Source organism: Salinibacter grassmerensis, assembly GCF_947077765.1.
GTDB lineage: Bacteria > Bacteroidota > Rhodothermia > Rhodothermales > Salinibacteraceae > Salinibacter > Salinibacter grassmerensis.
Genome location: NZ_CAMTTF010000010.1, coordinates 1 through 89,318 on the forward strand (window position 1 = coordinate 1; position 89,318 = coordinate 89,318).

Here is an 89,318-nt window from a genome sequence, read left to right on the forward strand (position 1 = left end):
TGGATCGACGGGCCGAGTGAGGACCTGGAAGACTTCGAGGCCGAAAACATGGACAGCCTCTTCCGCGACGCCGATGGGGACCTGACGTACCTGGCCCTCAGTGACTTTCGGCTCGAGCGCACCATGGAGAATTGGCCTCGCATCAGCTTCAACTCTACGAAGCAGCACACGGCGGAAGAAGATACCTGACGCACATGGGCACAAATTGTATGTAGAGGAGGACGTGGGAGAGAGCAGGCAAGCTCATTGTCGGCCAGGGTTGGAGCACGTCTAGCATCTACAACTGGCTTCCATCGATCAAGCGGTACAGGCGGCTTACTCGGTCTGGGCGGATCTCCCAGATGCTTCTGCGGAGACTCACCTCAGAGGTCGAGCAACTCCAGCCAGTCCCCGACGCCTTGCTTCGTCCTGGAAGTAGCGAGGACTTTGGCAAGAAGGTGCTTTCTGTCCCATTTCGCCATGGACTTCTATCCCTTAGAGAGATCCTCTGAGACCGAGAGAATCTCGGCGGGTTTTTCCTAACGTTCAGAGCCAGGCGTCCAGCGTCCGTTCTCCCACATGGACACCATCATGGACACCATCCCCTGGGGAACGTCGAGCGGGCCAGCCAACTGCTTTGACCCAAGAACTGCTTTTACCCAGAACTGCTTTTACCCAGAACTGCTTTTACCCAGAACTGCTTTTACCCAGAACTGCTTTTGCCCAGAACTGCTTTTGCCCAGAACTGCTTTTGCCCAGAACTGCTTTTGCCCAGAACTGCTTTTGCCCAAGAGATATGCGGTTTCGAATCGTACAGAGAGCCTCCCTATCGAGGTTTAGGGAAGAGATTGGGGGGCACCTGTACCCACGGTCAATCTAGAAACAGCCTTGCCTGGGGGCGTGGGGATGATCCTTCGTCTTCTTCAGCATCCTCATTGGTGTTTTCTTGCCCAACCGCTTCTATACGACGAACATTCGCGTCTGATGGACTGGTCGTTCCTGCAGCGCCAACAGGCAGGGGCGGTCGGGGAAAAGCCCAGGACTCTCGCCCTTGACGAAGCGACTCAAGCGCAAGAAACTCTCCTTCAACCCAGTCCAGCGCGTCGTCCATAGCATGACGGCTCTTTACGTTAGAAGTATTTTTCCCCAGAAAGTCTTTACGAGAGAACTTTACCCAGAGTTCTTTCCTGACTGTGTCCCCCGGCCTGAGACGGCCTGAATCCTTTCCGGGATTTCCCGCGCAAATGGAAAACCATTGTCAGCAGAGGCGATTGGCACAGCACTGCGAATTACACGGCACTGCGGTTTGCACGGCACTGCGGTTCCCGCCCTGGTCGCTCCTCTGTCAATAATCTCGTAGCTGAAGTGTCCTCTGACGACCCTGTTGTCTCGTCTGCACTCGTAGACCGGAGTCCGGTGTACTACGGGTGGGTCGTGCTCTCCGTATCGACGCTGGGCATGGCGGCGACCCTCCCTGGCCAAACGGCAGGTATCTCCTTGTTCATCGACGCATTTATTGAAGACCTGGGACTGTCCCGATCGGTCGTTTCGTGGCTTTACACGGTTGCGACGGTTCTCGGCTCGCTTGGGCTCCCGCTAGCGGGGCGCTTGGTCGACCGATATGGGCCGCGCCGCATGGCCGTAGCCATTGTTGCGCTGTTTGCGGTAAGCTGCGTAGGAATGAGCCGAGTGTCCAGTTGGATTGGCGTGTTTGTGGGATTTGTGTGCCTGCGAGGGTTTGGCCAGGGAGCACTCAGCCTTGTCAACAATCATGCAGTGAACCTGTGGTTTGAACGGCAGCGCGGGTTGGCCGTCGGCACCTTAGGCCTGGGGATGGCTGGGGCCACGGCTCTCTTCCCTCCACTTATGGAAGTGGGGCTTCAGGCTTACGGCTGGCAGACGACGTATCTGATCATGGGGGGACTGCTGGGGGCAGTCATGCTCCCGATCACCACGCTTTTTTACCGGGACGCGCCGGAGCACTACGGGCTCTCCCCCGATCCGACTAGATACGGCGCTGGTGAGGAGGTCAAGCCAATCACCAATTCATCAGACTCCGACTCATCGGCCGATAAGACTGTTGGGGGCATTGCTCCAGAGGTGGCATATAGGACCTGGACGTTCTGGCTCTTCACGGGTGCTGGCGTCTGCACCGCAGGTTTAGGAACGGGCCTTCTTTTTCACCACTTCTCGATTCTTGAAGAGGTAGGCGTGACGCGCGGCCTCGCTGCTCAATTCTTTGTCCCGCTTGGAGTCGTGACTGGTCTCTTCAACGTGGGCACCGGCTGGCTCATCGACCGCTACCCGCCTCGTCTTCTCCTTAGCGGACAGTTGCTTCTGTTCGGGGCCATGATGGGACTGTTGCCCGTTGTCGACACGGCCCCCGAGGTGTGGGCATATGGTGGCGTGTTTGGTGTCGCGCAAGGCATGCAAGGGGCACTTCTTGGTAGCGCCTACGCTCACTACTTCGGACGGGCGTACCATGGCACTATCCGTGGCCTGGCGAACACGATCTTTATTGGCGGCACGGCAATTGGCCCAGGATTGCTTGCGCTGGGGCCGGACTTCCTCGGTGGCTTTGCGACGGTCCTATGGATTTGCGCACCGATTCCGCTTGGACTTGCGGCGATGGCGTTAGTCGGATGGGCCGTAGGGTGGGATGCAGAGGTGCTCCCTGCGGAGCCTGTAGGCGAAGCAAAAGTGTAATGTGAATCAGGGGTTGAGCGCGAGGATCAACATCGTGGAAAACTAGGGGGCCAAAGTGCCTGGGGCCAAAGCGGATGGCAAACCGATCGTTTTTGTTCGTTTGCTACTACTACTTCTACTCGGCCCACTCTCTTCGGGTGGGCTTTATCACACAGGCGATTCGGGCCGGGAAGGCCGAATGGAGCGTCAAGGAGCACTCCGGCCACGCCTCTTGGGAGACGTTCAATCAGTACGTCGAAGAAGCGGGGACCTTTCAGGACAATCCGGCTAAGGACATCGGGTTGTAGCTGCTAGCAGAACGCTTCCAACTACAAAGCCTTTCTCCGTGGAGTAGCCATCATATAGGCGACGTTCCTATTGCCCCTTGTCGAGCAGCCATCGGTACAGGTCGGCAGAGGCGCGAAACGTAGTTTCTCTCAGATCTTGTACCGCTTGAGCAGGGTCGATGAGACCCTTCTGAGCGGCCGCTCCGAGAACACCGATCGTTCCGGTGACGGATACGCCGCGCTTTCTGGCTACGGTGCGCCCGGCTCGCTCGTCGATGAGAAGAAGACCTGCTTCCTCCCGCACTGCCAGCAAGATGGCCTCGCGCTCACCGAGATCGAGGTCTTGCAGGTCTCCACCCTGTTCTTTGCCAGAATGTCGACTGTCAGTATCCGATTCAGCTGTTTCCACCTTCATCCAAGAGGGATAAGCAGAAATTCGCTCTTGAACCACTTCTGGGGCTCTGGGATGAACCAGTTCTCGGTGGACCGTCTCCGAGATTATAATTTCCCCATACAGCTGGACGACCACCTCCTCCCTTCCGATAAGCACCAGATAGCTGATCGGGGAGGTGTCACTTACGACGGTCACAGGTTGAAGTCTCTATGGCGACGTGGAAAGACTTGACCTCGGTATGTAGAGCTACCGATTCGACGCCTTTAGGGCCGCCTCCAGATCCTGCTCCAGCTCTTCTTCGGAGTAGTCTAAAAGCGCTCCCTGCTCTTTGAGAAACGCCTCCGTTTCCATGCGCGTCTCGTGGCCAAGGAGTCTCCGCACTTCTCCAAGCGTGAGCGAGTCTTCGCGGTAGGCCTGTGCGACGAGGGATTCGAGCGCACGCCGCGAGAGATCCCCCCATCGCTCTTGCAGCTTGCGAGCGAGATCTTCAGGAAGGGAGAAGGCCACGTCCATTGTAAGAGGAGAGACTGATGGATGATTGTCGATATAGTCAGAACCGAGAGAAGCCTGCTATGGTTCTCTCAAACCTCTAGCCAGACTGAGCTGCTCCCAATTTCTGTGCCCGGGTGAATGTTAGACCGGTGTCAGGGTGAGAGTGGAATTCCTCACTTGCATGGCTGCAAATTCCGCCGGTGTTTGGTATTCGAATGAGCTATGGGTACCCTCCTGGCAGGCTTTACCGCGCAGGCGATACGCGCAGGCAAACCTGAGCGCCGCGTCAAGGAACACCAAGGCCACGCCTCGTGGGAGACGTTCAACCTCTGCGCCCGAGGAGGCGGAGACCTTTCAGGACAATCCGGCTGAGGATATCGGGCTCTAATGAGAAGAACTCCACCGGCTTTCTCCTCCCTTCCTCGTCAGGGCAGTGGGCAGGCCGAAAGCTTCTAACTGCTAGGCTTAATTTTCCTACCGGATATGTTCTTTGATCTCATTCCGGAGCGGAACCATGTGCAGGCGGCTTATAACACCCAGTTGAAAAGGTAGCCGAGGGCGACGATCGAGACACCGACCGTCCCAAAAAAGGTCGCCAAAAGGCGCGTCTGCATCGCCTTTTTCAGCATCATTGCCTCCGGCAGCGACAGGCCTACCACCGCCATCATGAACGCCATGGCCGTCCCCAGCGGAATCCCCTTCGCCACCAGCGCCTGCACAACCGGGATGATTCCCGACGCGTTTGCGTACATGGGCACGGCAAGGACCACCGACAGTGGGACCGCCAACGGGTTGCCCCCTGACAGATACTGTTCAAAGAACCCGGTGGGCACGAATCCGTGGATGCCGGCCCCGATGGCGAGGCCCGCCAGCACGTAGGGCGCAATGTCGGTCACAATGCCCATCGCCTCTCGCGAGACCGACGGCAGGCGCTCCCACAGCGAACGTGTATCGGACTCCGCCTCTTCGGTCTTGTTCTCGGCGATCTCCCACACCCAGTCCTCCACGAAGCGCCCCAGGCCCATACGGCCCAGAGCCCATCCCAGTACGGTGCCCAGGACAATGCCGCTAGCGGCATAGAGGAGCGTCACCTGCCGCCCAAACAGGCCGATGAAGAGAGCCAGGGCCACCTCGTTCACCAGCGGGGATGTGATCAGGAACGAGAGCGTTACGCCCAGCGGGATGCCCCCCTGCAGAAACCCGATAAAGAGCGGGATCGACGAGCAGGAGCAGAACGGGGTGACCGCCCCAAAGCCTGAGGCCACCAGGTGCTCGCTGCCCCGTAGCCGCCCGGAAGCGATCCACTCCCGCACCCGCTCGACCGGCAGGTACGCATTGATGAGGCCCATCAGGTGCGTCACCGCAACGAGGAGCAGCCCAATCTTCGCTGTCTCGTAGACAAAGAAGTGGAGGGACTCCCCCCAGTGGGACGACTCGGACAGTCCGACGAGGCCGTAGATGAGACCATCGGCGAAAGACTCAAGCATAACGGATCGCAAGGGATCGTCTGGTCAAGCGCAACTTGGGAAGTAGGCTCCGGCGCGGTCCTCACGCCGACAGGAGATCGGTCAGTTCGTTGACCGACGGGGCCTGCCCGGCCACCTCCACCTCCCCGTCAATGACGAGGGCCGGCATGCTCATCACGTTGTACTGCATGATCTCCTGCATGTCCTCGATTTTTTCGACGGACGCATCGCTCCCTGCCTGCTCGACCGCCTCGTGGACGCGGCGTTCAAGGGTCTGACAGGAAGCGCATCCGGTGCCGAGTACTTTGATGTCCATAGTTCTGCGTAGACTATATTGAAAAATATCGATATAGTGTGGTAAAAAAGAGAGCAGGTGCTCTCACCTGCGCTTGCAGGGGCTTCAGGCAAGTGCTTCTGCCTCCTCCCCCACGTCGCGAATCGTGCGGAGCCGGTCCATGAGAGCCGCCAGTCCAGTAAATGCCTCCGCGTTCACGCGATGGTACACGAAAGTTCCTTCCTGGCGACTCTGGATGAGCCCAGCCTCCCGAAGCACCTTCAGGTGGTGGGAAATCGTTGGCTGGCTGAGATCAAACTCGTCCTGCAGTTCGCAGACGCAGACTTCCCCTCCTCCGTGGTAGATCAGGTCCACCATGCGAAGACGCACCTCACTCGAAAGCGCCTTAAGGCGCGTGGTGTGCCGATCGATCTCCGCGTCCGGAAGGATCTCGTGCGGCGTTCCCCCGCAGTGACACTGGGCCATGGGACGAATCCGTTGGAATGAAGGCAACTTGGTGTAATTTCGATACTATATAGACAACCGTCTATACAGTATTCGTCCCCTCAATGGATATTCACCTCTCCTGTCCGGGAACCGGTCGCGTCCGGTCAATGCCCTCACCCTTTTGATCGTTTATCGTCGATAGACGATCAAATTCACAGGAATGGACCATGTAGTGATCCCGGCTTCGTGACCGTTTGACATTCCGGCTCCGGCCATTACGCGTCGCTGTCGGTCCCGAACGGCTCGGGTATCCAGTGGATCACTCGCCCTAGATCCAGCGAGGGGCTCGGTTCTTCATGACGGAATCAGGTATCGCCGTACTCTCGCGTCAGTTGGGCCTGCCCGGCGTGGTAGGCCGTGTGCGTGAGGATGCGGGCGAGCGCCTCCTGCAGAGGGAGCGTGCCGAAATCGGCCGTCACTTCGCGGGTCCACGCCGCCTCGTCTTGCCCCGCAATGGCCTCGCCCAGCTCGCGGCCGCTGCGATCAAGAAGCGCCCGCAGGTCGTCGGCCGACCCAAAGTCCTAGCGCCGGCCTGCGTTGGGGCCGATCGTGTAGGCTTTCACGTCGAGGAAGCGTCCGAAGACGTTCTTGGCGAAGAGCAGCTCCACCTCCCCGACGTGCCGGAGAAGCCACGCGAGCGTGTTGGCCTACGGATGCAGGCGACCCGGCAGGTCGTCATCGGTTACCTCGTCGAGCCACCCCGTCAGGCGCGTGCGACCCTGCTCGAAAAGGGCCACGTACCGGTCGGTTACGGATTGAGACACGGAGACAAACGCATTGGTGAGTAAATCGATTAGCAGCACCCGCTCCCCGGTGTACAGCACCCGCCTTTCCGTGCAGGGTCGGAACTCCCTGTTGAAATCACCACGGAGCCGAGGCGGCGCGTCGTCTCCGAGGAGCCGCACTCGGGACAATCTGCACCCAGTCCCTCCTCATATTCGGCAACGGACGCTTCGAGGGCGAAGTCATGCTCGCAGTCCGTACAGCGGTATTCGTAGGTCGGCATGGAAGAAAAAGATGTTTTTGAGCGAAGCACGTGGGGGAGTAAAAACTCGTTCGTTCCTCGCGTCCGGGCTTATCGGTCGCCAACGGGTCACATCCGCGAGGCCGCCTTGACGTAGAGCGACTGCCAGATCCACAACTGGTCCAGGCCGACTCGGATCGGCTCGCCGTCGAGGGAGGCGAAGCTGCGGTGCACGTACACTGTGACTCCGTCCTGCTCCGTCTGTACGTACGGCTCGGGATCGCCCGGCGGCTCGGTGCTTACCGTCGCCCGGTCGACCCGCCCGCCGCAGCACCCGTGCTGGGGGCGGGTGCGAATGGTGAGCACGCCGCCTTTCTCACAGGTATGGGTCGCCGCCTCGTCGTCGATGGTGAGGTCCAGTTGGATGTCCTTAGACGGCATAGCAGAAAAGGGGATCGGTGCAGTTAGGCGGAGATCGTTGTGCGCGCCTCGAACTGCGGGCGCGTCGCGTTGGCAATGCGCACCAGCGCCAGCATCACCGGCACTTCCACGAGCACGCCCACCACGGCGGCCAGCGCTGCCCCCGAGGTGACGCCGAACATCGCTATTGCCGATGCCACGGCGAGCTCAAAGAAGTTACTGGCCCCAATCATCGCGGCCGGGGCGGCCACGTCGTGCGGCACCCGCCAGCCGTAGGCCCAGCCGTAGGCGATGGCAAACACGAAGAAGGTCTGCACGACGAGCGGCACCGCAATCAGGGCGATGTGGAGCGGGTTCTGGAGGATCACCTCCCCCTGGAAGGAGAACAGGAGCACGAGCGTGAGCAGCAGGCCAATCATCGTCACCGGCCCGAGTCGCTCCAGGAAGACATCGTCGAACCACTCCTCTCCCTTTGCCCGAATGATCCAGCTGCGGGACAGCGCCCCCGCCGCCAGCGGAATCACGATGTAGAGCCCCACCGACAGGAGCAGCGTATCCCACGGCACAATCACGTCCGACAGGCCGAGCAAGAACGCCACAATCGGCGCAAAGGCCACCAGCATGATGAGATCGTTGATCGACACCTGCACGAGCGTGTACGCCGGGTCCCCGTCCGTGAGGTAGCTCCACACGAACACCATCGCCGTGCAGGGGGCCGCCCCCAGCAAAATCGCCCCGGCCACGTACTCGCTCGCCAGGCCCGGCTCGATGAGCGGGGCAAAGACGCCCTTCAGGAACAGCCACGCGAAGCCGAACATCGTGAACGGCTTGATCAGCCAGTTCACCACGAGCGTCACGGTGAGGCCCTTCGGGTGGCGCCGCACGCCGAGAATGCTCTTGAAATCGACCTGCACCATCATCGGGTAGATCATCGCCCAGATGAGGATGGCGATCGGCAGATTGACCTGCGCCACCTCCATCTCTCCCAGCACATTGGGCACAGCCGGAATCAGCTGGCCGATGGCCACGCCCGCGGCAATACAGAGGGCCACCCACAGGCTCAGGTAACGCTCGAAGAAGCCGAGGCCCTCCTGCGCCTTCTCGGCGGTGGCCTCCAAATCGTCGCCCGGGCCATTTTCGGAATGGCCGTTCTCGGGGTGTCCGTTGCTGGCGATCGAGGATGAAGAGGCAGAAGTCGGGTCGCCGGTCGTCGTCTGCTCGGACATAGAGAGGGTATTTATTGAGGAGTGCTTCAGAATTCGGAAGGCTGGACGTTACACGTCGGCCAGCACCGGCTCGGCGGCACCGCGGGCCAGGGCCTGCAGGCGCTCGGGGCCGACCGGCTCCTCGGGCATCCAGGGCGCAAGAGCCGTGCGCTCGGCGTGCTGTTCTTGCACGAGCTCGATCTGCGATCCCTCGGCGTGGGCGCGCTCCACCAACAGCGGGTCCGACGGCCCGGCCGCCGCTAAGCTCTGGTTTACGACCCACGCGTAGGGCGCAATGCCGGCCCGCTCCAGGTCGTCCTGCAGCTGCTTTGCTTCGAGGACCGGCGTCGTCTCCGGCAGCGTCACCAGCAGCATCTTCGTGTAGTCGGGGTCCTGCAGTCGCATGAGCGGGGTGGTGATGCGGCCTGCCTCGATTTCGCTCGTGCGCATCACCTCGCGGTGGTAGGACCCGGTCGTGTCGAGAAGGAGGAGCGTGTGGCCCGTCGGCGCCGTGTCCATCACCACGAACTGGCGCTGCGCCGTGCTAATCTCGCGAGCAAAAGCGCGGAAGACGGCCACCTCCTGGGTACAGGGCGAGCGCAGGTCTTCCTCCAAAAGCTCCCGCTCCTCGGGATCGAGGTCCTTGCCTTTCGTCTTGAGGACGCGCTCGCGGTACCGGCGCGTGGCCTCCTCGGGGTCGATGGCGCTTACCTCCAGGTTCGGGAGCGCGTCGCTGCCCACCGCGTCGGCGATGTGCGCGGCCGGGTCGGTGGTCGTGAGCAGCACCTCCTCGCCCCGCCGCGCTAGGTCGACGGCCACGGACGCGGCAATCGTCGTCTTGCCCACGCCCCCCTTCCCCATCACCATCACGAGCCCTTGCCCGTCGCCTGCGAAGCCGTCGACCAGCTCGTGGACGGTCGGCAGGTCGATGTCCGGAGCCTGTTCCGTGCCGTTCGTCCCCGTGTCGTTCGTCGCTGTCGCCGCCGGTTCATCGCTCAACAGCGCGCGGAGCGAATCGAGCCCCACGAGGTTATGGCCTTTCAGTGGCACCGTGTCGCGCGGAAGGTCCTTCAGCGTGTCCGGGATGCCCTCAAGGGCCTCCCCGGTGCGGCACTCCATGGCCGCGGCCAGGGGGTCGCCGGCATCCTGCGCGCGGAAAATGCCGTTTACGACGAGCCGCTGGTTCACGACGTCCAAGTCCCGCAGCTCGCGGCTCGACCGCGCGGCCTCCTTGAGGGCCGCCGCCTCCGGGCGGCTCACCAGCACGAGCGTCGTCCGGCCTGCGTCCTGCAAGGCCTCCACGGCGGCGGTGTAGCGCTCCTGCTGCGCCTCCAGCCCCGAGACGGGCCCAAGGCACGAGGCGCCGTCCGGATTCTCCTCGATGTAGTCGCTCCAGGCAGCAGGCAACTCCAACAGGCGCAACGTGTGGCCCGTGGGGGCCGTGTCGAAGACGACGTGATCGTAGGTCTCCCCCTCGTCCCCGGCCAGAAACTGAGTAAACTTGTCGAACGAGGCGATCTCGGTGGTGCAAGCGCCGGAGAGCTGCTCCTCGACCTGCTCGACCGTTTCGTCCGGCAAAACGCCCACCATCGGCTCGATCACGCGCTCGCGGTACTCGTCCGCCGCGGCCTCCGGATCGATGTTAACGGCCGAGAGGTTCGGCACCGAGTCGACGGAGCCGGCGGTATCGCCGACGGGCGCGCCCAAGACCTCTTTGAGGTTGGAGGCCGGATCGGTGCTTACCAGGAGCACCTCGCGCCCCTCGTCGGCCAGGCGAACGGCCGAGGCACAGGCGAGCGACGTCTTGCCCACCCCGCCCTTGCCGGTAAAGAAGAGGTAGCGCGGGGGAGCGTCGAGAAACGACAGCATGGGGGCAGTCGGGCTGTGGGCAGAAAAAGGAAGGGATTTACGCGGGCTCAAGGCCGGCCATCCGGACGAATTCGTCGCGCGAGGGGTACGTCCAGCGGGATTGGATCTCCCCGCCGACCAGCACGATGGGGAGCACGTCCTGTCCCTCACGCTGGAGGGCATCGTATACGACCGGCGTGTCGGTGAACCTCTCCGGATGGGAAGCCGGGTTATAGCGCTCGACGATAACGCCCTGCCGCTCCAGCCAGCGCAGTGCGCCGTTCACGGCGACGAGCGTGTCGTCGGGGTCGGGGCCACAAACGCCGGTCGAGCAGCACATCGGGGAATCGAAGACTTCGACTTTCGGAGTCGGCGCGGCGGACTCGGGACAAGAGGAGATCGGCTCGCTCTCGACTGACTCGTTCTCGACCGACGCAAAGTCTACCGGCCGGCGGCCCCGCACCGTGACGCTCCAGATCCCCCCCTCCTCCAGCGCCGCCCGGTCCGCGTCAGTCAGCGTATCGGGAAGCGCCTCCTCCGGCAGGTCGATGCGGCGACGGGACAGGACCTCGACCTCCTCGAATCCTACTGCGCCCAGCAGGTCCAGGTATTCGGACTCCTCGATTGCCCCCGCCACACAGCCCGCGTAGAGCTCGGCGGAGCGTCGGACCTCATCCGGGAGCGGGCCGCCCGCGACAACGTCCGACACGCAGAAATGCCCGCTGGGACGGAGGACCTTCTGCATCTCAGCAAAGGCCTGCACCTTATCGGGCACGAGGTTGAGCACGCAGTTCGAGAGGACGACGTCGGCCGTCTCATCGGTCAGCGGCAGATCCTCGATGTCTCCCTCCAGGAACTCGACGTTCTCTACACCCAGTTTTTGGGCATTCGTCCGGGCCTTTTCCACCATCTCGGGCGCGAAGTCGACCCCAATGACGCGACCGGTCTCCCCGACGACGCGCCGGGCGACGAAGGCGTCGAGCCCGGCCCCCGAGCCCAGATCGACCACCGTTTGCCCCGGCTCAAGCCCGGCGTAATCGGTCGGCACCCCGCAGCCGAGCTTCAGGTCCGCATCGGCTACGTAGCCCTCAACCGTGTCGTAGGCCTCGCCGATCATGTTGACGGCAGCCTCTTCTTCGGCATCGTCGCAACACGATCCGGCGTCGGTCTCGCAACATCCCTCTTCCTCCTCCCGGGCAATGGCGGCGTACTTGGCCCGGACCGCCTCGCGAACCTCTCGGGCAGAAGAATCGAACGTGTCGGACATGGGATCAAAAGGGCTTATTCGTTTATCGTCGATGTTCGATACATCGACCTCCGACCTGCGTTTCCGAACAATCCGTTCCTCCACCTCCCTTCACCGCAAATATACGATAAAAGAACAGGCTCGCTTCCTATTCGGCTTCTGTCGACTCCGAGGCAAACGCCTCGTCGATCCAGGCCGCGAGCTCGTCCCGCACCCGCCGGAAGACGGCCCGCCGTTCCTCTTCCGTTCCCTCGGCCGCAGAGGGGTCCTCGAACGACCGGTGCAGGTTCTCCTTCTCGGCCGGCAGGTACGGACAGGCCTCCCGTGCGGCGTCACAGACGGTCACCACCACGTCGAAGGTCCGATCGCCCAGGTCCTCGATCGTCTTGGACGTGTGGCCGGCCAGATCGACGCCGATCTCCTCCATTACGTCAAGGGCCAGTGGGCGGACGTGCGTTCGTTCGGTGCCAGCGCTGTGGGCGTCGTACCGGTCGCTGTAGCGGTCACGCAAAAGGCCTTCGGCCATCTGAGAGCGCGCTGAGTTGTGGGTGCAGACGAAGAGAACGGAGGTCTTTTTCATAACGAGCGGAGGAACTAGCAGGAGGAGAAATTAGCAGGAGGAGAAATTAGCAGGAGAAGAAATTAGCAGGAGAAGAAATTAGCAGGAGATGGAATCGGCGGCCGTCGAGAGGCCGTCGAAGAACGTATCGAACTGATCACGCAGTGCCGCGATGGGCTCCGGATCGAGGCAGTAGCAAACGCTTGGGCCGTCGACGGTGCCCTGGATAAGCCCCGCCTCTTTTAGCACCTTCAGGTGGCGGGACACGGTGGATTGGGCAAGCGGCAGGTCTTCGACGATTTCCCCGCAGATGCACTCGGACCGTTCGGCCAGCACGCGCAGAATAGCCAGCCGGGCCGGATGGGAGAGCGCCTTGGCCTGCTCGGCTATCTCGGTTGTCTCGGCGTCGAACTGGTCAGCTTTCGTTTGCATATCGCAAGCGTCGATGATTTATAATCGTCGATATTCGATGGGGTAAGACGGAAGGAGTTCCATCCACAGGCTGAGTTGTTCCTGCCACCCGTTTCGCGGCCATCAGCGGGTTGGTCACTCTACGCCCTAAGTTGACTCCTGGACTGCTGATTCCTGGACTGCCCCACGAGTCGTGAGATGGTACTACCCATCTTCCCCACCGGTGGGGGTGAGGAAGATGGGTCAGACCGCTCCGAGAGGTCTGACTGCCCGGCAAACCGTTCGTTTTTGTTCGTTTACTACGGAAAGGCCGAGTATCACGCATTTCCGTCTGAAGCCCAGTTTTCCCCAACGCTGATGCGGTACCGGGTTGCCTGATGGGGCGTGGAGACCGTAGGCAGCGCCGTCCTGAATGTACACCTCGACGCTACAGCGCCGACGGTCAACCGCCGCCTGGCTGATCTACTTCCCCCAACGACATCGTCGTGGCGGCTCTCTACCGCGACGCTGCCCTCATCGTCCCTCGCGGAAGCGTCATCTTCAATGCAGGTGACCACGTGTATCTCATGAGCGAGGACACAGACAAAAGCCCCCTCCCATCGGTTTTTGTCCCGGATCCGGACGTCGAAGCAGGACGAAGTGCCTCTGCATCTGACGGATCCGCCTGAGGTGGAGGCGTTCTTTCCCCCTTGAGCCGGAAAGGGCCCGAGATTAGGGCGCATTGGAAGGAGCAGGCGGGCGGTCGAATGCCATTCGTTCGTCGGGCACGGCGGGACCGGTCACGACGATGCTGTCGTCGTAGACCATGACGTTGGTACGAGAGCTGGCCAGGGCTGAAGACATGTCCGGCTTCATCGTAATCGGCACCTCCAGCGTTCGCTTGTCTTCTCCCTCCGGATAGATGCGAAGCGTGCGCGTTTCTCCAACGGGGTGCTCCTTAAAGGCCCTCGTCGTCCCGCCGCCGTTTAAGGCACCTGGGGCCCAGTTCTCACCGCCAGGTGGTGCGACCAAGAAATTGTCGGTGAGGGGACGATTCTCGGTTTCATCCTCGATTCCAATGTTGAGGAGAATGGTGCGATCGGTGTTTGCCTCGGTGGTCTGGTCGGTTCCCGCTTCCGACGTCTCATCGGGTTCCGTACCGCAGCCGAGCGGCGCGAGTGAGAACGCCGCGAGGACGAGGAAGAGGGCGGCGGGAACGGCGAGCGAGTGCAGGATGGAATGCTGCGTTTTGGCTTCAGTCATCGGCGGCGAAATGGACGGTAGGAAAGCGAGGCGAAGAGGATCGGTGAGGGCTACGGGCGCGCAGTGGACTGTTGTCCGGCTGTGTCCGTGGAGACGCGTTCCTCACGGAGGACACGGGCGGGGGACCGAAACGAGATGCCCTGCGTGTTGGCGCCGGTGATCATGACCGTTTCCACGACCGGAGGTGAAACCGGTTGCTCTGCATGCCACTGCATGATGAAGTTTGCCCCTACGCCGCCTCGAATGTCGTCCATGTCCACCACGACGTACGTGGAGGCCAATGGCCCGAGGGTGCGGGCCGTGTCCACGTAGCTGCGTACATGCTCCCCTTGGCTGTCGTAGTAGTCGATGGTTGAGAGCGTAATGGGGACGTCCCGACTCGTATTGCGGATACTCAAGGTAGTGGCCAGGTTCAGCGAGCGCCGGGCGTTTCGGATGTAGATGTGGGAGTACGAGGGGACGTACAGCGTCTGGCTCCGAACACGCTTTGTGGGGGCACCCCGGTCTGTCGGCGCGGAGGGAGCCACCGATAGGCTATCGAGGTGAGAAGAAGGCGGATCAGCGTTCGAGTCGGGACCGCTGGACGGCCCGCACGCGCTAAGCGTACCAGCCAGAAGAACAGCCAAGGAGAGGACCAGTCGGCACCTCAAGAGCGAAGAGCACATGGTAACGAACTGAGATTCTGTAAGCCGGAGCAGGCGGGGCCAGTCCGTCGCCGACCAGAACGTCTCCGTAGCCCTCGTGGGTTCGTTCGCCGAAAAACTTCTCGCTGTGGGATTGGAGTGGTGTCTTTATCTCACGCCATCGCGAAATTAACGCACGGTGACGTGAGGATAGAAATATTGCAGGCCGTCCCGAAATGGTCACCGATGGTGAAGACTAACCTCCCAGTGGCCCGGTCCTGAGGAGTATCTCTGGACGCCTCTGATCAAGGTGATCGTGCTCCCATCGTTCCTTCAGCGGCTTCGATGGCTTCGTCTACGCAGGGCATGGCGATAACGAGCCCACTTCTCAAACCCCACGCGATTAGCCAATTCTAGCTGCTTCAGAAACGGTGGTTTTTGGAATTGTCTCAAAGTAAGCCTGCCCGCAGCACTAGACCCGCAAGGCCAGCTGCAGGCTGGGGTCTCGGTCAGGTCCGGCGGCTCCCCCGTGGTGATGGAGAGAATACACCTCAGGCCCAGGAGGAACCTCCACAGCGGACAAGTACTGCGTAGACCTCGGTAGTCACTCGGACCTCGGCATCTGGATGGAACCACAGAGCTACTCTGGCCGCCCCATCAGCCGGGTGACCCACACAGATTGAGAAGAGTTAGTTTCTGGGTCGGAACGCTGGCCGCGGGGCCATGAGCGTACGCGGCTCAGCTGGCGCACCGGCAAAGAACTCGGCAATCATCGGCACGACCTGCGGGTGGCTGAAAAACAGGTTGTGCCCGGCGTTTTCAATTGTCACGATGGCGCCGTTGGGCAGATGTCGGGCAATCTCGCGGTGGGCAGCAGGGAACGTTCGGCCGTCGAGCGTGCCGGAGAGCAAGAGGGTCGGGCGGTCCGACCGGACCGGGGCGCGAAAGCCCGTGCCCAGGTCGATGCCCGAAATGGACTCGCGGAGGTGGGGCATCGGAAAGTTCATTGCGTCGCCGGCCAGAGCGGTGTCGGCCTGGGCTTGGACCTGGGCGAGGCGCGACGACGAGATCCCGGAGGCGATGTCCATTGCCTCACTCATCCCCGACATCTCGACCGTCGGATCGCCGAACCAGCCGAGGAGGCGCTCGAAGCCACTGTAGTTGCCCTCGGCGGCGCGTGCATATACGCTGAGCATATACCGCGCACCACCGGGGTCGCTCATCATGTACCCGGTCATGAGCTGCGCCTCGAAGCGGCCGAGCGTGCGGGTAAACGTCGTGTCATTGTCGGTGATGGCAAACTGCGGCGGGTCCGCCTCGATCTGATCGAGGACGCCCCGGATCAGGCCGCGCACGTCGGGGTACCGGGCGTTGGCGACCGAGTCGGCATTGATGGCCTCCTGCACGCGCCCGAGGAACGCGTCGTGCCGGGCCGGTAGCTTCACCGTCTGGCCCAGGCCCTCCGGACTGGCGAGGACGAGGCGGTCGACGTGGCCTGGGTAACGCTTGAGGGCCGCCAGGGCGAGGTGCGTGCCGTAGCTGATGCCCAGAAGGCTCACCTGCTCGGCGCCGACGGCCTTCCGCACCGCCTCGATGTCGGCGGCGCTTTCCCACGTCGTGTAGCCGCGGATGTCCACGCCTTCGTTCTCCCAGTACGAGAGGCATTGGCGTAGGGCCTTCCGGTGGATGCGCGTGTAGACGGCGCGGGTCGTGGCTGAATCCGGAGGCATCCCGTACGTGGACTCGCAGCCGGGGACCCTGTCCGAGAGGCCGGTGCCGCGCTGGTCGAGGGCAATGATGTTGGCGAGGTCGCGCAGGCGGTCGAACAGGGCCCACCGCTCCCCGCGGGCCGCCCTCGTGCCGGACCCGCCGGGCCCTCCGGCAAGGTAAATGATCGGCGGGCCGGGCTTCTCGGCACGGCTTTCGAAACGGACGAACCGGAGGGGGACCGCACGGCTGCTGTCGGCCGAGCGGTTGTCCGGCACCTGGAGGGTCCATTTTTCGGCAGCGACTGTCGAGTCGTTTCGGAGTTCAAAGTCGATCTGTTCGACGGTCTGGCCCTGCGCAGCAACGGGGAGAAGTCCACACAGGGCGAGAAGCCCAATCAGGAGAGGCGCAGCGGAACGTTGCGCGAGGTCATAAGCGGGAGCGAGGCCTTGAAGCGGCATGGCGGGGGAGAACAGGTTTTGAAGAGTATGGACCCTTTATTCGCTGGTCTCCCACACGACGCCCCCCGGACGAAAGATGCGCCCTCAATGCCGAACCGCTCTGCGAGATCGTGAACTGCTCATCCTCTTGGCTCCAAAGGCGTATGAGAGCGCCACACGGTCTTCACCTTCCCCCTTCTTTATGCCTCGCCTCTCTCTTCTCGTCCTTATCGCGGCGTGCGGACTGGTATCGTGCGCAGGACCCGCTTCCGCCTGGGGACAGTCGACTGACCCGCAGGCTTTCTGGGAGGGCAAAGTGCGCTTCGGTGACGACCCGCGCTGGTCCGATCCGGCCTACGACGATAGCGACTGGCCAACCCGGCGTCTCCACCCGGCGCCCGATATGCAGGGCGTCCACTGGGTTCGAGTGCCGGTGACGCTGGATTCTCTCCAGGCTGGGCCGGGGGCAATGGGCGTGAAGCTGTCCGTGCTGGCCGCCACGGAGGTATACTGGGACGGCGTGCGTCTCGGCCGGAACGGCCGGGTCGGGGCCTCGAGGGGCCAGGAGGAGCCCGGCCGCATCAACCGCGTCTTCCACGTGCCCGATTCGCTGCTCGCGCCTGACGAGCACCTCATCGCCGTGCGGCTGTCCAACCACTACATGCCGCCCGACTATGCGTACTACCTCTACACCTTTGAGGTTGGTGACTACGCCGCCCTGCTCGACGACAGGGATGCCTGGTCGCTCCTGCCCCTCCTGTTTCTGGGCGGGTTTTTCCTCGTGACGGTGTATTGTGCCGCGCTGTACGTGCTCGACCACCGCCGCGTGGCCCTCGGCTTGTTCAGCCTACTCTACCTGTGCATCACCCTCCTGCTCGGCGCCGAGAGCTCGCGGTATGTCGTCGGCTACACGTACGACTGGCACCCCCTTCGGATGCAGGCCATCACGGCCCTCACCGGTGCCGTGGCGGGGCTCCTGCCGCTCTCGTTCCTGTATCAGTTCGACGTGCCGTGGAAGCGCCCGGTAATGGCCGGGCTCGGCGGGCTACTCGCCTTGTCAATCCTCCTCCCTGACGCGGCGGACTTTCGGCACTACTGGATGTTCTGGAGCGCACTCAGCGTGTCACTCGGCGTGGTTGGGTGGGCCGTCTACCACCGGCGCCCGGGCGCCATGCTCGCCCTCGTCGGCGTGGGCACCGGCATCGCCGGACTCGTGGCGTCTGGGTGGTGGTTCATCGACACTTACTTCGTGCCGGCCTTTGCGGTCATTGTAGGAGCACTGCTGGGGACGCTGGCCCTGCGCTCCCAGGAGCAGGAACGACGGCGCCGGCAGGCCGAGCTGACGGCCGTCCGTCTCGAAAATGAGCTGCTTAAGAAACACCTTCAGCCCCACTTCCTGATGAACACGCTCACCGCCGCGATGGAGTGGCTGGAGGCCGAGCCAGAGGTGGGGGTTCGGTTCGTGGAGGCGCTGGCCGAGGAGCTGCGCCTGTTGGCCAGTATCTCGGACCAGGACACCATTCCGCTACGTCGAGAGATAGAGCTGTGCCGGCTGCACCTGGAGGTGATGGGCTACCGGCAGGACCACACCTACCGCCTGTGCGCCAACGGCATCGATCCGGAGGCGACGGTGCCCCCGGCACTCCTCCACACCCTCTTGGAAAACGCGCTTACCCACAATCGCTACGACGATCTCACAGTAACCTTTAACCTTCGAGGAGAGGCGCTGGACGGTGGGCGGCGCTACGTGCTCCACGCGCCGCGTGGGGCCAACTCGGATCTTTCCTCCGCGGAGACGGAGGAAGGCACCGGCCTCCGCTACGTGGAGGCACGGCTCCGCGAGCAGTACGGAGACGACTGGACCCTCCAGTCCGTCCCTACGTCCGGTGAGGACGGGCTGGCCTGGACCACCACCATCGAAATTTACGACCGGCCGTAGCCTATCCCATGCACGTCCTGATCGTCGAAGACGAACCGATGGTGGCGCGGCGCCTGAAGCGCCTTACGCGGTTGATTCTCGGGGACAACGCGCGGATCGACCACGCCGACCGGCTCACCGGCGCCCACGAGCGGCTGTTCGACGAGGGGATCGACATCCTGCTCCTCGACCTCAACCTGCGCGGCGAGGACGGCTTCGACCTGCTGAGGACATCCGTTTCGGGGCGCTTCCACACCATCGTGGTGTCGGCGCACACCGACCGGGCGATCGAAGCGTTCGAGCTGGGTGTGCTCGACTTCGTCGGTAAACCGTTTGGACGGGAGCGGCTTGTGGAGGCCTTCCAGCGCGTCCGGACCCCATCGGAACGAAGTCATCCATCAGCCAAGTACCTCGCCGTACGTAAGCACGGAAACACGGTGCTCATTGACATCGACCGCGTGCACTACCTGGAGGCCGCTGGTGCCTACACCGAACTCATCCTCCACGACGGCACTACAGAGCTTCACGACAAGTCGCTCGGCCGCCTCGTGACGCTTTTGCCGGAGGATTTTGTGCGCATCCACCGCTCGTACGTCGCCCGACTGAGCACGATTGCCTACCTGCGTGCCCACGAGGGCAGCCGTTACGACGTGCAGCTCGACGACGGCACAACACTGCCTACGGGACGGACACGGGTTCAGTCTCTCCGGGATCGGCTCTTGTAGCCCACGTAGGCGAAGAAAGCGGATCGGTGCCAGTCGGCCTCAAACTTATGCAGACCGCCAAAACGTTCGTACCGAGAAAGACGCGCATCTATTTGCCTTGCGCGACATTTGCCTTGTGCGAATCGAAGTCGAAGGGACGGGTTTGCAGCGAAGGCGAACGTCGCCTGCGGGAGTTCTTCGAGAGCGCAAGACTCTCAGGATACGTCCTCGAAGACATCTTCGTCAGTGAGATACCCTCGCGCCTCAGCAAACGGCATGACCTGTTCTCCGAGCTCCTCGAAGCGGAGCACCGAGAGCTGCCGGCGGAGCGCATCGCGCACGATTTCGCTTCGGCTCTGCCCGATGGCCTCCGACACTTCAGTGAGCTCTCGGTCAAGGTCATCATCGAGTCGAACGGTCACAGTTGATTTCATGAAGGCCGGGGTTTTGTGGGAAGGAGCTCCTGTGTCACAGTGTAATGCGCCACCTGTAGGACGAATCTTCTGTTCCCGACCTCACTGGTCGCAGGTCGCGAAGCAGACTTTACGGCCTATCTCTTTCTCATACAAATCCGCTTTCTACATGCACGGAGGGTTGCCGTAGGGGATGTCTCGGAAACGGTGGTTTTTGAAACGACGAGCGACAGCCCTACCCACCCCGCCTGAACGGCGACAAACGCAGGTGGAGTTGTTTCAGAAGTTGTTTCTAAACCGTTTGCTTCAATACTTATCGAGCCGATCAACTTTTGAGACACCCGTTTTCAAGAGGCCTCTCCTGCCATGCGCATCGGCTACGCCCGCGTTTCTACCACGGGTCAAAACCTCGACCCCCAACTCGATGAGCTCGAAGAGGTGTCTGCTGCTACGGAATCGTGTCCGGCTGCCCGTAGGTCAGCATCTGGCCGAGCGTTCGAGGCCCGACCCCGTCGTCTTTTGGATCCCAGTTCCGATTCGTTGCCAAATAGGACCGGTCGTCTAGTTCGATCAGGCCGTAGAGGGTCTCGGCCACGATCTGCGCTCCGACCGGCCCAAGACCTTCCCCGTCTTCGAACTCCTCCGGCGCGTCCTCACGCCCGAGCTCCTCTGCCTCAGTCAGAACATAGAACCAGAGCGGAATCCCACCAGAGAGATCCGCTGCCGGCTCGGCCGTGTCGCGGGCCTCGTCGGCCACCCGGTCGATCTCGCTGGCCGGTCGTCCCATCTGCTGGGCTACTTCCTCGCCGGAGGGCAAAAGAAAGGTTTGCCCGCGAAGCAGATTGCGTGTAGCGAGCGAGGACTCCCCCTCTCGGATAAACCGGAGGTCCAGGAGGTCCGTCGCGAGTTTCGTATCTAGCTCCTCGGCGTTTTGGACATGGCGATCCTCACCGGTCTCGGTCAGCTCGTGCCAGTCGACGACCGCGTTTTCGTCGTCCAGAGGCCGAAACCCGATGCCAAAGGTGCGGCCGAAGAGCTCGTAAGCGGTCCCGCCTTTCTGGACCTGAATGCGCTCCGGCATCATCGAGTGTCCAAATCGGTAGGCCGCCACCGAAAACTCAATCGGGATGTACGGCTCCCCACCACTCGGGCAATAAAACTCCCGTCCCCGACCCTTAATTCGGTCGACGACGGCCTTCCCACAGATCTTCGGGAGGTAGTCCTCGATGATCACGTACTGGTAGTGCCAACGCACCAGGCGACGAGCCTCTTCAAACAACTCGGCGCCTTCGAGCTCTTCCCCCTCTAGGCCATTCTCGTAGAGATAGTCGACCGTCGCGTTGTGGAAACGGATCATCGCCAGTTGGAGCTGAGAGATAACCCGGTTTTCGTCGTTTCGCGGGTCACCGATTACGGCCGTCCCATCGGGGGAGCGCCATAGGTCGTGCTCCCGAAGCCCCCTGGGCTGGTCGACAGTGTCTCCATCCTCGCCGGTAATCTCGGCGGCGGTTCCGTTCTCGGCGGTTAAAAGCTTGATGTCGGCAAAGTCTCCGCGTCCGCCCCGGTAGAGGAACGGGGTCGCCTCCGGCCCCATCCCGTAAACATTGTCCAGGTCGAGGGTGGGAGTGCGCACGTTGGGAACTTCCTCTGCGCTTGCCACCGACGCTAAGCTCGTGGTCGATAAACTGGCCGAAGAAGATTTGCCCGGCGCTTACGGTATCAGTTCGATCGAAGTCCTCTCCCCCGTCCATCGGGCCGTCCTGAGCGCCGAGGGCCTCCAGTTCTTTTGATTGGGTATTGAGTGGCGGGAGCCCGTCGAATAGTCGGCCAAAACGGTCTTCATCTTCTGCTTCGTGACCATAGTGGCAGAAAGCGTCGATGCCTTCCAGATCGTTCATCCCGTGGTGCTTTGCCATAGCTAATAGTCCCTTCTGGGCAAATTTTTGACAGGTCAGTCGAATCCGTCAAGTGCGCTCGGCCTCATCCTCCCGCAGTGACCGAAAAGCACATTCTGATTCTGTAACAGGAGAAGGAGACTGCTCAGGACAAAAAGACTTTACAGAAACAACAAATATCTTATCTTTGAGAGTAAGAGCACGTAATAAATATACATTTTTCTTGTTAACTATATTCTGAGAGCATGTATACCAAAACTCAAGGCTTTGCCTGCTCCTCTTTTATATAATTGGAAACCGGCCAAGTAGAGACCGATACTGAAGGGCACTAAGGTATCCGAGATAAAGATGACCAGACCACAGGACCCAGTAGAAAGAAGACTTTCTCGCGCCCGGCAGGTCCGCTAGGCCAGTCGCCGAAGAAAAAGGGCTCTCTGGAAGTGGGCTGCCCGGGGCTTCTCGGGGAGAGCTCCTCCTCTGAAAGCAAGCCCCGAAAGCCAGTCTCGGACACTGGAAATCCAGGAGCGGGGTCTGAGGGCCGTGGGAAGACCTCCAGCCGCACGCGAGCCGACGGCCAGTAGGCTGCCTGCACCTGAGCCGCCTGCATCTGTGCCATTTGCCCGCGGGCCATTTGATCTGGGCCACCTGCCGGGCGGTTTCCAGCGTTCAGAAGCCGCCTCCCGGCAGACTTCCCCCAGGGCCTCTTGGCTGAAATGCGACCTGATGGGGCTTGGGACCATAGCAAGCCCGGCAGGCACGTGCCAATCGGGGCTGTGCCGGGCAGCTCTGTGCCGGCTATTCCACGCTGGCAACCCGCCCCGGCGTTGCCGGGGTGACCGCGCCGGCTGTACCGGCCATGCCGAAGGTGTCCATTTGCGCGAATTGAAGTCGTTTCGACTGCGTCTATATCCGGCAATGTTTATTTTCCTTCGCTCTTAGCAGTGCAGCATCAACTGCGCGTCACCAATGGGGAGCCGTTGGTTTCGATTTTACCTCCTCAAGGCGCTAGGCGCGCCGGCACATGAGTGAAATTCTGCCTCAAACAGCGCCGCGATATCCAATTAAGCTGTTATCATGGGGTCCTTGACGCAAATACTGCTCCCGGGCTTCTTCTTCGTAATTTACCGTCTACATAGCCTGAGACAAGAAGCTTGAAGTGGGAAACTGGACTAATCTTTGAGCAGGGTAGCACACATAGGAGCCGTGCGAGAGCTGTGCTCCCTCAGGAAGCGCTTTTTGCAAAGATGAGATTTTGCAGGGAAGTAGGCCTGAAAAGAAGAGACGCTTCTGCAAAGCTGTAGTCCCGCCTGTCAAAACGTTGAAGACACACATGGATGTCGAGCAGCGGCAATGGAAGAAGGAGACTGGATGGAAGACCCTTGGCAGCAAAGTCGATGGGGAGCCCGATGTCGTCTTTGTATTTGGCAGCACCGCCCACATGGAAAGCTCCGATCGGCTTAAAGAAGTCCGGGCTATCTATCCCAACGCAACTCTCGTTGGAGGCTCTACAGGTGGGGAGATTCAAGGCGAGCAAGTACTGGAAGACAGCGTGGTAACGGCCGGGATAACATTTGAAGCGACAGGCGTTGAGACCACGCGTGCAAAACTTGATAACAGCTCCAGTAGCTACGTCCGGGGAGAAGAAGTGGCCCAGTCGCTTTGCGCTCCGGACCTGTCTCACGTCTTTCTTTTGTCCGATGGGGTACGTGTCAATGGAAATGCTCTTGTCGATGGGGCGGCTCGTCACCTTCCAGAGAACGTAACGGTGACGGGGGGACTGGCCGCAGACGGAGATCGGTTCGAGCGCACACCCCTTTGGCTGGATCGCGTCTTAGAGACCCCAAGTGTCGTTGGCGTCGGCTTCTACGGGAACCGGCTCATGGTCGGTCACGGGTCGCTTGGAGGGTGGGACCCGTTCGGCCCGCGCCGCCGCATCGAAAAGTCAGATGGAGATGTCCTATATGAGTTTGACAATCATACTGCCCTGGAGCTCTATGAGCGCTACTTGGGGCCATACGCTGAGGACTTGCCTGCAAGCGGCCTACGGTTCCCTCTGGCGATTCAAGGCCCCGACCAATCTCATGAGATTGTGCGGACGGTCGTTGGCATGGATGAAGACGACCAGAGCGTGACCTTTGCAGGCAGCGTTCCGGAGGGGTCGTACGCCCGCCTGATGAAGGCGAACAACGAGCGTCTCATCGATGGCGCGATTGGGGCGGCAGAGTCGAGCCGTGGAGACCTGGGAGACACGCCCGCCGACCTTGCCTTGCTCGTCAGCTGCATCGGCCGAAAGCAAGTGCTAAAGCAGCGGATCGAAGAAGAGGTCGAGCAAGCAACCAGAAAGCTTGGGCGAGGCACAAGCACAGTGGGCTTCTACGCGTACGGGGAGATTGCCCCAGCGCCGGAGACTCAAATGTGCGAGATGCACAACCAGACGATGACGATAACAACGTTCGCCGAGCGGTAAATACAAAGCCACAGATACAGAACTAGAGCGCCCCCAAAAGCATTCTCGCCCAGATGCACAACCTTTTGGAGCGACAGCTTGAGAAGCACCTAGGCAGCCCGGATGACATTCCCCGAGAGCTGGAAGACTTTATTCAGGCGGTAGACAAGTCCTACACCCAAGCCGACGAAGACCGAGAATTGCTCGAACGGTCGCTGGAGCTGACCTCCGAGGAGCTTGTCGAGCGCAACGAGCGTCTCCGTGATGAACTTGCCCGCCGCCGGGAGTCGGAGAAAAAGCTTCTGGAGGCTAAAAAGCAGGCTGAAGAAGCGAAGGAACAGGCCGAGGAGGCCAAAGAGCGAGCCGAGAAAATGGTACAGCTCAAAAACGCGTTTCTAGCAAACATGAGTCATGAGATCCGCACGCCTCTGACCTCGATCCTCGGGTTCGCCGGAGCAATCGGGGACGAGGTCGAGGCGCTCAAGAAGCAGTTTGGCGAGGCTGACTTTTCGCAACTAACCTATTTTTCCCGGCTGATCGAGAAGGGCGGGACGCGCCTCCTTGAGACCCTGGAGGGGGTGCTCAACCTGTCAAAGTTGGAGTCGGGCCAAATGGAGCTTTCCTCCGCGCCTGTTGATCTGTCGGGGCAAGCCTCTCAGGTAGCCCAGGAGTTCCGCGCAAAGGCCAACGAAAAAGAGCTTGAGCTAAAGATCCAGAAAGACAAGACGCCCCTTGAGGCTTGGGCCGATGAAGGCGGAGTCCAAATCGTTTTGCAGAACCTTATTTCCAATGCGATCAAGTACACCGAGCCTGGCGGGGAGGTATGTGTTCGGTCCTACCGCCAAAACGGGTCGGCGGTAATAGAAGTCGAAGATACCGGCATTGGCATGAAGCCGGAGGCCGCCGAAGATCTGTTCGAGCCGTTCCGGCAGGCCTCCAAGGGAATGAGCCGGAAGTACGAGGGAACTGGCGTAGGACTGGCAGTGACGCAAAAGGCCATAGAGCAGATGGACGGGAGCATTGAGGTAGAGACCCAAAAAGGAGAAGGGAGCTGCTTTGCTCTGCGCCTGCCTTTGACTGAAGAAAAACCTGCGCCTGCGTAGGCCCTAGGGCTTGGCGGAGGATCACCTGGAAACGCTACGGGAAACCGTCACGGAGGAACGCCACGGGAAACTCCCACGGGGAAACGTCACCTGCGCTAGCGCTGAGGACTTCGGTGGCGGCAGAAGCGCCCAAATGCCCCCTTCCCCGAAGGCATCTGCGTTTCTCTAAGCATCCCTCCGAAGACACTTGCGCCCTTGGCGCCCTCGCGACCAGGCACACGCGGCTCAATCACAACTCAATGATGCCTCCAAGGGCGACACCTCCAAGAGGGGTACGTTCCAAAGGAGATACACCCCAAGCAAGGGGAATATCTTCAGGCAACGGCTCTGAGGGCGTCTCCAACGTGGGAGCGCCTCTCACCTGCAGAGCCGATGCTTGCAGAGATGGTGACCCCGGCAAGCTTCACGTTCCGCCGGAACCGCTGCCTTCGATCCAGGCTGGAAACGTCTGATTCACTGAGCGTTGAAGAAGTGACCAATCATCCACCCTTCTGAAGCTATGAAAACACTCACAATCCAGCTCTCCGACGACACCGCGGGCCGCCTGGAGGCTCTCGCTGATCAGCTCGGAATGTCCACAGAAGAGGTCGCGCAGGTAAGCATCGACGATCAACTCAAACGCTTGGGCCGCGGATACGAGGAGGCCGCCGAAGAGGTCTTGTCGAAGAATGCTGAACTCTACCAACGTCTTTCGTAATCGAGGTCTTTCATAATCGAGGTCTCTCCCCGGCAGGAGTCTCTCAGGAGTCTCTCGTCGTTGGACCCCGACACAGCTGGCCATTCATAGGTGGCTATTCCCGTCAGCTCCACTATACTCGTCGAGCAATTGTGCGGTACCTGAGCGTCACTGAAGTTCTTGATCTCCATCGCCGCCTAATCGAAACGTCGGGAGGGAGTCCGGGACTTCGAGACCGGGGCGCTCTCGTCTCGGCCGTCCGCCAACCCCAAATGCAATTCGGCGGAGAAGAGCTACACTCCTCGATTGCTGAGAAAGCAGCGGCGATCGGGTTTACCCTGGTCCAGAACCACCCGTTTGTGGATGGAAACAAGCGGGTGGGCCACGCTTCGATGGAAGTATTCCTTAGGCTAAACGGCTGGGAGACCGTCGCTTCCGTGGATGAGCAGGAACGTCTTATCCTCGACGTAGCGGGGGGAACGGTCAGTCGGGACGAACTGACGGAGTGGCTTTCTGCTCACGTTGAACGCCTACAGTCTCCGGAGTAAGCTTTTTCCCAGAGGCAACCCCCGAGCACACAGCCCCGGCCTGACCGTGAATGCACCCGCGGAATTGTGCCGATTTGCCGGAGGTGGTGCCTGAGGCCGCGCAGTGACGAGCATGCGTTACGCAGAAGTGAGGAGCGTAATGATCGGGGCTTTGTCAACGGGAAAATTTGATACCCGATTTCGGGTCATGAGTTGCTATCGGGCCCGAGATCGGCGGCGAGTAGCCGTTTCAGAACGCCTCTGCAGGGATGACCCGTCGGCTTCGTCGCGAGGGGCCTTTGCCTTGCCCCGAAGGCATCTGCGTTTCTCCGGCCATCTCTCCGAAGACACTTCCGCCCTTGGTGCCCTTGCGACCAGGCACATGCGGCTCAATCATAACTCAATCGTGCTCCCGAGTGCGACACCTCCAAGAGGGATGCATTTCAAGGGAGATACATCCTAGGGGGGATATTTTCAGCCAACAGCTCCGAGGGCGCCCCCGACGTGGGAGCATCTCCGACGTGGGAGCGCCTCTCACCTGCAGAGCCGATGCCTGCAGAGATAGTCGTACCGAACAAGCGGCCGGAGGCTCAGCCGGCTGAAGCTTAAGCAGCTGAGATCCGGCTAGCTAAGGTCCAGAAGGTCCGGCCAGACAAGGTCCGGCTGGGGGCCCAGCCGGGGTCCAGTCGGCCACAGGCCAACTGGCTATAGACAGTTCAGCTGCAGACCAACCAGCTACAGAGAGCCAGCGGTGGAGGAGTGCCCGTCGCCTCCGTATTCCCCTGGCGCCGGCTTGGGAGACCCCGGCTCGGGAGCCCCCGGATTGGGAGCCCCTTCCCGGTGGGAGCGGGCTTCTGCTCCCAGATCGAACGCCTCGACCCCCTCTCGCAGCCGCCGAACCGTCCCCTCCAGGTCCTCCGACGCCCCGGCAACCTCCGTCACTCCCTGGGCGGACTCCTGGGCCGCCGCCGAGATCGACTGGACGCTCTGGGCTATCTCCTCGCTGGTGGTGGACTGCTCCTCGGAGGCCGCCGCAATCTCGTCGGCCTGCTTCTCGACCTTCCCGATCGAGCCGACCACCTCCTCGATCGCCTCCCCGGCCTGCCCGGCCAGCTCCAGCCCCTCCTCCGCCTTCCGGCTGCTCCGGCGGGCCGACTCGACCGCCTCGCTGGTCTCGGACTGGACCTGCTCGATCATCTCGGCGATCTCGGTCGTGGCCCGGTCGGCCTCCTCCGCAAGCTCCCGGACCTCCTCGGCCACCACCGCAAAGCCCTGGCCGGTCTGGCTCCCGGACTCCCCGCCAGCCCGAGCCGCCTCAATCGCCGCGTTCAGGGCGAGCAGGTTGGTCTGCTGGGCAATCTCGTCGATCTGCTCGATGACCTTGCCGATCTTCTCGCTGGACTGGCCGAGCCGCTCGATCGTGTCGGCGGTCTCCCCGACCGCTCCTGCAATCTCTTCCATCTTCTCGGTGGTCTGGCCGACGACCTCCCCGCCGCGCTCGGCCTGCCGGCTGCCGGACTCCGCCGCCTCGGCCGCCGAGTGGACGCTCTTGGCGTTCTCGCTGATCGTCTGGTTCAGCTCCTCGACCGCCGCGGCCACCTCCTCGGCCTGGGCGGACTGCTCCTCGGCGCTGGCGGCCATCTGGTCCGACGACGCAGAGATCTGGCTCGACGCGGAGGCGGTCTCGTCTGCCGCCTCTTTCACATCTGAGAGAAGCCGGCGAATGCTCCTTACCGCCTGGTTGAATTCCTCGAAGAGGCGGTCCATCATGGCCTTTTGGTCACTGAGATCGCCGTCGGCGTCCTCAAGGCGTGCCTGCACCGTCAGGTCCCCGTCGGCGAACCGGTTCATCGCGTCCAGCATCGTCTCGATGTTCTCGCTGAGATAGGCACGCTGCTCATTCGCTTTGGCCTTGGCGGCCTTCGCCTCACGGGCCGCCTCACGGGCCGCCTCACTTTTCTCTTCCATCTGGGTCATTGCCTCCTGGATTTGGCGCACCATCGTGTTGAATGAAGCGGCCAGTCGCCCCACCTCATCCTGCGTGTCGCGCTCCACGTGCACGCTGTAATCCCCGTCCGCGGCAGCATCTGCAGCGGCGGCCAACTCCTGTATCGGGCCAATAACCGTCCGCCGCGCCGCCACGTACAGGATGCCGGCGATGATGACGAGGAGGGCACTGCCGAAGAGAAAAATCATCCTCCGTGCGCCAGTGAGCTGGGCATTGATGTCACGATCCGGATAGGCGGCGACAATTGTGAATCCCCACGCTTCGAAGGTTGACCGCCGCACGTTCCACGCCTTTCCTTTACTGCTCCCCTTCTTACTGGACCCGCCCTCGTTGGCAAGTGCAGACTGTAGCTTGTTGGGACTGATGTGCTTTGAGTTGAACATAACCTCTCCTTCCCCGTCCAGCACGGCCAAGAACCCGTTCTCCAAGATGCGGGTCTCCTGGACGGATGCTTCAAGCGCCTTCATTCCACTCAGCTCATACCCTACGTACCAGATGCCCACCACGTCGCCCTGGGCATCCCGCATCGGTTCGTATCCCGTCAGGTATTTGTCTCCCAAGATGTCGACAATTCCGTAGTAGGACTCCCCGTCGGTGATGGCCGCGTAGGCGTTGCCGTCCGGATTCAGAACAGTTCCCACGGCTCGGCTGCCGTCGTCTTTTGTCACGTTGGTGCTAACGCGAACGAACGTGTCGCCGTCGCGCACAAACAGCGTGGCCGTCCCCCCAAGTTGCTCGGTAACCTGATCCGGCAGTTGATAGCGGCCCACCTGGCTGACACGGCCAAACTGCAGGTCCGGCACCGCTTTCCCCTCAAGCGACGTTCGTCCTCGCAGAGCAGGGGTGCCGAGTTGCCGGGCCTCGTCTTTCAGGGCCCGTATTCCACTGCGTACCATCTGCAGGCGGAGCCGGTTGATGGCTTGCATCCGCTCTGTGAAGCGCGCCGCACTGCTTTCGGCTTTCTCCTGGGCGGCTTGCCGGACATCGTCGCCAATTCGCATCGAGACGACAACCCCCGCTGCCACCACGCCCAGTCCGACCACGAGAATAATCGGAATCATAAACTTGGCGGCAATACGGGTGGTAGCGGCCGACCAAAGAGCAGTTAGGTATTTCACAACAGAATCTCAGTCCTATGTCGAATCTTGCATCGAGAGAGAAGCTTCAGCAGACCGTCTGGGGAACCGATCGAACTAACGCGAGGGGCCAACACGTCGGGCCAGCATCATGTCGGGCCAGCATGGCGGGCATGCGCACGTGAAAATACCGTAGGTACAACCGGTCACGTACAACCGGTCACGCACGACCGGTCACGTACAACAGACCCGCCAAGTGACTCTGCCCTTGAGTTCATCTCAGTCGCGGGTTGAGTTGGCAAATTTCGACGCGAGGTCGGCACGTCCCAGATTGCAGTGAAGGATCTTCACCAGAAGGCTTCTCCGGCAACAGCAGGCTCGTCCAGAGGCCATGCCAGAACCGGGCCTGCACCTGGTTCATGAACTGGCACCGGAGGCCAGAAAAGCTCTTTTCGACTTGCTGCCTGGACCGACTGACGGTCGAGTGGCCTTCACCCGGATCGTTCGATGGCGCCGGCGCGAGGGGTTTGAGCATGGCCGTCAAGCCAGTCGATTCGTCAAGCCAGTCGATTCGTCAAGCTAGTCAGAGAGCGCGCGGCCCCGATGCCCTCATCGGCCAAAAGGACGCGCCCTGGAGCCGGAGCATCTGCGATCGCCTCGGCGTCGCTAAAGCCGGGACTGCTAAAGCCGGGACTGCTAAAGCCGAGATCACCGCTTACGGACCGATGCTAGCCAGCTCCCTTCAGATGGGACCGCATCGGATGAGGCCGCAACGGATGGGACCGCAGTTAGTCGTCAACGAATAGGTAGTATTCGGTCAGATGAGTTTTGAGGTCACGAGTTTTCTCACCGTCCATAAGCCATCGGGGCGAAACGGTCCAAGGATCGAGCAACTGCTCAATATTGTGAGCCAGTCGCTTCGACGGTTATCTCTGCTTTCCAACCCGCAATTCGATTTGAGTTATCGGTGCATATCCAAAACCTTTAAGAGACCATTAAGAGAACATCTTGACTTCAACCTTAGTTAACAGACGTTTCCAAAAACAACCCTCCGTGCAAGTAGGGAGTGGACTTGCGTGAGAAGTGCGAATCAGGGGTTGAGAGCAAGGAGGAGCATCGCGGCGGCGAGCCGACCGAAGCAAGACGATCGGAAGCAACCTCCGCCCCGGAGGCCCGCTGCCATTTCGCCACACGGGTCGGCATCGAATCGGCGATGCGAATCATCTCGCTAGGGGGCTTTTACAGCCAACTTCTGAGAGGGCTTCTTGGGCCAGTGGAGCAAAAACGGCGCTCAGGCGACCCGGACGGCGGTTGTAGCTCTCCTGCGTGGGCAGATCCGGAAACCACTCCAAAAAGTGCTCTTCAACCCGGAGGTGAATCTCGCTGATAGTCGTCCGCTTTTTGATGAGCTTAAGCACGTAAGAAGCTATCGCTGTTTTCAGCACCTCCTCGTCGGTAACATCCGGCTGGTCATTGTTGCTCTGCCGCTGGGCCACTGCGCCGAGCCGGCCTCGGTAGCGCTGTCAGCACCCTGACTATCAGAACCCGTTTTACCGCCGGTGTCTGTCGGCCGAAGGGATGCCTGGCCGGATGGCCGATTTTCGTGAATGCGTTACGCAATTCCGCCGATATGCCGGATTGCCGCGTAGCGGCGCGCATCCGTTACGCAAAGAGGCGGATGCGTAACAATCGGGTGCGGCAAGGGTTTTTGGAAACAAGAGGGGTTTTGCCCCGACTCTGACCCGCTTCCGACCTGCTTTCCGGCTCGCCTTTCGGCTCATGGCTCGCCCCGACAAGCTCCCGAAGATCCTAACTCAGGAGGAGACGTCCTCGCTCTTAGGTCAGCCGAACCGGCGATACTTCGGCCCCCATCGCGACTACCTCTACATGAGGTTGATGCTCAAGGCAGGACTTCGGGCGTCGGAAGCGACGGCACTGCGGCCCGAGCATGTTGACCTCATAAGCGGAAAACTGACGGTCCGGGAAGGCAAGGGCGCGAAGGACCGGACGCTTTGGGTTGGAGAAGACCTCCTGGAGGAGCTCCGAGAATGGATGGACCGGCGGCAGGAAACCACCGGAGGTTCGGGCTACCTGCTCTCAACTTCGAAGGGAACGCAGGTGGCCACCTCTCACCTGCGCCGGTCGGTGAAGCGCTATGCCCGGAAGGCTAAGATCGAAGAGGTCGGGCGCGTGTCTCCGCACACCTTGAGACATACCTTCGCCACGCGGCTCTACCGGGAAACGGGAAACATCCGGCTCGTGCAAAAGGCCCTCGGGCACTCCGACTTGTCCACAACGATGATCTACACCCACGTCGTCGACGAGGAACTGGAGGGCGCGATGAAGGGCCTGTAGCTGGCGGAAAAGTCTCACATGTGTCCTACGGCCGGTCGGGTGGGCCGGAGAAGGGCGTCTTCTCGACCTCATCGGACGGGTCGCTCTCGGAGCTCTCTCCACTTTCCTCGGCCACGCTGGTCACGACGTAGTAGTACGTCGTCCTGTTCTCAGCAGTCCCGTCGGTGTAGCTTGTCTGACCGATGCCGGTCTCCAGCGGTCCGGAAGAGGCGTCTACGCCCGAGGAGGTGCTCCGGTAGACGCGGTAGGTATCTGCTCCGTCCACGGCGTCCCAGCTCAGACCGATCGCCCCGTCTTGCGAGGAAGCGCTCAAGCCCGACGGCGTAGCGGGAGGCGCTGGCCCGTTCCCGCCATTGGAGCCGCCTCCGCTGCAGGCAGGAAGCGTTAAGGCAAGGATCACCGTAAGGAAAAGTACGGGAAGACGACCTGCATCAGTCCTGCTCTCAAGAAGCAACCAGCCGGATGGTGAAGTCATAGTCTGTGAGACAAATTCGTCAGTAAGACGAGCCGGTCGAGAGAGTGAAGCGAAAAGCGCCTCAGCGCACGACGGTGATCTTCTGGGTGCGGGTCTTGCCGCCAGCCTTGAGCCGTCCGAAGTAGACCCCGCTGGAGAGCTGGCTGGCTCGGAGGTCTACCCGGTGACGCCCGGCCTCTTTCTGGCCGCTTTCCAAAGTGGCGACCCGCCGGCCGAGCACGTCGTAGACCTGCAGGCTGACTTCCTCGGCCTCCGGCAGGGCGTACTCGACGGTCGCCTGCCTCCGGGCCGGGTTCGGGTAGGACGTTAGACTCACCTCATCGGGAAGGACCTTATCCGTCTCACCCTCGACGTAGCCGTCGGTGCCGACCGCAAGCTTGAGCTGAGCAGTCTTGCCTTCCAACTTGACCTTGGCGGCTTCTTCCTTCCGCAAGTCGTAGGTTTTTCCGGCCGCAGGGTGGAGGAGGGCTACCGACCGCCCCTCGACCGCGCCGAGGTGCCCCGCGGCAAGCGTGATCGGGCCGCCAGCCTGGCTTGACAGGCGCAAGGCAAAGGTCTCCCCATCGCCCTCCACCGGCCGGCGCTCGGCCATGAGGACGCGTGCACGCTTCAACTCGGCCTTGCCCGAGGCCCCCTCGGAGGTTTCCCCAAGGTCTTCCTCGGAGGCCCTGATCCGTAGGCTCGTTTTTGCAAATCGGCTCGGCGGGGCGATCAAGTCCTCCGGACCGATCCCCGGCTCTGCGCCCTCGCGAAGTCCCACCTGTACGGTCGAGCCTGCACCTTCCGCGCGGGCCGGCGTCGCCGTGAGGGACAGCATCGCCGACTCCCCCTCCTTCTCCTTCGACATCTCGGATGAGGCCGCGCTTCCCGGCGCGCCGGGGTAGGGAATCACCAGTGAGTCCCGTTCGCTCTCGCCGTTGAAGAAGTAGTAGGCCTCGCCGGTGGCCGCCGAGGCGAAGGTGGCCGTCGAGTCGAATGTCCCGCCAAACGACCAGATCGGCTGCAGATCCCCGCTGGTCGCATCTTCGACGGCGGCCCAACTCACGTCCTTGCCGAAGGGATTGGACACGACGTTCCAACCTTCCCGCAGCCCAATCGCCGTGGCGGAGTCTCCCCGCAGGTCCACCGTCGGGATCGGCTCCTCGAAGGTCCACTCGCTGGTGGCGGTCAGCCAAAAGCCGTTGCCCGCCTGGAAGGTGAAGCTGCCGGACCCGTCGTACTTCTGCAGAAAGTCCCCCTCGGTCCCATCATCGTAGTAGGCCTGCCACTGGCTGCCGGCCTCCCCGCTCACGGCGTCGGCCAAGGGGCGATCAGCTTGACCCGGAAGGGCCACCAGCCGGTAGCTGGTCGAGTCGGTGGCCCCGCCAAACGTGCGGCTGGCGGAAGCGGTGACCTCCTGCGGGTAGAGGAAGGCGTTGACCTCGCTCGAAAGGGCGCTCTCACTACCGGACGCGTCGACGGCGGTCACCCCATAGCGGTACGTGCGGTTTTCGGTGGCGGTGGTGTCGGTGAAGTCTGTCTCCGAGATCAGGCCCTCAGTGAGCCCCGCGCCGCTTGTGTCCGGCGCCTGGCCCGCGGAGCGGTACAGGCGGTAGCCGGCCAGATCATCAGTCATGACTGAGTTCCAGGAGAGGAGTACCTGCTGGCTCTCCACGGTGGCTGTCAGCCCACTCGGCGCTGATGGTGATACCCGTTCAGTAAGACCTCCGTCGTTGATCGTCCAGCCCTCTTTCTCGATGATCGACTGGCGGGCCGATTCCGCGCCTGAGGTATATTGGCTCTGGCCGGCGTCAAATGTCAGGCCGTCGGTTAGGTCCAACTGGGCCCACCCGGTCAGAAGTGCGTCGTAGTTTGACGGGGAGAGCTTTGCCCCCCCGCCCAGGAAGTTCTCGAAGGAATTGGCAAAGTCCCTGGAGTCATCAACACTTGAGACATCCCATTCAGCAAGACTCTGATCGAAGGCGGTAGCGCCGTTAAACATTCGATCCATGTTTGTCACACTGGAGACATCCCAGTCGCCGATGTCCTGGTTGAAGCTGGTGGCCCTGGCGAACATGCCAGACATGTTAGTCACGCTAGAGACATCCCAAGAGCCGATTGGCTGGTTGAAGCTGCTAGCGCCGCTGAACATGGCGAGCATGTTGTTCACATTGGAGACATTCCAGTCGTTGAGCGGCTGGTTGAAACTGCTGGCATTGGCGAACATGACGAACATTCTGGTTGCGCTGGAGACGTCCCAGGAGCCGACCGGCTGGTTGAAGCTGCTGGCACCTCTAAACATGAGGCCCATGTTGGTGACGTTGGAGACATCCCAGTTGCCGATGTCCTGGTTGAAGCTGGTGGCGCCGGCGAACATGCCGTACATATCAGTCACGTTGGAGACATCCCAGTCGCCGATGTCCCCGTTAAAGCTGGTGGCGCCATTGAACATGTAGGCCATATCGGTCACCCCAGACAAGTCCGGGGTGTCGGCCGCATTATAAATCATGTTCTCTGCTCCTGAGAAAGCCCTTCCCATACTCTCCCACTGGATGTCTCCCCATTGTTCAATCGACTGGAGCCGTCGGGCGTTGGCCTGGTCCTCGCCACCAGAGTTCGCGTTGAGGTAGATCCGCGGAAATGTGCCGCTGATCTCGACCGTATATCTCCCAGCCTCCTTGTAGGAATGGCTGGGATCCGGGTCCGCTCCGGAGTAGGTCTCGGTCGTCCCGTCTCCCCACTTGATCTGAAAGTCGTAGTCGGAGGCGCTTTGCGCAGTGGGAATCGTGACCGATGAGTCTGGAGAGGTCGTCTTCCAGGTCGTGACGAACACATTTGAGCCCGTGACTTCAAGATCCACCTCAAGCGGACTTTTCTCGTTTGAGGCATTGTGTACGATCTCGAGAGTGGCTTCATGCCCGCCAGGCGTCTCCGGGTCGTACTGGACCCGGGTAGAGTCCTTCTCGCCGGGAGGCACTTCGATTTGTCCAGAAGAGAGCACCTCAAAGTGCTCGGCGCCTGGCCCCTTGAGATCCACCTGGGCCGTGAGTGCCGCATTTCCGGTGCTACGGAGCGGGAGCACCAAAGTATCTGCAGGTGGATTTCCTACAACCGCGCCGGGGAGCGCTACGTCGGGCGTGACGTACGGCGAGGTACCTTGCGAAGTGAGAGGGGCCATGACCTCTTGCAGGCTTGTGCGGTTGTCGGCAGGGCCGAATTTTTCATGGACCGAGACGCCCCAGGATGCGTCTCCGGTCTCTCCATCGGAGCCTACTGGCACCTCCTCCCTGTAGAGCAGTTCAGGACTGGAAAAAGTCGGGACTCTAGTGGCGTAAACCTCTTCGAAGCGATTGTAGGACATGACCGATACATACGGGTCGTCGTTGTAGATCCACCGCCAGCCGGCCGCATACTCGGTGCGTCCTCCATCTTCACCTGCCGCATTAGCGTCCTGCATGCGACTGTGAGCCATCCCCGTGTTGTGACCAAGCTCGTGGATGAACGTGTGCGTAGAAAGAAAAATGGAGCGGACACTTGTGACAGAGAACCCAAGTCTAGCGTTACCAGACCGATCCCAGTTGGGGGGGGACCAGGCTATTCCACCGCCGTAATCGATGAGCAAGGCCACCAAGTCTGCCTGGTACTCATGTCGCCACTGGTGCACCTCACTCATATACTCGCCGTTCACAAAATCCTGCGTGTGCGAGTCGGTCAGGCGTCTCAGGTCGGCAGCTTTATCTCCAGACCCCTCGTACTGAACCTCCTGGTGATGGACCAGATTGAGCTTTAATTCCACTTCCGTGTTTTCAATCGTCTCACGAGCGTTTCCCACCGCCTGCGAAATTGCAAAATCGATGTCTGCGCCCCGCTCTTCAGCCTCTGCTGCTGCAACAGGGGTATATACGACCATCACGTCAAGCTCGGAAGAGTCCTTCGAGGCACGTGCTGAGGAGGAATTATAGGACTCGCGAGGCCCTGCCCCCCCAATCTCTTCTTCCTTACCCCTCCCCGAGTCCGACTCAGGGGGAAGGATCGCGTCGTCCTGGAGACCCTGCTCGTAGACTTCCGGCCCGTGCTCAACCAGCATGTGGGTGTCTCGGGCAGAGTTGTAGTGGACCTCGAAGGCTCCACGGTGCTGGCCGATGGGGCGTGCTAAAAGGCGCGTGCGCCCTTCCCGGTAGGACAGGACGAAGTATCCCCACTTTCCGCTATCGAGATTACCACGCACCTGCGTGACGCCGGGCACATCCTCAGTCACGTCCGTGACGGTGCCAGTGTATTGGTCTTGAAATAACGACAACTGAACTTGGTCTCCTTCTCGAACGGAGCCGCTTTCTAAAGGACGCATGTCAAGCGCAGCTTGGCCTCGCCTCCGCTCGTGGCCTTTCTGCTCTACCCAAGATTTTTGAGTCGGGCCGTCGGCGCGGACTAGTTCCCATTCCGCGTCAGTTTGTCCGAGGGCCGGTGTTGCGGAGACAGCAAGGCTACAAATTACCGCGGTGAGGAAAAGGGCGCAGAGGCGCGGAAAGCGCGTCATAGATGCTAAAGTTGTGCAGTCGAAGCTACGCGAAGCAAGAGGTGACGATATACGCACTCGCCTACATCGGATGTCGGAATTCGTGAAACGCCTGCACTCTGCATAGCCCTTGAGGTCACTTTTTTACGGCCATTAATTACTTCAGCACAGGTATAGTCAGAGAATTGCGTCAATCCGGACTTGCATTATATCCAAAAGATTGCCGAAATAAAAAATCTCCACTAAAGGATTTGGGCAGCGGTGCTCAATCTGCCCCTACGCTTGCTCAAACTGCAGATCTAGCAAAACGCAAGTATACAGTTTTCGGGCCCTGATGCAACTCCGATCTTGAGGGTCTCTCCGAAGCGACAGGTTGAAGAGAAGCGACAAGTTAAATACTTACTCGAAGCGGGCACAGAAGCTCTCACAGAGGGTTTTCATCCGCTGAAGGGTGATCGACTGCCCCGTGGACTTCGACTGGTTTGGGACCTCCTGCTCAGCCTGCTTGGCGGCCCGCTTGTGAAGCTTATCCAACCGCTCTTGGCTCAAGGCGTCGATCTGCTCCTGGGTCAGGCCTGAGAGAAAAACGTCCATCACGTCGATGTTGAGCGCCTCCGTCCGGTCCTCCATCTTCGGCTTCTCGGGCCGCTCCTGGCCGCTCTGGGCGCGGAAGCTCGTCTCTTCAGGACACTACCCTTTTTGAGTTAGGCCCGCGAAGTGCCTGACGGGACCAAGCACCGATTAGCTTCCGCCGGTGCTCACTTCGAGCCCACCGTGGAGCGGAATGCCTGGGTCCTGAAACGAGTCTTGAAACGTTCCCGCGCTCCGGCCTCGGTTAATCAGAAAGCCCTTCGGCTCGGGCATCCTGTTTCCTGCACACCCGGTGCCTGGCGTGCCGACATGCGAGGAGTTGTCGCTGTTTCCAGTGACCGTCCAGTTTTTCACGCCGTCTACCACGAACCCGTATCCCATGCGGCTGCCCTCCAAGACGTTGTTTTTCACCGTGGCTCCCCGGTTGCGGTCGCCGGCGTGATGACACCAGTTCCAGGCGGAAGGTCCCATTCCCAAGGCAATTTTGATCAGAGCTCCCCGCGCGTCGATGGTATTTCCTTCAACCACCGTCCCGCTGTAATCACTGTGGACGGCATTCCCATCGTTGCCGTAGTCCACCATGTTGATGCCTCCGAGAAGCGTCCTGTTCTCGGCAATGATCGTGTTGTCCTTCACCGCTGAGCCGGCTGCCCCGAAGATGACGATCCCGCCATCAGTAGCGTCGACAATTCGGTTCCCTACTATTTCGGAATCCTCGCAAGAAAGAGAAATGCCGTCCGCCCACCTCCCATCAGCTGTCCCGGCAGGCCCGAACGTGCTGCTTCTGACGGTGATATTCCGGCAGCTTCCACCCCACTCCGGAAGTTGAAGCGTAGACCAGCTCCTCGTGTTTTTCGCCTTCACGTTCTTGACCACTGCGCCCCGGGCATCACGCCCAAAAATCAGGAGGGCCTCCCCATCTTTGTATCCATACTCCGGCCGATTCCCATCTACGATCACGCTTTCGATCGCCACATCGGTCTGATCGGTTTCTCTGATCACACTCGTTAGATCAGACGAACTGATTTTCAGTACCGCTCGCTCTTCACCCGATGGCCGACCCTCCGTGTAGATGCTTTGCCCATCGCTGGTGTAGTCCAGCTGCTGACTGACCTCGAACTCCGCGCCTTTGCAAAGCACGGCATCCCCGCCGCCATTGAGCGCAGACTGAATGGCACCGCCTGTCCCAGAGGTGATGCAACTGCTCGTGGCCGGCTCCTCATCTGCAGGCTGATCGGAGCTTCCGCCTGGAGATTGGTCACATCCGGTCAGCATTCCGACCAGCAAGACTGCAGCGAAAGGGAGGATGGCTGTGGCTCGGGTCATCTCTGGCTCCGTCCTTGGCTTTTGGACACTTTTTGTGCTCCATGCTGGGCATTCGGCACAATACAAAGACTAGGCTTGGGAATGATTCGATCAGGGAGCCGGAGTCTTCCCGCCAGCCGACTGCCGGGGCTGCACTGGCCGCGCGCCGCCGCCGGGTCTGATACAATCGGTTTTGGCAAATCTTCTGAAGCCACTCCACCGTCCTTCAGCATCCTTGGAGAGAGACAGCAAGAAGAGGCAGCAAGAGCTGGGCCTGAATCTCTCTGGAGCGATCGCTGGCGGCGTTGACGGGAAGATGGTAGCGTGTCAGAAGTGGCCAGTAAAAGTGGTGGTTAGAGGGAAAATGAGTACCCGACCCCCACGGTAATTGCCTCATTCTCAAGCTCTATGCTCTGGTTGACGTCTGATGCGCTGTCGGAATTGAATGCGGTGAAGCTAGGGTTGTAGCGCACGTCCAGAAAGAGCGAGTCCCCAGAGTCGAGGACGTATGAGGCGCCTCCTCCGATAACGGCCCCGACGTCTGTGGTCTCGATGTCTGGGCTCTCCGGCTCGTCGGCTCCGGCGTTTATCTCTTGCTCCTGTCCGAACCGGTTGAATGCTGTGGTCGTGATCTCCGAATCGAGGTTCGAGCTAAGGGCAAAGCCGATCGATGGCCCCGCAAAGACTTGCGGTCGAACCCGGCTGCCTGTCTTGAAACTGTATTCCGCCAGCACTGGAACGTCCAGGTAGTCGTATCTGAGGCTGAAGTCAGAGGTAACGCGAACGAACTGACCATTCGCTGTTCGTCCTTCCGTCTCAAGATCGAGATCGCTTCCCTTTTGAGAATACCCGACCTCTGTGCGGACAGAAAAGGATTCGCTTACGCTGAAGCGGAGAAAACCTCCAACTCGAACCCCAAAAACGCGGCTGTATTCGCCAGATGCACCCTCCTGTTGGTTAATCGCGCCGGTGTCTCCCTTGAAAGTGGAGTAGTTGGTGCCTCCCCGGAGGCCCACCTCTACGTCTTGTGCATGGGAGAGCCCCACCGAAAGGAGAAGTATGGTGAGCGTCGCGGTTAACGTTCGCATAAAACGATGCTTGTCAAGGAGTAAGGGGAGAGAGATGCAATTTTGGGTCATCCAGAAGATACCCTATTCTTTTTCCTACGTTGGGCTTGCATGGTTTCGAAAAAAACTGTTCGATCGGCACCACGTCCTTCTCCACGGCTCACGCCAGGAGCCTGTTCGAGGCCACTATGCTACCCAAATAAGAGCCGTCAAATAAGAGCCAGAGCAATAAGAACCGGGGCGGTCACAGAAAGCCATGCTCTACCAGTGTCCGACGGGCTGTCTGCAGTTCGACGCACGCGCCCGAGGTGCCAGCATCTCCTTCCCGTGACGCAGGCCCAAGCGACCGAAGAGGCGGTGATGGCCGGAGTTCTACACGACCTCGTCGAGAATACCCGCTTACGCTTCGACGATTTGCGGGAACGGGGCTACCCGGGCGAGGTCATCGAGGAGCCTCGCCACGTCACCAAACAGGACGGGGAGCATTACCGAGAGTTTGCCAGGCGCGCCGGCCAGCATCCCATTGCCCGGCAGGTCAAAACCCGTGGACTTGGAGGACAATACGGACGTGACGCGCCTGAAGATAGTCACAGCGGAAGACACCGAGCGCCTTGCGAAGTACCGGGGGGGCTCACTGCCGACTGACCAGTTGACGCTTCGACAGTTGATGCTTCACCAGTTGAAACTTCCCGGATGAGAGGCCCCCGTCCGTGAAACTGCTCAGGGTGATTTCACAGTCTGCAGAGAGAGCGAAATAGATAGGCTATTTCTAATGCCTATCGAAGTCAAATTCTCTAACAGACAAGATTTCTTCGTGCTCAGTCTATTTTCCCGAAATTAGGATGGCTCCTCTTCATATGCCTTCGACCACACCGGTCTGAGTTTTGCTTCATATATCTTGATATACAAGAATAGAAAGTCTCAAGATTGAGCAGGTCGTGCGAGTCTCAGTATCCCTCGTAGGCTATATTCAATCGCCGAACGCTTGGGTATCGGTCCAGGGCACCACCTGTAACAGCTGTAGGAACAGAGCCGTCGCGCCATCAAGCGGGCACAAGGCGCACAGGAGATTTCTCGCGCTCAATTTGAGACTCGCGGATAATCGGTCCTTTGCGCGTCCAGTCACGGAAATGGAAAACACTAGTGGTGTGGTGTGGCTTGACAGGACGAAGCTTGCGCTTAAGGAGATTGGCGAGACGGCTATCGTGAGTTGACAAGATTATCTGTCTGTGCTCGCGGGAACGGCGAATCAGGTCCATGAGCCCGAGGAGGTTGATGTCGTCTAGGCTCTGCAGCGGGTCGTCGAGCATGAGTGCCTTCAGAGGAATGTTTTGCACCCCAAGGTTGAGAGCAAAAAAAATCGAGAGCGCGACGACGTTAATCTGCGAACTCGACATGACGGAAAACGGATCGCGATCGTCAAAGTCACGATCGCGATCGGAGACATAGGGATTGAGGCGACCGCGATTGTATGCAAAGCTTGGCGTGAGGCGAATATTGCGGAACGTAGGATGTGGACTGACTTTTGAGTAGATCTTTTGAAGTAGGGTACTCACGCTGTTGAGGCGCTGCTTTACAAATTCCTCGGTTGCTTTCTGGAGTTGATCGATATATTTGTTAGCAAGATCACGCGTCTCCATCATCGCATCGATCCCCGACTCGGTCTCGTCGACCTGTTCCTGGAGAGATTCAATTCGGCTTTCGATTTCTTCACGTCGAGACTCTTGGGCAATGGTTGCGAGTCGAAGTGAGAGTGACTCTCCGTTTTGGGCATGATCAGAAAGCGCTTCGACGCGTTCTTCCAGAGATTGGCGAGCACGGCGCAAACTATCACTGAGCGACTCGTCGTTGCGAACGGATACGTCGTTTTCATCCAGCCACTCTCGGATATCTCCTTCGATGCGCTCAGCTTTCCGGTGTTGGGCTTGCGCTTCGTCCAGCTTCTCTGCCGCTTCGGAGACAGCGTTTTCAGCTTGGTCAAGTTGGTTGATTGCAGCTTCGAGGAAGTCCGGGGTTTCATTTTCATCATCGGGCTCCCCGTTAATCTCCCGAGCTCTTTTGATAAGAGTCTCTAAGTGTTGTCGTGTCGTTTCTTGGTCGTGGGCTTGCTGACAAACCGGACAGCGTTCGTCAACATGTCGAAGAGCGATTTCGGCAAGCGTGGCGAGTTCCTGGGTTTCTTCCTGCTCTTTAATCTGCTGCTTACGTCGTTCAGCTGCAGCTTCTCGCGCCTCTTCGACGGCCGCTTCCGCTTCTTCCTTCTCAGCCTGAGCATCGGAAAGAGCATATTTCAGCGCCTTGAGGTCCGGAAGATTGTCCTCATCGGGGAGCTCTTTAGCATCTTCAATTCGGTTTGAAGCCTCCGAGAGCCGGCGATCTGACTGCCGGCGAAGAGTACTTAGGGTTTTAATTGCCTCATCAATTGCCGAGGAGGCGTCCGAATCATCAACCGCCGGGGGATTCCGATCGACCCCGAGCTTTCCCGCAGTGGTCCACCACTCAGACCACTTCTGTCGAAAGTCCTCTAAGTCTTCAGTCTCTGGTTCACCCAGATCGTCGCGGTCATTTTTCGCATCTTCGAGAGCGCGTCGTTTCTCTTTAAGGTTCTCCTTTCGTTGGTTGATTTCTTTCGACCAATTGGAGCGCTGGTTGTCTAGAGTCGTGTTGAGCTCTCCTATACGACCTGCTTCAACCAGTTCGCTAACAACTTTAAACCGTTGCTTTTCCGTATCGGCTTCGACAAACTGGCGAACGAGATCCTGCTGGAGATACACGCTTCGCGTGAAAGCACGGGAGAAAGCCTCGTGCGAGTCTTCAGCCAACTGAGCCTGCGGCCAAAGTCGGTCGCGCAGCCACGAAGTCGCATTTCTTCCTTCTGCGATCACATCGTCATCAGTGCGAATGGTTACCTGAGTTCCGTTAGAATCGTCACTCCGAACGATCTGAAAGGAGTCCTTGTCGTCGGAAAGCTGGAGTTCTACTCGTGCGAACTCGCTGCTCGAATACAGCGACGTTACGGGCACGTCGTCGCTCTTCGATTCCAAACGTGGAAGCGATCCAGTGAGAGCCCATAGCATGGCGTCGAAGACCGAAGTTTTCCCCCGTCCGTTCGCCCCAGTGAACAGAATAACGTCAGCGTCCAGATCGAACGAGTGGTCTTCGGTGAAGGCACGAAAGCCTTGAATGTCGAGCCCAGTGATTCTCATCGGTTTTGGGTGTAGTCATGAAGTGCTTCAAGTAGAGGCGCTTGCTCTCGATATGCATCTATCAGCACTCGGGTCGCTTCTTCAGGAAGGTCGAGTAGAGACGGTAGTTCGTCGAGTCCGGAAGAAGGAACGTCGTCGCTGCCACCAATCTCAAGAGGAAGGACGGGTAGTAGTAGTTTTGCAATATCATTTTTATGCGACAGGTCTTCACCCGTGGCGACGAGTTTTCGAAGGCGAGAGGTGTCGTAGCGGATACGAGTTAGGGCTTCACGCTGCTCGTCTTCGGGGAGTCCACTGGTCATAAGCACGAGGTATCCATCCGAAGATTTTGCTTCACCACGGCCAAAGTGCTCGGAAATTTTGCTGCTCAGTGCATCCTGATCGTGGGGCCAATCGTGGATGAGTTCGTCGCAAGTGGAGTACAGTACGGCACCGACAATGCTATACTCGTCCTCAAAGACAAACGCAGAGCGGTCTTTCGTCCCCCACTCGCTCGGGGTTTCGCCGCGTTCAAAGCCGTTCTCGTGGAGCACTTCACGGACGCCGGCCAAAACCTGAGTGTCTTTAAGGGAAGTCATGATAAAGGTAAGCCATAGGTAAGAGTGGATCGCTGAATGTATAGCTTTAACGTATCAGACCATCAGGAATCGATCTCGAATACAGAATCGAGTTCATCTGTTTTCTCTTGAAGGTTGTGCGTGTCGACTCGTGTGGGGTACGGAGTGGAATCTGAGATGCTCTGTCTATCTTTTGAGGCATCAGGGTTGGTCAGATCAGAAGGGGGCGCAATATTCTGCGGATCTCCGTCTAATCCCCGCCCAAGCACGCAAGTAGCCTGGTTTACTGATTCAATCGCTGAGGTCGAGGTAGAAGTGAGTTTGGAATCCACGTGCGACCATCCCCTATCCCCGCGACCGTGAAACAGACGAGCGACGACGGACCGAGGATTGCCAGATCTACTGAATTCTACAGACCCATCTGATGGACGAAAGACTACCTGATCAAAATCGTATCGTCGTGCGACGAAGTCCACGGCCAGGAGGAGCCGTCCGACCCAGCGAGCAACCAAGTTCTGGTTGTGAGGTGTGTATTTCTCCGACATCAGGAACCAGTGAGCACGTAATCTTCCTAGATCAAGAAAAGAGGTTGAACCTGAATGGAGGTACGACTTGATTCTTTCCTCGAGGTCGGTTTGCTCCTCAGGATCCATAGCGTCGAAGAGTGCTCTCTCATCATTCCAAGCCATGTCTGCGCACTCGTTACATAGATCGCGAACTTGTCGGATCAGGGCACGCTTTCCCGCCTTCCTCATGAACGCGTTCCATCCACACGAAACGTACTGGCCCTCTTGAATGCCTATCGCATCCGCTAACGGGGCTTTTTCCAATTCGCCATCCTCATTCTCCTGCTCGTATGGGCTGGGATCGACCTGGTAAAACGTCGAAGCGGAGCTGAACGTGTTGTGTAACTTCTTTGCCGTCTCAGTAAGCACCTTCACAGGAGTGCCTAATCCAGCAAACACGGTTGACGAACGGATCAGTTGAGACTGGACAATAGCCTCTCCCCACGTTTCTTGCCAATTATTGAGCTGACCGGTCCGCATGACCAAGTCGTTGGGATTGTCCGCGTCTGCCTTTCCGTGGAGGTACACGAGGTTGATATCCCCAAAGTCGGACTGCGTACTCACACTGCGAATCTCACTTACTTCCTGACCACTGACGTCACCGAGTGCCTGTGACATCGCATCATCGTAATTGAGGGTGATGACACAAGAGATAATGCCTTCCCGCATCATTGCTGCAGCAATCTGATGCCCTTCGTTGGCATCGACGTGCAAAAACCGTTGACGGATGTGCCCAACAATCGGCTCCAGACCCCCCGTTACTTGAGATACAGCTTCTGCCACCTCAGAAAGATCTGAAGGGTCATCGCAGAAGTCTTCTTCCAAGTAACCATCATCCACCAACTCTTGGTAGACACGCTGTGATACTGCTTTCGACAGGGGAAGGTCAGTTCGGCCATCGAAAGAACACCCCGCTCCCAAGATGAGAGTGATAGAGTGACCACCGTGGTCAGCGAAGTCTTGATTTAAGGGGGGAGGAAGGGAAACGTCGTTCATGAAGGTAGTCTGAGTTGAGCTTACCAGTTAGTATCAGATGGAAGGGGGCCTGCTCTGATGGAAGAAGAACTCATCATCGATCGTCAAAAAATCGGCCCTGTGAGCCGCGACTAAGTCCTAACTGTTATCCGGTCAGGCCTCGACTCCCCCTAGATTTGCCTTTACCTATCGGTGGAAGAGCGTTTGGAGACCTCCTACCTTCGCACGACCAGAAACTACCTAGGCTCGTCAAATCAAATCTCTGATCCGACGGTGGACTCTTCCAGTTCTTCCTGGACCCCTCGAAACTGCTCTAGCGCCGCCCCGAGGTTCTCGACGATGTCGCTGGCCAGCACATCGGGCTCCGGGAGGTTCTCGGTGTCCTCCAGGCTATCGTCCTTAAGCCAGAAGATGTCAAGGTTCGTCTTGTCCCGCTCGATGAGTTCGTCGTACTCGTAGGCCTTGAACCGTTCGGTCTCTTCCCGGTCACGGCGGTTCTCCGGGTTGTAGCACTCCAGAAAGTCGGTCAGGTCCTCATACGTCATCGGGTCCCGCTTCAGGGTAAAGTGCTTGTTGGTCCGGAGGTCGTAGATCCAGAGCGTCTCCGTCCAAGGGGTCGTGCTGGCGGGTTTCCGGTCGAAGAAAAGGACGTTGGCCTTCACCCCCTGGGCGTAGAAGATGCCCGTGGGCAGCCGCAGGAGCGTGTGCACGTCGTACTGGTTCAGAAGCCGCTTTCGGACCGTTTCTCCAGCCCCGCCTTCAAACAGCACGTTGTCCGGGACCACGATGGCGGCGGTCCCCCCGATGGACAGCATGTTGGCGACGTGCTGGAGGAAGTTGAGCTGCTTGTTGGACGTGCTCGTCCAGAAGTCATCTCGCTCGTAGGTTAGGGTCTGCTTCTGGCTTTCCCCCTCCTCGTTGAGGACCGTGAAGCTGGCCTTCTTGCCAAACGGTGGATTCGTGAGCACAAGGTCATACCGATCGTCCGGCTGGCTCACAAGGGAATCTTCCACGACCACGGGTGGATCCTCGCTGTCGCTGATCTCCGTTGGCCCAATGCCGTGGAGGTACAGGTTCATCGTGCAGAGCCGAGCGGTGTTGTCGACGATTTCTCGGCCCTGGAAGGTTTCCTCCCGCAGGTCCTCCTTCTGATCGCGGGTGAGACTGTGGCCATCGGTGATGTGATCTTTTGCGGCCAAGAAGAACCCACCGGTTCCAGCCGCAGGGTCAGCAATCGTCTGGTCGGGCCCAGGGTCGACGGCATCGACCATCGCCTTGATCAGTGGGCGCGGAGTGAAGTACTGCCCAGCTCCGCTCTTGGTGTCCTGAGCGTTCTTCTCCAGAAGGCCCTCGTAGATGTCGCCCTTCACGTCTACGTCGAGGCCCATCCACGTCTCTTCGTCGATGTAGTCGATGAGACGGCGCAGACGGGCAGGGTTTTGAATTCGGTTCTGGGCCTTGCCGAAGATGATCCCAATCATTCCGCCCTGCGTCTGGAGCTCCTGTAGGGTACGGCGGTACTGGCTCTGCAGGGCCTCGCCCTTGAGTTTATTGCCGTCCTCATCCTTCAGAAGGCGCTCCCACCGGTATTCGTCGGGGATAGACGACTCTTTGCCGAGCTCCCGGCGCTCTTGGTCCATCTTGAGGAACAGGAGGTACGTCAATTGCTCGACGTAGTCGCCGTAGCTGACGCCATCGTCCCGAAGGACATCGCAAAAATTCCAGAGGCGTTGGACGATTTGTGGACTGTCGGCAGGCATCCTATGGGGGTTCCTGGTGAATTAAAGATCGTACTCAGCGTCAGGATCGACGTAAATTCGGTTGAGGAATTCGCCATCCAGGTGATCGAAGTCGTCATCAGTTGTTATCAGTGTCGCGCCCACAACGGACGCTGTTGCCGCAATCCAGACATCATTCTTTCCCATATTACGGTCGGATTCGTCCATCTCTCGACCTGGCAGTGCGTTCTGGCTATAGGCGTCAATCTCAGCGTAATGGCCAATCAGGTCGCCTGACTGGAGAGGGACAACGCTCACGCTGTCCAGTTTGTATTGGAGCTCTTCCTTCTTACGGGTCCCCCAATCGAACTGGTACGCAAGGGAATGCAGCTCACCTTTCGTGACCGCTGAGACGAGCGCAATATTGTTGCGTTCAAGGGGAGCGTGCTGCTGGTCGATATGCCGACTATAGGAAGTGTCTCGAACGTAGCCGACAAAGACGTTGGTATCGAGGACATAGGTGTCCGAACCAGTAGACATGTAGAGGCATCAGTCAAGCGCGCTGAGAATATCGTCGATGGACTCATCCCCAGGCCAAGTCCCGCGGATCTTTTTTATATCGGCTCCAGCATCGAACTGTGATAAATCGCGTTCGCTAAGCGGCTGCTTTTCGGATGCCTCTTCCTCAATTTCAGTCCTCGATTGCTTGAAAAAATCGTCTCCGGTCTGAGCAGATCGGAGAGCACGGGCATCCACAAAACGGAGCGACCCAGCAGGAGTGAAGTGGGCTTGGCCTTGAACCGTGACTTCCTTACCCCAAAGATCACCAAGCTTTTCGGCGCCTATTTCGGTGGACTGGACCACGCCTTGGATAGTGTCACCTGTTTCCGTTTTGAGCTTGAACGAGCGTTGGCTGTATTCAATCACATCCAGTCTCCCAGAGAGCACGACAGAAAATGGAGGTGGGGTCTTCTGTTTGAGCCTTTGAGCTTGCTGGATGTGGGTGCGATTTACATCGAAGGCAACTTCCCCTGTATTTTTGTTGCGGAGTCTAAGAGTCTCACCGTTTTCGATCACGCGTTGAAAGGACTCGATCGCAGACAGCACGCCGCTATCGTACCGGGGACTTTCACGGTCATCAGCAAATACGTCGTCCAAAGCATCCCCCAACAGGGTAAGCGCTGTCCACTCGCCGTTGGGCTTGGATCGCCAAAAGTCCTGTTGCTGTACGGCCTCCTCTGCCGTCTCTTTCAGAAGCGGGGCCCGAATTGGAAAGACGGTCGATCCTTCCTGCAGTCCTGTAACCAGGAACTGCGTGGACTCGGTCATCCAGTCCGGTTTCCGTCCCCGACGTGTACTTCTCCCCTCGACGGATAGGCGGAGCACCCGTCCGGAAGCATCAATGATTGCGTCAAGCAGGTCACGCAGAGCCATCGCGTCGATGGTCCCTGGTTCGGCGTCCAGCCCGCGCATCTCAATGTCGTATGGGACGTGGTCCACGGCGACACGGGACAGAAGTGTGAGTAAAAGTGGATCTGGTCGTACCGTTGGGACAGCGGTGAGATTCGCTTTCTACAAGTCCATCTCAATTTGCTTGCTTGGGTCTGCGGAGCCCATCAGATCCTCAACGTCCGAATCTCCGTCGTTTCTGGATGTATCTGACTCCTCCGACGTCGTACCGTAGACCGAAGGAGGCAGGGCACCGTCCTCATGCGGCACCAGCTGGCCGCTGAAGGCTTGCTTGAGAATACTTTGCCGGAGCCGTTCACCTCGAACGTTTTCTCGTTCAGCGGTATCTGCGACGTCGTCAGCAACGGACAGCAGGCGCTCTGCTTCCTGTACTATCTCACGTTGCTCAGCCAGTGGAGGAAGTGGAAACGGCATCTTGCTGAATCGTCTGGAGCCAAGGTGGGCAACACTGGTTGTTTGATTAGCCACATCCGCAAAACGCCCAGTATGCATGTAACCTTGGAAAATGAGGAGTGCGTACTGGCGGTCTAAAGATTCATATCCCCGAAATCGGATCAGTGTGTTTTGAAAACAGCAGTCAGGGGGGGTCCCTTGATACATTGCCGGGCGACCAACTAATTCAAGACTCTGTCCCTCGTTGAGGAGGATATCGCCCTCCTCAAGCTTATACTTCTTGTATGCTCGCTCGGAGAAGTGCATCTCTTTAACATCACTAGTATCGATACGCTCTTCAAAAACGTTCGCGACCCGCAGGTAGGGTACCATGTTTTCTCCGTCGTGGTATTCTGGAGCTCGTTGACGGCCCAATTGGACTTGACCCACCTGCTGCACTTGAACCCATCCCCAAGTTGAGGGGACATCGGGCAGCTCTGCTGAATCAGGCTGATCGTATGTCTTGAAGCGGCTTTTCCACCCACTTGGAGGCTCTTTACCTTTTGACTCGTATTTTTCCCATCGATACCAACTTTCCCAAAATTGTCTCCGCTCCTCCGTTATCCGCTCTAGCAACTGATCGGCAGGCTCGGAGTCGTGGGTGCGGCGCCAGTCGGCGGTAAGACGACCCTCGACGGCAGCCTGAAGGACGCTCAAGCGGTAGCGCTCCAGCTGCCGATCGGCGGTCTGGAGATCGCTCATCCCCGCGTCGAGGTTGGAGAACAGCTCTTCGATTTTATCAATGATGCGGCGTTGCTCGGAGAGAGGTGGAATGGGGACGTCCACTTTGCCTTCTAGAAAGCCCACTCCAATGCTTGCCTGATTGACATGGTTACGGCAGTGCATTCTGAAATACCCGTCCCGAAACAGGAACTGAAGCCAATGGGCGACCCATTTTGAGTGAACTCCGTCTGCGAGATCCCGAATCCGAGTCATGTGGTTTGAGTGCGCCCAGTCCCTATCCAAGTCAATGTGCGCTGTCTTCCCAACCAGCTTAGGACTATTGGTATTGTTGAATAGGACATCCCCAGCTCTCAAAGGAGTATACTCCTCTTCGACGTATTTTACCTTCGACAAGTCGATCTCGCCATCCTCGGAGATGTTCATCGGACGCAGGTGGGGCACTCCCTCCCCCTCCTGATTATGATCACCGCAGGGGAAGCCCGGACTGATTATACCTGCTATCTTCCCAAGCTTCTTTGAGGGCCAGTAATCTGGGAAGTCAAAAAGGTCTTCAGTGGTTTGACTCATGCCGCAACAGCGTCGTTAAGTTCGTTGAGAATGTCGTCTAGCTCATCGTCGTCGAAGAGGGCGTAGGCCTTGTAGATCCCGCCCTTGTCCTCAAACGGGGAGTACTCAAAGTCGTCCTCCTCGATGGTCAGGTTCGCCGCGAGGTGCTCCTTAATCATCTCCAGCCACTCCAGCTGCTCGGCGGTGAACTTCTGCTGTCGGTCTTGGTGGCCCAGCCAGGCGTAGAAGCGCTCTTCAACCTCCTCGCGGAACGGCTCCAGCTCCTCCTCTTCCCCCATCGCGTGGCGGACTAGAGAGATGATATCGGTGAGGAGGCGGTCCTCTCCGGCGCCCTTGACCTTGCCCTCCTCCAGCCGGGCGTAGGCCTTCCACAGCTCCTCCGGCGTTGTCTCCAGGGGCGGCTGCTTGATCGCCTCCGCCAGCTCCTGGATCTGCTCCAAGGTGAGGTGACGGTCCCCATGAGGCTGGTCGTAGAAGATCTCCAGCGCCGTGATCTCGTCCTTGTTTTCCTCGATGAACTGCTCGAAGGACTCGATCCGGTCGTGGGCCCAGTTCGCGCTGGCCGGCGTCTCGTGTTCAACCTCAAGTACTTCATCCCGGCTCACGTCATCAATCGTGACGTAGCTTCGCTCCCGCACCCGTTGAATCGTGTCTCGTACCTCCGGATCCTCGATCGGCTTGCAGGCCTCATCGATCAGCTCCTCAGTCGCCTCGTCGATCTGCTTCTCCGTCGGGTCCTCCGTGCCGAACTTCTCTTGGGCTCGCCGCAGCTGCTCGTCGTAGTCGGCGGCGGTGACGAATCCCTCTGTGAGACCGGTCATCGTCTCTGTGTCGTGGCCGCGCTCCTCCGCGCTGCGGGCCAGTTCCTCCTCGATCTCCTCCCGGTCTTTCGGCTGCAGGGATCGGTTCATGCGGGCAAAGCGGTCTCCCAATGAGGACATTGTGTCCTCGTCCCGGGCGCTTCCCTCCACGGCCCCGCGGACCAGTTGGTCGAAGGAAGCCGAGGGCTCGCGGTCCAAGGGGTTTGCGTCGGTCTTCTTGTTTTCGGTGACGCCCACCGCGTCGACGAGGACGAAGTGGGTCTTCGACAAGGCTTCCTCTCCGGACACCGCCTGGAGGTCCGAGGAATCGATGGTGCGGGTGCCACGCCCCAGCATCTGCTCGAAGTAGACACTGGACTGGACGTTGCGCATAAACAGCAGCAGCTCCAGGGGCTTCACGTCGGTCCCCGTCGAGATCATGTCTACCGATACCACGACCCGCGGGTACACCGAGTTGCGGAACTGCTGAATCACGTCCTCCGGGTCCTGCACCGTGTAGGTGACCTTCTTCGCAAACCGGTTGCCCTTTTCGAACTCCTCCCGCAGGATGCGGAGGACATCATCGGCGTGGTTGTCGTCTTTGGTGAACACCAGCGTCTTCGGAAACATCGACCGGTCGGGGAAAAGCCGGTTTCTTGCTTCGTCCCGGAAGGTAGAGAGCACCGTCTGAATCTGGCTGGGAGCGACCACGTCACGGTCCAGCTCCGATCCTTCGTACTCCAGCTCCTCGTCCAGCTCCTGCATCCGGGTCTGCCGCGTCTTCTTTTCCCGCTGCTCGACGGTGTATCCGGCGTCGACGGAGCTGCCCTCTTCGGTGATCTCCGTGCGGATCTTGAACACCTCGTAGGGGACGTTGACGTCGTGGGCCACCGACTTCTCGTATGGGTACTCGCTCACGAGTTGCTGCTGGAAAAAGCCCAGCGTCTGCTTCGAGGGGGTGGCCGTGAGCCCCACCAAAAACGCATCGAAGTACTCCAGGACCTGCCGCCAGACGTTGTAAATCGAGCGGTGGCACTCGTCGACGATGATAAAGTCGAACGTTTCCGGCGGCACCTCCGCGTTGTACATCACGTCCCGGATCACGCCGGTGGGCGTTGTCTCAAAGGCGGAGGTGTCTTCGTCGAGGTCGTCGGGGTCCCCGCCCTTCAGCATCGAGTAGACGCGCTGAATGGTCGTGATGCACACGTCCGACACGTCGTCAATCGTGCTGGACTGAAGGTGCTGGACGTTGTACTCCTGGGTGAAGGCGCGCCCGGTGTCCGGGATCGTGTACTGCTGAAACTCCTTCTCCGTCTGCTTTCCGAGGTTGGTGCGGTCGACAAGAAAGAGGACCCGGCGGGCCTTTGCGTGCTTGAGCAGGCGGTAGCACTCCGTCACGGCCATGAACGTCTTGCCGCTTCCGGTGGCCATCTGCACGAGGGACCGTGGGTGGTTTCCCGCGAAGGACGTCTCCAGCTCCTCGATGGCCTCATACTGGCAGTCCCGCAGGGTCCCGTGCTGGAGGGGCGGCATCCGTTGGAGCCGCCTGCGGAGCGTCTCTGCCTGCCCAATCCAGTCGGCCAGCGTCTCCGGCTGGTGGAAGTGGAAAACCTCTCGGGCCCTCGGATTCGGGTCTCGGAGGTCCCGGAAGTTGGTCTCCACCCCCGTCGATTCGTACACAAACGGGAGGGGCTCTTCGGCAGCCGGAATCTTCTTTGGGTCACTTGTGGCGTAATCTTCAGACTGCTCGGCCACGCCGCCCAGCGGAGTCCCTTCAGGCTTGGCCTCGATGACGCCGACCGCCTCTCGATCCACTACAAGCAGGTAATCGGCCGGCCCAGTCTCAAAAGGATATTCCCGAATGGCAATTCCGTGGGCGGCTCCTGGATCATAGTCGTCTCGGTGCTGCACTGCCCACCCGGCCTGGCGGAGCATGCTGTCGATCTGGTCACGGGCATCGTCTTCAAGACCGTGCGGCATGAAAAGTCGATGCTATAGCGAAAAAGCTTCGAGGGGAGTAAGCTTCCAGGCTTGAAGGGGCTGACTTTCGGAGCGTTACCGAACGTGCTGTAAATATTTGCGATCACAAAAACGAGACTGCGGTAGAGAATTGCGAGCCCACGTCCGAGACAGAATGGGGTTGTCTTACCAATGTTGTACCTTAAAACCCGTAAACCTTTGAAAAACGAAGGTTTACGGAGTAAAAGAGTAGGCGGTGCCGGGTTTCTCAAAAATAGTGCGTCTGACTTTTACATCGGGAGAGCGATAATTGCAGCCGCCAGCCGCCGCTCGACCGGCTCCTGCCGCTGGGTGTTCTCGGCCAGGCGCAAAAGCTCCCCGGTCTCGATTGGCTCGTGAAGGAGGTAATTGGTAAACCCCTCGTCTTTGAGGCGGGTCGCCTCAGCATTTCGCCGCCCCCGCTTCCACTCCACGTACCGAGGTTGGACGAGGCCAAGCCAGCGGTCGGCCAGGTCCTGAATGTCGCAAGGCGCATCCAGATCTTTAGATAGAGCCTTCGACAGGAACTGGCACGCCTGCCTCCGCTCCTCGGAGCTCGCTCTTGCCCCGTACTCTGCGGCCAGCTTCTGCAGCAGGCCAAGCGCGTGCCGGGCCTTATTGGAGAGGAGATCCCGCTCGCCTTTCCCGATGGCCCCGAGCATCTTCGCCAGCGGCCCTTCTGCCTCCTTGAAGAGAGCCGGGTCGCTTTGGCTTTCGGTTGGCTCGATCCTTCCGGCGAGAGCGCGCAGGCGCCGGGAGATCGGGCCAAGCCGCGTGAGGGTTGTCCATCCCTCCTCCCCGAACGGAAGCGTTCCTTCGGCCTTGCCGTGGCCAGGCGGCCCGAGCTCTCCTCTCGGGAGACCTCCCTCGGGATTTCCCTCAGGACCCCCCGTGGAGGAGGCCCCTTCCTCCACGAGGATCCAGCGCGGGGCCCGGCCCTGCTGGCCGCGGAGACAGAAAAACCCCCACCTTCCAGGAGGATCGCCGGAGAATTCTCCCGGCGTCTTCTCCTCCGGGTTCCTCTCCTCCGGGTTCCTCTCCTCTGGGTTCTTCTCCCCTGAGGCCCTCACAACCGAGACCCGGCTCCAGACCGTCGCGTCTGCCCGGGCCACCTGCTCATAGGTGTCCTCCGGGACGATCGGGGGGCTTTCCTGCTCGCCCGGACTCGCGATGCCAACCAGCTCCCGCACCGGCCGAAACGCGTCGTCCAGGCGGCGCTCCGGGCCCGTCTCCTGGTGGGCCTCGTACTGCTGGATAAGCGCCGTCGCGCTGGCCCGCCGCCGTCCCTCCTCGGAAAAGATCTCGCTTTCCCCGCCGATCGTGTCGGGAAGGTCGATGTTGTTGCCCAGAAGCCGCTCGTTTGCGTTGTAACGCTCGATCAGGAGGCCTCTCCGGGCGGACTGAAACGGGGGGCTGTCGGCGGGCCACCAGACGTCGATCTCCTCGTGGGGGCTGTCCATCCGGTCGATGCGGCCGACCCGCTGCTCAGCGATTCGGATCACGCTGGGGGTGTCCAGAAGAACCACCGAGGAGGCGCGCTGCAGGTTAAGCCCCTCGCTCATCGCGTCACTGCAAAGCGCAATGAGGCCCGCTTTGCCTTCCCCGCCCGGGCCAACGCTAGTTTGCTCGCTTCCGCCGAGCCCGAGCTTTTCCTTGACCGACCGGCGGCGGCTCGCCGACATGCTTCCATCAGCCACCACAACCTCGCGCCAAAAATTGCCCGCGGCCTCGCCCTCTCGTTCGCTTTTTCCCGAAGGACCATTTTCTGAGGAGCCACTTTCTGAAGAGCCGTTTTTTACGGTACCGTTCTTCCCGGAACCGTTCTCCCCTGGGCCGTTCTCCCCCGGGCCGCTCTGGAGGCAGTCTCGAAGCGCGTGCAGCGTCAGCGGCTTCGCGCCGAAGGCCAAAACGAGAGGCTCCTCCCGGGCGATCTCGCGGATTTTCTCCGCTCGCGCTTGGGTCCGGGCCTCAGAGAGCCGTTTTGCCTTCTGGCCGATCCCTCGAAGCGCCTTGCGCTCCGCCTCGACCGTCTCTTCGAGACCGCCAGTCAGCCAGTTGGGGAGTCTTTCCTTCCCTAAATTGCTTTTTTCCTTCGGGGGGTCTTCCAGAAGCTCCCCCGCGGCGGCCAGGTAGTCTCCGCTTTCGGCCTTGAGCCCTTCCCTCAGCCCGATCATCTCTGCTGCCTTTGCCGTCCCGTAGACCACCTCCAGAAGGGCAGCCTTCGAGGACTGAAGCGCCCTGCGAATCACATGCGTCGAGAGCCCCCCTGCTCCTTTCACCCGCCGCTCGACAAACGCCTCCTCTTTTTTCCTGTCGCCAAGCTTCCAGGGGGGCGCCTTAAACTCTCGGAGCCACAAAAGCCCCCGCAAGTCCTCGGCCAGCCCACCGATCTCTTCGGCAAGGCGTTTGTCCGTGTCGGTTTCGCCGGTGCGGTAGGTCCGGCAGTTGTGCTCCGGAAACCGGTAGACGGTCCCGTCCTCTCCAGTGTAGCCCTCCGGGCGGCGCCCCACGATCTCGTTTAGGTCCTGCTTCGTGCGCCGGATCGTGCACTGGCGCACGATCTGCCGCAACCGGCCTTCATCCTCGGTGGTGAGGCTCGCTTTCCCCTGAAGCTCCTTGTAGACCCGGAATTCCCGGTCTGAGAGATTGTCCAGCCCCAGAAGCTCGATCATCCGGAGGAGGTCCCCGCTTCCCTTGTTGATCGGCGTGGCGGTAAGGAGGGCCGAGTAATCCGACGCGCTGGTGGTGATTGCCTTGCTTCGCTTCGACGTCCGAGAGAGGTAGTTGTGCGCCTCATCGAGAAACAGGACGTTTGCCTGGCGGACCTCCTCTCGCTCGGTCTCGGCGTTTCGGCCCTGGGAGAGCATGCCGTGAGAGATGGCACTTACCTCCGCGGCCTCCGACCGGCGGATCTCCCGCTCCCACTCCTCGGTCACCTGCGGCGGGCAGACGACCGTCGCGTCGGTCCGGTGGACCTGGCCCTGAGCCCAAAGCCGGTTAAGGAGGCCGTACAGGAGATGCGTCCCGATCCGGGTTTTTCCCGAACCGGTGGCGTCGGCGACGAGCACGCTTCCGCGGGTGTCTAAAATCCAGAGGCCCTGCGCGATCGCCTGCTCCTGGTGGGGCCAGAGGTCCTCCTCCTGCAAAAGCCGAAAGGCCTCCGGGTACCGGTCGGTCCAGTCCCCTTCCAGGATTTCGGCGGCCCCGCGGGCCAGGGCCTCCTGCCAGGTCACCGGCCGGAGGAGGTCCCGCAGGAGACCCGCGATCTCTTCCGTGCGGTCGTCTGCATCCTCCAGATACCCCTCCGCGATTTGCCTTGCCTCCCGGTGCCGGCCCGACCCGGCTTCAAACCGGGCGTTTGCCTCCCGCTGGCTCTCCATCCCCTGGCCGGAGAAGTTGCTGGAGCCGAGCACGGAGGCCTCCTCCCCGACGTAGATCTTGGCGTGGAGGTTACCGGCGGCGTGAAAGCGAACCCGTCCCTCCTCCACCGCTCGGAGCAGGCGAAGCGCCCCGCCCCCGCTCAAGACCGATACGCCCCGCCGGAGCCAGTAGTCCCGGGCCTGCTGGGCAACAGGGCGGGTGCCCTCGTAAAGCCCGCCCGTTGCCGGGCTCGGCTCGCTTCCCAGCACGATGTCGATCTGTCGCCCTTCGGTCGGGTTTTCCCCAAAGAAGGAGAGCAGATGCTCCAGGGACGTAAACGCGGTTACCGCCAAAAACTCCTCCGAGCTCCGGTAGATCTTCCTGACTGTATCCCCGACAGACCGCTCCTCTCCACCGGGCGCATTCTCCCCACCAGGCGCGCTCTCTAGGTTTAGCGGAAAGCGCTCCTGAGGCGGCCACTGGTGCCTCTCCTCGCCGACATTGCCTTCATCGTCATTGCTTTCATCGTCATTGGCTTCATCGCCATTGCCTTCGTTGGCATCGCCCTCGCCGGGATGACCTTCGCTGGAACCTTCCTCGGGGCGAGAACTGCCTGCTGGTTGGTCAAAAAGGCTCGGCTCGTCTCGCTTACAGTTGGAGTCTCCGTCGGAGTCGGCCATGGCTCAGCACAAGCACAGGGAAATAGAGGAGTACTACCCAGAGGCAATCTTCAAGTGCAGGAGGCAGTGTCAAACAGGAGCCAGAAGGCATACTTTCAGCATACCTCCCTCTGAGACGACAGGCCGCCTCAAAATCTACGACTGCCTTGGCCTGCACGATGGGGAGATGAGATCCGCCGACTGGTTCGCCGTCCAAACCGAAGCAATATGGAGTTTCTGACTGATGATATCCTTTTGTAGTCCCTTGCCGAAAGGCAGGCTGGCCGAACGCCGTCTTCTCTGATCAGAAGTCTGGACTGGAAGGGGTGTTCGGATTGTTGCGCTGCTCCTGGTCTGGATATGGGTAGAAGTTGCGGTTTCGCTCGAACATCCCCGGGGCTTCCCGATCGCTCACTTCTCCCCCCAGCCGCCGGCTATCGGCCAGGCTCGTGCCCTGCAGGTACAGCTCTGCGCGGCGCTGCCGGAGAATTTCTGTCTGCAGCGCTGCTTCCGTTGTCGGGCGGCCAGTCTCCTCGTACGAAGGGAGATCCGCCGCAATGCCGAAGGGAGAGGGAATGTCGTCGCCACTGCCGTCCGTGCGCACCGAGTCAATCTCCTCAACGACCTGCGCAAGCGGAGCCCCACTGTTTAGCTTCGCCTCGGCTCGAATGAGAGGCATCTCCCCGGGCACAAACAGAGGCACCGGCGTGGACGCTGTCGCGTAGAAGCCAGCGGGCGCCTCAATGGGGAGTCCGTTGGGGGTGCTTGTCTCATCGACGGGATCGGCGAAAAACTCGATGCGGCCATCTCCTGGCTCGGTGAGGTTCGACCCAAGACTGTCGCGAAGCGCGAGGTCTTCGGACTGGACAAGCTCCTGCCAGAATGGATTCTGGCTCTGATCGTCGTAGCTGAACGTGGAGGTGATCGCAGGATCTACCTGATTCACCGCGGTGATGGCAGCGGTATTGTTACCAATGACTCCGTTGAACCGAGCCCGGTAGGCGTGAATGACGTTCCGGAGCCCTTCAGCGGAGGTACCTCCCGACACGGAGATCGACAGGACGCTGTTGCTGAACTCGTCTGATGGGGCCGTATCGTCGAGGGCCGACAGGGCTTCGTTCAGCAGCGCCACGGCCTCTTGAAGAACCTGCTCGTTAGGCACAAACTCGGCTGTTCCATCTCGGCGGGTTGTCGTGGGGGCCTGCTCGAAGGACAGGCCAATGTTTCCAAGTGCCATGGCTTTAAACAGGCGTGCCGTGGCAACAATGCCACTTTCGGTCGACGCGCTCAGGTTCACCTGAGGAGCGTTCTCTAAGATGTCTTCGGCCGCGCCCACAACGCGGTAGTTTGCGCTCCAGATTGCCTCAACATTGGAATTGCTGGTGGAGAGGTCCCTCCCTCCCCTCTCCATCTCGATGAGATTACTGAACGTGTTGTTGACCGCAATCTCCCGGCTGGTAATTCCGATCCCCCGGGGAATAGTCGCGTTCAGGGCATCGGTCGCGTACAGCTCCTGCATTCCCACAGTAAGTGTGCGGATGCCCTGTGCCGTAGAGAGCGTCTGATCCTCCGTGGGGTTGTTCTCATTTGTTGGGTCGAGATCACAGCTCACCGCTACGGACAGCACACCGAGTGCAGCGATCCCTAAAACAAAGAGATTAGGAACGGATCGTGGTCGGTTCATGGAGACGGAAATATCGTTGTCGGAAGGAGAAGGGCTGCAGGACACAATCGAGGAGTGGAAGATCAGAAAGTGATCGTGGCACCAAGGGAGAAGGTGCGCGGGACGGGCGGCACGACAAAGTCAAATCCGCGGACGCCTGTCCGTTGCCCCCCGATATTCACCTCCGGGTCGTATCCGCTGTAGTCGTCGATCGAGAAAAGATTTCGGCCCGCCGCGTTGAAACGAACGCTTTCGACGGGAAGCCCCCCTGGCCGGATCGTGTAGTTGACGGCAATCTCGCGGAGCTTAACGTACGTGCCATCCTCGACCCAATTCTCGAAAATGTTGAACACACCAGACCCGTATCCGCTCGGTAGGTCTCCTTCAAGCTCGCGCTCGTAATCCTCAAGCGTCCCGAAAGAAGGGAATGCCCCGATTCGGCGCGTGAAGTTGAACACGTCTTGCCCAAACTCCCCGTCGACCTGGAAGCGAATGCTCAAGTTGTCTCCTACCTTGACCTGATTGGCAAAAGCAAGGGTAAAGTCCGGCTGCGGATTTCCGATGATCTGGTCCTGCTCCGCCCGCGCTGGAATCCCGCTGCAGCCACTCTCGCTTATGTCGCAGTTCTGGGGCCTCCAGTACCCGTCGTCGTCTTCGCGCATGGGATTTCCTTCCGTGTCAATCACTTCCCCGTTTTCGTTGCGCGCAAAGGCGCCGCCAAAGTAGGACCCGATGGGCTCTCCATTCTGCGCGGCCGACACCCTAAAGCTACTGGGGATGACCACACGGCCGGTCTCTCCTGGGATGCCGGTAACCTCGTTTCGGTTTCGGGAATAAGTGACGGTCGACACCCACCGCACGTCGCTTCGGTTCAGAGCAACACCGCGGGCACGAAGCTCAATCCCATTGTTCTCGACCGTCCCGATGTTTGCAAGTTCGGTGTTGAAGCCGGTGGTGGGCGCAAGTGACTTTGTGAGGAGAAGGTCCTCGGTTCTCTGATTGTAGTAGGTAAACTCAACCGAGAGGCGATCACTGATCAGACTGAAGTCAGCCCCGACCTCAATCTCACGCTGCCGCTCCGGCCGTACCCCTTGAGCACCGAGTTGCGAGGCTGGCTGCAGACCAGGATTACCATCGAAGGACTGCGCGTTGTACACAGTGAACCGGTCAAACGCCCCGATGGAGGTGAGACCACCTGACCATCCTACGGACCCGCGGAGCTTGAAGCTCGGCAAAACGCTTCCGATGGCACCGCGCCAGAAGTCCTGCTCAGAGATGACATACGAGGTGCTAATTTTCGGATACAGCTGCCACCGGTCGCCCTCACCGAATGAGGAGGAAGCGTCAAGCCGAAGCGCCCCGGTCACGAAGAGACGGTCGGCCAGCCCAAACGACTGCTGACCAAAAACCCCATACACCGTGAGAGGTGACCGGAATTCGCCAAACTCCCTGGATGACGTCCCACCACCGACCGTCTCCGCAATAGGAGGTAAGTCTTGGGACTGAGCATTGAAGGACTCCTCTGATTCGTATTGAAGCGTTCCTCCAACAAGAGACGTAGAGGTCAGACCGTCCCGGATGGAGGCTTCGTATCGGACGTTCAAATCGCTATTGAGCTGAAGGTTACTCAGCTCGGCTCGCCGCGAGAAGCCCGTCTCAAATCCAGGGGTCGAGACTCCGCGAGGGATAAAGGCAGTGCCAGTCTGGTCGTAGGTATCTAGACCCAGCGTGTAGTCGATGCTAAGTCCATCGAGAGGCGTCAGGTCAAGCTGAATGTCCCCGATGAAGCGATCTGTGGTCTGCCCGAAGTCGAACCGGGACTGCACCTCTAGTGGATTTGAGAAGGCCGCGTCATCGGGAAACTCTCCCGCTTCATTGGGCCGCGGATCAAAGGTGTTTGGCCCAAAAATGAACCCTGTCAGTGCTCCGTACAGGGTGTTGAGCCCTCCGTTGGGAACGTCGTTGCTTTCGCTGAAAGCGTAACGGGCCCCAGCGGAAACGTTAACCCAGTCATTCACGGTGTGCTGCAGGCGAGCTGTTCCGTTGAAGCGCTGAAAACCGCTCTCATCGACAACGCCCTGTGACCCAAAATACCCCCCTGACGTGAAGAATTGCGTGTCTTCCGACGACCCGGAGACAGAAAGGTACTGTTCCGTTCCGTAAGCCCTGTCGAAGATGAAGTTCTGAAAGTCAAACCGGCGCTGCCCATCCGGAAGCGGGTCGCCGGAATTGTCCAGAAACTGGCCTTGCTCGTTCTGGGCCATGTTTACATCCAAGGTATTTCGGACCGCTTGCGTCTTCACCCGAGTGCTGTACGTCACTCTCGTCTCTCCCTCCCGCCCGCTCTTCGTGAAAATCTGTACCACGCCGTTGTTGGCTCGGGATCCGTAAAGGGCCGCTGCGGCCGCTCCCTTTACCACTTCCACCCGCTCGATGTCATTTGGATTGATATCAATCAGGCGATTCTGCGTGGTCCCGCCAACTTGAATCAGTTCTGGGGAGTCATTGCTGATAATCACTCCATCGACCACGATCAGTGGGCTGGCCGCTCCCAGCACCGTTCCCGTCCCTCGCAGGCGGATGTCGGTCCCGCCGGCAGGATCCCCGGAGCTCTGCTGGACGCGAACACCTGCCAGTTTTCCCTGAAGCGACTGAAGGGTCGAGCTTTTGGGCGTGTCCTGAAGCTCTGCCGCTTCGATCGAAGAGATCGCGTTCCCCAATTCTTTTCGCTCTGTGGGGCCAGCCTGACCCGTCACGATGACTTCATCGACCCGTGCGGCAGAAATCCCCAGCTGAAATGGATCGAGGGTTACTGCCTCCTGATCCGCAAGCTGAACCACCCGGGTTATCGTCTCATAGCCCACAAAAGATACTCGAACCCGGTACTCTCCTGGTTGAAGCCGGGCCGTGAACGAAAACTCCCCATCCGTTCCGGTTGCCGTCCCGAAATTCGTTCCCTCAACCTGAACATTGGCTCCAGGCAGCACCTCACTAGTTGACTCGTCGATGACCTGCCCCTCGATGGTATAGTCAGTCTGCGCCGCGGCAGGCCTCGCGCCGACGAGAACAAACAGCCCCACAAACAGGAAAGCAAAAACGGACCCGTATCGATCAGTCATGGATGTTGGGAAAAGTGTATTACAGGCAAGACGGAATTGACCAAACCCTAGGCAGCAAGGTCGTATGGTAAAGTGTTTTTTTGGAAGCGGTTTCAACTCTCCTCATTTCCTCAAGGGTTACTTGGGCCGTATGTCTTGAGCCGTATGTATTACGAGTGAGAGACGCCTTTGGCTCGCTCGACATGCGCAGAAAACAATAAGGAAATATCGCCTCCCGGTCAACACTTTGCTCACAGAGGTAACCTTGCTTTTCATTCAGAGATGCTCTCAGCCTGTTTTCGTTTTCGACTGACCCTCAAGATCTCTCAAGACGTGCTTCTGCATTCCTCAAAACTAATTTCGCTTAGGAGTCCTGCGCTAATTCGAGACTGAGGAGCCGTTCACCGGTGAAGTCTGAAAACGCAACATAACGGGCCTTCGATTGCCTTCCCCTGGCACGCACTTTTTCGCCCCCAAGTTGAACCGTTTCGTCGGCTGAAAACGGCTCCAGTAGGCTCTGACTACAATTAGCTCCGCGCGGTCGGTCCGACAGGTGCAACCGGGCCGATAAGCAACTGGGCCGACAGGCAGCTGGCCTGATACGAAACCGGCCTAACGTGCAGCCAGCTCTGCTGGGAGACGCCACCGGTTCCGGGAGGCGCCACCAGTTCCGAGAGACGCCACCAGATCTGCTGGGCGCGTGCTGCTGGACGTGAGGGCCACGGCGGGCCCTGCATGTGGGGCCGTGGGCCTGTCTCGACGCGACCCCCACTCGCTTGGCCAGTACAACTCGGCCAGTACAACTCGGCCAAAACCATGCGGGGGGCCAATCTCCCCACTTTTGAACTCAAAGCGGGTTTGCCGACGCCAGATAAAGCTCCCTCAGGATGCGCTGGGGCCTCCGGGCCAGGCGGCACAGCCGCCCGCGCGCTCTCCCCAGGCCCTGAACCGATGAATCCTGCTCGCGTTGCTCTCGTGTAGTTTTACGGCCTTGCTCCAAGCCAGCAGTTTTAGAGCTTTGGGGCAGAGGGCCCTCCGGCCGTAGCTGTCGCTTTTCTACCCACTGCCGGAGGGCCCTCGGTGAGAGTTCCTCAGCGGGTTCGATGCAGCTTTCCACGCTAGCTGCACGGCGCTGGCCGTATGGCGCCGACTACGTGACGCTGACCGTGTGACGCCAACTACGTGACGCCGGCCGTGTGACGCCGGCCGTGTGGCGCTGGCCTGCGTGTAGGTGCACTGGCGCCACGTGCAGGTGCACCAGCGCCAGGAGCGTGGGCAGGGCCACGCGCCGCAAGGAGAGGACCCCGCGGCCTTGCTCCTCTACAGCGGCCTTCTTGCAGCGGCCCTCCGCCGCCGCTGATACTGCCGCAGACATCGCTACTGCCGCAGACGTCGCCCGGTAGATGGCGATCGACATGGGGCCGGGCCGCCGACACGGGGCCAGGCTAGGTGGGCGCGCAAGTAGCTTTTGCTGCGCGCCGCTCGGGCACATTCCTTCCCCGGGCCCTCCCTTTCAGGACTGTCCCTTCTCAGGCCGTCTCTTCTGAGACCAGCCTGGCCTGCGCCCCGCGACCCGCAATCATCGAATCGGGCTTTGCTTTCATCGAGCTTGGCTTTCATAAAACTTGGCTTTCAGAGATCTCCCGCATCCATGGAAGAAACAACAGCAGACAAGGCAACAGCAGACGAGACAGCAACAGAAGAAACGGCAGCCAAAACGACCGAGGCAGGCGCCGGGTCTCCTGCAGGCACTGAGTCTCCTGCGGGCGCCGGGTCTTCTGCAGATGCTGGATCCCTTTCTGGCGCTGGGTCCCTTTCTGGCGCTGGGCCTCTTGCGGGCGCCCGGTCCCTGCTGGCAACATTCTTCGACCGGTTTGGGCTCGGCTTCGTGATGGTCGCCAGCTACTTCGGCTCCGGCTCCGTGTTTATCATGAGCAGTGCAGGGGTCCGGTTCGGGTACACGCTGGTTTGGCTGGTCGGGCTGGCGGTCCTCATCGGGGTCATGGCGCAGGACATGAGCGCGCGAGTGGGCATCTTCGGCCACTCGCTGGGCCAGTTTACTCGGCGCAAGTTTGGGAAAGCGGGGGCGACGGCCCTGCTCGGGTTCATTTCCATCGGGTGCGTGCTGTGGGGCCTCGAACTGACGGCGGCCGTGGGGCTCGGCGCTCAAATCCTCCTCGAAAGCGCGCTGGGCATCTCCGTCAGTTGGATGCCCCTCGCGGTCCTTACCGGAGCGCTCGCGGCGGGAACGGGCGTGTTGCAGTACCGCCTCATCGAGTACCTGATGACAGCCATGATGCTGGTGCTGTTCGTGGCGTTCGGCGTCGTTGCAGTTGCAAGCGACCCGGACCCGCTGGCGGTGCTGGCCGGGGCAGTGCCGAGCGCGAGCGTCTTGGACACAGGAGGGCTGACCTTGGCCGCAGCGATCCTCGGGACGACGGCGCTTTGGCCTAACTTTTTCCTCGAATCTCTCTTCGTCGAGGAGAAAGGATGGACCGGGGCTGGGGATCTCCCGGACATGCGCCTGGACCTTGCCATGGGGTATAGCCTTGGAGGACTGGCCTCGGTTGCCATCATCGTCGCGACCGCGGCAGTTCTTCGCCCCGCCGGCATCACGGAACTGGAGTCGTTTATCACCCCGGGCCGGGCGCTGACCGACGTGCTCGGCACCTGGGCGATGCTTCTGTTTCTTGGGGGCACGCTCGTTGCGGCTTTCAACAGCATCGTCCCGATCCTCTGGACCCCGGCGTACATCCTTCAGGAGGCGTGGGGAACCCGGATCCAGTCGTCGGACCCGCAGGAAGCCCCGGGCTCCTTTCGGGCTCTGTTCGTAGGGCTTTGCCTGCTCAGTGGTCTCTCCCCGCTGGTGCACCTCTTGGGAGGGCTGAGCGTGCTGGACATGATCGTTCTCTTTCCCGCCTGGAACGGCGTGTTCGGGCTTCCGGTGTCGGCGGCTCTTCTGTTTTGGGCCGTCAACGACCGGGAGGCGATGGGGGAGCGCAGGAACGGCAGGTGGCTGAATGGAGCCAACGTTGCTCTCGTGCTGCTCGCCGTCGGGCTGTCGGTCCTCTCGGCCCGTGATGTCGTGGGAGCAATCTTCGGTGGAGGGCTCTAGCAGCAGAGCGGCCCCGCTAGTAGCGCCGCTTCAACGGGAATGCCGCCTCAATGGGAATCTCGTTTCAGCGGTGACGCTGATCCGACGGGCCCGTTTTCAGGCATTCCCCTTGCCCGAAGCACCTATGGCGCATAGGAATGGAGACAGATGGACGCGAAGAGAGATGACGTGGACATCATGACGTGGATATCATGACGTGGATATCATGACGTGGATATCATGACGTGGACATCGGGGATCGTGCTGGTTTTGATTGCCCTGCTGGCCGGAGTGGGCATCACGACCGTCGGTCCGGGAGGGGTGTTTCTGACCGCCGCGCTGTTTGGGATCACCAGTCTTTCCTCAGCGGCCGTGGCCGGGACCGCCAGCGCGACGTTTGTCGCGACGGGGCTGGTAGGGGCCGGGACGTACGTCTGGTCCGGAGAGCTCGCGACCAGGGCTTCGTGGGAGGCAGCACTCGCGCTGAGCGGAGCAGGTGCCGTTGGGGCGCTCACCGGCACGCTCCTCAACCTGCAGGCCAGCGACCAGCTTTTTGGCGACTTGCTGGGGGCCTTTCTCGTGAGCACTGCCGGCCTGGTGGTCTACCGCGAGTACGTGAGCGGCAGGACAGATGGCATCCCGGGCAGTTCCGTTCCGGGCAGTTCCGTCCCGGGCAGTTCCGTCCCGGGCAGTTCCAGCAGCCTGAGACGAGGGATTCTCACGGCAGTCGGGGGTGGTGTGGGAGTGCTCAGCGGGCTACTGGGAGTTGGAGGACCGGTCATTGCCGTTCCGACGCTAGTGAGTTTCGGGATGCCGATGCTTCGAGCCGTGGCTGTGGCTCAAGTGCAGTCGGTCTTTCTCGCGCTCTTCGCGGCGGTCGGGTATGGGGCCGCTGGCGCAATAGACTTCTCTTTAGCGCTGCTGGTGGGCGTTCCTCAGCTTTTCGGGGTCGTGATTGGATGGGGCGTAGCTCACCGTGTCTCCCCATCCCGGCTCCGCATTGCCTTGGCCGTCGTCCTGGCCGTCGCGGGAACTGTCGTTGCCCTCTAAGCGCCACCGTCTCTCCGCGAGCACCGCACCTGCCCTCCGAGCCCTTGCCTGAGAAGGCTATCTCTCGAAAGACTACCTCTCTGAAAGGCTGCCTCTCTGGAAGGTTACCTCTCTGGAAGGCTGCCTGCCGGTTGTGTCCCACGTAGACTCATGCCGCATGCTAGCCGCATGTTGATCGAGCCTCCGAAAGAGCCGCCGCGAGGCCCGCGAGTGCCGTTCGTGGGGCCGCAGCTAAAAACGCGACAACGGGGCCTTGTCGGCCGGGGCCCTGTCAGCCGGGGCCCCTTTTCAGGTCTCCCGGGCCTCCAAGCCGTTTGTCGGCAGGGGGTCACCCGCTATTGTACCGGTTGCGAACAATATTGCACTTTGAGTCGGAGCGGGCCCGTCATGCCTTGCGGCTTGCTTTCCATGACGCAGAACCTCCCCGAGGTTGACGAGCCAGCCCACTGCCTGCGCGGGCCTGACGTGGGCACGGCGGCCCCATTCAGACCAGGTGGCCCCCGTGCGGGTAGCAGCTTCCAGAGCAGAACGCCAGAAACGCAACATAACGGGCCTTATCTATCGGCGCGTCCCTCGTCAGACCAACCCGACGGGAGGAGCCTCTTGTGCATGGAGCCTTGGGGCACGCGGCCTGCTGGCAGCCCAGGATCAGTAGTCTGAAATCAGTAGTCTGGGATCAGTTCGAAGATCCCGGCGTGCCGGAGGACCTTCTCTTCTCGCCCCTGTCGTGGCTGGAGGCCTTGGTTTTTGACCCGGCTATCGGCAACCGCGGTGCTTACAGGCAACCGCGGTGTTGGGGGCCCCTGCGGGCGGGTGGGCCTCCAGGGGGACAGCTGTCCCTGCCCAGCCGGCCGCCACCGGATGTCTTTCTCATAGGCTGGCCCTCCCATGGATTTGCCCTCCCGTGGAGCCGGTCTCCTCGTGAGCCGGTTCCCTCACGTGTTGGCTCCTTCGCGGATTTGCTCCTTCTCAGGTCAGCTCTCCTCACTGCGCGCACCTTCCCTCCTCGGCGTATACTCCGGGGCGTGCCCTGTGGCGTGCTCCGTGGCGGATGCCTGTGGCGGGTGTCTGTGGCAGGTGCCTGTCGGGGGCTCGCCAGTGGCGTCCGTGAGCGGTAGTGTCCATCGGCGGTAGTGTCCATCAGCGAGCGCAGTCTCGGGGGATCTCCCCTTCCAAAACGCCCCCGTTTTCCATGCCTGCTGGCCGGGGCGCTGCCCAGAATTTGGGGCCCACCGATCTTCCCTCTTCGCCCTTCCCTCCGAGAGCCCCGCTGCCTCGTCTCGCGGGCCTCCCAGAACGGCCGATTTTCCATGTGTGAGGAATTGGAAATTGGCCTATATTTTTATGTGTGAGGAACTGAAAATTGGCCTATGTGTGAGGAGCCTATGTGTGAGGAATGCCACTCCTTGTGGGAAACCCCCCTCCCCCCTTCTGAGGGCCGTGTGTGAGGAATGTGTGAGCTGATGTGTGAGCTCATGTGTGAAACCGCGGGATATCGCGTTTTAGCCGGGCGGAAACGCCCCCCTGCAAATCCTCCACTTGCGGGCCTCTGTCATCGCCGCCTCTTCGGCGCATTTGCCCCTTCTGATTGTCGTCTCCAGGTTGCCTGCGCAGGCGGGGATCGTTCCCGTAGCTGGAGGTGGTCTCCACAGCCGAAGATCGGTTGGCTGGAGACTGGTTGGCTGGAGACCGGTTCTGTTATTTCGGAGGCGCGGGCTTTTTCAGGGCCGCCCTCCCTCCGGCGGGGAAGATTGTCCCTCGGGGGAAGAGTTTCCTCCAGAGGAAGAGTTTCCTCCAGAAGGGGGTTACCCTTCAGGTGGAGAGCCATCTGTTGGCGGAGAGCCATCCGTGGGCGGGAAGTCGTTCCCGGGCGGTGGGCCGCCTGTGGGCGGAGGGCCACCTGGAGGGGAGGGCCGGGCCGCCTCCTTCAGGCGCTCCTTCTCGCGGGCCCGCTTCTTTTTCCGGAGCCTCCGCTCCCAAAGCCCGGCGGCGCAGGCCAGAAAAAACGGCACGGCCGGGATGCCCACCAGAAGCGCGAGGGTCTGCGCCGGCAGATGGAAAGCGTTGACGCTCTCCTCAGGACCGGCCCCGGGAGGACTGCCCCCGGGAGGATTGCCTTCAGGCGGATTGCCCCCAGGAGGGCTGCCTCCAGGAGGGTTGCCCTGGAGGGCATCCAGGCGAGCGTAGATGAGCATGAGCGCGAAGCCAGCCCCGATGGCAAATGCCATCGAAAAGAGAACTTTTCTCAAAAGGCTGGTTGCCTTCACGGCATCCATGACAGAAGCAAAGGGTTTGTAAGAATAAATCTGGTAGCAAAGAGCCCGCAGGAAGGAGCCTGCCGGCAAAGAGCCTGTGGGAAGAAGTTCGGCAGGAGAGCCTGTAAGAAGCTTTCTTCCAGCCGCCTCCTCAACCTGTTTCTTTCGGCCAGCCTCCTTCTTCCGGCCAGTCTCCTTCCCCTGCCCGGCCGGCCTGCCCCGGAAGAGGCGGCAGCATGTCCTCATCCGGAGCCTCGATCGCAAGCCGGGCGGCCGCCTGCAGGAACGCCTGCTGGTTGGGCCGCTCGCCTGGGCCCGGCCCTCGCCCGGGGTGGCTGGTCGCCTCCTCCACCCGGCGCTTCGTCTCCGGCGCCACGTATGCCTGGAAGCTGGAGCCATCCGTCTCCCGGGGCTTCCGGTAGAAATCGCTTTCCTCTCGGATGTACCGCAAGGCCTCCGCCGGGGCCTTCTCCATCCAACGGGTTAGCATCCGGGTAGCCCGCCGGGCCAGGTCGCTTCCGGTCTGACCGAGCCGGGCGCCTTTGCTTTTCAGGCGCTCCTTCGCGCTTTCGGTGATGTAAAAATGGACCCCCTTCCCCCCGCGCTCCCGGCCCGGAAGAATCGGGAGCACCTGGTAGGGCACCTCTCGGCCTGAGGTCTCCCGATTGGGGTTCTCCTTTCCTGGAGTTTCCTGTCCTGAAGGCTCTTGTCCTGAGGCTTCCTGCCTTGGAGTCTCTCGGCCCGGCCCGAGCCACCGGCAGGCCTCCTCCTGGCTGAAAAGCTCAGGCGGGCCGCCGCGGCCCACCGTCGCGATCTCTTGGGCCGCGGCCCGGACCACCTCTGCCCGCCCGCAGCGGCAGAAGGGAAGCGCCCCGGCCCCGCCGCTGCGGGCGCGCTCCTCCTCCAGGCGCCGGAGGGCCCTGGTCAGCGTCCGGGCAGCGGCTTCCACCGGCTCCCAGCTCTCCAGCCCGGGCTGGATCCCTGTCCGGGCCTGCCCGCTGGACGGAGACGCCTTGCCGGCCGTCTCCGCCAGGAGCCGCCCGGGGAAGCAGCGCCCCTCCTCGATCCGCGGGAGGAGGGAGCGGCGGAGGTGCTCCCTCAGGAGGTGCGGCACGCTTTTGAAGCCGCCGCGGGCGGAGACGACCCGCCGGAGCTCCTTCGCGTCGGCAGGCCGGAGGTGGATCGATTTCCCCTCCTTGCGCCCGGATGTGCCTTCTTGACCGGATGTGCCTTCTCGCCCGGTCTCCTCTTCTCCTTCGGGGCTCGGGTCGTCCTGATCAGGGTGGCCAATGCTCATAGCAAAACATGGTTGGTTTGGTACAAGGCTGTGCTTCTGTGGTGGTGACCCTGGTGCAGTGGTGACCCTGGTGCGGTAGTGAACCTGCCGCAAGGGCGACGTGACAGTAGTGGCCGGAGTCTTATGCTACGCTAGCGCCTAAAGCGCCGCCGGCACCCGCCTGGCAAATGTCTCCGGGGCGGCCCCGAGCAGGTGCTTCGCTCCTTGCCGCAGGGCTCCCTCCACGTCCGCCCGGCCCGGTGATCCGGGCCCGGACAGAAAAACCCCAAACCGGCGGTGCATCGCGTCGTCGAGCCGCCTCCATTCCCTCGGGCCGACCTGCCCACCCAGGCCTCCCTCCTCTCCGGGGCCCGCCTCTCGGCAGCGTTCCATCCACTCGGCGATCGTGGCGCACTGGGCCCGGATTTCCGCATTCCGGTCCCACCCGAAGGCCAAGTGCCTGACGTGCTCCGACATGCTGTCGTAGGTGCTGTAATCGGCGGTCTCCCGGACCAAGCGCTTTCTCTCCCGGCAGATCCGGGCGCTGGCAGATAGCTCAAGGCCCGAGGCCCGCCTGCGCCGAATGCGTTCCGGGGCCGCCGGGAGGTCCTCTTCTCCTTTCAGCTTTCCGCCCTCCAACTCGCTGCCTTCCAGCTCCCCGCTTGCGGCCAGCCGGGCTGCGCGGAGGTGGCGCCGGATCAGGGCCAGCGCCTCCCCGACCTCCTCCGTCCCGAAGAGAAACCCGGCCAGGCGCCGCAGCTGGTCTTGCTCCTCTGTGCCGATTTTCGTTCCGAAGTGGACCCAGGCCCAGAAAAAGAGGAGCCCGGCCTTCCCGATGGGCGGGGCGGTCCCGCCCGGTGGCCACGGCCCGGAGGTAGGCCGACCGGCCCCGGTAGCGGCTGCAGGCGACCGCCTCGCTCAGAAGCGTCGCCTGAACCGGGCTCAGCCGGACGCTCAGGACCTCGCCTCCGCCGGCAGGGTTGCCGGTTGCCGCTAGCGTCTCCATTGGTGGCCTTCTCGCCGGCGCTCTCGGCTTTTTCCAGGGCCCTCAGCTCCGCGAAGAGTCCGCGCCGGCGGTGCCACCGGTGAGCCAGGCCGGTGCCGGAGGGCATCTCCCCGGCCATGAGCGGCCCCGGCGCGGGCCGCCCCTCCCCTGGCTCGGCAAAGAGCTCGCCCTGATCCGGGCTCCGGGAAGATTTGCCCCTGGAGGGTGTGTCCTGAGAGGACATGCCTTGGGAGAATGTCTCCTGTGAGGAGGGCCCGTCGTAGGGCGCTTCCCGGGGCCTCGGCTCCCGGAGCGGCCGGCCTTCCCCGCTGGTCACCGGCTCCAGGTGGACCTTCGTGCCGGGCACGTCCAACCGCCGGCGCCTGAGTTGCTTTGTGTCGCTTGCCTGCCCCATGCCGCCCGGGTGCTCTGTGCTACCTGTCATGTCTCTTGCTTGTGTTTGAGTAAATCCGTGTTTGGGGGAGCCTGTGTTTGGGTGAGCCTGTGCTTGGGTGAGCTTCCCAGCGCAGGCGCCAGAAGACTCTCTGCCGTCGGCTGGCCTACCGCCGGGCCTCGGCCGGTGCCCGGGAGGGGCTGGCGCCGGGCGGACCAGCGCTTACCGAGCATTATCGGCCGCGGGGTATTGCCGCCGGAAAACACCAGCACCCCAAAGCTTCACCGGTGGCGATCTTCTGCGATCAAAGTCGCGATGCGGGCCAGCCCCCGCGGCGAGCAGTGCCGCCACTCCGCATTTTTCTGGAAGCCTTCCGGAAGCCAAGGCAACGTGTGGTCGGCGATTTCTTTCTCGGCGGCGGTAATCTGCCCGGTGGCGACGAAAACGACCTCTAGCTCCGCTTCTGCAATGTGCCACCTGCGGTGTAGAGCCTCCTCGTTTTCTCTGCAGCGGACTGAAGGATCCTTGCTGGTAACCCCAAATTTGCAGAGAGTCGTATCTGACTGGTGAGGCCAACCCCGGTTTGTGTCTGCGTCGATGTAAAAGCAGGAGCCCTTGGAGACTTCCCCTCTGAAAGTCGCTTCGTTGTAGAACATGATCAAAAGTCGGTATTGAAAAAGTCGGTGCTAAAGCCGTGATGGAGCTCTGAACGGCTGGCGAACACAGATCATCTGCCTACCGGCATAGGCTGTGAAGTCTTTGCCGATTCATGCTTCAGTCCATTATAAAACCAATTGGTTATAAAAGTCAATCCCAGTGTCCCTTGTCTTGTGAAGACTAGCCTCTCAAACTGCCTTCAACTCACAGACTCAAGGCGACGTGGACTGCGATTTCTTCGACGGCCAAACCCTAACTCCTGAGAAAATTCAGGACCGTGCCCACCTGCTCTGGAATCAGTCTGGGGATTCTCAGGAGACTCTGGCTGCAGGTATCGGTCGAAGCCAAGCTGCCGTGAGCAAAGCGCTCAGGGCAGGCGAAAGCCACAAGACTCGTTATGTCAGAATCTGCGTTGATGTGATCGAGCACTATTGCAAGAAGGTGACGATCAACTACCCAAGAGGACAGGTGGTGCTTGAGGAGTAGCTCGCCCGTTGGGGCCAGAATTCCGTCGGTTCTAAGACCTTTCCCCGACAGTTCGAGCAGGCTTCTAGCACCAATCGGATGTTGAGAGTCTACGTTGTCACAGGTGGCCTGCAAGTTGTGGGTGACTTGCGAAAGGGTGCTGAACCTCTTTCGAAACTAGCGCCTGTGGCAGGCAGCACAAGTGTAGCATCCCAATACTTTCCCGAGGCTTTCAGTACTCCTGAAGTCCGGATCGGACGCGTTCTGGGCATAGGTGGTACCTATCGATTTGGAAAGTGGAGAAACGTTCATCGTACCGGGTTTGCTCCAGATTTTTTACACTTGTCGAGACTGCTGTCTGCATGCAGATGCATATTCACATGCGTATTCACAGACGTGAGATCGACGTTGTACACCTGCGGGCTTACTTCCAGGCCTGAACAGTTTAGACTTTATCAGAAGCATTTCTATCAGAAGCACTCTTCGTTTTCTGCGGTCCGACTGGAAATGACAATTGCAGATAAGCCTTTCTGATCGGCTTTCTTCCAGCGCGCAGATATCCTTGAACCCCACCCCCACTTCTCCACGCCTGCTTTGGTAACTAAGCGAGGTAGCTAAGCGAGGTAACTAAGCGAATCAGCGCAAACCCGAGTCTCCGATGGTCGCGTTCGCCTGGGCCGGTTCTCCCCTGGGCATGTCTTCCCTACCCACTCTCCCCTCCCGCGCCCAACTGATCCCGCTGCAGTAACCGGTCCCGCTGCACTTGAGATGCCGTGCCTCGGGCGTGCCTCTTTCGGTCCGGAAGCATGCGGGGACTCTTCTGCCGGTTGGCCTGCCCGCTCGCGTTCATCTGGGCTTTTGTCATTTGAGCTTATGTCATTCGGGTCCGTAGGACTAGGTGCCTCCATCGGCGCGTTGTCTAACTTTGTTCACCAGCAAGCGTACGCTCAGTGCATCTCGAACTCAGGGCATCTCGGCATCGGGGAGTGCTCCCCGCCTTGAGACTACTACTGGCCTCCACGCTAGTCAACCGAAACGCTGCCTGCACCCAGGCCTCCAGCTTCCCGGAGCCCGCGTCCTGCCACCTTGCCGCAGAGGGCTCTCAAACCGAAATTGCTCTGTGATTGCTCTATGTGTGAGCTTATGTGTGAGGAACCGCTCAACTCATGTGTGAGGAATTGGAAATCGGCCTATGTGTGAGGAGCCTATGTGTGAGGAATGCCACTCCTTGTGGAAAACCCCTCCCCCCCCTTCTGAGGGCCGTGTGTGAGGAATGTGTGAGCTGATGTGTGAGCCTATGTGTGAGGAGGGGGATTTCGCCCCTTTCACCACACTGCCTTTCAGCTCGGCCCAGCGTCGTCTCCAAACGCCCCTTGGGGACGCTCCCACTCTTCCTCGCTCAAAAACACGTCCTGATCAAAGCTTTCGCTGCGGGCGGCCTGGATATCCTCTTCGTCCATGTCGTAGGGCGTCCCTCGCTTCACCATGTCTTTGACAGACTTGTCTCTCTTGATCGTCGTCTCGAATTCCTCCTCGTAGCCGGAGATGGTCTCTGTCATCTCCGGGTCGATTTCCGCAGCGCTCGCAAACTGATCCTCGTTCCCGAATATGCCGGCGGGCGCGTGCAGTTCGTGAAGACCGACGCCATCGAGTGGGTGGAAGCAGCGGGCGATTACGTGCAGCTCCACACCCCCGACACGACGCACCTTCTGCGCAAGACGATGCAGGAGATGGAGGCGGCACTCGACGGGGACCAGTTCCTCCGAATCCACCGCTCGACCATCGTGAACGTAGACTGCCTTCAGGAAATGCGGCCCTACGGCTCCAACAACGAGTACACCGTCATCCTGGAGGACGGCACGAAGCGCAAGCTCAGCCGCACCTACCAGGACGAGGTGGATTCATTCTTCGACGGGGCGCTTTAATCCGCCCCTGAGACATGGCAAACCCGCCCATCGACTCTAAGCTACGACATGGAGGCAGACAAGCAGCAGACGCTCCATCGCGAAGGTGGATCTTGGGAGCTAAGCTTCCAGAGCGAGGTGGGGCTGCCAGCCCCCTGTGGGGCAGCGGTAAGGTAGAGGGGACCAGGTCTGGGCAAGCGCTGACTAGGGGCTTGCCGACAACCTCGGCACCACGCTCGGCGTGCAGTCAGGCGCCGCCGGCCAGTCGAGCGCTACTGGACAACCAGGGACCACCGGCGCACGAGCGATCTGGACGTTCGAGGCTGTTGCGCTGGCCGGTGGCAAACCTGCAGCAGACAGCGCGGGCTGGTGGACCTGGGCTCTCGCCCGCAGGCACACCGCTCGACAGAGATATTTTCTGACAGGGGTTCATAGGTGCTCCAAGACCTTCGAGATGCAAAGCGCGGTCACCACGGTTTCTCCAACTGGGTCTCAGTGGAGGTCTCCGGGTAGAAGAGGTAGTGGAAGGCGTCTCTCTCAGCCCTTCAAGGGTAGCCGATAATATTTCGTTATCAGTTGTTAGATTTATCGCCCAAAGCGGGACTGAATGGGGCCGGTCCATCGGGCGATCCGCTGGGCGACTTGACAGGTTGGTAGGCGATCACTGCTCTGCGTCGCCTACCCCTCCGTGACACTGATCGACTCTACCTCCTCTTCTGAGAACCGCAGGACTTCTCCACTGGCCGTTTTGATCTTGTAGCCCTCCCGGGTTTTTCGAATGTCGTCTTCCGACTCGACCTGATACCGGGTCTTTCGCCGGTCCGTGGTGGTTACTTCGGCAACAAGCATATTGGCTTGAATCGCTTTGGCTTAGCTCACTCGGACTTGACTCACTGAGCTGGGCGTTTCGTCTTGAAGCAGGGCGGACTGAGATGGGGCAGAATGAGGGCAAGGCCCTGGTCTCTGAGCACTTCCACAACCTGTTCCAGAAGCTCTCAAGTCGCGGGGACCGGAATCCCCATGTGAGACCCGAGTTCCAGAAGATCTGAATCTCCGGACACGACAGCCTCTGCCTCCAACTCCGGAGCATATTCGAGAATTTTGTTGTCATCCAGATCCGAACTTATGCCTTTAATCGACGGTGGATCGGGGGTGTACAAGACGACCTCCCTAGAGGCAAACGCTTCGATCGGGACGCGCTTCTCCGACCTGCCTACTGCACCGGTCTTTTGGAGAGCCTTCTGGTACTCCATCACGGTCGGATCGGAGAGGGAAAGCGTGATTCGGTCGTCGAACCAAAGCTCCACAACCTGCCGAGGAAGGCCGCTGAAAGCCAAGGGCACGAAGATGTTTGTATCAACGGCAACCCTTGCCTCGACCCTCCACCGGCAGGCGTCCGCCCCACAGCCCTTCCTGAGCACGGCGTTGCTAGTGCGTTTTCCTCCCGTCGTGCCGGCTTCTAAAGACGATCCTCTGGGTCGTCATCGGTCCAAATGGCCAGCTGTGCCGTAGCTGTAGTCAGGCGGCGACTTGAGAGGAAAGTGTCTTTTGAAGGTTGCACAGCGCGTATTACAAGTGGTGCAATGGAAAAGCTCTTGTCTACTTCCGGTGTCTCCTTCTTTGTCTGGCCGACGAGAACAGGTTCTCATTCCAAAGTCATGTGTTATTATTTTTGGCCGACGGTTATTGCCAAGAGTGATACCTTCAGTTGTTACTGGGCAAATTGGGATTCCTGCCATGGCCAGTTGAGTGGCCGCCGCCCGGGCCTCACCTAGGCGCCTTCACCAAGCGCTCTCAACAAGTACACCGGGAAGGGCCTTCTGATCACTTTTGAGAAGTGTAAAGGAGGGTGAGGACCCACTGACGTACTACAGGTATCGGTTTGATCTGGGATTGAGCTTGAATCCCCAGGACGTCTCCTTTGCACGCCCAGGCCAAGAGGATACCAGTCAAGTACACGGCTTCGGCTCGCTGCAGGAAAAACCTGCGGTTTCGGAGATATGATTAGCCAAGCAAAAGTTATTTTAGGGTGGAACCACTTTTCGACACGAACAATCGTTCGGCATGAAAAACCTACTGACACGACCCTCCGGCAACCCTGTACTGCTGGACGGCGGCCTGGGTCAGGAACTGATCCGCCGGGGCATGCTGGACACGGAGCCTTCACTCTGGTCCGCAAATGCCCTCACCGAAGCCCCTGACCTAGTGCAGGAGGTGCACGAGGACTACCTGCGCGCAGGCGCAGACGTGATCACCACCAACACCTACGCTACGCCCCCGGAACGCCTCTCAGAGGCTGGCCTGGAAGGCCGGGCCGAGGCGCTCAACCAAAAGGCCGGCCGCCTGGCGGAGCGCGCACGGGCAGCGGTTGGCCAGGACGCTCTCATTGCGGGATCTCTACCTCCGATTCGAGGGAGTTACCGGCCCGACTTGGTCGGCGAGATGGACGAGATCGAGCCACAGTACCGCGAGCAGGCCGGCTACCTGGCCCCACACGTCGACTTCTTCCTCTGTGAGACGATGTCGACCCCAGGTGAGGCCCAGGCGGCGGCCAGAGGAGCCGCATCGACCGGGTGTCCAGTGCTGGTGTCGTATACGATTGCGGACCCCTCGTCGCCGGAAGAGGCCGAGCCGCGTCTTCGCGACGGGCGGTCTCTCGAGGAAGCGGTCGAAGCACTGTCGGGGCTTCCGGTGGAGGGAATCCTGCTGAACTGCTCCTACCCCGAAAGCATCTCGGCGGCCGTGCCAGTCCTCCGCGAGCTGACCGACCGGCCAGTCGGCGCTTACGCCAACGCGTTTACTCACATCCCGGATGACTTCGACGAGCATGCGGACGCCCTGAACTCGGGCGCCAGACCCGAACAGCGCGAGGACCTTTCTCCCGAAGCCTACGCCAAGCATGTCGAAAACTGGCTGAGCGCCGGCGCCGATATCGTGGGCGGGTGCTGCGAGGTTGGGCCGGGTCACGTTGCTCACCTGCGCACCATGATCGATAGCGCGGCGGACACTCGCCGGGCAGCGGGATAGCAATCTCGGTTCGGCGAGACGACCTTCCCGCAAGCCGGCCTCCCCGAAGGCTGTATCTCTGGCCACACGTCGAAGCACACCGTCGTTGCTCCCGGCAACGCAGACGAGACGAAGCGATCTCGACGAGTATCGTCGTCGAACGTCTCGCTGTCGTCCTCCGAAGCCAAGATTCCGAGCAATGGCAGTGCAGAGCGCCAGGGCCGTTTGACCAGAACCGCAGTTTGCTCATCCATGTGGCAAGGCGGTCGCACTGGGATCGCGACGGCGGAGGAGGGCTCCCGCATCGTGAGCGGGATCACAGCCGACGTGCGCGACTCTTTGAGAATGGCTCGGGTTCCTTCCAAAGATTGGGCCATTCGTTTTTGATGCAGACAGATCGTCCGCTCTGTCTGCTCATTTACAGACATGTGTTTGAGAAAGGTTTACTGGTTCCTCCTGGCGTCCGGCGGCGTAAGCCGCCTCAATTTGGCGCAGAGCCCGGTAGGGGTAGCGGCCCGCCAGGAATCGGGGTGGCCCACCTCAATCGGCTCGTGCCGATGACGCCAGCTGCCCGCCTCGCCCATCCACCCGGCGTTCAAACCGGAAGATCGTCAATCCGAGTACGCATATTCCAAGTACACATATGATGACACCCCGGACGGCGACAGATGTCGATACAGCAATTATCGGAACCGGCTTCGCCGGCCTCGGCGCATCGATCCGGCTCTTGCAGGAGGGCGAGGACGACTTTGTCGTGTTTGAACGGGCAGAAGAGGTCGGGGGGGTCTGGCGAGAAAATCGCTATCCGGGCTGCGCCTGCGACACGGCCTCCCACCTGTACTCGTTTTCGTTTGCGCCGAAGCCGGACTGGTCCCAGCGATTTGCGAAACGAGATGAGATCCTTACGTACCTGAAGACCTGCGCGACGCAGTTTGGCGTCCGCCCGCATATTCGGTTTGGGCATACGGTCGAGCGCGCGGTCTGGGAAGAAGAAGCGCTGAGATGGAAAATCGACACCTCGGAGGGGACCTGCACTGCACGTACGCTTGTCCTGGGCGTCGGCACGCACTCCCAGCCGCACGTCCCCGACCTTCCCGGCCAGGCGCGGTTTGACGGCCGAGCCTTTCACTCGGCCGACTGGCCAGCCGACTTCGACCCGACGGGAAAGCGCGTCGCCGTTGTCGGGACGGGGGCCTCGGCAGTTCAGATCGTGCCCGCTCTCCAACCGCATGCCGAGCACCTGACGCTTTTTCAGCGCACGCCGGCATGGGTGGTCCCCCACGGTAATTCAGAGATCCCCCCCTCGGTGCATCGCCTCTTCGAGCGCATTCCGGGGCTGCTGCTGCTCTGGCGGTACGTTCTGCACACCATCCGAGAGATGTCGGGATTGCTCTTCTGGCACCCGAAAATTGCTCGCCTCGTGGAGCCGCTCGTTCGCCTCTGGATGCGACGTCAAATTCCGGACCCCGATCTGAGGGAGACCCTGACGCCTAACTATACCCTTGGCTGCAAGCGCATTCTTCACTCCGACGATTACTATCCGGCTCTGATGCAGCCGAACGTGCGGGTAGTCGACGGAGCCGCACGCGAGGTGCATGCCGCTGCTGTGTCCGGGCCCGACGCGACGAGTACCACTGTGTCGGATTCCGATGCAACAACGGTCCCCGCGGCGGGGCCGCACGCGGCGGACGCGATCGTCTACTGCACCGGCTTCAAGTCCACGAACATGCCGTTCAGTCGCTGTATTTACGGGCGGGGCGGGCGCTCGCTCAACGAGGTCTGGGGGCCGTCGCCTCGCGCGCATCTGGGCACGACGGTCTCCGGATTCCCAAACTTGTTTCTGTTGCGAGGACCAAACACCGGGCTCGGCCACAACTCGATCCTCCCGATGATCGAAGCGCAGATCGAGCACATCCTCGGCGCGCTGCAGTACATGGAGGCAACAGGCACCGCGGCCGTTGAGCCCCGTCCAGCCGCTCAGGAACGCTTCGTCGAGCAGGTTGACCGCTGGTCGAAAAACACCGTGTGGACGGACGGCGGATGCGACAGCTGGTACCTGGATGAATCCGGCCGGAACGCAGTCTTGTGGCCCCGATCCATCGCAGCCTTCCGTAGGCGCGCCGAGGATTTCGACCCGTCAGAATACGTCACGGTGAGCCGACCCGCATCGTCCAACGGCACAATGTCGAAAACGCCGGCGGAGAAAGCCGGTCGCGGCCCCCGGTCTGGGAAATAACCGTCGGATTCGTGGGGAAATAGCGCTGGATTCGACGGTGGCTCCCACACTTGGGAACTGCTACACGTGGAGACTGCCACAGCACACTTCCACAGTGTAGGAAAATCGGGCAAAGCCACTGGGACATTTTGCAGCAATCATTCCCGCCCCATGGGGAATGGCGACGGCGTGTTATCGGCAATCATCGTCGGGGGTGATTCCCCATATCCTGAATGCAGCTCAGCGGCTGTTTCCAACACCGGCCCTCGACACCTTGGCGCGGGCACGCGGTCTGTCCGATTTGACGATGTCTCTGATGTAGTAGCGCCCACAGTACAGGAGTGTCTCCCCGGTGACCAATCAAGCCAAGTCGGCCCTGCCAACGAGTTAGCTTCCGGCCAGCCTTCCAGCTAAAGGTCGTGACCCGCCCAAGTATTGTAGGAAGAGAATCAACGTGACAACCATGATGGCCTGACTAAGTCACCGGCTGGCTGCGTCGTCACCGGGCCGCTCTTCGGCGTAGAGGTCCACCTGAATCTGAAGCGGCTCTGCCCCCGTCTTTTCCCCCAGAAGATCGGGGGCTCCGGTCCACGCTCCGACGTGCACGTGCGGCGCCCGAGAGGTACCGTTGTTGCCGACTTTTCCAACGACATCTCCGCGCGCGACGGTGTCCCCCGGCTCCACTTCGATTTCTCGGACATGAGCATAGGCGGCGGTGATTCCCTCCCTCTCGTCTTCAAAGACGATGAGTCCCGTCTTCCCGTCTCGATTCACAGCGCCGGGCTCATTGGTGCTATCAGGCCGCGCTACCCGTACGACTCTTCCTTCAAACGGGGCCAGCACGTCCTGTCGCCACCCGTACCAGTCTTCGTTGTCCTTTCCAGCAGTTCCGGGCTTGTAGGCCCGACCAATGCCATCTCTCCCAACCTTCATCACAGTGAAGTCGCGGGCGAGCTGGTCAACCAGACGAAGCTGGGGGCGATAGGTGTGCTCCCGGGTGTTGAGATACGTGCGCCTGCCAGGCACGTCGATCGGGGGATGGATCAGCACCGACTGGGTCAGGGTGTCGCTTTCAAGGTCGAGTCCTTGTTGTGCGCTGGCCTCCTGTGGCAGGGCCACGAGAGTGAAAAGGCCGATGGCGAGGATGCTGAGAAGACAGGCTGTGCTAAGCAAACGTACTGCAAGTCGATCCATCTCTGGTTGGCTCTGGTTGACAGGACTGAAGAGGCAAAGCTTCTAGTTCCTTCTGCTCACTCGAACCACGATATTGGGCGGAAGTCTGTTACAGCGGGCCGTGTCTCCAAACCTGTGAGCAGTAGTTCTCGACCCTTACAAGCTGTAGTCTCCACCTCCGCCTACTTCTACCTCTAGTTGCTAAGCATATCTTGCCCCTCCCCTTGATAGCGAGTTTTTCCAAGCAGAGATGGATCGCAAAAAGACTCGAAGAACCCAGTCGGGGTGGGCTGTGCGGCCTTCTCGCAGGCCACACCCAAGACACAGGTTCAACGCATGCCTCGGTGCAGACATGTGTCGCCGCCCGCAGGCACTTGTCTCTCGCGGGCATAGTGTGCCCGTTGAGCAACGTTCGAACCGCGAAGGGGGGCGACGGCTTCCAGATCCCCGGTGCGACAGGATGTTGCCAGCAGTTGAGGCGAGAACGCCCGGTCTGGATGCCTGCCAGCATGCGGGAGGTAACTGGGCACCCCATCAATCCGTGTTGGGCTTCGGTATAGCCCTCTGTGGGTATGATGGGGGTTCTAGTTGGGACGCGGTGGGACTCAGCCCCGCCTATGTTCCGTTTGTGACGCTCCTTTCTGCTTATCGAATTGCGTCCCCTACCGTCCCGCATCCCGGTTGTCTCAAAGCAGGAACGGTCAGGCCCCACTCCCCTTCGACTCATCGCATATCGACAAACCCTTTTGAATCCGGCAGTCCCGCATCTCCCGCCTTGAACGCAAGAGGGGATTTCTCCCGGGGTCCGGCCGCACTCCAGACATGGCTCTCAACCGCTGAAATCCCCAAAGCTGACATCCACCTCCAATCCGCGAGACTCAATGCCCGAAGCAGAGCTCGAAAACCCGTACGACGAGGACGAGGAGCCCGACCTCCACACCGCCTGGACCGAGGGCGCTGAAGCAGCCCACACCGACGAGGATATCGGTCCCGTCGAAGACCTCTATGACGACCCCAACGTGGCCTACGCCTTCTTGAAGGGATACACGGAGGTAAGCCGGCCGTAACTCGACTTTCCATGTCAGCGCCGGAAAATGATGGGTCTGTTTCAGACCACGTGGGCCCCGGCAGGCTGAGAGTCGGCAGCGCAAGTCACCACAGCTCTAACTCTTCAGAAATTCATTCGAAAGGCACCCTGCCTGAAAATGGTCACTGAGGAAAACTCTTCAGGATGGAAAGCTCTTCGAGAGATTGCCCGAACGTACGCTCCCCTGCAGGTCCGGCCCCACATGCAGAGTCCAGTGGTGTAGACTACGAGCGATTCTGCGGCTCACGAGATGTTTCGGGCTACAGGGTGTGACGAACCTGTGCGGAAACAAGGCAGCTGTGACGATGGCGTCACCCCCACAGCAAATAGGCAATATTGCCAAGACGCAGAGAGTTTCTAGCTGTGTTAGTTTATCCCTTAAACACTTATACACAGCCAATGTCTACCCGCTCAATATCAACACACCCGATGTTAGCATTCTTGCCTCGGACAACCTTCCTGGCCATTCTTGGGCTCGCCCTCCTGGTCGGTCCCGCGATGGCACAGGGGTATGGAAATGACGAGCAGCCCGATATCGTCGACACGGCCGTGGAGGCCGATAACTTCAACACTCTCGCTCAGGCCTTGGAGGCTGCCGATCTCGTAGGGGCTTTGAAGGGAGACGGACCGTTTACCGTCTTCGCCCCCACCGACGCCGCGTTCGACGCGCTGCCAGACGGCCAGCTTGAGTCCCTCCTCCAGCCCGAAAACCGGGAGCAGCTTCAGGCCATCCTGCAGTATCACGTTGCGGAGGGGAAGGCCATGGCTTCGGACGTGACCGGCATGGACGCCGCCCCGACCCTTGAGGGCCGGTCCGTACAGATTCAGGTCGAGGATGGCACTGTCCGCCTGATGGGCCAGAACACTGCCACCGTCGTGCAGACCGACATCGAGGCGTCAAACGGTGTCATTCACGTTATCGACAGCGTTCTTCTTCCGCCAGAGGCCGAAGGCGAGGGAATGTAGCTTTCTGTCTCCGGCCTTCTGTTTTTAGTTTCCTACCTTCGCTTCTCCCCCTAGGAGGCTTGTAAAGGGCGTGGCTGGTCGCCACGCCCTTTTCATTTGTGGCTTATGTGGACTGGTTTTGGAGTCGACCCGCTTTCGTGGACGCCTGTTGGCTTTGACTTGCCTGTAGGCTTTGGTCGAACGTGGATCGGAAAGCAGAAGTCGTTGCCTCAAAAACGGTGGTTTTTGAAACGCCGAGCGCAAGCTATACCCATCCTGACTGAACGGCAATAAACGCAGGCAGTGTTGCTTCAAAACTTATCGGGTGAATCGGGTTTTGAAGCAACCGTGTTTCCACCGTGCAGATCGGCTACGCCCGCGTTTCTACCACGGGTCAAAACCTTGACCTACAACTCGACGAGTTTGAGAAAGCTGATTGTGAAAAGATCTACGAGGAGCAAATCTCCAAGATGGAGGCCTTGGAGGAGAAGGGCGTCGACTTCGTGTTCCTGAGCGAGGGGATCGATACGACCACCGCGCAGGGAAAACTCACCTTCCACATCTTCGGGGCCCTGGCCGAGTTCGAACGCGAACTGTCACGGGGGCGAACGATGGCAGGGCTCAAAGCTGCCCGGGGGCGAGGAGGAGATCCCGCAGGTCCAGTCGCTTATGCGGAACGAGGAAGTCTCCACCTCGGGCATCTGCGAGCGGTTTGACATCAGTCGGGCGACGCTCTACCGATACGTTGGTTCGGACGGGGAGCGCAGGCGCTGATTGTCTTGTCCGATCTAACGGACACCATCCATGAACTGCATCGGTTTCCATGCAGTTCGCATGGATGTCTCTACTGAGCGTCGTTTTCTACTGAGGTAGCTTACCGGCATTCAGGCACTCAATTTCTCGAAATAAATCTTCTGGCTATGGCAAACCTAACTGTCAAGGACCTGCCAGATTCCCTCTACAAAAAGCTGAAGTCCCAGGCCCACGCTAATCGCCGCTCAATCGCTTCGGAGGTGACAGTGCTTCTGGAGCGGGCCCTTGGAGAGCGCGCCACTTCCGAAGAAGATCTTCTCCACCGGGCAAAGCGGCTCCGTGACCGAACTCCGACCCGCCTTACCGAAGAAAAGCGCCGGGAGGCCGTCCGGCGAGGTCGATCGTGACGGAGATCCCCTCGGCGGGGTCTCCCCCGGTGTTCTCACTTCAGATCTCTACGGCCGATGATCGTTGCCGACAATACCCTCATCAGCTACTTCACGATCGAAGGGGAGGTTCTGGGGCAGTTTCCGGAGACGGCCATCCACCCGGATGACTTTCTCGAGCAAAGGGAATAAACGGCATCTGGTCCAGTGGCCCCTTGACGCTATTACAGATTACAGGCAGCCAATTGGGAAGTATAGATACGGGTTACCTCAGCGGGCGGTCTCCACGGCCAAGAGAAGGGAATCTTCCAGAGGAGTAAGGATAGGTCTCGCAGGACTGCTTCGGCCAAGGTTGGGCCGCTGCGCGGCGGCAGGGGCCAACCGTGATCACACCCGATCCGGTAACACCCGATACCGTCGCCGTATCGGGTGTTATTTCTTAGAAGCGGAGAAGGTACATCAGGGATGGCCGCAAGCCTATACGGGTGTTCGCCATTGGTTGACACACGTTCAGCGCTGGGAATATAGACTGTAGGCCGACACTCCTCAAGGTAGATCTCATCAGAGGAAAATCCGTCGAGGCCCAGGTTGCCTCGATCTGGAAACGAAGTCTGGAAGGACAAGGATGCGCCAGGTGATGAGCGGATCCTTGCCTTTTTAGATTTGGGCCAGGGGTCACAGACAATATCTCTACGGGTATGGTTGACGAGGCAATCATCGCCGCCGGCTCTCATCGGACCCGACCTGCCGGTAGAGCGTCGCTGAGGAAATGCCAAGCCGCTCGCAGATGGTCTCGGGCAGGGACGTCCGGGTCCTGAATCAACCGTTGGGCGAGCTTGGCGTCGTCCTCGCCCAAGGCTGGCAGCCGCCAGCCGGTCTTTCCTCGATCACGGGCGGCCCGGAGGCCGGCCTCTTCCATCGACCTCAGGAAGAGCATCCTCAATGCACTCAAATTGCTCGTCGGTCAGCTCGTAGCGGCGACGTCGGGCCATGGGAAAATCTCAGAACAGCTCTACTTGCGACCCGGTTGCCTTCACACCGGTTCTTTATCAGACAGTGCCTCGACTTCCACGGCATCCTGCTGCGGCGAGGGGATCTGCGCGTAAGCTCGAAGCTCCGAGCGGCATGGTCCCGTGTGGATGTCTCGTGTGGATGTCCCGTGTGGATCCGTTCTCCGATGTCCCATCACGCTGGTCGGTATACACTAAACCGGCAGGTCGGCTTACAAGCTTCGTTTCACAGGATTGACTGAGATGGAGTGAGCATTGTGCCGGAGCTATTCACACGTAAACGGCATGCTGACCAGGGTGCATGTGTGTGCGACACCACTTTCTGCCAGGCATGTTAAACCAAAAGATGTGCACGGAGACGAAACCTATACCGCTGTCTTTCTACGCCTCGTTCACTTCCGCTGCGGCCCGGATGCCCGATCGCAGCGCCCCCTCCATCGTCGCGCGAAGCACCGAGGTGTGCTCGCCGGCAAAGTGAATCCGCCCGTGTGGCCGCTGAAGCGCCTCAAGGTGCCCGGTCACGTCACCAGGGCCCGGCCACGACCATGCCCCGAGGGCATAAGGATCCTCGCTCCAAGACTTCACAACCCCTCCCTCCTGAAACTCGCGGATCCGGGGATGGAGCTTTTCTATCTGGTCAAGTGCTACCTCCGTGATCTGCGCGTTGGGCCGACCGGCCAGCTGCTCGGCCACCACCCCGCTGATGAACGCCTCTAAAACGGAACGCTGATCGGGGCCCCCAGCGTCCGAATAGGGCTGCCGGTCGATGCGGCCGACCGGAAGATCGGTATACGCCGACCCGGTAACCCCGTCCTCGTGCCAAAATCCCTGCTGGACCTGGAACTGTACCCGGAGCACTCGGGCGTAGGGCAAGTCCCTGAGAGCAGCCTGCTTCTCGCTGCGCAGCTGCGGCTCCACCTGTAGGCCCTGCATCACAGGCGCCGGAACGGTGCAAATCGCCTGATCGGCTTGAAGGCTTACAGGGCGGCCTCCCTGCTTGGCCTGGACTTCGACTCCCTGCCCTGTGTCCCGTAGGGCCTGGGCCTCCACGCCATAGCGGACATGCCGGCCGAGCCGACGGGCCATTGCCTCCGGCAGGCGGTCGTTGCCGCCCTCTAAAACGAAGGGCGCCCCGCCCATAAACAGCCCAAAGTCAGACACCGCCGAGGAGAGAGCCGAACTGGTCCCTACTGCGGAGCCAAACCACTGGGTGTCGCGGATCAGGTGAGTAGCTCCTTCGCTTGCGCCCTGCTCGCGCATGTACTCGCCCAGGGTCATCTTGTCGAGACCCGCGAGGGGCGGCTCGTTCCAGCTCTGGGGCTTGGCGATTGCTTTTGGCAACGTCCCGAAGAGATACTTTTTCATGATCCCCACCGGGCCCAGATTCTGCTCCTCTTCGGTCAGGTCGTAGGGCCAGTCGGGCTGCTCATTCGGGCCAGCCGCAAAGCGCTCTCCCTTCAGGTGATAAAGCTTCGGGAGGTCCGGCTGGGCCCACTCGGCCCGTTCCAGCTCCAGCTCGTCGATGTACCGATTCGCCTCGGCGTACGTCTTCGAGAAGCCTGCGGCCCCAACCTCCGCGTGGAGGCCAGGAGCGAACGGGTCTCGGAGCGTTTGGACCCGGCCGCCAGGGCGGGTCCTCGCCTCCAGGACTGTCACCTCGTGGCCCGCCTCGCCGAGCTCCCAGGCAGCGGCTAGCCCAGCAAGGCCCGCCCCGACGACGATCACGTCCTGGGGTGCCGACGTCGGAGATAGCGGCGCCTGTGGGATGGAGGTCGGATCGGAGGCGGCCCACGCCCTGGGCACATACAGCCCGAGGCCCGCCGCCCCGGCCCCGACCGTGAGCTGCTGAAGAAAGCGGCGCCGGGAGGAGCCGTGGGGGTCTTGTCTCTCGGAAGCAGAGAACATAGCGATCACGCTGGTTGTGGGGGAGGAGCGAGGCCCTAACCTAAGCGGTGTGCAGACGGGAAGCGAGTATCATGAAATTCACAGGGTCCCTGTCCAACAGACACAGAGCGCCCTGAGAGTCTAACGCTAGCCTCCCTTCATGTCATGGCTGCTGGTCTAGCAGCGTGCCGATGGGGCGTCTTGGCCGCTTGATACCGTCCCCAATTCGCGAGCCCCGACGCAGGCAGGTAATCCGTGTGACGGTGGTCTACGCGATTTTCCAGTCTCCCGTTGAGGCTTGAAGGGGACATAGGTCTATTACTCAAGGGAGAGAGCGGAAGGACCAAGACCGGCCGCTTTTCGTGAATGCGTTACGCAAATATATAGAAGCGTAACAACTGAGCCCGGCAAGGGTTCTTGGCAACACTTGTCTCTGACCCGTTTCCACTCCCCTTCTGGCCCGATGGCCCGCCCCGACAAGCTCCCGAAGATCCTCACCGAGGAGGAGACATCCTCGCTTCTCTCCCAGCCGAATCAGCGATAGTTCGGCCCGAATCGCGACTACCTCTACATGCGCCTCATGCTCAAAGCAGGACTTCGGGCGTCGGAAGCGACGGTCCTTGGGTCCAAGTACTTAGGTCTCATGAGCGGGAAGCTGACGGTTCGGGAAGGAAAGAGCACAAAGAACCGGACGCTTTGGGTCGGAGAGGACCTCTTGGAGGAGCTCAAGGAATGGATGGACCGGCGCGTAGCGATAGCTGGGGAGTCGGAGTATCTACTGCCGACATCGAAAGGGACGCAGGTGGCCACCTCCCATCTGCGCCCGTCGGTGAAGCGCTATGCCCGCAAGGCCGAGATCGAAGAGGTGGGCCGGGTGTCTCCGCATACCTTGAGGCACACCTCCGCCACGCGGCTCTACCGGGAAACCGGAAACATCCGGCTCGTGCAGAAGGCCCTGGGGCACTCCGGTCTCTCCACGACGATGATTTACACCCATGTTGTCAACGAGGAGCTGGAGGGCGCGATGAAAGACCTGTAAGCGTTTGCCAATTGCATGGAGACCGGCGTGCAACTGGACGAGAAGACCATCCCCCGCCCCGGGACTGGGCATGAAGCCGCCTGCCCGATCTGTACAGAGCAGCATACGTCCCACCACAGGCGGACTTGTGCCGGTCCTTGACTTTTTTCTGAACGAATTGCTTCTCCTGAGAGCAAGGATTACTTACTCTTATGGTTGTGAACATTTAGCATTTACTGCTTTTCTTCTACACGCTCAAATCCCTTGTCTGTGAGCAGATCTTCGGTACTCCCTTTCTTCTCTCTTGCCCTAGCGGCTGTTTTGGTTTTTGGATGTGACTTCGGTGGAAGCTCCCAAGAGCGAGAGTCCTCCCCCAGCGATGATGGAAGCGCCGTTGCCCTCACCCTTACCCGTTCGGCCAACTCCAATGTCCCCAGCAGCGCGGACAGCGCTTTCGTCCGCATCTGGAAACCGAACGGAGGCTATAACCTGAAGGATATTGTGAACGTCCCTGATCCAGGGCAGCAGACTGAAGTGTCCTTGGAGGTCCCTCCCGGCAGTGGATACCAGGCCGGAGTACTTGTGACAAAGCCGCAAGAAGGCTCTGGGTCATCCTCTGATAGCTCCAGGTCATCTTCCGATAAAGACTTAGTTGCCCATGGCTCGTCAAGTCAATTCTCACTCAGTTCTGGGGATACAGCTCGCGTGAGTCTGGATGTCAACGTGGCGGATCTCGTCCTGGAAGCGCCTTCGTCCCTTCAGGCCAATGAGAAAGACACCGTTGAGGTGATCTACGGTGTCAACCCGCCGGACAATGATCCTTCTATATTTGCTGAGCGTAGCTCAAATTCTAATTTTGACTATTTCGACGGTACTAACCTTAAAGAAGTGTCCCTTGTTAGATCAACCGACACCACAACAACCAAAGATTTTGAGGTTGTTAGCTCGAATGTCCAATCTAAAGACACCATATATGTCAAAGTTCGGGTGTTTCCAGACTTTGCCTCTGATTGGGTGCCGGTAGAACAGGGGTTTTCGAGTGAGTTCTTTCCATCTGAAGAAGGAGGCCCGTCGTTTTCAGTTCCCGTTGTGCCGGATAGTAGCAGCGACAGTGGCACGGTCATCATCACGTTCTCGCAAGATGGAGACGGATGGAAAAAAACGCGTCACGCTGTTGGGAAGTCCAACTAGCTGAAAACTGGCAGGAGTTGATATCAAGCATCAGGCCCGCCCCGATCTCGGGGGTTTTTGTATAGCGGCAGCTTTTCTTGAGAAAAGTCGTTCTCCGCCGGTTGCTGTTAGTGTCCGTCAGTACCTCACACTTCTCCGCCAGTCTCACGATACTTTCCGCGAGTGTCTACCAGCACGCCGCCAACACGCCACCAGTGTCCGACGGCCCGCCGCTGGTCTCAAGGTAACGTTCAGTAACGTAGCCCTGAGGCTACACCTTACAATTTCTGGTGCGCCTGTCCTTATCTCTCTTTTCCCAGAGGGACGGGTCTTTCTGTGCTTCGCGCGCTTGGAGTGTTGGACTGTCGCGGAACTGCCCCACAGCTCAAAGGCTACTTAAAACTGTTCCCCGCCCCAGGTTGCCGTTTAGGGTTTTGAACGGCCCCGGCCGAATTGCCACCTCGCACCCGGGCCGTAGGTTGTGCCCGCCCGGACGATCACGGGAGGGCACTCGAGGATTTCAGCGGCGATAGAGAGCGCAAAGGACGTAGACTTCCAGTACAACAAGAACGACCGCCCATCCCTCCCCCCATGTCATCAAATTATGTGGAACGGCACGACATTCCGGATTTGCCGCAGCGGCGGGACTCGACGAACAACCAGATTGAGGACTTACGGGAGGCTGCCGAGCAGCTCGGGATGTACGACACTGCCGATCTGCTCGCCACTTACAACGATTAAGAGTTCGGTTTGACGCCGCGCTAGACGCGCTCATTGGAATGGAAGGGGGCCAGTAGTCTGCCCGGAAGGGCCACTCTAGCTCGTTCTCGTGGGGCGTCCAGACGCCGACACATTCGGGGTGGGCTCCGGCGCCGCGTCGCCCTGCCGCGCCCGGGCACCCTTCCCGGCCGCCGAGACGTCGAACTGCTCGATGAGATCGCCCAGGTCTTCGGCCTGACGGGACATGTCGTCGGCCATCTCTGCCAACTGGTTCGTCGAGTCCGACACGCTGTCCGCCACGCCGGAGATCGACTC

Annotated in this window: 67 protein-coding genes and 5 pseudogenes; 25 read left to right on the top strand and 47 right to left on the bottom strand. The window is 60.3% G+C overall.

Annotation, left to right across the window (positions count from 1 at the left end):
• The 3 genes and pseudogenes from prfC to OJB03_RS14760 form a co-directional block, all read left to right on the top strand.
• A pseudogene (gene prfC / locus OJB03_RS14750) lies at positions 1-189 on the top strand (peptide chain release factor 3); the annotation flags it as partial.
• A gap of 1,155 nt (positions 190-1,344) precedes the next feature.
• On the top strand, positions 1,345-2,685 hold the full coding sequence (locus OJB03_RS14755) for an MFS transporter (RefSeq protein WP_263788774.1): 1,341 nt from the start codon (positions 1,345-1,347) through the stop codon (positions 2,683-2,685).
• A gap of 74 nt (positions 2,686-2,759) precedes the next feature.
• Entirely contained in the window at positions 2,760-2,972 is a 213-nt protein-coding gene (locus OJB03_RS14760; protein WP_263788776.1) for a site-specific integrase, read from the top strand.
• Between the two features lie 67 nt (positions 2,973-3,039).
• Here the strand turns inward: OJB03_RS14760 and OJB03_RS14765 are convergent, their stop codons facing one another.
• The 16 genes and pseudogenes from OJB03_RS14765 to OJB03_RS14840 form a co-directional block, all read right to left on the bottom strand.
• Positions 3,040-3,540, bottom strand: coding sequence for a PIN domain-containing protein (locus OJB03_RS14765; RefSeq protein ID WP_263788777.1), 501 nt, complete (start codon positions 3,538-3,540; stop codon positions 3,040-3,042).
• 51 nt (positions 3,541-3,591) lie between these two features.
• A complete protein-coding gene (locus OJB03_RS14770) occupies positions 3,592-3,858 on the bottom strand; it encodes a UPF0175 family protein (protein ID WP_263788778.1) in 267 nt (88 codons plus the stop codon).
• Positions 3,859-4,364: 506 nt separating this feature from the next.
• Positions 4,365-5,324, bottom strand: a complete 960-nt coding sequence (locus OJB03_RS14775) for a permease (protein ID WP_263788779.1) — start codon at positions 5,322-5,324, stop codon at positions 4,365-4,367.
• Between the two features lie 61 nt (positions 5,325-5,385).
• The gene (locus OJB03_RS14780; RefSeq protein WP_263788780.1) at positions 5,386-5,619 is read right to left on the bottom strand and encodes a thioredoxin family protein; all 234 of its coding nucleotides are present in this window, start codon (positions 5,617-5,619) and stop codon (positions 5,386-5,388) included.
• Between the two features lie 84 nt (positions 5,620-5,703).
• Positions 5,704-6,063 (bottom strand): ArsR/SmtB family transcription factor, encoded by a 360-nt coding sequence (locus OJB03_RS14785; RefSeq protein WP_263788781.1) that lies wholly within the window; start codon positions 6,061-6,063, stop codon positions 5,704-5,706.
• A 326-nt stretch (positions 6,064-6,389) separates the two neighbouring features.
• Positions 6,390-6,587 (bottom strand): annotated as a pseudogene (locus OJB03_RS14790) (DinB family protein); the annotation flags it as partial.
• Positions 6,588-6,877: 290 nt separating this feature from the next.
• Positions 6,878-7,090 carry an FmdB family zinc ribbon protein gene (locus OJB03_RS14795; protein ID WP_263788782.1) on the bottom strand — a complete coding sequence of 71 codons (213 nt, stop codon included), beginning with the start codon at positions 7,088-7,090 and terminating at the stop codon, positions 6,878-6,880.
• A gap of 87 nt (positions 7,091-7,177) precedes the next feature.
• Entirely contained in the window at positions 7,178-7,489 is a 312-nt protein-coding gene (locus OJB03_RS14800) for a CC/Se motif family (seleno)protein (protein WP_263788783.1), read from the bottom strand.
• Positions 7,490-7,512: 23 nt separating this feature from the next.
• Positions 7,513-8,586, bottom strand: a complete 1,074-nt coding sequence (arsB, locus tag OJB03_RS14805) for an ACR3 family arsenite efflux transporter (protein WP_263788876.1) — start codon at positions 8,584-8,586, stop codon at positions 7,513-7,515.
• 156 nt (positions 8,587-8,742) lie between these two features.
• Positions 8,743-10,542, bottom strand: a complete 1,800-nt coding sequence (arsA, locus tag OJB03_RS14810) for an arsenical pump-driving ATPase (protein ID WP_263788784.1) — start codon at positions 10,540-10,542, stop codon at positions 8,743-8,745.
• A gap of 37 nt (positions 10,543-10,579) precedes the next feature.
• On the bottom strand, positions 10,580-11,788 hold the full coding sequence (arsD, locus tag OJB03_RS14815) for an arsenite efflux transporter metallochaperone ArsD (protein ID WP_263788785.1): 1,209 nt from the start codon (positions 11,786-11,788) through the stop codon (positions 10,580-10,582).
• A 127-nt stretch (positions 11,789-11,915) separates the two neighbouring features.
• On the bottom strand, positions 11,916-12,347 hold the full coding sequence (locus OJB03_RS14820; RefSeq protein WP_263788786.1) for an arsenate reductase ArsC: 432 nt from the start codon (positions 12,345-12,347) through the stop codon (positions 11,916-11,918).
• A 78-nt stretch (positions 12,348-12,425) separates the two neighbouring features.
• Positions 12,426-12,758 carry an ArsR/SmtB family transcription factor gene (locus OJB03_RS14825; protein WP_263788787.1) on the bottom strand — a complete coding sequence of 111 codons (333 nt, stop codon included), beginning with the start codon at positions 12,756-12,758 and terminating at the stop codon, positions 12,426-12,428.
• Positions 12,759-13,448: 690 nt separating this feature from the next.
• Positions 13,449-13,979: a hypothetical protein gene (locus OJB03_RS14830; RefSeq protein ID WP_263788788.1), complete on the bottom strand. Its 531-nt coding sequence runs from the start codon at positions 13,977-13,979 to the stop codon at positions 13,449-13,451.
• Positions 13,980-14,029: 50 nt separating this feature from the next.
• Complete coding sequence (locus tag OJB03_RS14835; protein ID WP_263788789.1) at positions 14,030-14,506, bottom strand: DUF3124 domain-containing protein; 477 nt, start codon at positions 14,504-14,506, stop codon at positions 14,030-14,032.
• 785 nt (positions 14,507-15,291) lie between these two features.
• Positions 15,292-16,770, bottom strand: a complete 1,479-nt coding sequence (locus OJB03_RS14840; protein ID WP_263788790.1) for an alpha/beta hydrolase — start codon at positions 16,768-16,770, stop codon at positions 15,292-15,294.
• A 181-nt stretch (positions 16,771-16,951) separates the two neighbouring features.
• Here OJB03_RS14840 and OJB03_RS14845 point away from each other — a divergent pair, with 181 nt between their 5' ends.
• Both OJB03_RS14845 and OJB03_RS14850 read left to right on the top strand, forming a co-directional pair.
• Complete coding sequence (locus OJB03_RS14845) at positions 16,952-18,688, top strand: histidine kinase (protein WP_263788791.1); 1,737 nt, start codon at positions 16,952-16,954, stop codon at positions 18,686-18,688.
• A gap of 8 nt (positions 18,689-18,696) precedes the next feature.
• Positions 18,697-19,392, top strand: coding sequence for a LytR/AlgR family response regulator transcription factor (locus tag OJB03_RS14850; protein WP_263788792.1), 696 nt, complete (start codon positions 18,697-18,699; stop codon positions 19,390-19,392).
• A 194-nt stretch (positions 19,393-19,586) separates the two neighbouring features.
• Here OJB03_RS14850 and OJB03_RS14855 read toward each other — a convergent pair whose 3' ends face one another.
• Together OJB03_RS14855 and OJB03_RS14860 are read right to left on the bottom strand one after the other, a co-directional pair.
• Positions 19,587-19,805, bottom strand: a complete 219-nt coding sequence (locus OJB03_RS14855) for a CopG family ribbon-helix-helix protein (RefSeq protein ID WP_263788793.1) — start codon at positions 19,803-19,805, stop codon at positions 19,587-19,589.
• A 427-nt stretch (positions 19,806-20,232) separates the two neighbouring features.
• Entirely contained in the window at positions 20,233-21,417 is a 1,185-nt protein-coding gene (locus tag OJB03_RS14860; protein ID WP_272507381.1) for a peroxidase family protein, read from the bottom strand.
• Between the two features lie 1,592 nt (positions 21,418-23,009).
• On the opposite strand from OJB03_RS14860, the gene OJB03_RS14865 reads away from it, so the two are divergent.
• From OJB03_RS14865 to OJB03_RS14880, 4 genes are all read left to right on the top strand, one after another.
• Positions 23,010-24,146 (top strand): FIST signal transduction protein, encoded by a 1,137-nt coding sequence (locus OJB03_RS14865; RefSeq protein ID WP_263788795.1) that lies wholly within the window; start codon positions 23,010-23,012, stop codon positions 24,144-24,146.
• 65 nt (positions 24,147-24,211) lie between these two features.
• Entirely contained in the window at positions 24,212-25,228 is a 1,017-nt protein-coding gene (locus OJB03_RS14870; RefSeq protein ID WP_279323344.1) for a sensor histidine kinase, read from the top strand.
• Between the two features lie 499 nt (positions 25,229-25,727).
• A complete protein-coding gene (locus OJB03_RS14875) occupies positions 25,728-25,925 on the top strand; it encodes a DNA-binding protein (RefSeq protein WP_263788796.1) in 198 nt (65 codons plus the stop codon).
• A 131-nt stretch (positions 25,926-26,056) separates the two neighbouring features.
• Entirely contained in the window at positions 26,057-26,452 is a 396-nt protein-coding gene (locus OJB03_RS14880) for a type II toxin-antitoxin system death-on-curing family toxin (RefSeq protein WP_263788799.1), read from the top strand.
• Between the two features lie 714 nt (positions 26,453-27,166).
• On the opposite strand, the gene OJB03_RS14885 is transcribed toward OJB03_RS14880, so the two are convergent.
• Both OJB03_RS14885 and OJB03_RS14890 read right to left on the bottom strand, forming a co-directional pair.
• Positions 27,167-29,500, bottom strand: coding sequence for a methyl-accepting chemotaxis protein (locus tag OJB03_RS14885; protein WP_263788802.1), 2,334 nt, complete (start codon positions 29,498-29,500; stop codon positions 27,167-27,169).
• Positions 29,501-30,622: 1,122 nt separating this feature from the next.
• Positions 30,623-31,038 (bottom strand): annotated as a pseudogene (locus tag OJB03_RS14890) (transposase family protein); the annotation flags it as partial.
• 256 nt (positions 31,039-31,294) lie between these two features.
• Between OJB03_RS14890 and OJB03_RS14895 the strand changes: the two are divergent.
• Complete coding sequence (locus OJB03_RS14895) at positions 31,295-31,870, top strand: tyrosine-type recombinase/integrase (RefSeq protein ID WP_263788806.1); 576 nt, start codon at positions 31,295-31,297, stop codon at positions 31,868-31,870.
• A gap of 25 nt (positions 31,871-31,895) precedes the next feature.
• Here OJB03_RS14895 and OJB03_RS14900 read toward each other — a convergent pair whose 3' ends face one another.
• The 14 genes from OJB03_RS14900 to OJB03_RS14965 form a co-directional block, all read right to left on the bottom strand.
• On the bottom strand, positions 31,896-32,183 hold the full coding sequence (locus tag OJB03_RS14900) for a SaeA-related protein (protein ID WP_263788808.1): 288 nt from the start codon (positions 32,181-32,183) through the stop codon (positions 31,896-31,898).
• Between the two features lie 223 nt (positions 32,184-32,406).
• A complete protein-coding gene (locus tag OJB03_RS14905; RefSeq protein ID WP_263788810.1) occupies positions 32,407-36,672 on the bottom strand; it encodes a BspA family leucine-rich repeat surface protein in 4,266 nt (1,421 codons plus the stop codon).
• Between the two features lie 567 nt (positions 36,673-37,239).
• On the bottom strand, positions 37,240-37,470 hold the full coding sequence (locus OJB03_RS14910) for a hypothetical protein (RefSeq protein WP_263788812.1): 231 nt from the start codon (positions 37,468-37,470) through the stop codon (positions 37,240-37,242).
• Between the two features lie 111 nt (positions 37,471-37,581).
• Complete coding sequence (locus OJB03_RS14915) at positions 37,582-38,571, bottom strand: right-handed parallel beta-helix repeat-containing protein (protein WP_263788813.1); 990 nt, start codon at positions 38,569-38,571, stop codon at positions 37,582-37,584.
• A 518-nt stretch (positions 38,572-39,089) separates the two neighbouring features.
• Positions 39,090-39,824, bottom strand: coding sequence for a porin family protein (locus tag OJB03_RS14920; RefSeq protein WP_263788815.1), 735 nt, complete (start codon positions 39,822-39,824; stop codon positions 39,090-39,092).
• Between the two features lie 1,022 nt (positions 39,825-40,846).
• A complete protein-coding gene (locus OJB03_RS14925; protein WP_263788817.1) occupies positions 40,847-43,009 on the bottom strand; it encodes an AAA family ATPase in 2,163 nt (720 codons plus the stop codon).
• On the bottom strand, positions 43,006-43,587 hold the full coding sequence (locus tag OJB03_RS14930; protein WP_263788819.1) for a hypothetical protein: 582 nt from the start codon (positions 43,585-43,587) through the stop codon (positions 43,006-43,008). Before OJB03_RS14930 ends, OJB03_RS14925 begins: the two co-directional genes overlap by 4 nt.
• A gap of 62 nt (positions 43,588-43,649) precedes the next feature.
• Positions 43,650-45,128, bottom strand: a complete 1,479-nt coding sequence (locus OJB03_RS14935) for an SIR2 family protein (RefSeq protein WP_263788821.1) — start codon at positions 45,126-45,128, stop codon at positions 43,650-43,652.
• A gap of 233 nt (positions 45,129-45,361) precedes the next feature.
• Positions 45,362-46,867 carry a type I restriction-modification system subunit M gene (locus OJB03_RS14940; RefSeq protein ID WP_263788823.1) on the bottom strand — a complete coding sequence of 502 codons (1,506 nt, stop codon included), beginning with the start codon at positions 46,865-46,867 and terminating at the stop codon, positions 45,362-45,364.
• A gap of 21 nt (positions 46,868-46,888) precedes the next feature.
• Entirely contained in the window at positions 46,889-47,365 is a 477-nt protein-coding gene (locus OJB03_RS14945) for a PIN domain-containing protein (RefSeq protein ID WP_263788825.1), read from the bottom strand.
• A 9-nt stretch (positions 47,366-47,374) separates the two neighbouring features.
• Complete coding sequence (locus tag OJB03_RS14950) at positions 47,375-48,325, bottom strand: hypothetical protein (RefSeq protein WP_263788827.1); 951 nt, start codon at positions 48,323-48,325, stop codon at positions 47,375-47,377.
• A gap of 72 nt (positions 48,326-48,397) precedes the next feature.
• Positions 48,398-49,978: a restriction endonuclease subunit S gene (locus tag OJB03_RS14955; protein WP_263788828.1), complete on the bottom strand. Its 1,581-nt coding sequence runs from the start codon at positions 49,976-49,978 to the stop codon at positions 48,398-48,400.
• On the bottom strand, positions 49,975-52,758 hold the full coding sequence (locus tag OJB03_RS14960) for a type I restriction endonuclease subunit R (protein ID WP_263788829.1): 2,784 nt from the start codon (positions 52,756-52,758) through the stop codon (positions 49,975-49,977). Before OJB03_RS14960 ends, OJB03_RS14955 begins: the two co-directional genes overlap by 4 nt.
• Before the next feature lie 269 nt (positions 52,759-53,027).
• Entirely contained in the window at positions 53,028-56,816 is a 3,789-nt protein-coding gene (locus OJB03_RS14965) for an SNF2-related protein (RefSeq protein WP_263788831.1), read from the bottom strand.
• Here OJB03_RS14965 and OJB03_RS14970 point away from each other — a divergent pair.
• Positions 56,815-57,036 (top strand): hypothetical protein, encoded by a 222-nt coding sequence (locus OJB03_RS14970; protein WP_263788833.1) that lies wholly within the window; start codon positions 56,815-56,817, stop codon positions 57,034-57,036. The genes OJB03_RS14965 and OJB03_RS14970 overlap by 2 nt on opposite strands.
• 63 nt (positions 57,037-57,099) lie before the next feature.
• On the opposite strand, the gene OJB03_RS14975 is transcribed toward OJB03_RS14970, so the two are convergent.
• On the bottom strand, positions 57,100-58,479 hold the full coding sequence (locus OJB03_RS14975) for a RagB/SusD family nutrient uptake outer membrane protein (protein ID WP_263788835.1): 1,380 nt from the start codon (positions 58,477-58,479) through the stop codon (positions 57,100-57,102).
• A gap of 62 nt (positions 58,480-58,541) precedes the next feature.
• On the bottom strand, positions 58,542-61,577 hold the full coding sequence (locus tag OJB03_RS14980) for a SusC/RagA family TonB-linked outer membrane protein (protein ID WP_263788837.1): 3,036 nt from the start codon (positions 61,575-61,577) through the stop codon (positions 58,542-58,544).
• Positions 61,578-63,447: 1,870 nt separating this feature from the next.
• On the opposite strand from OJB03_RS14980, the gene OJB03_RS14985 reads away from it, so the two are divergent.
• A complete protein-coding gene (locus tag OJB03_RS14985) occupies positions 63,448-64,671 on the top strand; it encodes an NRAMP family divalent metal transporter (RefSeq protein ID WP_263788877.1) in 1,224 nt (407 codons plus the stop codon).
• 219 nt (positions 64,672-64,890) lie between these two features.
• A complete protein-coding gene (locus OJB03_RS14990; protein WP_263788878.1) occupies positions 64,891-65,700 on the top strand; it encodes a sulfite exporter TauE/SafE family protein in 810 nt (269 codons plus the stop codon).
• Between the two features lie 1,805 nt (positions 65,701-67,505).
• On the opposite strand, the gene OJB03_RS14995 is transcribed toward OJB03_RS14990, so the two are convergent.
• The 4 genes from OJB03_RS14995 to OJB03_RS15010 form a co-directional block, all read right to left on the bottom strand.
• Positions 67,506-67,928 (bottom strand): hypothetical protein, encoded by a 423-nt coding sequence (locus OJB03_RS14995; RefSeq protein ID WP_263788839.1) that lies wholly within the window; start codon positions 67,926-67,928, stop codon positions 67,506-67,508.
• 178 nt (positions 67,929-68,106) lie between these two features.
• Positions 68,107-69,252, bottom strand: coding sequence for a hypothetical protein (locus OJB03_RS15000; protein WP_263788842.1), 1,146 nt, complete (start codon positions 69,250-69,252; stop codon positions 68,107-68,109).
• Positions 69,253-69,390: 138 nt separating this feature from the next.
• Complete coding sequence (locus tag OJB03_RS15005; RefSeq protein WP_263788844.1) at positions 69,391-69,747, bottom strand: hypothetical protein; 357 nt, start codon at positions 69,745-69,747, stop codon at positions 69,391-69,393.
• A 1,144-nt stretch (positions 69,748-70,891) separates the two neighbouring features.
• Complete coding sequence (locus OJB03_RS15010) at positions 70,892-71,266, bottom strand: hypothetical protein (protein ID WP_263788846.1); 375 nt, start codon at positions 71,264-71,266, stop codon at positions 70,892-70,894.
• 223 nt (positions 71,267-71,489) lie between these two features.
• Between OJB03_RS15010 and OJB03_RS15015 the strand changes: the two genes are divergently transcribed.
• On the top strand, positions 71,490-71,753 hold the full coding sequence (locus tag OJB03_RS15015) for a hypothetical protein (protein ID WP_263788848.1): 264 nt from the start codon (positions 71,490-71,492) through the stop codon (positions 71,751-71,753).
• A gap of 1,319 nt (positions 71,754-73,072) precedes the next feature.
• Here OJB03_RS15015 and OJB03_RS15020 read toward each other — a convergent pair.
• Positions 73,073-73,291 (bottom strand): hypothetical protein, encoded by a 219-nt coding sequence (locus OJB03_RS15020; protein WP_263788850.1) that lies wholly within the window; start codon positions 73,289-73,291, stop codon positions 73,073-73,075.
• 63 nt (positions 73,292-73,354) lie between these two features.
• On the opposite strand from OJB03_RS15020, the gene OJB03_RS15025 reads away from it, so the two are divergent.
• The gene (locus OJB03_RS15025) at positions 73,355-73,657 is read left to right on the top strand and encodes a LytTR family DNA-binding domain-containing protein (RefSeq protein ID WP_263788852.1); all 303 of its coding nucleotides are present in this window, start codon (positions 73,355-73,357) and stop codon (positions 73,655-73,657) included.
• A 657-nt stretch (positions 73,658-74,314) separates the two neighbouring features.
• On the opposite strand, the gene OJB03_RS15030 is transcribed toward OJB03_RS15025, so the two are convergent.
• Entirely contained in the window at positions 74,315-74,485 is a 171-nt protein-coding gene (locus OJB03_RS15030; RefSeq protein ID WP_263788854.1) for a hypothetical protein, read from the bottom strand.
• A gap of 146 nt (positions 74,486-74,631) precedes the next feature.
• A complete protein-coding gene (locus OJB03_RS15035; RefSeq protein WP_263788856.1) occupies positions 74,632-75,057 on the bottom strand; it encodes a putative toxin-antitoxin system toxin component, PIN family in 426 nt (141 codons plus the stop codon).
• A 643-nt stretch (positions 75,058-75,700) separates the two neighbouring features.
• Here OJB03_RS15035 and OJB03_RS15040 point away from each other — a divergent pair.
• A complete protein-coding gene (locus tag OJB03_RS15040) occupies positions 75,701-76,663 on the top strand; it encodes a homocysteine S-methyltransferase family protein (protein ID WP_263788857.1) in 963 nt (320 codons plus the stop codon).
• Positions 76,664-77,285: 622 nt separating this feature from the next.
• Positions 77,286-78,878 (top strand): flavin-containing monooxygenase, encoded by a 1,593-nt coding sequence (locus OJB03_RS15045; protein WP_263788859.1) that lies wholly within the window; start codon positions 77,286-77,288, stop codon positions 78,876-78,878.
• 459 nt (positions 78,879-79,337) lie between these two features.
• On the opposite strand, the gene OJB03_RS15050 is transcribed toward OJB03_RS15045, so the two are convergent.
• Entirely contained in the window at positions 79,338-80,051 is a 714-nt protein-coding gene (locus OJB03_RS15050; RefSeq protein WP_263788861.1) for a M23 family metallopeptidase, read from the bottom strand.
• 860 nt (positions 80,052-80,911) lie between these two features.
• Here OJB03_RS15050 and OJB03_RS15055 point away from each other — a divergent pair.
• The 5 genes from OJB03_RS15055 to OJB03_RS15075 all read left to right on the top strand — a co-directional run bounded on the left by OJB03_RS15055 (position 80,912) and on the right by OJB03_RS15075 (position 83,222).
• Positions 80,912-81,097: a hypothetical protein gene (locus OJB03_RS15055; protein ID WP_263788863.1), complete on the top strand. Its 186-nt coding sequence runs from the start codon at positions 80,912-80,914 to the stop codon at positions 81,095-81,097.
• 419 nt (positions 81,098-81,516) lie between these two features.
• Positions 81,517-82,083, top strand: coding sequence for a fasciclin domain-containing protein (locus OJB03_RS15060; RefSeq protein WP_272507383.1), 567 nt, complete (start codon positions 81,517-81,519; stop codon positions 82,081-82,083).
• A gap of 338 nt (positions 82,084-82,421) precedes the next feature.
• Positions 82,422-82,778 (top strand): recombinase family protein, encoded by a 357-nt coding sequence (locus OJB03_RS15065; RefSeq protein ID WP_263788866.1) that lies wholly within the window; start codon positions 82,422-82,424, stop codon positions 82,776-82,778.
• The gene (locus OJB03_RS15640; protein ID WP_263788868.1) at positions 82,732-82,836 is read left to right on the top strand and encodes a helix-turn-helix domain-containing protein; all 105 of its coding nucleotides are present in this window, start codon (positions 82,732-82,734) and stop codon (positions 82,834-82,836) included. The genes OJB03_RS15065 and OJB03_RS15640 overlap by 47 nt, the downstream gene beginning before the upstream one ends.
• A gap of 146 nt (positions 82,837-82,982) precedes the next feature.
• Positions 82,983-83,222 (top strand): FitA-like ribbon-helix-helix domain-containing protein, encoded by a 240-nt coding sequence (locus tag OJB03_RS15075; RefSeq protein WP_263788870.1) that lies wholly within the window; start codon positions 82,983-82,985, stop codon positions 83,220-83,222.
• A gap of 866 nt (positions 83,223-84,088) precedes the next feature.
• Here OJB03_RS15075 and OJB03_RS15805 read toward each other — a convergent pair.
• Both OJB03_RS15805 and OJB03_RS15080 read right to left on the bottom strand, forming a co-directional pair.
• Positions 84,089-84,193: a transposase gene (locus tag OJB03_RS15805; RefSeq protein ID WP_423816387.1), complete on the bottom strand. Its 105-nt coding sequence runs from the start codon at positions 84,191-84,193 to the stop codon at positions 84,089-84,091.
• Positions 84,194-84,592: 399 nt separating this feature from the next.
• Positions 84,593-86,116 carry an FAD-dependent oxidoreductase gene (locus tag OJB03_RS15080; protein ID WP_263788873.1) on the bottom strand — a complete coding sequence of 508 codons (1,524 nt, stop codon included), beginning with the start codon at positions 86,114-86,116 and terminating at the stop codon, positions 84,593-84,595.
• A 547-nt stretch (positions 86,117-86,663) separates the two neighbouring features.
• Between OJB03_RS15080 and OJB03_RS15085 the strand changes: the two are divergent.
• From OJB03_RS15085 to OJB03_RS15095, 3 genes and pseudogenes are all read left to right on the top strand, one after another.
• Positions 86,664-87,134, top strand: a pseudogene (locus tag OJB03_RS15085) (tyrosine-type recombinase/integrase); the annotation flags it as partial.
• Between the two features lie 249 nt (positions 87,135-87,383).
• Positions 87,384-88,304: a hypothetical protein gene (locus OJB03_RS15090; RefSeq protein WP_263788874.1), complete on the top strand. Its 921-nt coding sequence runs from the start codon at positions 87,384-87,386 to the stop codon at positions 88,302-88,304.
• Between the two features lie 585 nt (positions 88,305-88,889).
• The gene (locus OJB03_RS15095) at positions 88,890-89,024 is read left to right on the top strand and encodes a hypothetical protein (protein WP_263788875.1); all 135 of its coding nucleotides are present in this window, start codon (positions 88,890-88,892) and stop codon (positions 89,022-89,024) included.
• A 75-nt stretch (positions 89,025-89,099) separates the two neighbouring features.
• On the opposite strand, the pseudogene OJB03_RS15100 reads toward OJB03_RS15095, so the two are convergent.
• A pseudogene (locus tag OJB03_RS15100) lies at positions 89,100-89,318 on the bottom strand (methyl-accepting chemotaxis protein); the annotation flags it as partial.

What these genes read in the sequence shown, in the direction of transcription:
- OJB03_RS15000 (WP_263788842.1), bottom strand. Translation starts at nt 69,252, where the DNA reads ATGAGCATTGGCCACCCTGATCAGGACGACCCGAGCCCCGAAGGAGAA.
- OJB03_RS14770 (WP_263788778.1), bottom strand. Translation starts at nt 3,858, where the DNA reads ATGGACGTGGCCTTCTCCCTTCCTGAAGATCTCGCTCGCAAGCTGCAA.
- OJB03_RS14955 (WP_263788828.1), bottom strand. Translation starts at nt 49,978, where the DNA reads ATGAGTCAAACCACTGAAGACCTTTTTGACTTCCCAGATTACTGGCCC.
- OJB03_RS14875 (WP_263788796.1), top strand. Translation starts at nt 25,728, where the DNA reads ATGAAAACACTCACAATCCAGCTCTCCGACGACACCGCGGGCCGCCTG.
- OJB03_RS14820 (WP_263788786.1), bottom strand. Translation starts at nt 12,347, where the DNA reads ATGAAAAAGACCTCCGTTCTCTTCGTCTGCACCCACAACTCAGCGCGC.
- OJB03_RS14990 (WP_263788878.1), top strand. Translation starts at nt 64,891, where the DNA reads ATGACGTGGACATCGGGGATCGTGCTGGTTTTGATTGCCCTGCTGGCC.
- OJB03_RS14930 (WP_263788819.1), bottom strand. Translation starts at nt 43,587, where the DNA reads ATGACTTCCCTTAAAGACACTCAGGTTTTGGCCGGCGTCCGTGAAGTG.
- OJB03_RS14845 (WP_263788791.1), top strand. Translation starts at nt 16,952, where the DNA reads ATGCCTCGCCTCTCTCTTCTCGTCCTTATCGCGGCGTGCGGACTGGTA.
- OJB03_RS14975 (WP_263788835.1), bottom strand. Translation starts at nt 58,479, where the DNA reads ATGAACCGACCACGATCCGTTCCTAATCTCTTTGTTTTAGGGATCGCT.
- OJB03_RS15060 (WP_272507383.1), top strand. Translation starts at nt 81,517, where the DNA reads ATGTCTACCCGCTCAATATCAACACACCCGATGTTAGCATTCTTGCCT.
- OJB03_RS15805 (WP_423816387.1), bottom strand. Translation starts at nt 84,193, where the DNA reads ATGGCCCGACGTCGCCGCTACGAGCTGACCGACGAGCAATTTGAGTGC.
- OJB03_RS14830 (WP_263788788.1), bottom strand. Translation starts at nt 13,979, where the DNA reads ATGACTGAAGCCAAAACGCAGCATTCCATCCTGCACTCGCTCGCCGTT.
- OJB03_RS14945 (WP_263788825.1), bottom strand. Translation starts at nt 47,365, where the DNA reads ATGTCTACTGGTTCGGACACCTATGTCCTCGATACCAACGTCTTTGTC.
- OJB03_RS14780 (WP_263788780.1), bottom strand. Translation starts at nt 5,619, where the DNA reads ATGGACATCAAAGTACTCGGCACCGGATGCGCTTCCTGTCAGACCCTT.
- OJB03_RS15020 (WP_263788850.1), bottom strand. Translation starts at nt 73,291, where the DNA reads ATGACAGAGACCATCTCCGGCTACGAGGAGGAATTCGAGACGACGATC.
- OJB03_RS14960 (WP_263788829.1), bottom strand. Translation starts at nt 52,758, where the DNA reads ATGCCGCACGGTCTTGAAGACGATGCCCGTGACCAGATCGACAGCATG.
- OJB03_RS14785 (WP_263788781.1), bottom strand. Translation starts at nt 6,063, where the DNA reads ATGGCCCAGTGTCACTGCGGGGGAACGCCGCACGAGATCCTTCCGGAC.
- OJB03_RS14910 (WP_263788812.1), bottom strand. Translation starts at nt 37,470, where the DNA reads ATGGAGGACCGGACGGAGGCGCTCAACATCGACGTGATGGACGTTTTT.
- OJB03_RS14985 (WP_263788877.1), top strand. Translation starts at nt 63,448, where the DNA reads ATGGTCGCCAGCTACTTCGGCTCCGGCTCCGTGTTTATCATGAGCAGT.
- arsA (WP_263788784.1), bottom strand. Translation starts at nt 10,542, where the DNA reads ATGCTGTCGTTTCTCGACGCTCCCCCGCGCTACCTCTTCTTTACCGGC.
- OJB03_RS14825 (WP_263788787.1), bottom strand. Translation starts at nt 12,758, where the DNA reads ATGCAAACGAAAGCTGACCAGTTCGACGCCGAGACAACCGAGATAGCC.
- OJB03_RS14855 (WP_263788793.1), bottom strand. Translation starts at nt 19,805, where the DNA reads ATGAAATCAACTGTGACCGTTCGACTCGATGATGACCTTGACCGAGAG.
- OJB03_RS14760 (WP_263788776.1), top strand. Translation starts at nt 2,760, where the DNA reads ATGGCAAACCGATCGTTTTTGTTCGTTTGCTACTACTACTTCTACTCG.
- OJB03_RS14970 (WP_263788833.1), top strand. Translation starts at nt 56,815, where the DNA reads ATGGCTCAGCACAAGCACAGGGAAATAGAGGAGTACTACCCAGAGGCA.
- OJB03_RS14920 (WP_263788815.1), bottom strand. Translation starts at nt 39,824, where the DNA reads ATGCGAACGTTAACCGCGACGCTCACCATACTTCTCCTTTCGGTGGGG.
- OJB03_RS15045 (WP_263788859.1), top strand. Translation starts at nt 77,286, where the DNA reads ATGATGACACCCCGGACGGCGACAGATGTCGATACAGCAATTATCGGA.
- OJB03_RS15040 (WP_263788857.1), top strand. Translation starts at nt 75,701, where the DNA reads ATGAAAAACCTACTGACACGACCCTCCGGCAACCCTGTACTGCTGGAC.
- OJB03_RS14965 (WP_263788831.1), bottom strand. Translation starts at nt 56,816, where the DNA reads ATGGCCGACTCCGACGGAGACTCCAACTGTAAGCGAGACGAGCCGAGC.
- OJB03_RS14935 (WP_263788821.1), bottom strand. Translation starts at nt 45,128, where the DNA reads ATGAACGACGTTTCCCTTCCTCCCCCCTTAAATCAAGACTTCGCTGAC.
- OJB03_RS14980 (WP_263788837.1), bottom strand. Translation starts at nt 61,577, where the DNA reads ATGACTGATCGATACGGGTCCGTTTTTGCTTTCCTGTTTGTGGGGCTG.
- OJB03_RS14925 (WP_263788817.1), bottom strand. Translation starts at nt 43,009, where the DNA reads ATGAGAATCACTGGGCTCGACATTCAAGGCTTTCGTGCCTTCACCGAA.
- OJB03_RS14885 (WP_263788802.1), bottom strand. Translation starts at nt 29,500, where the DNA reads ATGATTCCGATTATTCTCGTGGTCGGACTGGGCGTGGTGGCAGCGGGG.
- OJB03_RS14800 (WP_263788783.1), bottom strand. Translation starts at nt 7,489, where the DNA reads ATGCCGTCTAAGGACATCCAACTGGACCTCACCATCGACGACGAGGCG.
- OJB03_RS15050 (WP_263788861.1), bottom strand. Translation starts at nt 80,051, where the DNA reads ATGGATCGACTTGCAGTACGTTTGCTTAGCACAGCCTGTCTTCTCAGC.
- OJB03_RS15640 (WP_263788868.1), top strand. Translation starts at nt 82,732, where the DNA reads ATGCGGAACGAGGAAGTCTCCACCTCGGGCATCTGCGAGCGGTTTGAC.
- OJB03_RS15080 (WP_263788873.1), bottom strand. Translation starts at nt 86,116, where the DNA reads ATGTTCTCTGCTTCCGAGAGACAAGACCCCCACGGCTCCTCCCGGCGC.
- OJB03_RS14905 (WP_263788810.1), bottom strand. Translation starts at nt 36,672, where the DNA reads ATGCGTCCTTTAGAAAGCGGCTCCGTTCGAGAAGGAGACCAAGTTCAG.
- OJB03_RS14940 (WP_263788823.1), bottom strand. Translation starts at nt 46,867, where the DNA reads ATGCCTGCCGACAGTCCACAAATCGTCCAACGCCTCTGGAATTTTTGC.
- OJB03_RS14865 (WP_263788795.1), top strand. Translation starts at nt 23,010, where the DNA reads ATGGATGTCGAGCAGCGGCAATGGAAGAAGGAGACTGGATGGAAGACC.
- OJB03_RS15055 (WP_263788863.1), top strand. Translation starts at nt 80,912, where the DNA reads ATGCCCGAAGCAGAGCTCGAAAACCCGTACGACGAGGACGAGGAGCCC.
- OJB03_RS14775 (WP_263788779.1), bottom strand. Translation starts at nt 5,324, where the DNA reads ATGCTTGAGTCTTTCGCCGATGGTCTCATCTACGGCCTCGTCGGACTG.
- OJB03_RS14895 (WP_263788806.1), top strand. Translation starts at nt 31,295, where the DNA reads ATGGCTCGCCCCGACAAGCTCCCGAAGATCCTAACTCAGGAGGAGACG.
- OJB03_RS14795 (WP_263788782.1), bottom strand. Translation starts at nt 7,090, where the DNA reads ATGCCGACCTACGAATACCGCTGTACGGACTGCGAGCATGACTTCGCC.
- OJB03_RS14840 (WP_263788790.1), bottom strand. Translation starts at nt 16,770, where the DNA reads ATGCCGCTTCAAGGCCTCGCTCCCGCTTATGACCTCGCGCAACGTTCC.
- OJB03_RS14995 (WP_263788839.1), bottom strand. Translation starts at nt 67,928, where the DNA reads ATGGCATTTGCCATCGGGGCTGGCTTCGCGCTCATGCTCATCTACGCT.
- OJB03_RS14850 (WP_263788792.1), top strand. Translation starts at nt 18,697, where the DNA reads ATGCACGTCCTGATCGTCGAAGACGAACCGATGGTGGCGCGGCGCCTG.
- OJB03_RS15075 (WP_263788870.1), top strand. Translation starts at nt 82,983, where the DNA reads ATGGCAAACCTAACTGTCAAGGACCTGCCAGATTCCCTCTACAAAAAG.
- OJB03_RS15010 (WP_263788846.1), bottom strand. Translation starts at nt 71,266, where the DNA reads ATGTTCTACAACGAAGCGACTTTCAGAGGGGAAGTCTCCAAGGGCTCC.
- arsD (WP_263788785.1), bottom strand. Translation starts at nt 11,788, where the DNA reads ATGTCCGACACGTTCGATTCTTCTGCCCGAGAGGTTCGCGAGGCGGTC.
- OJB03_RS15030 (WP_263788854.1), bottom strand. Translation starts at nt 74,485, where the DNA reads ATGCTTGTTGCCGAAGTAACCACCACGGACCGGCGAAAGACCCGGTAT.